The organism is Vibrio phycocola (assembly GCF_053850235.1).
This window is the reverse complement of sequence record NZ_JBSQDJ010000002.1, coordinates 1-115,343: the sequence shown is the minus strand read 5'-3', so window position 1 is coordinate 115,343 and position 115,343 is coordinate 1. Positions and strand designations below refer to the sequence as shown.

General features: G+C 41.3%; 92 protein-coding genes (1 of these 92 running past the window's edge). 47 read left to right on the top strand and 45 right to left on the bottom strand.

The genetic code is table 11. The features are described from left to right. Both ACWU4D_RS03825 and ACWU4D_RS03820 read right to left on the bottom strand, forming a co-directional pair. Positions 1–331, bottom strand: the 5' portion of a protein-coding gene (locus ACWU4D_RS03825; protein WP_456050070.1) for a MerR family transcriptional regulator. 476 nt of this gene lie to the left of the window's left edge; the window shows 331 of its 807 coding nt (coding positions 1–331); its start codon is at positions 329–331; its stop codon lies off the left edge, out of view. Next, positions 321–1,271, bottom strand: a complete 951-nt coding sequence (locus ACWU4D_RS03820; RefSeq protein ID WP_456050069.1) for a YbgA family protein — start codon at positions 1,269–1,271, stop codon at positions 321–323. The genes ACWU4D_RS03825 and ACWU4D_RS03820 overlap by 11 nt, the downstream gene beginning before the upstream one ends. Positions 1,272–1,631: 360 nt before the next feature. On the opposite strand from ACWU4D_RS03820, the gene ACWU4D_RS03815 reads away from it, so the two are divergent. Both ACWU4D_RS03815 and ACWU4D_RS03810 read left to right on the top strand, forming a co-directional pair. Next, the gene (locus tag ACWU4D_RS03815; protein WP_456050068.1) at positions 1,632–3,107 is read left to right on the top strand and encodes a hypothetical protein; all 1,476 of its coding nucleotides are present in this window, start codon (positions 1,632–1,634) and stop codon (positions 3,105–3,107) included. After that, positions 3,100–4,680 (top strand): diguanylate cyclase, encoded by a 1,581-nt coding sequence (locus ACWU4D_RS03810; protein ID WP_456050067.1) that lies wholly within the window; start codon positions 3,100–3,102, stop codon positions 4,678–4,680. The genes ACWU4D_RS03815 and ACWU4D_RS03810 overlap by 8 nt, the downstream gene beginning before the upstream one ends. A gap of 57 nt (positions 4,681–4,737) precedes the next feature. Here the strand turns inward: ACWU4D_RS03810 and ACWU4D_RS03805 are convergent, their stop codons facing one another. Continuing rightward, positions 4,738–5,922 carry an MFS transporter gene (locus ACWU4D_RS03805; protein ID WP_456050066.1) on the bottom strand — a complete coding sequence of 395 codons (1,185 nt, stop codon included), beginning with the start codon at positions 5,920–5,922 and terminating at the stop codon, positions 4,738–4,740. Between the two features lie 220 nt (positions 5,923–6,142). On the opposite strand from ACWU4D_RS03805, the gene ACWU4D_RS03800 reads away from it, so the two are divergent. The 5 genes from ACWU4D_RS03800 to ACWU4D_RS03780 all read left to right on the top strand — a co-directional run bounded on the left by ACWU4D_RS03800 (position 6,143) and on the right by ACWU4D_RS03780 (position 9,546). Beyond that, a complete protein-coding gene (locus ACWU4D_RS03800) occupies positions 6,143–6,886 on the top strand; it encodes a PilZ domain-containing protein (RefSeq protein WP_456050065.1) in 744 nt (247 codons plus the stop codon). 114 nt (positions 6,887–7,000) lie between these two features. After that, positions 7,001–7,912 (top strand): DUF368 domain-containing protein, encoded by a 912-nt coding sequence (locus ACWU4D_RS03795; protein ID WP_456050064.1) that lies wholly within the window; start codon positions 7,001–7,003, stop codon positions 7,910–7,912. Between the two features lie 140 nt (positions 7,913–8,052). Beyond that, positions 8,053–8,472 (top strand): hypothetical protein, encoded by a 420-nt coding sequence (locus ACWU4D_RS03790; RefSeq protein ID WP_456050063.1) that lies wholly within the window; start codon positions 8,053–8,055, stop codon positions 8,470–8,472. After that, the gene (locus ACWU4D_RS03785; protein WP_456050062.1) at positions 8,465–9,091 is read left to right on the top strand and encodes an SCO family protein; all 627 of its coding nucleotides are present in this window, start codon (positions 8,465–8,467) and stop codon (positions 9,089–9,091) included. The genes ACWU4D_RS03790 and ACWU4D_RS03785 overlap by 8 nt, the downstream gene beginning before the upstream one ends. A 2-nt stretch (positions 9,092–9,093) precedes the next feature. After that, the gene (locus ACWU4D_RS03780) at positions 9,094–9,546 is read left to right on the top strand and encodes a copper chaperone PCu(A)C (protein WP_456050061.1); all 453 of its coding nucleotides are present in this window, start codon (positions 9,094–9,096) and stop codon (positions 9,544–9,546) included. Positions 9,547–9,652: 106 nt separating this feature from the next. Here ACWU4D_RS03780 and ACWU4D_RS03775 read toward each other — a convergent pair whose 3' ends face one another. Then, positions 9,653–10,765, bottom strand: a complete 1,113-nt coding sequence (locus tag ACWU4D_RS03775) for a tetratricopeptide repeat protein (RefSeq protein ID WP_456050060.1) — start codon at positions 10,763–10,765, stop codon at positions 9,653–9,655. Between the two features lie 258 nt (positions 10,766–11,023). On the opposite strand from ACWU4D_RS03775, the gene glgX reads away from it, so the two are divergent. The 4 genes from glgX (at position 11,024) to ACWU4D_RS03755 (ending at position 16,852) form a co-directional block, all read left to right on the top strand. Beyond that, positions 11,024–12,988 (top strand): glycogen debranching protein GlgX, encoded by a 1,965-nt coding sequence (gene glgX / locus ACWU4D_RS03770; protein WP_456050059.1) that lies wholly within the window; start codon positions 11,024–11,026, stop codon positions 12,986–12,988. 250 nt (positions 12,989–13,238) lie between these two features. Next, the gene (locus ACWU4D_RS03765; RefSeq protein WP_456050058.1) at positions 13,239–15,068 is read left to right on the top strand and encodes an ABC transporter ATP-binding protein; all 1,830 of its coding nucleotides are present in this window, start codon (positions 13,239–13,241) and stop codon (positions 15,066–15,068) included. A 95-nt stretch (positions 15,069–15,163) separates the two neighbouring features. Then, a complete protein-coding gene (locus ACWU4D_RS03760; RefSeq protein WP_456050057.1) occupies positions 15,164–15,868 on the top strand; it encodes a DUF445 domain-containing protein in 705 nt (234 codons plus the stop codon). 39 nt (positions 15,869–15,907) lie between these two features. Beyond that, complete coding sequence (locus ACWU4D_RS03755; RefSeq protein WP_456050056.1) at positions 15,908–16,852, top strand: LysR family transcriptional regulator; 945 nt, start codon at positions 15,908–15,910, stop codon at positions 16,850–16,852. Positions 16,853–16,906: 54 nt separating this feature from the next. Here the strand turns inward: ACWU4D_RS03755 and acuI are convergent, their stop codons facing one another. Beyond that, positions 16,907–17,887, bottom strand: a complete 981-nt coding sequence (acuI, locus tag ACWU4D_RS03750) for an acrylyl-CoA reductase (NADPH) (RefSeq protein WP_456050055.1) — start codon at positions 17,885–17,887, stop codon at positions 16,907–16,909. 227 nt (positions 17,888–18,114) lie between these two features. On the opposite strand from acuI, the gene ACWU4D_RS03745 reads away from it, so the two are divergent. The 8 genes from ACWU4D_RS03745 (at position 18,115) to ACWU4D_RS03710 (ending at position 26,582) form a co-directional block, all read left to right on the top strand. Further along, positions 18,115–19,071 (top strand): AEC family transporter, encoded by a 957-nt coding sequence (locus tag ACWU4D_RS03745; protein ID WP_456050054.1) that lies wholly within the window; start codon positions 18,115–18,117, stop codon positions 19,069–19,071. A gap of 473 nt (positions 19,072–19,544) precedes the next feature. Further along, complete coding sequence (locus ACWU4D_RS03740; RefSeq protein ID WP_456050053.1) at positions 19,545–21,176, top strand: ABC transporter substrate-binding protein; 1,632 nt, start codon at positions 19,545–19,547, stop codon at positions 21,174–21,176. A 90-nt stretch (positions 21,177–21,266) separates the two neighbouring features. Continuing rightward, the gene (gene oppB / locus ACWU4D_RS03735; protein ID WP_456050052.1) at positions 21,267–22,187 is read left to right on the top strand and encodes an oligopeptide ABC transporter permease OppB; all 921 of its coding nucleotides are present in this window, start codon (positions 21,267–21,269) and stop codon (positions 22,185–22,187) included. A 9-nt stretch (positions 22,188–22,196) separates the two neighbouring features. Continuing rightward, positions 22,197–23,099 (top strand): oligopeptide ABC transporter permease OppC, encoded by a 903-nt coding sequence (gene oppC, locus ACWU4D_RS03730; protein WP_456050051.1) that lies wholly within the window; start codon positions 22,197–22,199, stop codon positions 23,097–23,099. A gap of 15 nt (positions 23,100–23,114) precedes the next feature. Beyond that, entirely contained in the window at positions 23,115–24,086 is a 972-nt protein-coding gene (gene oppD, locus ACWU4D_RS03725; protein ID WP_456050050.1) for an oligopeptide ABC transporter ATP-binding protein OppD, read from the top strand. Next, positions 24,083–25,075, top strand: coding sequence for a murein tripeptide/oligopeptide ABC transporter ATP binding protein OppF (oppF, locus tag ACWU4D_RS03720; RefSeq protein WP_456050049.1), 993 nt, complete (start codon positions 24,083–24,085; stop codon positions 25,073–25,075). The genes oppD and oppF overlap by 4 nt, the downstream gene beginning before the upstream one ends. Positions 25,076–25,403: 328 nt before the next feature. Then, complete coding sequence (locus tag ACWU4D_RS03715) at positions 25,404–25,814, top strand: cytidine deaminase (RefSeq protein WP_456050534.1); 411 nt, start codon at positions 25,404–25,406, stop codon at positions 25,812–25,814. 66 nt (positions 25,815–25,880) lie between these two features. Continuing rightward, a complete protein-coding gene (locus tag ACWU4D_RS03710) occupies positions 25,881–26,582 on the top strand; it encodes an SDR family oxidoreductase (protein ID WP_456050048.1) in 702 nt (233 codons plus the stop codon). A 100-nt stretch (positions 26,583–26,682) separates the two neighbouring features. On the opposite strand, the gene ACWU4D_RS03705 is transcribed toward ACWU4D_RS03710, so the two are convergent. Together ACWU4D_RS03705 and ACWU4D_RS03700 are read right to left on the bottom strand one after the other, a co-directional pair. Beyond that, on the bottom strand, positions 26,683–27,303 hold the full coding sequence (locus ACWU4D_RS03705) for a TorD/DmsD family molecular chaperone (RefSeq protein ID WP_456050047.1): 621 nt from the start codon (positions 27,301–27,303) through the stop codon (positions 26,683–26,685). A 127-nt stretch (positions 27,304–27,430) separates the two neighbouring features. Next, the gene (locus ACWU4D_RS03700) at positions 27,431–28,330 is read right to left on the bottom strand and encodes a LysR substrate-binding domain-containing protein (RefSeq protein WP_456050046.1); all 900 of its coding nucleotides are present in this window, start codon (positions 28,328–28,330) and stop codon (positions 27,431–27,433) included. A gap of 216 nt (positions 28,331–28,546) precedes the next feature. On the opposite strand from ACWU4D_RS03700, the gene ACWU4D_RS03695 reads away from it, so the two are divergent. From ACWU4D_RS03695 to ACWU4D_RS03685, 3 genes are all read left to right on the top strand, one after another. Beyond that, on the top strand, positions 28,547–30,235 hold the full coding sequence (locus tag ACWU4D_RS03695; RefSeq protein ID WP_456050045.1) for an L-lactate permease: 1,689 nt from the start codon (positions 28,547–28,549) through the stop codon (positions 30,233–30,235). Between the two features lie 50 nt (positions 30,236–30,285). Beyond that, positions 30,286–33,117: an FAD-binding and (Fe-S)-binding domain-containing protein gene (locus ACWU4D_RS03690; RefSeq protein WP_456050044.1), complete on the top strand. Its 2,832-nt coding sequence runs from the start codon at positions 30,286–30,288 to the stop codon at positions 33,115–33,117. A 220-nt stretch (positions 33,118–33,337) separates the two neighbouring features. Further along, a complete protein-coding gene (locus tag ACWU4D_RS03685) occupies positions 33,338–33,859 on the top strand; it encodes an outer membrane beta-barrel protein (protein WP_456050043.1) in 522 nt (173 codons plus the stop codon). A gap of 102 nt (positions 33,860–33,961) precedes the next feature. Here the strand turns inward: ACWU4D_RS03685 and ACWU4D_RS03680 are convergent, their stop codons facing one another. The 4 genes from ACWU4D_RS03680 to ACWU4D_RS03665 all read right to left on the bottom strand — a co-directional run bounded on the left by ACWU4D_RS03680 (position 33,962) and on the right by ACWU4D_RS03665 (position 42,872). Further along, positions 33,962–35,683, bottom strand: a complete 1,722-nt coding sequence (locus ACWU4D_RS03680; protein ID WP_456050042.1) for an EAL domain-containing protein — start codon at positions 35,681–35,683, stop codon at positions 33,962–33,964. Between the two features lie 142 nt (positions 35,684–35,825). Then, a complete protein-coding gene (glgB, locus tag ACWU4D_RS03675) occupies positions 35,826–38,015 on the bottom strand; it encodes a 1,4-alpha-glucan branching protein GlgB (RefSeq protein WP_456050041.1) in 2,190 nt (729 codons plus the stop codon). A gap of 158 nt (positions 38,016–38,173) precedes the next feature. Next, the gene (gene malQ / locus ACWU4D_RS03670; RefSeq protein ID WP_456050040.1) at positions 38,174–40,345 is read right to left on the bottom strand and encodes a 4-alpha-glucanotransferase; all 2,172 of its coding nucleotides are present in this window, start codon (positions 40,343–40,345) and stop codon (positions 38,174–38,176) included. A 67-nt stretch (positions 40,346–40,412) separates the two neighbouring features. Continuing rightward, positions 40,413–42,872 carry a glycogen/starch/alpha-glucan phosphorylase gene (locus tag ACWU4D_RS03665; protein WP_456050039.1) on the bottom strand — a complete coding sequence of 820 codons (2,460 nt, stop codon included), beginning with the start codon at positions 42,870–42,872 and terminating at the stop codon, positions 40,413–40,415. A 465-nt stretch (positions 42,873–43,337) separates the two neighbouring features. Between ACWU4D_RS03665 and malT the strand changes: the two genes are divergently transcribed. Next, positions 43,338–46,034, top strand: a complete 2,697-nt coding sequence (malT, locus tag ACWU4D_RS03660; RefSeq protein ID WP_456050038.1) for an HTH-type transcriptional regulator MalT — start codon at positions 43,338–43,340, stop codon at positions 46,032–46,034. Positions 46,035–46,257: 223 nt separating this feature from the next. Here the strand turns inward: malT and ACWU4D_RS03655 are convergent, their stop codons facing one another. The 5 genes from ACWU4D_RS03655 to ACWU4D_RS03635 form a co-directional block, all read right to left on the bottom strand. Next, positions 46,258–47,103, bottom strand: coding sequence for an ion transporter (locus ACWU4D_RS03655; protein WP_456050037.1), 846 nt, complete (start codon positions 47,101–47,103; stop codon positions 46,258–46,260). A 359-nt stretch (positions 47,104–47,462) separates the two neighbouring features. Then, positions 47,463–48,182: a YebC/PmpR family DNA-binding transcriptional regulator gene (locus ACWU4D_RS03650; RefSeq protein ID WP_456050036.1), complete on the bottom strand. Its 720-nt coding sequence runs from the start codon at positions 48,180–48,182 to the stop codon at positions 47,463–47,465. A 67-nt stretch (positions 48,183–48,249) separates the two neighbouring features. Next, positions 48,250–48,459: a DUF3283 family protein gene (locus tag ACWU4D_RS03645; protein WP_456050035.1), complete on the bottom strand. Its 210-nt coding sequence runs from the start codon at positions 48,457–48,459 to the stop codon at positions 48,250–48,252. A gap of 151 nt (positions 48,460–48,610) precedes the next feature. Further along, the gene (locus ACWU4D_RS03640; protein WP_456050034.1) at positions 48,611–48,808 is read right to left on the bottom strand and encodes a PA3496 family putative envelope integrity protein; all 198 of its coding nucleotides are present in this window, start codon (positions 48,806–48,808) and stop codon (positions 48,611–48,613) included. 236 nt (positions 48,809–49,044) lie between these two features. Continuing rightward, positions 49,045–51,027 carry a replication initiator protein RctB domain-containing protein gene (locus tag ACWU4D_RS03635; protein WP_456050033.1) on the bottom strand — a complete coding sequence of 661 codons (1,983 nt, stop codon included), beginning with the start codon at positions 51,025–51,027 and terminating at the stop codon, positions 49,045–49,047. A gap of 1,168 nt (positions 51,028–52,195) precedes the next feature. On the opposite strand from ACWU4D_RS03635, the gene ACWU4D_RS03630 reads away from it, so the two are divergent. The 4 genes from ACWU4D_RS03630 to ACWU4D_RS03615 all read left to right on the top strand — a co-directional run bounded on the left by ACWU4D_RS03630 (position 52,196) and on the right by ACWU4D_RS03615 (position 58,423). Next, positions 52,196–53,419 carry a ParA family protein gene (locus ACWU4D_RS03630; protein WP_456050032.1) on the top strand — a complete coding sequence of 408 codons (1,224 nt, stop codon included), beginning with the start codon at positions 52,196–52,198 and terminating at the stop codon, positions 53,417–53,419. Next, a complete protein-coding gene (locus ACWU4D_RS03625; protein ID WP_456050031.1) occupies positions 53,420–54,391 on the top strand; it encodes a ParB/RepB/Spo0J family partition protein in 972 nt (323 codons plus the stop codon). Positions 54,392–54,537: 146 nt separating this feature from the next. Continuing rightward, on the top strand, positions 54,538–56,601 hold the full coding sequence (locus ACWU4D_RS03620) for a GNAT family N-acetyltransferase (RefSeq protein WP_456050030.1): 2,064 nt from the start codon (positions 54,538–54,540) through the stop codon (positions 56,599–56,601). Between the two features lie 142 nt (positions 56,602–56,743). Next, on the top strand, positions 56,744–58,423 hold the full coding sequence (locus tag ACWU4D_RS03615; RefSeq protein WP_456050029.1) for a DUF342 domain-containing protein: 1,680 nt from the start codon (positions 56,744–56,746) through the stop codon (positions 58,421–58,423). 100 nt (positions 58,424–58,523) lie between these two features. On the opposite strand, the gene ACWU4D_RS03610 is transcribed toward ACWU4D_RS03615, so the two are convergent. The 4 genes from ACWU4D_RS03610 to ACWU4D_RS03595 are packed head-to-tail and all read right to left on the bottom strand — an operon-like array spanning position 58,524 to position 64,675. After that, positions 58,524–60,644 carry a type I secretion system permease/ATPase gene (locus ACWU4D_RS03610; RefSeq protein WP_456050028.1) on the bottom strand — a complete coding sequence of 707 codons (2,121 nt, stop codon included), beginning with the start codon at positions 60,642–60,644 and terminating at the stop codon, positions 58,524–58,526. Positions 60,645–60,656: 12 nt separating this feature from the next. Then, on the bottom strand, positions 60,657–62,570 hold the full coding sequence (locus ACWU4D_RS03605) for a bifunctional diguanylate cyclase/phosphodiesterase (RefSeq protein WP_456050027.1): 1,914 nt from the start codon (positions 62,568–62,570) through the stop codon (positions 60,657–60,659). Between the two features lie 14 nt (positions 62,571–62,584). Further along, positions 62,585–63,247, bottom strand: coding sequence for a transglutaminase-like cysteine peptidase (locus tag ACWU4D_RS03600; RefSeq protein WP_456050026.1), 663 nt, complete (start codon positions 63,245–63,247; stop codon positions 62,585–62,587). Positions 63,248–63,283: 36 nt separating this feature from the next. After that, the gene (locus ACWU4D_RS03595) at positions 63,284–64,675 is read right to left on the bottom strand and encodes an HlyD family type I secretion periplasmic adaptor subunit (protein WP_456050025.1); all 1,392 of its coding nucleotides are present in this window, start codon (positions 64,673–64,675) and stop codon (positions 63,284–63,286) included. A 203-nt stretch (positions 64,676–64,878) separates the two neighbouring features. Between ACWU4D_RS03595 and pdxH the strand changes: the two genes are divergently transcribed. Beyond that, complete coding sequence (gene pdxH / locus ACWU4D_RS03590) at positions 64,879–65,514, top strand: pyridoxamine 5'-phosphate oxidase (protein WP_456050024.1); 636 nt, start codon at positions 64,879–64,881, stop codon at positions 65,512–65,514. Between the two features lie 122 nt (positions 65,515–65,636). On the opposite strand, the gene ACWU4D_RS03585 is transcribed toward pdxH, so the two are convergent. The 3 genes from ACWU4D_RS03585 to ACWU4D_RS03575 all read right to left on the bottom strand — a co-directional run bounded on the left by ACWU4D_RS03585 (position 65,637) and on the right by ACWU4D_RS03575 (position 69,337). Then, complete coding sequence (locus tag ACWU4D_RS03585; RefSeq protein WP_456050023.1) at positions 65,637–66,173, bottom strand: MltR family transcriptional regulator; 537 nt, start codon at positions 66,171–66,173, stop codon at positions 65,637–65,639. Between the two features lie 49 nt (positions 66,174–66,222). Beyond that, positions 66,223–67,368 (bottom strand): mannitol-1-phosphate 5-dehydrogenase, encoded by a 1,146-nt coding sequence (locus ACWU4D_RS03580; protein WP_456050022.1) that lies wholly within the window; start codon positions 67,366–67,368, stop codon positions 66,223–66,225. Positions 67,369–67,462: 94 nt separating this feature from the next. Beyond that, a complete protein-coding gene (locus tag ACWU4D_RS03575; protein ID WP_456050021.1) occupies positions 67,463–69,337 on the bottom strand; it encodes a PTS mannitol transporter subunit IICBA in 1,875 nt (624 codons plus the stop codon). Positions 69,338–69,911: 574 nt separating this feature from the next. Here ACWU4D_RS03575 and ACWU4D_RS03570 point away from each other — a divergent pair. The 3 genes from ACWU4D_RS03570 to ACWU4D_RS03560 all read left to right on the top strand — a co-directional run bounded on the left by ACWU4D_RS03570 (position 69,912) and on the right by ACWU4D_RS03560 (position 72,241). Then, a complete protein-coding gene (locus ACWU4D_RS03570) occupies positions 69,912–70,859 on the top strand; it encodes a peptidoglycan DD-metalloendopeptidase family protein (RefSeq protein WP_456050020.1) in 948 nt (315 codons plus the stop codon). A gap of 112 nt (positions 70,860–70,971) precedes the next feature. Then, positions 70,972–71,331, top strand: coding sequence for a hypothetical protein (locus tag ACWU4D_RS03565; RefSeq protein WP_456050019.1), 360 nt, complete (start codon positions 70,972–70,974; stop codon positions 71,329–71,331). 49 nt (positions 71,332–71,380) lie between these two features. Then, positions 71,381–72,241, top strand: coding sequence for a prephenate dehydratase (locus ACWU4D_RS03560; protein ID WP_456050018.1), 861 nt, complete (start codon positions 71,381–71,383; stop codon positions 72,239–72,241). Here ACWU4D_RS03560 and nhaD read toward each other — a convergent pair. The 4 genes from nhaD to ACWU4D_RS03540 all read right to left on the bottom strand — a co-directional run bounded on the left by nhaD (position 72,227) and on the right by ACWU4D_RS03540 (position 78,347). Next, on the bottom strand, positions 72,227–73,624 hold the full coding sequence (gene nhaD / locus ACWU4D_RS03555; RefSeq protein WP_456050533.1) for a sodium:proton antiporter NhaD: 1,398 nt from the start codon (positions 73,622–73,624) through the stop codon (positions 72,227–72,229). The genes ACWU4D_RS03560 and nhaD overlap by 15 nt on opposite strands. Before the next feature lie 312 nt (positions 73,625–73,936). Beyond that, positions 73,937–75,016 (bottom strand): 3,4-dihydroxy-2-butanone-4-phosphate synthase, encoded by a 1,080-nt coding sequence (ribB, locus tag ACWU4D_RS03550; RefSeq protein WP_456050017.1) that lies wholly within the window; start codon positions 75,014–75,016, stop codon positions 73,937–73,939. A 228-nt stretch (positions 75,017–75,244) separates the two neighbouring features. Next, on the bottom strand, positions 75,245–75,829 hold the full coding sequence (locus ACWU4D_RS03545; RefSeq protein WP_456050016.1) for an AAA family ATPase: 585 nt from the start codon (positions 75,827–75,829) through the stop codon (positions 75,245–75,247). Between the two features lie 85 nt (positions 75,830–75,914). Continuing rightward, entirely contained in the window at positions 75,915–78,347 is a 2,433-nt protein-coding gene (locus tag ACWU4D_RS03540; RefSeq protein ID WP_456050015.1) for a bifunctional diguanylate cyclase/phosphodiesterase, read from the bottom strand. A gap of 240 nt (positions 78,348–78,587) precedes the next feature. On the opposite strand from ACWU4D_RS03540, the gene ACWU4D_RS03535 reads away from it, so the two are divergent. After that, a complete protein-coding gene (locus ACWU4D_RS03535) occupies positions 78,588–79,097 on the top strand; it encodes an RNA methyltransferase (protein ID WP_456050014.1) in 510 nt (169 codons plus the stop codon). On the opposite strand, the gene ACWU4D_RS03530 is transcribed toward ACWU4D_RS03535, so the two are convergent. The 6 genes from ACWU4D_RS03530 to glpK all read right to left on the bottom strand — a co-directional run bounded on the left by ACWU4D_RS03530 (position 79,087) and on the right by glpK (position 87,823). Continuing rightward, positions 79,087–80,796, bottom strand: coding sequence for a pseudouridine synthase (locus tag ACWU4D_RS03530; protein WP_456050013.1), 1,710 nt, complete (start codon positions 80,794–80,796; stop codon positions 79,087–79,089). The genes ACWU4D_RS03535 and ACWU4D_RS03530 overlap by 11 nt on opposite strands. 159 nt (positions 80,797–80,955) lie before the next feature. Continuing rightward, positions 80,956–81,516 carry a hypothetical protein gene (locus ACWU4D_RS03525; RefSeq protein ID WP_456050012.1) on the bottom strand — a complete coding sequence of 187 codons (561 nt, stop codon included), beginning with the start codon at positions 81,514–81,516 and terminating at the stop codon, positions 80,956–80,958. A 362-nt stretch (positions 81,517–81,878) separates the two neighbouring features. Next, a complete protein-coding gene (locus tag ACWU4D_RS03520; RefSeq protein WP_456050011.1) occupies positions 81,879–83,546 on the bottom strand; it encodes a SulP family inorganic anion transporter in 1,668 nt (555 codons plus the stop codon). Positions 83,547–83,723: 177 nt separating this feature from the next. After that, complete coding sequence (gene glpD, locus ACWU4D_RS03515; RefSeq protein WP_456050010.1) at positions 83,724–85,226, bottom strand: glycerol-3-phosphate dehydrogenase; 1,503 nt, start codon at positions 85,224–85,226, stop codon at positions 83,724–83,726. A gap of 163 nt (positions 85,227–85,389) precedes the next feature. Continuing rightward, positions 85,390–86,166: a DeoR/GlpR family transcriptional regulator gene (locus tag ACWU4D_RS03510; protein WP_456050009.1), complete on the bottom strand. Its 777-nt coding sequence runs from the start codon at positions 86,164–86,166 to the stop codon at positions 85,390–85,392. Positions 86,167–86,302: 136 nt separating this feature from the next. Next, positions 86,303–87,823: a glycerol kinase GlpK gene (gene glpK, locus ACWU4D_RS03505; RefSeq protein ID WP_456050008.1), complete on the bottom strand. Its 1,521-nt coding sequence runs from the start codon at positions 87,821–87,823 to the stop codon at positions 86,303–86,305. Between the two features lie 283 nt (positions 87,824–88,106). Here glpK and ACWU4D_RS03500 point away from each other — a divergent pair, with 283 nt between their 5' ends. Beyond that, positions 88,107–88,790, top strand: a complete 684-nt coding sequence (locus tag ACWU4D_RS03500; protein WP_456050007.1) for a nucleotide-binding protein — start codon at positions 88,107–88,109, stop codon at positions 88,788–88,790. A gap of 86 nt (positions 88,791–88,876) precedes the next feature. Here ACWU4D_RS03500 and ACWU4D_RS03495 read toward each other — a convergent pair whose 3' ends face one another. Continuing rightward, entirely contained in the window at positions 88,877–90,355 is a 1,479-nt protein-coding gene (locus ACWU4D_RS03495) for an alkaline phosphatase (protein ID WP_456050006.1), read from the bottom strand. A 242-nt stretch (positions 90,356–90,597) separates the two neighbouring features. Here ACWU4D_RS03495 and ACWU4D_RS03490 point away from each other — a divergent pair, with 242 nt between their 5' ends. Continuing rightward, positions 90,598–91,104 carry a DUF3299 domain-containing protein gene (locus ACWU4D_RS03490; protein ID WP_456050005.1) on the top strand — a complete coding sequence of 169 codons (507 nt, stop codon included), beginning with the start codon at positions 90,598–90,600 and terminating at the stop codon, positions 91,102–91,104. Between the two features lie 50 nt (positions 91,105–91,154). Here ACWU4D_RS03490 and ACWU4D_RS03485 read toward each other — a convergent pair whose 3' ends face one another. The 7 genes from ACWU4D_RS03485 to ACWU4D_RS03455 are packed head-to-tail and all read right to left on the bottom strand — an operon-like array spanning position 91,155 to position 98,492. Further along, complete coding sequence (locus ACWU4D_RS03485; RefSeq protein ID WP_456050004.1) at positions 91,155–91,634, bottom strand: L,D-transpeptidase family protein; 480 nt, start codon at positions 91,632–91,634, stop codon at positions 91,155–91,157. A gap of 60 nt (positions 91,635–91,694) precedes the next feature. Further along, positions 91,695–93,332 (bottom strand): BatD family protein, encoded by a 1,638-nt coding sequence (locus tag ACWU4D_RS03480; protein WP_456050003.1) that lies wholly within the window; start codon positions 93,330–93,332, stop codon positions 91,695–91,697. Beyond that, positions 93,326–95,158: a VWA domain-containing protein gene (locus ACWU4D_RS03475; protein WP_456050002.1), complete on the bottom strand. Its 1,833-nt coding sequence runs from the start codon at positions 95,156–95,158 to the stop codon at positions 93,326–93,328. Before ACWU4D_RS03475 ends, ACWU4D_RS03480 begins: the two co-directional genes overlap by 7 nt. Beyond that, the gene (locus ACWU4D_RS03470; protein WP_456050001.1) at positions 95,151–96,119 is read right to left on the bottom strand and encodes a vWA domain-containing protein; all 969 of its coding nucleotides are present in this window, start codon (positions 96,117–96,119) and stop codon (positions 95,151–95,153) included. Before ACWU4D_RS03470 ends, ACWU4D_RS03475 begins: the two co-directional genes overlap by 8 nt. Further along, positions 96,112–96,594, bottom strand: a complete 483-nt coding sequence (locus tag ACWU4D_RS03465) for a DUF4381 domain-containing protein (protein ID WP_456050000.1) — start codon at positions 96,592–96,594, stop codon at positions 96,112–96,114. Before ACWU4D_RS03465 ends, ACWU4D_RS03470 begins: the two co-directional genes overlap by 8 nt. Next, positions 96,595–97,521 carry a DUF58 domain-containing protein gene (locus ACWU4D_RS03460; RefSeq protein ID WP_456049999.1) on the bottom strand — a complete coding sequence of 309 codons (927 nt, stop codon included), beginning with the start codon at positions 97,519–97,521 and terminating at the stop codon, positions 96,595–96,597. It lies immediately after the preceding gene. Between the two features lie 14 nt (positions 97,522–97,535). Continuing rightward, positions 97,536–98,492 (bottom strand): AAA family ATPase, encoded by a 957-nt coding sequence (locus tag ACWU4D_RS03455; protein ID WP_456049998.1) that lies wholly within the window; start codon positions 98,490–98,492, stop codon positions 97,536–97,538. 197 nt (positions 98,493–98,689) lie between these two features. Here ACWU4D_RS03455 and ACWU4D_RS03450 point away from each other — a divergent pair, with 197 nt between their 5' ends. The 4 genes from ACWU4D_RS03450 (at position 98,690) to ACWU4D_RS03435 (ending at position 101,987) form a co-directional block, all read left to right on the top strand. Beyond that, a complete protein-coding gene (locus ACWU4D_RS03450) occupies positions 98,690–98,890 on the top strand; it encodes a restriction endonuclease subunit S (protein WP_456049997.1) in 201 nt (66 codons plus the stop codon). A gap of 93 nt (positions 98,891–98,983) precedes the next feature. Beyond that, a complete protein-coding gene (locus ACWU4D_RS03445) occupies positions 98,984–99,340 on the top strand; it encodes a YibL family ribosome-associated protein (protein ID WP_456049996.1) in 357 nt (118 codons plus the stop codon). A gap of 411 nt (positions 99,341–99,751) precedes the next feature. Further along, positions 99,752–100,984, top strand: coding sequence for a peptidase T (gene pepT / locus ACWU4D_RS03440; RefSeq protein ID WP_456049995.1), 1,233 nt, complete (start codon positions 99,752–99,754; stop codon positions 100,982–100,984). 145 nt (positions 100,985–101,129) lie between these two features. After that, positions 101,130–101,987, top strand: a complete 858-nt coding sequence (locus tag ACWU4D_RS03435; RefSeq protein ID WP_456049994.1) for a mechanosensitive ion channel family protein — start codon at positions 101,130–101,132, stop codon at positions 101,985–101,987. Between the two features lie 21 nt (positions 101,988–102,008). Here ACWU4D_RS03435 and norR read toward each other — a convergent pair whose 3' ends face one another. Beyond that, a complete protein-coding gene (gene norR / locus ACWU4D_RS03430; protein ID WP_456049993.1) occupies positions 102,009–103,601 on the bottom strand; it encodes a nitric oxide reductase transcriptional regulator NorR in 1,593 nt (530 codons plus the stop codon). Between the two features lie 225 nt (positions 103,602–103,826). Next, on the bottom strand, positions 103,827–104,036 hold the full coding sequence (locus ACWU4D_RS03425; protein ID WP_456049992.1) for a cold-shock protein: 210 nt from the start codon (positions 104,034–104,036) through the stop codon (positions 103,827–103,829). 592 nt (positions 104,037–104,628) lie between these two features. On the opposite strand from ACWU4D_RS03425, the gene ACWU4D_RS03420 reads away from it, so the two are divergent. The 4 genes from ACWU4D_RS03420 to ACWU4D_RS03405 all read left to right on the top strand — a co-directional run bounded on the left by ACWU4D_RS03420 (position 104,629) and on the right by ACWU4D_RS03405 (position 107,979). After that, positions 104,629–104,868 carry a hypothetical protein gene (locus ACWU4D_RS03420; RefSeq protein ID WP_456049991.1) on the top strand — a complete coding sequence of 80 codons (240 nt, stop codon included), beginning with the start codon at positions 104,629–104,631 and terminating at the stop codon, positions 104,866–104,868. Positions 104,869–104,970: 102 nt separating this feature from the next. After that, a complete protein-coding gene (locus tag ACWU4D_RS03415; protein ID WP_456049990.1) occupies positions 104,971–105,975 on the top strand; it encodes a response regulator in 1,005 nt (334 codons plus the stop codon). Between the two features lie 2 nt (positions 105,976–105,977). Next, on the top strand, positions 105,978–106,412 hold the full coding sequence (locus ACWU4D_RS03410) for a PAS domain-containing protein (RefSeq protein ID WP_456049989.1): 435 nt from the start codon (positions 105,978–105,980) through the stop codon (positions 106,410–106,412). A gap of 91 nt (positions 106,413–106,503) precedes the next feature. After that, positions 106,504–107,979, top strand: a complete 1,476-nt coding sequence (locus ACWU4D_RS03405) for an NAD(P)H-hydrate dehydratase (protein ID WP_456049988.1) — start codon at positions 106,504–106,506, stop codon at positions 107,977–107,979. A 77-nt stretch (positions 107,980–108,056) separates the two neighbouring features. On the opposite strand, the gene ACWU4D_RS03400 is transcribed toward ACWU4D_RS03405, so the two are convergent. Then, entirely contained in the window at positions 108,057–108,611 is a 555-nt protein-coding gene (locus tag ACWU4D_RS03400) for an outer membrane beta-barrel protein (protein ID WP_456049987.1), read from the bottom strand. A 413-nt stretch (positions 108,612–109,024) separates the two neighbouring features. Here ACWU4D_RS03400 and ACWU4D_RS03395 point away from each other — a divergent pair, with 413 nt between their 5' ends. From ACWU4D_RS03395 to ACWU4D_RS03380, 4 genes are all read left to right on the top strand, one after another. Next, positions 109,025–110,068: a GMP reductase gene (locus tag ACWU4D_RS03395; RefSeq protein WP_456049986.1), complete on the top strand. Its 1,044-nt coding sequence runs from the start codon at positions 109,025–109,027 to the stop codon at positions 110,066–110,068. Positions 110,069–110,213: 145 nt separating this feature from the next. After that, positions 110,214–110,834, top strand: a complete 621-nt coding sequence (locus tag ACWU4D_RS03390) for a TnsA endonuclease N-terminal domain-containing protein (protein WP_456049985.1) — start codon at positions 110,214–110,216, stop codon at positions 110,832–110,834. A 2-nt stretch (positions 110,835–110,836) separates the two neighbouring features. Beyond that, positions 110,837–112,711 (top strand): Mu transposase C-terminal domain-containing protein, encoded by a 1,875-nt coding sequence (locus tag ACWU4D_RS03385; protein ID WP_456049984.1) that lies wholly within the window; start codon positions 110,837–110,839, stop codon positions 112,709–112,711. A 22-nt stretch (positions 112,712–112,733) separates the two neighbouring features. Next, a complete protein-coding gene (locus ACWU4D_RS03380; protein ID WP_456049983.1) occupies positions 112,734–113,714 on the top strand; it encodes a TniB family NTP-binding protein in 981 nt (326 codons plus the stop codon). Positions 113,715–113,835: 121 nt separating this feature from the next. On the opposite strand, the gene ACWU4D_RS03375 is transcribed toward ACWU4D_RS03380, so the two are convergent. Then, the gene (locus ACWU4D_RS03375) at positions 113,836–114,510 is read right to left on the bottom strand and encodes a hypothetical protein (protein WP_456049982.1); all 675 of its coding nucleotides are present in this window, start codon (positions 114,508–114,510) and stop codon (positions 113,836–113,838) included. A 475-nt stretch (positions 114,511–114,985) separates the two neighbouring features. Between ACWU4D_RS03375 and ACWU4D_RS03370 the strand changes: the two genes are divergently transcribed. Next, positions 114,986–115,165: a hypothetical protein gene (locus tag ACWU4D_RS03370; RefSeq protein WP_456049981.1), complete on the top strand. Its 180-nt coding sequence runs from the start codon at positions 114,986–114,988 to the stop codon at positions 115,163–115,165. The last annotated feature ends 178 nt before the right edge of the window (positions 115,166–115,343 follow it).

Sequence of the window (115,343 nt, the reverse complement as noted above, 5' to 3'; positions counted from 1 at the left end):
CTGTTCTTCCTCGGTTAAGCGTGGCTAAGGCGTGAGACATGTCTTCGCAAGATTCCAGCTTCAAAGAGCGCTCGTCACCAAGTACAACTTCTTCTTCATTCAGCTCTAACAATGATACAACTCGTCCTATAGACACTCCTTTGGCCAACCAGCGCTGAATCTCATTGACTTTATCGACATCCTGCTGCGAATAAAGGCGATGCCCTTTATCAGTCCGCTGTGGCTGGATCAAATTATATCGTCGTTGCCATGCTCTTAATGTGACAGGTTTTACTCCTGTCAATTCAGAGACTTCTCGAATTGCGTATACCGCTTCTAGTTTAGAGTCCATAACGTAATCGTAACTCCTGAGGATATGGATTTAAATAATGTTGCTGCTCTAAATACTCATCTGGATGAGTAGATAAGTAATGCTTAATTAAGGTTAATGGTGCTAATAAAGGTAATAAACCCAATCGATATTCTTCAATAAGCCGGGAAAGTTCCGCCTTATGTTCTTTACTCAAACTGTTTTTAAAATAGCCTTGTAAATGCATTAGCGTATTAGTGTTGTTTTTCCGAGATGCGCGTACTGTAAGTGCCTGCATGAAACGAAGACGATAATTCTCAAAAAAGTCATCAATGGAATAGTGTTTTATATTGGCGACTAACTTGCCTAATTCCCGGTAAGAAGCTGGATGATGTGCCATCAATGTCAACTTATAACGACTGTGGAATGCCACTATTTTTCCAGGAGAAGGATTATCCCCAACGGATTGCTGAAGATCATGTAATGCATAAATACGAGATATAAAGTTTTCTTTTAAAATCGCATCATTGAGCCGGCCATCTTCTTCAATCGGTAGCCAAGGCATTTGCGCTTGAAGCTGTTGGGTAAATAAACCGACTCCATTCTTATCTGCGCGATTGTCTTGGTATACTTTGACTCGTTCCATTCCGCACGTTGGTGATTTAGCACAAACCACATAACCACACAGAGGTTGCTGTTTCAATTCACCCACTTTACGCGAACTGAACTCTACTAATTTATCAGTATGATCATTCTCCACAGCCTTGGTTTCAACTAAACGGATACTATCATCAATATTTACAAGCCTAATGGTTGGGCGAGGAACAGGTAGGCCAGCACCAATCTCAGGGCAAATGGGGATAAATTCGCAATAATCAGCAAGTTCATTCGACACAAATTGATTATTCTTATGCCCACCATCAAAACGCACATTTTGCCCGAGAACACATGAACTTACACCAATTAATAGCTTGTTTTCCATCGTATGCTCTCCTCAAATGAATCTAGTTAACTTCTGTATATTGTTGTACATAAATTTTAATTGTACAAGATTTAAGATTCTAAATTTCTACTAAAGCGGAGTAAAACGGCAAAATATTCTATTTAAGAAAGGGTTTCCTCTTACTTGGTCAAAAGATTGACTAAATCGTTTTACTCATCGAAAACAGAAAATTAAGATATAAATCATTTAAATTCAAACGCTTAATGTAATTATTATATTTGAGAATTAATTTATCGAAAATGGCCATTTTTGGCATGATGAATGCTTATATTCCGGTAGTGACAACTATCATTTATTGTCGATGTAGTTCGTGCAAGATGGCTTTAAGGAAATTTGAATTTGGATAAGAGCCTTTATCTACTTGAAATTGAAATTGATCAGCTAAAGCGACGATTGGAATCGGATCCTCTTGAGGTTCAAATTCAAGCGGAGCAATGTTTAGCTCGCTCAAAACAAATTCATTACCCACAAGGTACAATTACGTGCTTGATGATTTTGTCTCGCTGTTCATGGCACCTCAATAAATATCGTGTGGGCTTGCGGTATGCCCGTGAAGCGCTAACAGCACAAAGTCGCCTTGATAATGATGATTTATTACCCGAAATACTCCACTTACATGCCTTACATTACTGGAGTGAAGGTAAATACTACACCTCACAACAATATTGGATTCATGCTCTAGAACAATCTGCTTTGGAAGAACAAGTTGAAATAGAAATTGAGAGTTTACTTGGCTTAGGCAATATCTGGAGAGCAAACCACGAATACCAACTAGCGTGTTCGACTCACGCGCTAGCCGTTAAAGTTGCCAATAGCGTCCGACTTGCTTCTTTTGAGGCTCGTTCTCGTATTTTATGGGCTAGAGATCACTATTTACTTAATAACTTCGCAGAAATGCTCAGTGTTCTTGATGGTGCAATGGAGTTATTAGACGAACGCAAAGATGCACAGTGGTGTGCTGAAGCATGGGACTTTAGAGCACTTGCGCTCATTGGGCTAGAACGCTTAGAAGACGCAGAAAAAGCAGCGCAGACAGCACACGATATTGCCACTGCCAATAACCTCACCCGGGTTCGCTCCCATTCTTACATCTCACGCGCACGCTTAGAGTTATTACGAGAAAATATCGACGAAGCGGCTCACTTACTTGAAGCGGCTGAAAAATATGCTGATAGCGCGAACGATGGCGAATTACTATCGCAAATCTACTACCAACAATCACTCGTTGCAGAACAGAAAAACCAATATAAAGATACCTTTTATTCATTTAAGAAGTATCGCAACCTCTCGATTCAACTCTTAAAGGATCAAACCGCTCGAGAAAGCCGAGATAAAGCTCATACCTCGAAGCGTCAACTCGAGCAACGTGCTCGTAAACTCATTAACCGAGTACGTACTCAATACGAATATGACCCGGAGAAATTGCTTTCGAACGTCGTATCAGAAACCTACTGGTGGGAACAACTTGTCTTATTTAAAACCCAATTAAAAAGTACCAACCATACGGTTATCATTATTCACCATTTCGATTCTCGCTATCTCGATATTTGTACTGAAATCACGCATTCACTCTGTACACAACACGACTTAGTTTCCAGACTGAGCGGTGAATATCTCGGATTGCTCCTAGACGATAAAGGTGAGGCTGCAATAAATATTCATGCGATCCTGCAGCAAATGATTTCTATTTATCCTTGGAAACGGCATGGATTGGATCCTCAACTACCATCTGTGATCATTGAAGACATTCTCAGTTTCCCATTTACATTGGATCAATTGGAACAAAACATGTTAAAGGATGAGACAAATGGATGAGTTACTGAGTAAAGTTAAAGAAGCTGGACTCGATCCTTCATCAGTACGAGGTGAAGATGCCATTATTTTTTGGAGTCATATCCAATCTCATATTGCCACCTCCACTCTAGAACAAGCTCAATGTTACATCATCAGTGCAGAATATCGCGCTGAGCTAAAACAATTTCGCACCAGTAGTGAAGACCTAAACTCTGCGCTAGCATTGTTGCAAATACCCAACGATGCCGAGCTTATCCTGTCGATTCGAGAAAGTTTAAGTTATCGATTAATTGAAATGGGTGAATACAGTGCAGCCCTTGACCAATATGTATTGATGTCAAACATTGCGGTTGAAAATAGCTGTATTGATGAGTATGTCATCGCCATACTTGGTATGGCCAATCTATGTGATATTTATGGCGATTCTGCAAACGCATTACGCTACTACCAGAAAGTAGACAGTATCGATCATGCAATTTCTACTCGCTCTCTTCGGTTACGATTTAAAATAGGCATGTTGTCGTGCTTAATTTCCCTTGGACGCTTAACCGCCGCTCGTGAATTAATTTTAGAATGTGAAGAGCTCAGTATATTGGTGAGTGATAAATCATTAGCTGGTTTAATACTTCTCATGCAAGCTAGGTTAGAGTTGAGTTTGGATAATATCGATGAAGCACTAAAAATCATCGCACATGTTCCATATACAACTGGATGTAATTACCAGTCGTCACTCGCCTGCTTAATAAAAATCGAACTGGCATTTTGTTTGGCACGAACAGGAAAAGCACATATCGGTGAAATGCTGTTGGTTAATCAGGCAAAAAAAGTCCAACGACTTTTCCAACCAGACCTATCTAAAAGGCTGTATCAGGCACTGAGCCATATCTATGAAAAAATGGGTCGCTATAAAGAAGCGCTGCACTATGAAAAATTAGCGTTCAGAATTGAAACCGACCTAATGCGCAAAATTCCAATTGGGGATCTTGGTGCAGGACAACTGCGTCGCCTCACTCGATTTGAGCTCCAATTAAAACTAATACTATCTGAAATAGAAAATAGAGAACTAAAAGAAACTACAGAAAATCAACAGGTCACTGTGGCTCAGTTACAACAAGATGTATTTACCGATCCACTAACTAAGCTACATAATCGCCGTTGGCTTGAAACCAAACTGAAAGATCTATTACTGCATGAAACGCCGTTTGCTTTCTTAGTCGTCGATATCGACCACTTTAAGTCAATTAACGACGAGCTCAGTCACTTAGTCGGTGATAAAGCGATCGTCAACGTCTCGGCTGAACTCGCGAGTTATTTTAAATTTAAAGATGCTTCATGTGTGCGATTCGGTGGCGAAGAATTCCTCGTTATCTTAGAAAATACACCACTTGAAAGAGCAGCAATGCATGCCGAAAACTACCGTGAGCGGATTTACCAATTCCCATGGACTGACATTTTAGGCGAACGTGGGTTAACGGTGAGTGTTGGTGTGACGCTACACAGAGAAGGCGAAAACACACAAAGAACGTTCTATCGAGCTGACAAAGCTTTATATCGTGCTAAAGCAAATGGCCGAAATCAGATTTGTACCGAATAGGCCATTTCATCAACTCGCTCGTTGGCGCTTCAACAAAACGTACCTATTAATACTCGTTTATTTAACTCTAAGAATTCGCGTTTCATTATTCATATCAGGTAAGCGTGGAATATTAAACGACAACAACAAGGAAATGCCCGCCATTCCAGCGCCAAGGTAGAATACTGCTGCTGGAGAGTATAACCAAACAACACCAAACGCCGCTGGAATAACAACCGCTGCAATATGGTTGATAGTAAAAGAAACACCAGCTGTAGAGGCCATATCGGCTGGGTCAGCTATTTTCTGAAAGTAGGTCTTCACCGCCAAAGCCAGTGCAAAGAAAAGATGGTCGATCACATATAATGCCGCAGCATGTTGGCTATCTTTCACCAAGGCATAACCAACAAAAACAAAAATCAGCCCAACATACTCAATGATCAATGCTTTTTGTTCACCAATAATACCGATAATGCGGCCAATTCGCTTTGCAAATAAAAAGTTAAACATATAGTTGATTAAAAACAGTAGCGTAATGTCGGCAGCAGAATAGCCAAACTTTTCAACCATTAAAAATCCAGCAAAAACGGTGAAAATTTGTCGACGGGCACCACTCATAAAGGTTAACGCATAAAATAACCAATATCGTTTTCGAATCACTAATCGCTTATTTTGCGGTATTTTAGCTGCAAATTCTGGAAACGCAAAAGCGAGAAATGCGACCAACAATAATGCTATTCCACCCATTACGACATAAATCGTTTTATAGGAAAGTTCAAGCTCCTCAATCATGACCCACATACACCCGTAAGTAATAAGAGATGCAAATGCACCAACAGAAATGAGTTTCCCCAACGTTTCTGGCGCTTCATCTTTAGATAGCCATTGCAATGCTAACGATTGTTTAATCGCTTCAAAATAGTGAAATCCGGTAGACATCAACAAAGTAGTAAATATAAGGCCATAAAAACTCGGGAAAAAACCCGTTAATGCAGTTCCTAACGTGAGCATCACGAGCGCTAGAACTAAAAGCCTTTGCTCTCTGATAAAAAGCAGTAAAAAGACGGCAGTAAATGATAAAAAGCCTGGGATCTCTCGGATGCTCTGTAGGATTCCCATATCTGAACCATTAAAACTCGCACGTTCAATGGCGAAATTATTCAGCAGAGCCATCCAACTCGAAAACGCAATCGGCACAATGATCGAAATAACCATGAGGAAGTTTATTGGGTTACGCCAATTATCAGTGTTGGAACGAGTCATAATTTCTCCTTAAATTCAGAACGCAATAATACGTATCATTTATCACAAAGAGAAATAGTTATTTTCCCAGAAGAAAACAAAACTTAAGAAATAGTCAAACTCTCCATATTTAGGCCAACGTAATATCGATAATGATGGATACTGCACAAAATAAAATTCGATACAAAAATAATCAATGCTAATATCAAAGTAATTAACGAGTTAAGTAATAGGACAATATATGACGTCTACAGACGAGCAGAAAACCGTTAAGGCTCAGTCGAAAAAGAAAGTACTCACTACCTTAAATAGTACCGATGCTCTTGCGTTAATTGAGCATGGTAGTGACGTGACATTAAACATGAACACGCCTGTTGGAACCAAATTCGTCTGTCATTCTCATCTTATCGGAATTCATCCTGATAATTTTATATTGACTGAAATTCCACAAATATCAAAACAAGATCTCGGATATTACTTTCAAGAAGGGTTTTGGAGTAATATTCGAGCCATATCTCCCCGCGGAGAAGGGGCAATTATCGTGTTTAAGAGCCAATTACAACATATTATTCAATCCCCAATACCAATGGCTCTTTTTTCTATTCCTAATACAATGCAAGTCACTCAGTTACGTCGTGAGCCTAGATTCGAAGTGAACCTTTCAGGTAAAGCCATTTCAGACAAATATAAGTTAGATTGTGATATTCGTGATATCTCTCGTAATGGTTGCCGTTTTCTAACCTCCCCACTTGGCCAAATATATGAGGTCGGTGACACAGTCGGCATTCATTTAAAAATAAAGAGTGACTTCAACCTAGCCATAGATGATCTAATCGGCACCGTATGTAACACTCAACGTTCAACACATTATGCAAGTTACGGCATACAGTTCTCAGAAGTAGGCATGAAAAATGCGGAAGTATTGCTGAGTAATCTCAAGTTTACGGGGACAAAACTTACTTTCAATCCCCAGAAAAAACACTAGGCTCATGTCTCTTTACCAGATGGACAGACAAATAGCATGTCACTTGAAAGGTGTGGTAAATGAAAAAATTTGGTTATACTGACAGTTCAATAACCTTATAAAATAAAGAATAACATGAACTATATAGCAACGTTTTTTAAAGGCATGGCAATGGGAGCGGCGGATGTTGTCCCTGGCGTATCGGGCGGAACAATCGCATTTATCACAGGAATTTACGATACCTTACTCGAGAGCATTCGACGCATTAACCCCTCACTGGTCACCCTGCTTCGCCAATCTGGCGTTAAAGCAGCTTTTCAACATATCAACGGCTTCTTTTTAATCGCATTATTTGGTGGCATTTTTACGAGTATATTAACACTCGCAAAGCTCATATCTTGGCTGCTCACCACTCACCCAGTGCCATTATGGTCGTTCTTCTTTGGCTTGATTTTAGTCTCTGTCTATCATATTGGTAAGCAAATTGAATCTTTCTCACTTACTCGCATCCTTGGTTTTTTAGCAGGATTAGGCTTTGCTTACACGATTACGGTATTACAACCTATGTCGATGAGCCCAACCTCATTCAATTTTATGATTGCAGGTAGTATCGCAATTTGCGCGATGATTCTACCGGGGATTTCAGGCAGTTTTATTTTGCTTTTACTTGGAATGTATCAACCTGTGCTCAACGCAGTTAAACTGTTCCAGTTTTCTCCACTAGTTCTATTTATGTCTGGTTGCGTTATTGGGTTACTCTCTTTCTCACACCTACTATCATGGCTGCTAAAACATGCTCGTGATGTAACTTTAATTACACTAACTGGCTTAATGGTTGGAACACTGCCGAAAATTTGGCCATGGAAAGAAACCATTACATGGCGCACGAATTCTCATGGTGAACAAGTGCCACTCATACAAAATAACCTAACTCCTAGTGCTTACGAGGCTATAACAAGCCAACCCTCTCAGTTATCGTTAGCATTAATTTTAATGGTCATGGCCATCGGGTTCGTTTTACTACTCGAGAAATTTGGTAACAAATAACTTATTGATTTATAGATATTTATATAATGATAAGCATAATTTGAATTACTCCACAAAAATGCTGTTCCCCGTCACTCCAATCCATACCTTGTGCTAGCATGAGTGATTCATTGGAGTGAAATTTTTGTAAGGACATCAGGTTGATCGTTTTAAAATGGTTGAGTTTATTTGTTGCACTAGGTGCCGGATTTTTTGCAAGTCAGCTATTGGACTTCACGACAGTAAATAACGTTGATATTGAATATTGCTATCTTTCGTCCCAAGTATGCGAACAAGATAATGTTCAAATAAAACTGGAACGAGACATCACTCGCCCATTGCAAGCCAATAAAATGACAATAGTGTGGCCATTTGACCAAGAGAAACCGTTAACATTGACATTACGAGGGTTAGAAATGGACATGGGAATCGTAAAGGTCCCCATCACACCCGTGGGAAACAACACTTATCAAGCCGATGTTGTTTTACCTATTTGCACACAAAATCAAATGACTTGGATTGGTGAATTAACCGATGGGTCATTAACCATCCACCCGGCAATAAGGTCCATTAATGAGTAAAAAATATTTCATCGCAATCATCATACTCTTTATTTTCGGCCTGTATTTAGGACAACGTTATTCCATTAATACCCCTGTCAGCGATATTGAGCCTGATCCTATCGTTGATTTGCAATCTATTGTATTCCATGGAAAACTTGGTGAGCAAACGTTCCCTTTTGATACCAGTGATTCTCGTATTAGGATTTTATACTTTGGTTTCACAAAGTGCCCAGATGTGTGCCCAACATCCTTAGCCGTACTTGCTGGTGCACTGAATCAACTCTCTCCTGAAGTACTTGCTCAATTTCGCCCTATTTTTATTACTCTCGATCCAGAAAGAGATTTGGGTGAAAATGTCGACGAATTTGCAGGATACTTTAATCCAAACATTAGTGGCATGGCGACCTCATTAGAACAAACGGCACAACTCGCCAATTTCTATAACGTATTTTATAAAAAAATCACGTTGGAAAACTCCAACCTCAATTACACTTTAGATCACACGTCATACTTCTATTTTGTGAAACCTGATGGCACACTACTGCAAAAAGTACCACATACTATGACGCCCAAGCCCATCTTGGACGCAATAGAAACGGTCATTTCATCTCCATCTCAGCCTACGTCAGGAAAATAACAATGAATAAAAAACGCTTTCTACTTACCTCACTTTTACTTACTTTTGCTCAAGCCACTTATGCCGATATTGTCGCAGAGGGAGCCTATGCTCGTGAAACAGCCCCATCAGCAACAACCAGTGCGATATTTGTTACATTAAGCAACCCGGACTCAGAAAATATCGAGTTGGTAAGCGCAACAGCTTCTAAAGCAGGCAAAGTAGAATTACACGATATGATCAAGGAAGGGGACGTAATGAAAATGCGTCAAGTGGAAAAGATCACAGTGCCAGCAAAAGGGAAAACAGAACTAAAACCTGGTGGCTACCATGTGATGCTGTTTGATTTAGCGGGGCCACTCAAAGAGGGTGAAAACATCTCTGTAAAATTAAACTTTTCCAATCAACAGTCTATTTCCTTCGATGCCCCAATCAAGAAAGTAATGATGGGAATGAAAGCGTCACATCATCATTAAGTATCAATAAAAATCAGTCGTAATATGTATCTTCCCCCCTCTTGGCATTTTTCAACGACAAGAGGGGGGGATTTAATTTTAATGTGACGAGGTGTTCAAGCAGACCTTAACTTACTTTGTCCTCACGCGAGCTTGCAAATCGTTCCTGCGATAACAACTGACTCAGAAAGACTTCATCTCCGTTATCATTTGGATCCTCCGCAGATATCCTACTCTCAGGAATAGGGATCCCTCGTTTATATAATCGATTCAACGCTCGAATAATTAAGTGACGATGTACCGTCCCACCGACTAATTTTTTTAATAAAGGGTCGGCAAATGCTTGTAGAGAAACGATTGAATCAACACCTAGTTTATTCGCTACCTCATCGCGCAATGACCGAGCTGGCGAATAATTACACTGTGAAGACATATATAACCAAATATAAGAAATCGCATCGCCATGCTTTCCAACATCAATCCATGCTTTTCCAGCATGATACATGGCCTTAGTATTACCACGCTCTGCTGCACACTCAAGCCAAAAACACCCTTTCTTATGATCTTTTGTTACGCCGCGACCATTAACGTAATTCAACCCCAGCTTTATCATTCCATCATGATTCTCTAGCTGAGCAGCTTTTGCATACCAATAGTTTGCATCAACAACTTGTTCTTTAGGTGAATCATCACTTAGGCACCAATCTCCCAAAAATAACTGTGCATCAATGTGCCTAGCGTGCGCAGCATCTTGAATAACTTTAATGCCAAGTTTATGATTTTTATTTACGCCTAGGCCCGAAAGTAAAGCCTTGCCGGCTTCAAATAAAGCCGACATATCACCTTCGATCCCTTTAATATAAGTCTTCCAAAAACGGGCATTTTCGACCATGATTGGATCTTGCCCAAAGCGGCTACATAGCCTTACAACTCCATACATTCCAGTTGCATTTCCTAATAATGCAGCTTTTTCATACCAAAAAATGGCCTCTTTGAAGTCTTTCAATTCCGCTTGTTTCGCTAACAAAAGTATCGATGGAAGATGATTTTCTTCTGCTTTTTGAAGAAGTTCTTGTTTTTCTTGAGCATGATTGCGCTGTATTGCTTTACGGTGAGCAGCCGCACGAGCTTTCTTATCAGATGCTGCGAGTTTTTGTTTTGCGGAAACCGCCGTCATCCAGATCACACTAAAAATTAGCATCACCCCAACTAAGCCAATAAATATTCCTATTAGATTCATATACCCGTCATTATTTGTTGTGGAAACGCCCATCAATCCTTGCGTGAAACTGGTTCTTTACTTATACAGCATAGGTAACGAGCTGTGATTACACCAATAAATCCGATTTATAATTCGCCAGAAAAGCGCCCAGAGTCTAGTTTTTATGACAAATCTACTATTATTTTTTTAGTTGATAGCTTGACCAATTGGATGCAAAGCTTTTAACTTGAGATGTCAGCAAATCAATTTAATGATAAAAAGTGATCAAATATAACAATGACTAAATTATATGCTCGTCCCTACCCTTTAGGCGCAACAATTGACTTAAGTGGTTGTAATTTTTCTATTTACTCGCCAACCACCAAGCCTATTCAATTAGCGCTATTTGATGGTAAAACCGATACGTACACACTCCATCCCCTAGAGAATAATTATGCCGGAGTGCAATACACCTATCTATCCAGTATCGAGCCAGGGCAGAAATATGGCTACGTTATCGAGCAAGAGGACGGAGAGTTGCAACTCATTTCCGATCCTTACGCAAAAGCGCTAGACAAAGAACTTCACTACGAGCCACCTTATACGGCGGAAAAAAGTTTTACGATGGCAAAATCCACCGTCGTCGACGATCTATTTGATTGGCAAAATATCGAAAAACCTGACATCCCGCTTGATGAGACAGTACTTTTCGAAACACATGTGAAAGGAGTGACTCAGCTCAATCAAGAAGTAAACAAAGTGGTTCGAGGGAAGTATTTAGGGTTAATTGATCCTGCTATGCTCGCTTTTTATAAACAAAACCACATAAAGACCCTACAGCTTCTCCCCATTGCCGCCTGTATGCATGAACCTCATTTATTAAACATGGATAAGGTTAACTATTGGGGATACAACCCATACTTATTTATGGCTCCAGATCCTCGCTACGCGGTATCGGATGCAGTAACCGAATTAAAAACCGTCGTTCGTGAGCTACACAGGCAAGGTATTGAAGTCGTATTGGATGTTGTATACAACCATACGGCAGAAGCCGGCGAAGATGGTCCTACATTTAATTTACGTGGACTCGATCCTAATTACTACATTACCCATGGCTCTCACTATGCCAATTTCACGGGCTGTGGCAATACACTTGACCTCAACCATCAACCATCATTGAATCTCGTGATGGATACGCTCCGCTATTGGGTAACAGAATACAAAATAGATGGCTTCCGTTTTGATTTAGCTGCGACGCTAGGCCGAAATGGTGAAAACTTCAGCCAAGATGCTGCATTCTTTAAAGCTGTTGCTCAAGATCCCGTTTTAAAACAGGTGAAAATGATTGCGGAACCTTGGGATATTGGCCCTAACGGCTACCAAGTTGGCAACTTCCCATTAGGGTGGAATGAAACCAACGATAAACTCCGTGATATATCTCGCAGCTTCTGGCGCGGAGATCAAGGCTTCCTTAAAGAATTTGCAACACGCATTATGGGGTCACGGGATCTTTATAGTGCAGCGAATTGGCCACATAAATTAACCGTAAACTACATCACCTATCACGATGGTTTTACACTGCAAGATCTCGTTTCGTATAAGCACAAACATAACGAAGATAATGGAGAGCAAAACCGCGATGGGCATGGTGACAATCGCTCAGACAACTACGGAGTCGAAGGTGATACATCCGATCCCGAAATCATTTTGGTACGTGAGAGACAAAAGCGAAACCTTATGACATCTTTGCTGTTCGCTTTTGGTATTCCTCATGTATTAACCGCCGATCTCCTTTCTCATAGTCAAGGCGGAAACAATAATGCCTATTGTCAAGATAACGCAATCAGCTGGTTAGACTGGCAACTCACACCAACTCAATCCAGTTTTAATAACTGGTTAGCGAGTCTCATCAGTGTACGTCAAGAAATTATGCTGCCATTTATTCGAGCCTTCAGTGGCGTTTCAAGAAACTCTAACCGAGTATTTTGGCGTAAAGTAGATGGTTCACTCTTGGAACACGATGATTGGAATAGACTCAATACCGTCGCGCTGCATTTAGGCATAGGGGAAGATGGAGAAGAACTTCTCTACTTAATAAACCAAACCCAAGCAACTGCTCGATTTATACTTCCAGCGGAGCTCAGGCAAGAATGGGTAACAGTGTGCGATTCTAACGACAGTGAATTCAATACTACTCCTGTTACAAGCCGCGACATTATTCAGCCCAAAATGTCGATTCGGATTTTGCATAGCAAACCGTAAGTAGGTTTTAGTCACTAAAAAGAGCCGGGGGAATCATTCTCTCGGCTCTTTTTAATTAGATCTTTTTTATTCAGCTCTCTTTATTCAACTATCTTTATTCAGCCCTATTTATTCACAAAAAAGTCCTTCGTTTTTACATTGGTGGTTTAGATTTTTCTCGCACTGCTGCACAATATCGTTAGACTATGGCTCCACTCTCGAAATGAGATGTATTCTTAGTTCTGTTTGAAATCCCTAAATTAGGATTATTATGTTCAAATTATTTGAAAGTTTTACACAAGCTTTCCCGACCGATGATCCACAGTGCCCCCCTGATACTTTATGGGCATTTTGCCAGCATTACACCAAAGGCTTTGGTTGGCCTTTGCTTGCCATCGGCTTTCTAAGCACCTCTATTGCCATTATCGAAGTGTCGCTATTCGGTTATATGGGCTCGCTTGTTGATTGGTTAAGTACCAGTAACCCAGAGACTTTATTTACAGAGAACGGTTCGGAGCTTTTAATCCTAGCATTTCTTATAGTGATAGTGATGCCCGCACTTGTAACACTGCATTCGCTTCTGCTACATCAAACCATGTTGGGGAATTACCCAATGTCAATTCGGTGGTTAGCTCACCGCTATTTACTCAAGCAGAGTTTATCTTATTACCAAGATGAATTTGCGGGTAGAATTGCAACTAAAGTGATGCAAACCTCTCTCGCAGTACGCGAGACCGTTATGAAAGGTGTTGATGTCTTTGTTTACGTCATCGTCTATTTTTTCTCTATTTTGGTGATGCTCGCCGACGCAGATTGGCGTTTAATGCTGCCGATGTTTTGCTGGTTCTTAGCTTACTTAGCCATTCAATTTCACTTCGTGCCAAAACTGAAAAAAATCGCGTCAGCTCAAGCCGATGCACGCTCGATGATGACAGGTCGTTTGGTCGATAGTTACACCAATATCCAAACCGTAAAGCTGTTCTCTCACCACCAACGAGAGACAGAATACGTCAAAGATAGCATGAACGATTTCTTAGCGACGGTAAAAACACAGATGCGCTTGGTAACCGGCTTTAACATGCTGGTAGAGTTTGCTAACTATCTATTGCTCTTCAGTATTTCTGCCATTTCAATTTACCTCTGGAGCATTGAATCAATCAGCGTTGGAGCCATTGCCATTGCGATTTCACTCGCTCTTAGAATTAACGGCATGTCAAAGTGGATCATGTGGGAAGTCGGTGGTTTATTCGAAAATATGGGAACGGTCGTTGATGGTATGAACTCATTGTCAAAACCGGTCCAAATTCAAGATGCGCCAAAAGCACAGGAATTGGCAAAATGCGAAGGAGAGATAACGTTTGATCAAATCCGTTTCAATTACGGTGAAAATATCAACGTCATTGATGGCCTATCGCTTACCATTAAACCCGGTGAAAAAATTGGTATCGTCGGACGTTCCGGGGCTGGGAAATCCACCCTAGTCAACCTGCTGTTACGATTCCACAACATATCGGAAGGTGAGATTCGCATCGATGGCCACCCAATTAACGCACTTACTCAAGATTCTCTGCGCAGTATGATCGGCATGGTTACTCAAGATACCTCACTACTGCACCGCTCGATACGTGAGAATATTATTTACGGTAAACCCGATGCAACGGAAGAAGAATTGCTGGCAGCGACCAAACAAGCACACGCACATGAGTTTATCGAAACCTTGACCGACCCACACGGTAACGTCGGTTACGATGCACAAGTTGGTGAACGAGGGGTTAAACTCTCCGGGGGTCAACGTCAGCGTATTGCTATATCTCGTGTATTACTAAAAAATGCACCGATCCTCGTACTTGATGAAGCCACTTCAGCTCTCGATTCTGAGGTCGAAGCGGCCATTCAAGAAAGCCTCAATCAACTGATGGAAGGAAAAACTGTTATCGCCATAGCGCACCGTTTGTCCACGATTGCAGCGATGGATAAATTAATCGTTCTCGATCAAGGCTCGATTTCCGAGCAAGGAACTCATCAAGAATTATTGGAGAAGAACGGTATTTACGCCCACCTTTGGGCACACCAAACCGGTGGGTTTATAGCCGAAAATTAACGGTGAAAAGGGGGAATTCCCCCTTTTCGTTTAGCTGCAACTTCCTTAGAATCCCCTAATCTTTTTCACATTTCTGTTTTAGGTAAGTATTAACCATGAATAAAAGCGTGATTACCAATTTAATCGCCGCAAGCGTCGTATTAATAGGCTATCAAACTGGCAACAATCTCATTCTATCTGCTGGTTTATTTGCACTTTCAGGAGCCATAACCAACTGGCTTGCTGTCTATATGTTGTTTGAGAAAATTCCTGGCGTATATGGATCAGGCGTCATTCCACTGCGCTTTGAAGCTTTCAAAAAAGCCATTAAAGATATGATGATGGATCAATTTTTCAGCTCTGAAAACATCGCTCGTTTTTTAAAGCCCGGAGGCATCAGTCAGAAATCCATCAATTTTGGCGCGGTGTTGGATAAGATAGATTTCGATCCAACCTTCAATAGCCTAGGCGAAGTGATTATGACGTCACAATTTGGCGCGATGCTTGAAATGCTGGGTGGTGTTGAAGCTCTTGAACCAATGAAAGAACCCTTTATCGAAAAAATGAAAGCGGCGGTTGAAGAAATTAGCGAAAGCGATGAAGTCAAAGAAGCGATTGCAACCCAACTCAGTGAAGGAATGAATAGCAACGAGATTCGAGCACACATCGAAGAGATCATTGAGTTACGCTTAAATGAACTCACACCACAAGTGGTTAAAGAGATAGTTCAATCAATGATCAAAGAGCACCTTGGGTGGCTCGTGGTTTGGGGTGGTGTACTTGGTGGTTTAATCGGTATCGTCGCGGCTTGTTTATCGTAGTCAGCCAACAACTATCCACATAGAACGGTCAGGAATTCAATGAACCTCGAAGAGATATATCGCCGCGATTTAAACCTATTGGTAGCACTGCGCGTGTTAATCGAAGAGAACAGCGTCAGTAAAGCGGCTGCTCGGCTTAACCTAAGTCAATCGGCCATGAGTCGAGTGCTTAGCCGTTTGCGAATCTTGCTCGATGATCCCTTGTTCACACGCCATGGCCAACATTTAATCCCAACGGAGAAAGCGCTCGAACTGAACCAAAGCTTTAGTGGTCCATTGGAATCGATTCGAGAGCTACTCTCACCGATCGATTTTAACCCGAAAGAGTGTACGCAATCTTTTACCATTGCGACGACTGACTACGCAATGCAAACCATATTGCCATTTGCGTTACCACGGATATATCAAGAAGCGCCTAATGTATCGTTTAATTTTCACCCATTACAGCATGAACGCTTAGCGGATCAATTAACTCATGAAGGCGCAGACTTAGCTATTTGTCGACCAACTGGCAGCGTTTCTCCATTGCAAAGCGACGTACTAGGCAGAGTAAGTGTCTCTTGTCTGCTGTCAAAGAATCACCCATTAGCCAAGAAAAACTTAACCTTAGATGACTACCTCCATTATCCCCATGCCATGATCGCAATCAGTGATGGGGTAAAAGCGCTCATTGAACAAGCATTAACTGGGCAGCCAGAAAGGAAAATGGTTCTGCGCGCTTATCATTTAGAGGCTGCTCTAGCCATTGTCGATGTACTTCCGGTCATTATCACGGTTCCAGCCGATCTCGCTTATCTGGTTTCAGAACGCTACGATTTAGTGGTAAAACCACTCCCGTTTAGCTTTACTCCGTTTGAATATATGATGATTTGGCATCCTCGCTGCGACCACGCTACATCTCAGCAGTGGCTTAGAAATATTGTCAGTCAAGAGTGCAGCCGTCTTATCGCCAAACGAGTAGAAGACTTAGGGTTAGAGGCATAAAAAAGCCTAATCATTTGATTAGGCGTTAGAAATTCACAACAAATAAAGCGGTAATTAAAGCTTAATCACAACACGCCCTGTTGTCTGTCCATTGGTAATCGCTTCAGCAAACTCAGCGGCTTGTTCAAGAGAAATTTCAGTACACGCATTTTGATAATAACTATCTGGAAGAAGTTGAGTGAGCTTATTCCATGCCTCCAAACGTTTCTCGTAAGGACAATGCACTGAATCGACACCTTGCAAACGAACATTACGCAAAATAAATGGCATCACAGTTGTCGGTAAATCAAAACCACCAGCCAAACCACACGCGGCCACGGTACTGTTATAGTCCATTTGCGCTAGCACTTTCGACAATACCTTAGATCCTACAGTATCAACACACCCAGCCCAAACTTGCTTTTCTAGTGGTCTTGCTGACTCTTCAAACGCAGAGCGATCAATGATTTCGCTTGCACCTAAGTCTGTCAAAAGTGGACCATTTACGTCAACACGTCCGGTAACCACACTCACCGTGTAACCCAATTGTGCGAGCAAACTCACTGCAACACTGCCAACGCCTCCGCTTGCGCCTGTCACCAATACTTTACCGCTTTCAGGTGTCACGCCACCATCAATCAACGCTTGAACACACAACATGGCCGTTAGACCGGCAGTTCCAACCATCATTGCATGTTTCGCTTCTAAACCATCAACCAGAGGTACCAACCAATCTGCCTTCACACGAGCTTGCTCTGCCATTCCACCCCAATGGTTTTCTCCAACGCCCCAGCCGGTCAGTACCACCTTGTCGCCAACGGCAAAGCGCTGGTCATTCGATTCAAGCACACTGCCAACGAAATCAATACCTGGAACCATTGGAAATTCACGAATAATTTTTCCTTTGCCGGTTATCGCTAATCCATCTTTGTAGTTAAGCGAAGAATAATCGACCGCTACAAGCACATCACCATCGGGTAACTGGCTACTGTCTAGTGTTTCTATTGCTGATGTTGTTTTCTTATCTTGTTGATTTAAAACCAATGCCTTAAACATGAAAATCTCCACAAACCATTCAAATAATGTCTACCGACAGTCTACTCTCAGACTATAAATGAAAAAAATGAAAGTTAAACATAAATGATATGCATAAAACACATAACCTTTTAGCAAAGTGTTTATGTAAAACGATAAACCGTAAAGACAAAGCATAAATGAAATGGTACTTTCAAAGCGTGACCTAATTTTCAAACCTGACCACCCCCCGACTAAAGCGGTAGATAATGGACATTTTACTCGATAATTTTCTCTTTTCCGGCACTGTCACCGGGCCAATATGCTTAATGCTATTTCTTGGGATTATCTTTCGCCGCATTGGATTAATCGATGGTCATTTTATTGAGGTCGCTTCTCGGCTGGTTTATAACGTAACGCTTCCTGCGCTTCTATTCCTTAGTGTTATGGGCTCAAGTCACGATATCAGCAGCAGTGGAACTCTCGTCGCGTTCGGTATTATCGGCACATTGCTTTTCTTTATCTTTCTCTCCTTAGTGACCCATCGCTTATTTTCTCATGACAGCGACAATGGCGTCATTATTCAAGGGGGATTTAGAGGCAATGTTGCTGTCATCGCACTTGCTTATGTCTCAAATGCTTATGGAGATGATGCGTTAGCCGTAGCTGCCTTGTACGTTGCCGGACTGACCTTAACGTATAATGTATTAAGTGTGATTACACTGTCTCCTAAAACTGAGAACAGTGCTGTGAAAGCGCTACCAACAGTGGTGAAATCCTTAACAAAAAACCCACTTATTATTGCCATTATCCTTGGCATAATCTGTAGTCAGCTTCAGCTAACCATGCCCAAAATTGCCAACGATGCCGGTCGATACTTAGCCAATATGACATTACCCCTCGCTTTGATGTGTGGCGGTGGATCACTCGATCTACGTCAACTGTATCGCGACAAACATTCAGCCTGGTTTTCAACAGGCGTTAAGTTGATTATTTGCCCAATAGTGTTCACATCGCTCGCTATTATGATGGGCTTTAGAGGCTTAGAATTAGGCATAATCTTCCTCACCAGCTCCTCTCCCACCGCCGCCGCCAGCTTTGTACTTGCCAAAGCAATGAACGCAAATGGCACCTTAGCAGCAAATATTATTGTGCTCTCTACATTGCTGTCGATCATCACCAGCACTATGGGGCTTTTTATCCTTTCAAGCCTGTCGTTAATCTAAACTTAATTCAACTAAGTGACTGAAACCATCAACGTTAATGTGTAGTTCCAAGTAAGTTATGTAGCAGCAACGTCTAGTTAAATAGATAAATAAGTTAATAGCTGCACCAATTTGGAACACAACACTTAATTAATGCCTTCAACGTCAGAATAACTAGCTAAACCCTCCAAATTTTGCACTATTTTAGGACTTAACATCTAGTTAACACCTTCAATTTCAGCATGACTCGCTAAATTACCCTATATATATTATCAACTTCACCCTTCAGCCTCTTGCTATATAGAGTTTAACTCTGTTATTTTGGTGCAAAGCAGATAATAGGCTCAATAATAACCTACAGTGTGGATATAAAATCCATCAATTGATAACATATTTCGAGTTTTGTAAAATTCTAAATAGAAATAAAAGCGCTTTCATGAGGTTTAGCGATAAGAAATATCTCATAGAAGCAATAAATAACATGGAGTAACACAATGAACAGAAATTCAATTACCAAAGCGTTATGGCTGAGTCTTGGTTTAACCGCAATCACCGCATCTAGCGCCACATTTGCAGCCAATGTACCTGAAGGAACGAAACTCGCAGCAGTACAAGAACTTGTTCGTGGTAACGGCTCAGAAGTCGCTTCATTAGATCCGCACAAGACTGAAGGTGTACCAGAATCCATGGTAATTCGTGATTTATTGGAAGGTTTGGTTAACCAAGATGCAAACGGTAATACCATTCCTGGTGTGGCAGAAAGTTGGGAAACCGCTGACAACCAAACATTCATCTTCCATCTTCGCCCTGAAGCAAAATGGTCAAATGGCGATTCAGTTACTGCCGAAGATTTCGTATATAGCTTACAACGCGCCGTTGATCCTGCGACTGCTTCTCCATACTCTTGGTATCTTGAAATGACCACAATGGAAAACGCAGCCGATATTATCGCGGCTAAAAAAGACAAATCCACGCTTGGTGTTAAGGCAATTGATGCTCACACATTAGAGATCAAACTTGAGCAAGCGGTACCGTATTTCATCCAAATGATGGGTCACACCACTGTTAAGCCGGTTCACCAAGCGAGCATTGAAAAATTTGGCGATCAGTGGACCAAGCCTGAAAACTTTGTTGGTAATGGTGCCTACACACCTGATACATGGGTAATTAACGAACGACTAGTGCTAAAACGCAACCCGAACTATTGGGACAATGACCATACCGTCATCGACCAAGTGACTTACCTTCCAATTGAAAACCAAAATGCCGATATGAACCGTTTCCTTGCCGGTGAAGTCGACATGACGTATGAAGTCCCTGTTGAGCAATTCAAACGCTTGAAAAAAGAACACCCAGAATCTGTCGTCGTTACTGGCAACCTATGTTCATATTACTATGGCTTTAACAATGAACGCGCGCCGTTCGACAATGTGAATGTTCGTAAAGCACTGTCTTACGCGATTGATCGTGATGTCATCGCTAACGCTATCATGGGACAAGGAGAAAAACCTGCTTATTTCTTAACGCCAGAGATCGTCAATGGGTTTAGTCCAGTGGAACCAGACTACGCAAAATTAACCCAAAAAGAGCGTGTAGAAAAAGCGAAAGAACTGCTTGCTGAAGCAGGTTTTGATAAATCAAATCCACTTAGCTTTACGCTGCTTTACAACACCTCAGAAAACCATAAAAAAGTCGCGACAGCTGTTCAATCAATGTGGAAACAAGCACTTGGTGTGAAAGTGTCCCTAGAAAACCAAGAGTGGAAAACCTATCTTGATACTCGTCGCCAAGGTGATTTCGAAGTGACTCGTGCCGGCTGGTGTGGTGACTATAACGAAGCTTCTACCTTCCTCTCTTTAATGCAGTCAAATAACAGCTCCAATGACCCGCGTTACCACAGTGCTGATTATGACAAAGTGATGGAAAAAGCATTAACAAGTACCTCAGAAGAGGAACGCAGCGCGTTGTATGCCGAAGCAGAGAAACTCCTAGCGAACGATATGCCAATCGCCCCTATCTATCAATATGTTAAAGCTCGCCTTCTATCTCCAAAAGTCGGTGGTTACCCATATAACAACGCAGAAGAGAAGATCTTCACCAAAGATCTTTACATTAAAGCTGAGTAATAACTTTTAGTATCACTCCGTACGCTGGCTACTCGAATGCGGTAGCCAGTGGCTTAACGTCAGTAATTACAATAACTTAAGAGTTATCTCATGCTTAGATTTATATTAAAGCGGGTATTAGAAGCAATACCTACCCTTTTGGTGCTCATTACCATCTCCTTTTTCCTGATGCGATTTGCACCCGGTAATCCTTTTTCCAGTGAGCGGCCACTTCCTCCAGAAGTTATGGCAAACATTAACGCCAAGTATGGCTTAGATAAGCCGGTTTCCGTTCAATACTTGACCTATCTCGGAAATGTCTTGCACGGCGATTTTGGACCTTCTTTTAAATACAAAGATTTTTCAGTTAACGAACTCGTATTCAGTGCACTGCCTGTATCTGCAAAAGTTGGCTTTGCCGCGTTTATATTTACCGTCATTCTCGGAGTCCTGATTGGCACGCTGGCCGCGATACGGCAAAACTCCTGGTTTGACTACATCATAATGGCGTCTTCGATGATCGGAGTGGTCATGCCCTCCTTTGTTTTGGCTCCGGTATTAATTTATATTTTTTCAATCAAATTAGGCTGGTTCCCAGCTGGTGGTTGGCAAGATGGTTCCTTTAAATACATGGCGTTGCCCGTTGTTGGTATGTCGATGCTTTATGTTGCCACCTTCGCTCGGATAACACGCGGCTCGATGATTGAAACGCTCAAAAGCAACTTTATCCGTACCGCTAAGGCCAAAGGACTCAATTATCGTTACATCATAATGAAACACGCATTAAAGCCCGCCATGCTCCCTGTTGTCTCATATATGGGGCCAGCATTCGTAGGAATCATCACCGGTTCCGTCGTCATCGAAACCATATTTGGTTTGCCCGGTATCGGTAAGTTATTCGTCAATGCCGCCTTTAACCGAGATTACTCATTAGTCATGGGCGTCACCATTTTAATCGGATTTCTGTTTATTTTGTTCAATGCTGTCGTCGATATTCTGCTTGCCTATATCGACCCGAAAATTCGCTACTAGGAGGCTAAGATGATTACCAAAAAAGAAAATCTCAAAGCCCTAGAAAACTTCTCAGAGCAACTTGAAGTTGAAGGCCGAAGTTTATGGCAGGATGCTCGTATTCGTTTTATGCGCAACCGAGCTGCAATGGTGAGTCTGTTCATTCTTGTACTTATTACTCTTGCCGTTATTTTCTTGCCTATGCTGGCAACATTTAGCTATGAAGATACCGACTGGTATGCAATGAATGCCGCCCCTTCAGCGGACCATATTTTCGGCACCGATTCACTGGGTCGAGATATTTATGTGCGCACGCTAATTGGTGGCCGAATTTCTCTGATGGTTGGCATATTAGGCGCAATGGTGGCCGTGCTCATAGGGACGCTTTATGGGGCGACATCAGGATTTTTAGGTGGCCGAGTTGATCGCATTATGATGCGTATCCTTGAAATCTTATATGCGATTCCGTTTATGTTTTTAGTCATCGTATTAGTGACCTTTTTTGGTCGTAACATTATGCTGATTTTCGTCGCAATCGGTGCCATTGCCTGGTTGGATATGGCTCGGATAGTTCGCGGTCAAACACTCAGTTTACGTGGTAAAGAATTTATCGAAGCTGCACACGTTTGTGGTGTTAGCAAATGGAAAATCATTACCCGCCACATAGTACCGAATGTACTAGGCATTGTTGTGGTCTATTCAACTTTACTGATCCCAAGCATGATACTAACTGAGTCTTTCTTATCCTTCCTAGGATTAGGTGTGCAAGAACCAATGACCAGTTGGGGAGCTCTACTTCAAGAAGGTGCAAACACCATGGAGATCGCTATTTGGCAACTCGGCTTCCCCGCTGCTTTTATGATATTAACCCTATTCTGCTTTAACTATGTCGGTGACGGTCTACGTGACGCTCTCGACCCTAAAGACCGCTAAGTTAAGGATATAACTATGAATTTATTAGATGTACGAGATCTTAGAGTCGAATTTGCCACTCAAGATGGCAGTGTCACGGCAGTTAACGACTTAAACTTTTCTCTTAACCAAGGCGAAACACTCGGAATTGTAGGTGAATCAGGTTCAGGTAAATCTCAAACCGTATTTGCCATCATGGGCTTGCTGGCCAACAACGGTCGAGTTTCTGGTAGCGCGAAGTTTGAAGGCAAAGAAATTCTAAACCTTCCAGAGAGCGATCTAAATAAGATTCGAGCGAATCAAATCTCGATGATATTTCAAGATCCAATGACATCACTGAACCCTTATATGAAAGTCAGTGATCAATTAATGGAAGTGCTCAAACTACACAAAAACATGAGCCCAAATGAGGCCTTTGAAGCATCATTGAAAATGCTCGATGCGGTTAAAATTCCCGAGGCTCGTCAGCGCATTAATATGTATCCACATGAGTTTTCTGGTGGTATGCGTCAGCGAGTGATGATCGCAATGGCTTTACTGTGTAATCCAAAACTCTTAATTGCCGATGAGCCAACCACAGCCCTTGATGTAACGGTTCAAGCTCAAATAATGGACTTGCTGAATGAGCTGAAAAAAGAGTTTAATACCGCCATCATTATGATCACCCACGATTTAGGCGTTGTTGCCGGATCTTGCGATCAAGTTTTAGTGATGTATGCAGGACGCACGATGGAATACGGCGGCGTCAATGACATTTTCTATCACCCAAGTCATCCCTATTCAGAAGGGTTACTCAAAGCAATCCCACGACTTGACACCGAAGGTGATATTTTACCAACCATACCGGGTAATCCTCCAAACTTGTTGAACTTACCACCTGGTTGCCCTTACCAAGAGCGCTGCCATCGTGTTGTTGAGCATTGTAAGCAGCAAGCACCCTCGTTAGAAACGTTTGCCAACCAACGCCAACGCGCTTGCTTCTCATCGTGGGAGGAATGGAAAAAATGATCAATGAAAAAGATCTGTTACTAGATATCAACAACCTCAAGGTGCACTTTAACTTAGCGTCGAAATCAGCGTGGCCCTGGGCCAAACCAATAACGTTGAAAGCCGTAGATGGTATTGAAGTAAAACTATACCAAGGTGAAACTCTGGGCGTGGTTGGTGAATCCGGTTGTGGTAAATCGACATTTGCTCGAGCCATTATTGGCTTAGTTGAGGCGACAGAAGGCCAAGTTATGTGGCTTGGCCAAGATTTAACCCGGATGAAAGATGTTCAGCGTCGAGAAACTCGCAAAGAAATTCAAATGATTTTCCAAGACCCGCTTGCCTCGCTTAACCCGAGAATGACGATTGGAGAAATTATTGCTGAGCCCTTGCAGACGTTTTATCCGAACTTAAAAAAGGATGAGATAAAGCAACAAGTGAAGGAAATGATGACCAAGGTTGGTTTATTACCTAATGTCATCAACCGCTACCCTCACGAATTTTCTGGTGGCCAATGTCAGCGTATCGGTATCGCCCGAGCTCTTATCCTTAAGCCCAAGATGGTAATCTGTGATGAGCCAGTCTCAGCTTTGGATGTATCGATCCAAGCTCAGGTTATTAATCTACTGATGGAAATTCAAAAAGAGATGGGGCTAAGTTTAGTCTTTATCGCGCATGACCTTTCTGTGGTTAAACATATCTCAGATCGCGTAATGGTGATGTACTTAGGTAACGTTGTCGAATCTGGTGAATCCAAGGCTCTCTTTGCTGATCCGAAACATCCTTATACCAAAGCATTGATGTCTGCGGTGCCAATACCGGATCCTAGGTTAGAGCGAGCCAAGCAGATCGAAATGCTAGAAGGAGATTTACCTTCACCAATCAACCCTCCTTCAGGTTGCGTATTTCGTACTCGCTGCCCCAAAGCCACTTCACAATGCTCTAAAACAAAACCGACTTTAGTGGGAAGTGAAAAGCATAAAGTGGCTTGTTGGATGGCAGAAGGGTAACTAAGCCTTTCAAAAGCTTGGCTTGCTATTCGACTTAATCATCGAGGACTGTTCGTCGAAACGTTCAGTCCTTTTTCCACCAACATCTCTTCAATTGGTCCAACACGTTTAGACATCTATAAAGTGCCCTTTCTCTGGCAAGCGTTTAGACTAGCCACAAGTTAATATGCTTTACGTTTGATATTAAGCTGAACTTTTATCTTAAATCGCATAGTATTACTAGGTTGTGGACTCAAGGTGAAATTTTCTCAGAATTACTTGTAAATTTAGTCACATAGACCTTGGATTTACATCAATTTTAACGAATATATACTTCATTTTCGGATTAATTATGAACATTGAAAAGGCGATATTTGACGCAGCCGTAGAATTGATAAACTCTCGATACTCAAGTGGTTGGGGTGGTGCAGCGGCAGTCCGCACTGAAACAGGCAAGATTCTTACTAGTGTAGCTCCGGATATTAAAGTGGAATCGTTGGGATTATGTATGGAAGTTGGCGCTTATCTTGAAGCTCATAAGCTGAACGAAGCTGTCACTCATTCATTGTGTATCGCAAGAGACGACGAACACTCAGAGTTTAAAGTACTATCGCCCTGTGGCGTATGTCGAGAAAGACTTGTTCATTGGGGAGGGGACGTCATGGCAGCGGTAAGTACGCCTAACGATGAACTAACGTTTAAATCGATACGCGAATTAATGCCACATCATTGGTCTTTGGCGTTTGGTGAAGAACTATAGCGCATTAATATCTGCTGCAGACTTTACTAATTTGCTTCTAAAAATAGAAAACAAACGGAGAATATCGTGAAAGGAAAGCATGTCGTTATTGTTGGAGGCAGTTCAGGCATCGGGCTCGCGCTGGCAAAACAGGTTGTTGATCTGGGCGGTAAAGTGACGATCGCCTCTCGATCAGAAGAGAAATTACAACTGGCAGCAGAATCAATTGGCTTTAGCATTTCCACCCATGTATTAGACGCCAGTAATGAGACTGAAGTTATCACATTTTTCAACAAAGTTGCCGACATCGATCACCTCGTCGCAACGATTAAGCCAACTCACATCTCAAACCAATTTATTGATGGAGAGGTGAATTCACACAAAGCGGCATTTGAGGCCAAATATTGGGGGCAGTACTATTTAGCCTTGCATTCAATTCGTTCAAACTCGGTGACCAACAGTATTACGTTCACATCCGGCATTGCAGCCTCACGCGGTTACACCGGATTCTCTGGTACAGCTGCGATTAATGGTGCAATCGAATCATTAGTTAAATCGCTGGCTGTCGAGTTAGCTCCCGTTCGTGTTAACGCATTGTCCCCTGGCTTTATAGAACGCTTCCCCGACGATCATCAACGATATGATACGGTTCAAAATTTAGGCAGCAAAATACCTTTGAAACGCTTGGGAAGCCATAAAGACGTCGCGCAAGGGTATCTATTTCTAATGAACAATAACTATTCTACGGGCACTGTTCTTACCATTGATGGTGGAGAATTAAGCGCGTAAGCCGATCCTCATTGTCAAAATAAATACCACGCAGATCAACAGTGTGGCATTTATTTTAAGTTCTTATTGCAGCACAGAGATTCGAGAAAATAGATTCAGCCTAAGACTCGCTTGGTTGAAAGTAGTTACTCTTGATCATCACTTGTGCTGAATAATTCTGACGAACAATATCCAATAATGTGGTGACTTGAACGGCCAGTTTTGCATAAGCGCTACTTGGGCTAACTTCAGTCAGGCGGGCAAAATAAAAGGTCGTCCACGTTGCTAAATATTCACCAATTAATTCTTTTACGTGCTGTTCTTGCTCATCGTCGATCAACATCCCTAACACTATTAGCATCAAACCAATATGATCTTCTGGGTCTTCAGCATTTTCACGCAACCCTAATCCACAATGTTCAATAAAGTCACAATAACTCTTGTTCGATTGACCGAATAAAATCGACTCTTTATCAAGGTACATCGAAGACCACGGTGGAGCAGGCATCAACTCTTGCATTGTAAACAAGCGCTCATGTTCGGTTTGCAATTCCGTGCGATCGACAAACTTAAATGCATCCAGCGCTTGGCTCACTTCCTTGATTGGGGTTTCGACATCGTCATTATCAAGATAGGTGTTGATTGGAAGGTGTTCAAAATCATTTGGCTGATAATAAAACAAGGTTCCGAAGAGTTTGCAAACAATGGCGAGATCAGGTCGAGAGAGGTCTTGTAGCTGCACAATAAAGCCTTAATAAATCCGTGTGCGATAATATCCATTACCATCGCGTTATTCTGAGCGAGTAAACATAACGGATTTTTTTGAATTAATCGACCTAAAACCCAACGCCATCGGTAAATGGCATCGACTAAAACTGATCACGAATGCGTTGATAATGGCCACGAATATGATCAATCAACAACTTAACCTTATTGGGTGGTTGGCGTGTATAAGGATACACCGCGTAAATACCCAGCATTTTTCCGACCTGTTCTGGGAAAAGATCCACCAACAGCCCTTCTTGAATATCCTGATACACCAATACACGAGGCACATAAATAACGCCCTGCCCAGCCAACGCTGCTTTGCGTAAGCCTGCCAAACTATCGGTAAAAAAACTCCCTTTTACATGGACTAAATAGTGCCCGTCACTATTCTTAAACTCCCACTCACTCGCCCCAGTGGTCTGATACGCATACTGAAGACAATTATGGTTTGCCAAAACATCTGGGGTGATAGGTAAACCTTGGCGACGAATATAGCTAGTTGACGCACAGACCACCCAATGTGAATCAACGAGATGACGTGCAATCATGCTTGAGTCTTCTAAGTATCCAGTTCGAATAACTAAGTCATAGCCGTCTTCAATCAAATCAACAAACTTATTATTAAGCGACATTTCAACGGTTAAACCGGGATGCTGGTTGCAAAACTCCGCCACTACTTCCGCCAATAAAAGCTCCCCAGAAGTCGTCGGCACTGACATTCGAATATGTCCGCTCACATCTTCACCATAACCAGATACAGCATCAAACGCTTCTTGAGCGGCTTGCTTCACACTTTTCGCATTGTGTAACAATACCCGCCCCGCCTCAGTTAACGTGAGTTTTCGAGTCGTTCGATACATAAGTTGAACACCTAACTCCTCCTCTAAACGCGCAATTCTCTTGCTAACCACTGAATTCGTAAGGTTATTTTTCTCTGCTGCTTTACTAAAACTTCCCAGCTCAATGACTTGAGAAAACAGGATTAGGTCATCCGCACGCATGTTATTAGTCCACTTTTAGAAATAATCAATTTCATTATTTCTCTATATTCATAAAAAAGAAAGGGGTAAATTCACGCCAACTTAACAAATTAGTCACATTTGTTAAGAACAAAGTGAACTTTCGATTGCAACATACGACACAGCTTAAACCCTAAAATAACAATGCTCGTAGAGTTAGCCGATCGAATGGAATATTTAATTTATAAGGAAGTACCCATGAGTGAAACCCTACTAGCATTAATTGCTTTTTCCCCGATTGTCGTAGCGGGAATACTTTTAGTCGGCCTCAACTGGCCAGCTAAGAAAGCAATGCCCATCGCCTTTATCTTAACCGTCATCATCGCCCTTACCGCATGGGATATGTCGACTACCCGCGTTTTCGCCTCTATTTTCCAAGGATTTGGAATAACTGTATCCGTATTATGGATTGTGTTTGGTGCCATATTCTTACTTAACACTCTGAAGCATACCGGAGCGATTACCACCATTCGTAACGGCTTTACCAATATATCCCCTGACCGCCGAATCCAGGCTATTATCATCGCTTGGTGTTTCGGGTCCTTCATTGAAGGCGCATCAGGGTTTGGAACGCCAGCCGCGATCGCCGCACCGTTATTAGTTGCTATAGGGTTCCCAGCACTTGCCGCTGTTTTAATGGGAATGATGATTCAATCGACGCCAGTTTCGTTTGGTGCAGTTGGAACACCGATTATTGTTGGTGTAAACCGTGGGCTTGATACTCACAATATCGGTGAAGTTTTGGTTGCCAATGGATCAAGCTGGGATGCGTACTTACAACACATCACCTCGACAGTTGCCCTAACTCACGCAACAGTCGGTACGTTCATGCCAATTCTAATGGCAATAATGCTGACTCGCTTCTTTGGTAAAAATAAGAGTTGGAGTGAAGGTTTAGATATCTTACCTTTTGCAATCTTCGCTGGCCTAGCCTTTACCATTCCATATGCACTAACCGGTGTATTCCTTGGTCCTGAATTCCCATCGCTCATCGGTGGTATGTTGGGGCTTGCTATCGTAGTAACTGCGGCGAAAAAAGGATTTTTGGTTCCTAAATCAACTTGGAACTTCGATTCAGAAGACAACTGGCCAACCGAGTGGCTAGGATCGTTAAAGCTTGACCTCGACTCAATGAAACACAAACCAATGGGATTAGCCATGGCATGGCTTCCGTATGTGTTGCTAGCGTTAATCCTTGTTGCAAGTCGAGTGAGCAGTGAGTTCAAGTCAATGCTAACGGACGTGAGCCTTTCATTCTCTAATATCTTCGGTGAAGCAGGGATCAGCACTTCTATCCAGCCTCTGTATCTACCGGGCGGAATCTTAGTCTTTACTGCATTTCTTGCCGTCATTATTCAGAGCCGCAGCTTGAAGCCACTCGCACAAGCGGTTGGTGAATCGAGCAAAACACTGATTGGCGCAGGGTTTGTTCTTGTGTTTACCATTCCGATGGTTCGTATTTTCATTAACTCAGGCGTAAATGCTTCTGATTTGGCAAGTATGCCTGTCACCACAGCTAACTTCGCAGCAGGTCTAGTTGGCGATGCATTCCCAGCGTTAAGTGCCGCAGTGGGTGCTCTGGGTGCCTTCATTGCTGGCTCGAATACCGTTTCCAATATGATGTTTAGTCAATTCCAATATGAAGTGGCACAAACCTTATCAATATCGAGTGTGGTTGTCGTAGCACTTCAAGCAGTTGGTGCAGCAGCAGGTAATATGATTGCGATTCATAACGTTGTTGCGGCGTCGGCGACGGTGGGTCTATTGGGTCGTGAAGGTGCGATACTTCGTAAAACCATTATTCCAACATTTTTCTACATTGTATTAACAGGTATCATCGGCTTAACCTTGATTTACGGTTTCCAATTCACTGACGAATTAATGTAGCCATCATCAGTATTACCAATACAAGTATAAGAAATAAGTAGGAAATCATTATGCAAAGTCAGTCATTAGACGCGAAATATACAACTCTAGAACAGAACCTTTCGGCTCAAATCGCGCCGGAACGCATCATCACACAGGAAGCGAAGCGTCTTGCTTATGGTACGGATGCGAGTTTCTATCGATTGGTGCCAAAAATCGTTTTGCAGCTCAAAAATCTCGATGAAGTTGTTTTTGCCATTAAATCGTGTGGTGAACTACAAATTCCATTTACCTTTCGAGCAGCCGGAACAAGCCTTTCGGGCCAAGCAGTCTCTGATTCTGTTTTGATTACGCTAACTGATGACTGGCGCAAGCATAAGATTTTGAACGAAGGCAATAAGATACTATTACAACCAGGCGTGATCGGAGCCGATGCAAACGGCTATCTTGCACCGTTTCAGCGAAAAATTGGTCCTGATCCCGCTTCGATTAATACCTGTAAAATTGGCGGAATCGCGGCCAACAATGCCAGTGGAATGTGTTGTGGCACAGCACAAAATAGCTACCGTACCGTCGACAGCATGAGCATTGTCTTTGCAGATGGTACCTTGCTCGATACAGGTAATGAAGCAAGCATTGCTGCATTTAAAGCCGCAAAACCTGAGTTTATCGCTGATATAGAAGCGCTTTGCCAACAAACTCTTGCAAATACCACACTTACTGAACGAATTAGACATAAATACCGTCTGAAAAATACCACCGGTTATGCGCTTAACTCGCTGGTGGATTACCACGATCCTATCGATGTCATTGAACACTTGATGATTGGTTCGGAAGGAACATTAGGTTTCATCGCCGACATTACTTACAACACAGTGATCGAACACCCTCACAAAGCTTCAGCTTTATTTATATTTAAAGATATCGAACAAGCCAGTCAAGCCGTAACCACTTTATCAAAAACTCCAGTTGCTGCGGTTGAAATGATGGATGGCCGCTCACTACATTCCATTGCAGGCAAACCGGGGATGCCCGACTTTATCGCATCGCTCGATTTAGAAGCAGCCTCTTTGTTAGTTGAATCGAGAGCAACCGATCACCAAACGTTAGACCAGCAATGTGACGCCATTCTTGAAGCCCTAAAAGAGTATGAGATTATTGAATCGGTGCCCTTTACTTCTGATGCAAATGTAGTGGCAAGCCTTTGGGGAATACGCAAAGGCCTATTTCCAGCCGTCGGTGCGGTTCGTGAAGTTGGCACTACGGTGATCATTGAAGATGTCGCGTTTCCGGTTGAAAATCTCGCAGCTGGTGTACGTGATCTTCAAGAGTTGTTTGACCTCTATAAGTACGATGAAGCGATTATTTTTGGCCATGCTCTTGAGGGAAATCTTCACTTTGTATTCACACAAGGTTTTGAATCACAAGATGAAATTGATCGCTATGGTCAGTTTATGGAAGATGTTGCTCAACTTGTCGCGGTGAAATACCAAGGTTCGCTAAAAGCCGAGCATGGAACCGGACGAAACATGGCTCCTTATGTGGAACTCGAATGGGGTAAAGATGCGTATCAATTAATGATAGCGATCAAACGTTTATTTGATCCAAATGGGCTCTTAAATCCAGGCGTGATCATTAATGACAATCCTAATTCTCATATAGAAGATCTTAAGCCAATGCCAGCGGCTGACGATTTGGTTGACCGCTGTATTGAGTGTGGCTTTTGTGAGCCAGTTTGCCCTTCGCGAACCTTGAGCCTTTCCCCTCGCCAACGAATCGTACTTTACCGAGAGTTACAACGCAGAGAAAGCTCAGGCGAGACCCAATCTGCTGACGAATTAAATAGTGTCTTCGAATACCAAGGTATTGATACCTGTGCGGCAACAGGACTGTGTGCCGATCGCTGCCCTGTCGGCATTAATACAGGCGATTTAGTTAAGAAACTCCGTACCGCGAAATACAAAAAATTTACGCCTATCGCCACATGGACTGCGGATCACTTTGAAACTACAACGACGTTGACCAAAATTGGATTAAGAACCAATCACTTTGCAACAAAAGTGGCGGGAGAAAAAGCTGTCGGCGGTATCACCAACGGGCTACGGAATCTCACTCGTGGTAAAATGCCATTTTGGATGGCAGAAATGCCACAAGACAATCGATTCAAGCTTGATCAAGCGATTCGCTATCAGGCCAACTTCGACAAAAAAGTCGTCTATATGCCATCGTGCGCCAGTCGTACCATGGGACAACAAAGTGATGCTCAAGATCAACGCTCACTCACTGAAGTTACACTGAATCTACTTGAAAAAGCAGGGTTTGAAGTCATTACTCCAAATGAACTCAGCAGCCAATGCTGTGGAATGCCATACAGCAGTAAAGGCATGAATGACATTGCGACAAGTAAGTCTGAACAACTAGAACAAGCACTATGGAATGCCACTGAACAAGGTAAATACCCAGTGCTGATGGATACCAGTCCTTGTGCTAAACGCAGTACCGAAGAGTTTACCAAACCATTGGAAATTCTAGAGCCGACAATGTTTACTCTAAAATATCTGATCGATCATTTAAACATCACTCAGAAACAAGAGACCGTTATGTTGCACGTTACCTGCAGCTCTCGTCGCATGGGTATTGAACAGAAAATGGTTGAGCTAACGAAAGCGTGTGTCAGTGATGTCATTATTCCAGAGCACATTCAGTGCTGTGGTTGGGCTGGCGACAAAGGCTTTACTACACCAGAGCTCAACGCCGCAGCGGTTCACCCCCTCAAAGAGCAAGTCCCAACAGGTTGCATACGCGGATTTAGTAACAGTCGAACATGTGAAATTGGACTGTCACATCACAGTGGTATTCCTTATCAATCGATTCTTTATCTTGTCGATGAAGTAAGTGCATAAACCTAACTTTTGAGGCCCAGTTATTTTACTGAGCCTCAATATTTCACTCGACTCTCCGCTCTCACGTCATCCCATAATTCGAGTATTACTTGCCACTTTGTGCACCAAACTTAAGACAACTTAAGGAATGCATAATATTGTATAAGTAATTATTTGAATAGCACCAAACAACCACCTATATTTATGAGATTATCTAATATTCATTACTTTAGGCTCGCTTATGAAACCCCAAATTATTCTCCTTTCGTTACTTGCAGCTTGCACGACTGTTCAAGCAGAAGATGACTATTTCTCTGCCGGGTTATCCGTAATAGGAGTGAATGTTGACAAACATGGCGGTGATTTTAACTATGGCGCGGGGTTCACAGCGGCAAAAATTCACGATGGGAATAATTGGGGAGTCGTGAGTTCTTTTGATGTGACGTCAATCGATAGTGCTGTTGTATACGATGCCTTGGTTGGGCCAATCTATCAATTTCCAGAAGCACCTTGGTTACGATTATATCCCTTAATTGGTCTAGGTTACTTTTACTCAAATGGGAGTGGTTCATTAGATGGCGATCGCTTTCGAGCAGAGCACTATGATCGTCCAGGGTTCGCATACGGAGGTGGAGCGCAATTCTCTATCGTAGAAAACAAACCAATCTACCTTGAAGTAAACTATAAGCGTTTAGAATTGAGGAGCGAACTATCAGACTACAATTTTGATGTGATGTTTTTTGGTTTCGGTTTCAATTTCTAGATCTAGAACGAGTTCTAATAATGTATGTAGGTTAATAAGACCTACATACATTTCAGCAATTCAATGGTGTTTTTATTTTTCAGAAGCTATGACATTGTTACGTTAGAGTTCTTTCTGAACAAGGTAGTCAATCAAATCACATTCCGTCAGAATCCCCGTGTACTCCCCTCTTCTCGTGACCACTAACGGTAACTGATAGGTTTTTTCCTTAAGTAATGTTAACAAACTCTCTATATCTAACGTTTCATCGACAGAGTGGAATTTTACATCCATAACCGAATTAATAGGTCGACGCCACATCCTCGACTCTTTTTCAGTTTCTAAGTTTGTTCCCATTGTCGGAGATAAAAACAAATTCAGTTGTGCTCGCTCTACAATCCCGACACATTCTTTGTTATCAACGACTGGCAATACACTAATAGACTCGGTAGTGAAATACTGATATGCGAGTGAAATGGTTGCACTCGGGTCTATCCTCGGTAGCGATTGAGTCGCAATACTACCGATGTTGGTCACGAGAAGATCGGATGTAACACCGTCTGAATCGTCGGCTTGCTGAAGAATCTGCTCAACCGTAAGGTTAATACGCTCAGGCAGTTTTCCAAACTCTTCAATTTTTGCGGGTAATGTAAACAAAGGCCCCTGAAGAAAATCGATACCTAAGAAGACTAAAACTCTCGCTTGTTCGACACTTTCAACACCTTCAACAATAACTTTCACACCCATTCCATGACAAACTTTTACTATCAACTTCACCACTTGATAGTAATTTGAATCATCATGAAATTTAAGTTTGAACCGATCATCTAAGCGTAGGTAACGATAACTCCCTTCAGCTAATTGGTTCTCTATATCAAACCCTGAAGACAAATCCGCCAATGCAATAGCAGAGCCTTTCTCTGCCAACCTTCTAAGGTTACTCAAATCATTGGCAAATTTCACTTTGAATTGGTCACGTGTCGAATTCACATCCACCACCAACCGAGAATAACTAAGCTTGTTTTGTCGTGTTAGAAAATCAACACAATCAATAAGGTCCGAAAAGCTTTCGCGAGTATTCGTCGAAAGGTTGATATTGAGAAAAGCGTGAGTACTATTAATATATGGTTTGAGTTCTAACAGAGCCTTGTGATAGGTCAACAAGTCTAACTCCGAGATCAAATTTTGATCTTCACATATGGATATCAATTCTCGAGTATTTGTTTTAAGTACAGGATCTGCTGGAAAGCGACTCAGAATTTCGTAGCCTTCAATGGCCCATGAACGTGTACTTATAATCGGTTGGTATACAATATTTACATCATCATTATCTACCGCAACTCGAACCACATCCTCCAGTAAAACTTGACGCTTTATTTCTGATTGAAGCTTAGTATCAAAAAATGTAACTCGTTTGTTTTGTTTGTTTTCCTGGGCCATTGTTGCTTGAAAGGCATGAATTACAGCTGTCTGAAAATTAACGCAATCACCACCTAATACCGATATACCAATCTTGCTTGAAGTTAAAAACTTATAAGCCGACTTCTTACTCACTTTAACAGATTTGAAAAACTGTTTAATCGTTTGCTGAATGGTACTTGCGTAGTGGTTACTGCCTCTAGGGACACAAAGGTATACCGCATACAAAGCATCTTTCACCTCTCCTACCAACCGGACGGTTTGTAGCTCTCCTAGACTCGCAAATTCTTCTATCTGCTTTTCTAATGCCGATTCATTGTTAAACGCAAGAACAATATCGATATGGTTGTAATGCAGAGCATCACTAATTTTCTGAGCCTCAGAAACAAAATCTAAATTAGTGACCAATGATATCGCTTCTTTCATACGGCATCCTAATTACTTTCTATTGTTGGCACCCATAACTATGCCATGGTTAAAGATATTCACACTTATATTTAACCATAGATCAAGTATGCTCAATTCACAGTGTAAATTGAGCATACTGAAGATTTTAATATCCTTTAATTTAATTACTTTGAAGTTTGTAATATAAGGTCGACAGTGGTGGTAGCTTAATCATAACCGATTGAGGTAACCCTTCACTTTCGATCGAGTCAGGTTTTAGCGTTCCGTTCACCTCAAAGCCACTCCCGGCATATTTCTCATTATCCGTATTCAGCAGCAACGAATAACTATTTTTACTCACAACACCAAGCCTAAAAGCGTCATGTGGAACTGGTGTGAAATTGGTAATTACGAGTATTCTCTCACCATCTTCACTCATCCGCTCATGAGCTAATATGCTGATTTCAGCTGCATCGGATAGTCGCCATTCAAACCCCTTAGGTTCATTATCACACTCATATAACGCTTTTTCACTGCAGTATAAATGATTGAGATCGCGAGTTAGGCTATGGACTCCTTGATGACGTTCATAGTCCAACAAGAACCACTGAAGTTGGTCATCATGATTCCATTCAGCAGTTTGACCGAACTCCGCCCCCATAAAGTTGAGCTTTTTACCCGGCTGCGCATACATATAACCTAAATAAGCGCGTAAGTTTGCGGTTTGCTGCCACTCATCACCCGGCATTTTTAAATGCAGAGAACGCTTACCATATACCACTTCATCGTGTGACAACGACAATACGTAATTCTCACTGTGGGCATAAATCAAAGGGAAGGTGATAACATTATGATGGTATTGGCGATGTATTGGGTCATGTTGGATATACTCTAAACTATCGTGCATCCAACCCATATTCCATTTGAAGCCAAAACCTAAGCCCCCCATAAAAGTGGGTGCTGACACACCAGGGTATGCCGTCGATTCTTCAGCAATGGTCATCGCATTAGGGAAGTGACGATACACTTCTTCATTCATCCATTTTAAGGTTGCGATGGCGTCGTAGTTTTCTCGTCCACCATCCACATTCGGGATCCATTGATCGTGACTGCGCGAGTAGTCGAGGTAAAGCATCGAAGCAACGGCATCCACTCTTAATCCATCAATGTGGAACATCTCAAACCAATACAAAGCATTGGATACCAAGAAGCGACGAACATGCTCTTTGCCCATGTCATAGATATAAGAATTCCAATCCTGATGCCAACCACGGCGAGGATCAGGATCGTGGAACAGAGGGGTACCGTCAAAATTATTTAAGCCATGGCCATCCGCAGGGAAATGCGCTGGCACCCAATCGAGTACCACACCAATTTGATGTTGATGACATAGATCGACAAAGTATTTAAAGTCATCGGGCGTACCATAACGACTGCTCGCCGCAAATAATCCAATCGGCTGATACCCCCAAGAACCATAAAATGGGTGTTCAGAAATTGGCATCAATTCAACATGGGTGTACCCCATATCAACCAAATATGGGACTAACTCATCTGCAAGTTCACGATACGTTAAGAACTCATTGTTTTCACCACGTTTCCATGAACCTACATGAAGCTCATAAAAAGAAAGAGCTTGCTTGCGCTTCTCTGTAACCGCTCGGTTTTGCCATTCCTTATCTGTCCACTGATAACGATTATGATCATAAGTTAAAGAGGCTAACGAAGGAAATTGTTCAGAATGGACACCCCAAGGATCGGCTTTGTGCGGCAGAGGCTCTCCATTTGGCCCTTTTATTTCAAATTTATATTGGGTGCTTTCCGGTAGATCAGGAATAAAAAGTCCCCAAATACCGTAATCTAGACGCTGTAATGGATTTCGGCGACCATCCCAATTATTAAATTCACCAATTAAGCTAATCGCAGATGCATGAGGCGCATACACTAAAAAGCGCACGCCAGAAATTGACTGACCACCACGCTCTAACGTGACAAATTGCGAGCCCAAATGCTGGTACATGTTCTTTGGCGTATGAAGATCTTCGTACGAAGCGTAAATTGAATGGTATTGATATGGGTCATCGATGATTTGTTCAATTCCCCCCCAATTTACCGCTAATCGATAATGCGTAAAACGAAGGTCAAAATCCGCTTGTAAAATGAATCCCCCGTCGATTTCCTTATCCATTAAATAACGGGAGTCATCATCGAGTAATACCTCAACGCTGGTTGCTCCCGGCTGCCACGTACGCAAAATACCTTCAATAGGAGAAATATAAGGTCCCAGAAAACCAAACGGTTCAGCGTGAGACACATATTCGAGCTCTTGATAAGCTTGCTTTAATTCTGATAATTTCGTTGTGTTAGCCAATATAGACTCCTAACCAAACGTGCATGTTTGTTATCAATATTCCCGCTCTGTTGTAAACGGGGATTTAACATTAGTTTATCTAACAATGGTGCTAGATAGAGTGACTCAGCCAATAGTTTTGTATCCATTTATGTGCCGTTAGTCGCACCAATGGCACCCTATTGATTTCTAACCATAGTGATTCTAGTCATAAGATGATTCACTTCATCACGTGTAAATAGATCTTCCAAGGTAGTATTGAGCTTGCGTCGCCAGTTAGGGTATTCATCGACCGTACCTGGAATGTTAACGGGTTTATCCATCTCTAAAAGGTCTTCAAGTTGTAAACTCATCAACGCGGATGCTCCTGCGGCCAAATGCAGGTGTAACCCTTCACTTAAGGTAGAATCCATCGGTACTAAGCTCGCATCTCGTCCAACGCATTGTGGTAAGTAACCATGCCAATCCACAGATTCTAGAATTGCTTGCTTACTTGCCAGTCTCTCATCAAATAGTCTTTTAAGTTTATGTTCATCAGGATAAAGTCCGATATCGGCTCCCATTTTCAGGTCATCGCAATGCCAAAACCCTCGCAATGTCGGCATATCATGAGTACACAGGGTCGACATCGCCTGAGGTGGATAATGGTTTGGAGAGATGTATCCTCCATCTTCTGCTGTTTCAAAGAAAAATACTTTGTATGAGTAGATTCCTGCATCGGCGAGTAGAGATACAATCTCTGGCGGTACGGTTCCCAAATCTTCACCGATGACACTGCATTGATTGCGCTGTGATTCTAATGTGAGAATAGCGATGAGCTCTTTCACCGGAAAGTAAATGTAAGCACCATCTTGCGGTGATTTTCCTTTTGGTATCCACCAAAGTCGAAGTAATCCCATAACATGATCGATTCGTAATGCGCCACAGTTTTTCATATTGGCACGTAGCAATTCAATAAACGGTTTATAGGCTTTTGAGCGCATCGCTTGCGGATTTAAAGGCGGTAATCCCCAGTTTTGACCTAGTGGACCCAGTTGATCTGGTGGTGCTCCAATACTTAAGCCAGTAAGCAAATTACCTTGATCGGCCCACACTTCTGCCCCTGAGTCTGCAACACCAACGGCCAAATCACGATACAGACCGAGGTCCATACCTTTTTCTTTGGCTAAGGATTGTACTTCGCTCAGCTGAGTATCCGATAGCCACTGGAGATACAGATGGAAGTCTACTTGATCTTTTTCATCGCTCATAAACTGACTTACACCAGCAGATCGAAACTGACGAAATTGCTCAGGGAAAACCTGCCAACCCCATATTTGGTCGTCTTGTTGATGTAATTTAGTATGCAATGCATCAAATGTTGCTTGAGCGAGTAGATCCTCTCCCCCTTGCTCGACAAAGCTTAGAAATGCTTGCCCTCGCTGACTCTGAGTCTCTAAGTGACGATGCTTAAATTCAGCAAACAAGAGTGGCAGGATTTGCATTTTTAACTGAGCAACGAGTGAGTAATTCACCCAATGTGCTGAACGTGCTTCTTCAAGTTTTTTTTGAAATTCAGCACTTCCAACAATTTGTTGAGCGTCATTACAAAACACAAATTCTGGGATGGAACTGACATCAAGATAAAATACATTTAGCCAACGCCGAGATGAAGGGCTATATGGACTTGCACCTTCAGGGTTCGCCGGAAACAAAGCATGAATTGGGTTCAGGCCAATGAAATCAGCGCCACGATCAGCCATCTCAACGACAAGGTGTTTAAGATCACCAAAATCTCCCATGCCCCAGTTATGGTCTGTTTTTAATGTGTAGAGCTGAACACTCGGCCCCCAAATCTTTTTACCTTGTTGCAATAACGGCTGTTGATAACATTGCCTAGGAGCAATAACTAAAGTGGCTGTGTACGGTGTCTTACGACGCTTTCTCAATACTGAAAGTTCATGATATCCCAATGGTAATTCAACTGGGATTGAAAAGACCAAAGGGCCGTTTTCAGCACGATCATCTCGAACTACTTGCGACTGAAGATAACCCGAAAAATGTTGGCCACACTCCGTCACTAGTTGCCATTCAAACTCACTTTCCCGCGCACTTACGCCTAGGTTAAGCTCTATTTCAACAGGTTCATATTGATAGACAACTTGCAGTGAGTCGAGAATATCAACTTTATGTTTTTTTTCCGCAGACAACAGCAAAGCACCATCACTACTAGTATCGTAACCGAGCTCAGAAAGTATATACGTTATCGTTTCTTGGCTTACTTCGCTTTCATCGCCCATCATGCTCGTAAATCTGGGCGCAATGCCTACTAAATCGGCCACCTTAAGCAATGTCTGTTGTTGAAGTTCCATCGATCTCTCCTAGACACAAATAAAATAGGCGGTGAATACGATTCGACCGCCTTGATTAACCAAAAAATCAACGATTAACAGGTTTAAGCTTCCAAATATTGTTTACGTAATCACGAATACTTCTATCGGAACTAAACTTGCCGACTAAGGCTGTATTGAGAATGGCCATTTTTGCCCATCCCGCTTGATCACGATAGGCTTCATCAATTTTGGTGTGTGCTTCAACATAAGACGCAAAGTCTGCTAATACCAAATACGGATCGCCGCCATTGAGTAAACTATCGTAAGTTGCTTTGAGCTTACCCGGCTCTCCTGGAGTGAATTCATCACCGAGTAACAGATCAAGTGATGCTTTAAGAAGCGCATCAGCGTTGTAATAATCAAATGGGTTATACCCACTGTGGCGCAACTTCTCAATATCATCGACTTCTAAGCCAAAGATAAAGATATTGTCATCACCCACTTCTTCTCGGATTTCAACATTCGCCCCATCCATAGTACCGATAGTCAAGGCACCGTTCAGTGCCATCTTCATATTACCGGTCCCAGATGCTTCTTTCCCAGCCGTCGAAATTTGCTCTGACACATCCGCAGCAGGGATAACAATTTCCGCAATACTTACACGATAATCCGGTAAAAAGACGACTTGCAGCTTATCATTTACGCGAGGGTCGTTATTAATTTTCTCTGCTATCTTATTGATTGCATAAATTATTTCTTTCGCAAGATAATAGCCCGGGGCAGCTTTTGCAGCAAAAATAAATACCCGAGGAACCATATCGAAATGCGGTTCAGTATCGCTAATCAGACGATGATACAAGGACAGAATATACAGCATATTGAGATGTTGACGCTTGTACTCATGCAAACGCTTAATTTGCACATCAAAGATCGCATCGACATTCAATTCAATTCCCATATTGCTTGATACCCAATCAACAAGGCGCTGCTTATTTTCCTTTTTCACAGACATGAATTGCTTTTGGAAATTCGAGTCTTCTGCAAACTCAGAAATACCTTCAAGTTGGTCCAAGTGTTTTGGCCAATCATGACCAATCTTATCACTGATTAATGTTGATAACGCAGGGTTACAAAATTGAAGCCAACGACGTGGTGTAATGCCATTGGTGACGTTATGTAAACGTGTTGGATAAAGTTCATGAAATTCAGGGAACAGATCGCTCTTAACCAATTCAGAGTGAAGAGCGGCTACGCCATTTACTGCGTAAGAGCCTACAACACAAAGATTTGCCATTCGAACCATACGGTGAAAACCTTCTTGAATAATCGAAAGTTTTTGTTGTTTCGCTACATCACCTGGCCACTTCTCACGAACCTCAATCAAGAAATCATGGTTGATTTGATAAATGATCTCCATATGACGTGGCAACAGACGCATGATCAAGGACTCATCCCATGTTTCCAATGCTTCAGGAAGTAACGTATGGTTTGTGTAAGCGAACGTTTTACTACAAATCGCCCATGCCTCAGCCCATGTCATACCTCTTTCATCGATGAAAATTCTCATCAATTCAGGAATAGCAATCGTTGGGTGCGTATCGTTTAATTGGATCGTTTCATGCTTCGGAAGATCTTCCAATTCAAAGCCTGCGGCTTCGTGACGGCGTAAAATGTCTCGTATCGATGCAGCGCTATGGAAGTACTGTTGCATCAAACGAAGTGTTTTGCCCTTTTCATGGTTATCATTCGGGTATAACACCTTGGTAATATTACCCGCATCAATCAAGGCATGCTGAGCTTCGAAATAGTTCCCGTTATTGAAACTTTCAAGTGAGAAAGGTGCAGTAGCACGGCACTCCCATAGGCGTAATGGATACACGGTTTCACTTTGATAACCCACCACTGGAATATCCCATGGCATCGCCTTCACTGTCATTCCTGGAACCCAGACTCGCTTTTCCACTCCATTTTCTGTGAAACTCTCTACATGTCCGTAAAATCCAATTTCTTGTGCTAATTCAGGACGAGCTACTTCCCATGGATAGCCTTCAACACCACACCATGCATCTGGTGCCTCGCGTTGGTGGCCATTTTCAAATGATTGTTTGAACAAACCGTATTCGTAATGTAAACCATAACCAACAGCTGGGTATTCCTGAGCTGCCAAGGAATCCATGAAACAGGCCGCTAGTCGGCCTAAACCACCATTTCCTAGAGAAGGATCTCGTTCTTCTTCAAGTAAGTCTGACAGATCTTGGCCAAATTCGGCCATGGCTTCACTCACAGCTTGATATACGCCCATATTAAGCAAATTATTGCCAGTAAGACGACCAATTAGAAACTCTAGAGAAAGGTAATTGACACTTTTTGCATTAACAATTTTTGGGTCTTGTTCCGTTTCCAACAAATCAAAAGTTGTCAATTCCGCCAATGCGCGAGACATAGAGAGATACCAAGCGCGTGGCGTCGCATGTTCAATAGTCGTAGCATAGGTAGACGTTAAGTGGCGCTTAACATTGTCTTGAAAATTTTTCTTATCAAACGATTGTTGTAGTACAGGTTTCATAAAGAACCCTCGCATAGTTAGGTTAATTTCCGGCTATATTGAATATCCTGCATTTGAACGTAGTGCGAGACATCCTCCTCTCACCTTTACCTCAAGGCGTAGATATTAAGGCGTAGTAGTTAATATAATGAATTTAATGTGATACAAATCACCAAACATAAGAACTGACTAAGTTTTAGCCTCGGCTAAGATCACGAGAGAGGCGAGATCTGGCATATATGAACGTTTACTATGGTGCAAGATTTTACAATTAGATCTAAATAATACGATCAACATCACGATAAATTAGATTAATTTGTATTGCTTGGATTAGAATTTGCCATAATCATCGATGCAGCATTAATTATTTTAGTGATTTGTGTCACATTATTTAGGCGTAGACTAATTTTCACATATTTTCTACCAAAAAGAGCCGAGAAGAGATAATCAAAACTATGATTTGGAAAGGCGATTATAAGAGGACAAATGTGGATCAGTAATCAATACCAAACACCGCACATCACAGATAGCCATATCCTCCGATCATCATTATTGGAAAAGCTAGCATCGAGCAAACAGAAGGTGATCTTTTTACAAGCTCCGGCTGGCTATGGCAAATCATCTCTCATCGCACAATGGTTAAACGATAAAAACTATATTGGATGGCTAAGCTTAGACCAACTTGATAATGATCCTACCCGATTTACGCTTCATTTAAGTAATGCGATTAATCAAGCACTAAAAGATGAATCTATATCAGCGACATCATCAGATTTTGCTTCTCCTATCCGATATATGAGCACTCTAATTGAACAGCTAGATGAAAAAATAAGCTCACATAATCTCAATGCCTACCTCGTGATCGACAACTATCAACACATTGATCGTCCAGAAATAAATAATGCTCTTAAGTTCTTACTGAATAATCAACCAAAAGCATTTACGATTATCGTGCTATCGAGAACTATACCAAATGTTGGTATTGCAAACTTACGTGCGAGACAGAACCTTCTTGAATTAACTCGCGAGCACCTTTGTTTTAGCAAACAAGAAGTTCAAGCTTTTGTGCAATACCACTTTGATGCTGAGCTTACTCAAGAACAGCTAACGGCTCTTGAACATTACAGCGCAGGTTGGCCATGCGCTCTGCAGTTATTAGCGATGCAATCCCAATATCAATTGGAGTCTTTTTTACGATTTTTTATTCCCCACTCCCCTTTTCCGTTCACTTATATCTGGGATTATTTTACTGAAGAGGTTTATGAACCCTTACGAACGGATATAAAACAGTTCCTACTTAAGACCAGCATCGTCGACGTATTTAATCAAGAATTAGTCCAAGCCATAGTACCTGATCTGAATTCAACTGAAATCATGGCTTATATCGCACGTAACGAGTTATTCATCACCTCACTTGACCATGGTTGGTATCGTTATCACCCTCTGTTTTTCAAGTATCTTTGTCATCATCGACAAATTTCGTATGGAACAGAGGAAAATCAATCATATTTGACCGTCTCATTTGCTTGGGAACTACAAGAGAATCCAACAAGAGCGCTAGATTTTGCTGTTTTGGCCGATAATAGCGAACGTGTTAGTAACCTTATTCAGCGTTTTGGGTGGACACTTTTTCATCATGGTGAGCTAGAAGTATTGGAAAAATCCCTAGACATCCTCGACCGAGCAGGACTCAACAATGACCCAAATACCGCTTTGCTCAACGCATGGATCTTACAAACTCAATTTCGCTTTAATGACGTCGAAATAGAAATTACACGATTTTTCGCATACCTTTCAGACAACAACATAAGCCTGACAAGTAATATCCAGGGGGAATTTAACGCACTGCTCGCTCAAACAGCTATCAAGAAAAACCAACCGCTACAAGCTAAGGAAAGAGCTGAGTTTGCATTACTAAACCTTGATCATGCTTCCTATCAAGCAAGGCTAGTTGCAACATCCGTACTTGGCGAGGTTTATTATGCTGAAGGGCATTTAAGCCAAGCATTATCACTGATGCAGCAAACAGAAAAATACGCTCGCCAACATCAACTCAATCCTCATGTACTGTGGGCATTGATACAGCAAATTGAAATCCACTCTGCTATGAGTCATAACCAAACCGCATTTGAATTACAATCAACTGCTTTAGACTATGCCAAACTACACTCATTAGAGCACATCCCCTTGTTTAACATTATCATTAGGTTACGTGCCAAGCTCTTATGTGATTGGAACAGAGTCGATGAAGCTGAGCAATTGATCAATGAAAAAATCACGATGGAGTCTCAACTAAGTGAGTACTCACATTTACCGGCTATTCTTGCTCGAATTGCATTGCGAAAGGGGAACAGTAAAAAAGCAAACGACATCATAACCCAATACTCTATGGATCTTTACGCTCCCGATGCAAATATAGAGTGGCAAGCCGAACTTAGTCTTAGTCTCATTCTTTTATGGTTAAATGACCGTAATGTTTCTGCTTTAGAACAATGGTTAAGTCATTTCCAATTACCCAATAAATTCTGCAATGGTTTCACTCAACAGCAGGGACGCAATCAAGTCCTCGCGCTAGTAGGGTTGGAAGACTACGCACAAGCTAAAACCCAAATCGAGAAGCTACAAACTGAAGCGAGTGAATATTCACTTACCTACGATCAATTTAAAAACCAAGTATTACATTGTGTGGTCGCGTTAAAACAACACCGAAAAGAAGAAGCAATAGAACATCTTATTACGGCGTTGGAGTGGAGTCTGGAGACCAATAACATTGGCGAGTTTTCACTATACTCAGATAGCTTGTTTCCCGTGTTAAAGGAGTTGAAACCATTACAAAGTGACAAGATATTATTAAAACACCGAATCGACCTATTGATTGACCAGTTAGCGCCTCATACTAAGCATAAGTACGCTCTAAACCAAGATGTGATTGAACGCTTACAGCTGAAAAACGCTACCTTACCAGACATACTAAAAACGAGCCCATTAACAACACGAGAATGGCAAGTCCTCACCTTAATCTATTCAGGTTTAAGTAATGAGAAAATTGCTTACCAATTCGATATAGCCCCCACCACCCTCAAAACTCATATCCGTAACCTCTATCAGAAGCTTAATATACCGAACCGTAAAGCCGCAAAAGCCTTTGCTGAACAATTAATTTCGCTACTGGAAAAATCGTAACACGCTGAAATCTTGCAACAAAAACTCGATCTCCATATTGTTATGTTATATCACAACAATATCATACTCACGGTTTGTCATCGCGATGGCGTTAATTGGCTCACCAGACCTTTTGGTGATGGATGAACCAAAAGGTCTGGATCTCTCATCGCAAGTATATCTGCGTTAAGATCTTGGGAAGTAAAATACGGCTAGTTTGCCAATCAAACTAGCCGTATTTTATTTAGGCTTTATCGATGGAATCGCCTTTCATATTCGGCGGATTTTGAGCATCAATTTTGTCCGCCAATATGCCGACTTGAGCCTGTAGCTCGGTTATTTGTGCAACAAGGGCATAATGATGACTGTCCTGATTCTCCTGTTCTTTCTCTGCAGTTTCACGAGTCATCACATCCAGTACCACACCGACCATCATATTCAAAAATACAAATGCCGTTAAAAAGATAAAAACGATGTAGAAGATCCAACTTAGCGGATACACTTCCATGGTCTCGTACATGACATCGGTCCAATCCTCAAATGTCGCCACACGAAATAGCGTCAACATCGAAATGGCAATGTCACCCCATAGAGTCTCGTTTACATCATTAAAAAATATCGAACCTGTTGCGGCAAAAATATAGAAAATAATGAACATTAACAATGCGATATACCCCATTTTAGGGATAGCTTTTAGTAATGCATTAATCAGAAATCGTAAGTCAGGGATAATAGAAACTAGGCGAAGAACTCGAAACACTCTCAATAAACGAGCAAGTAGGATCATCTCGGTTTCCGAGATAGGAATTAAACTTCCGACGACAATAATAGTGTCGAAAATATTCCACGGGTCGCGAAAAAAATGACGTTTATTGTCGTACGCTAGAAAACGTAAACTAAGTTCGACAAGAAAAAATACTGTGATGAAGGTATCTAAGTAATTGATACCAATTTCAACTCCTGCTGGCAAAGAGTACGTCTTTGCCCCTACGGTTAACGCGGCAATAATAATTGTTGCAATGATAAAGCCTTGAAACCAGACACTGCGTTCAATTGTTTTCATGCCCGTTAGTACATTTCTAAAACTCATAATACCCTTGATTTACATTTGATATATTGTGACGCCAAGCATCACGGTAAAAGATAAATAAGGGTCATATATAACAAAAGTCAACAATGCAGTAGAGCAAAGAAATGTAACATAATTATTATCAAGTGAATGACATAAAACAACACGCTGATAACACGTTATGTCTCGATTGTTTTTTTAAAATAGCGGCAACGGTTAATTAGAGGATGAACACAATGCAAAAGATGGGACAAAGTGGATGGAAGTAAATACTAGAAAGGGAGAGTTTCCCCTCCCATATCTTTAGCTAAGCACTACGAGTTCGGCATCAGTTATCGGAAGCATGATCAAGTGCGTAACATGACGATCACTGTCATTGCTTATACGATTTCGCCATTATGATAGACCTGTTGAACGTCATCACACTCATCAAGTAAATCTAGGAATTTCTGGAATTTTTCAGCGTCCTCTCCTGAAACTTCCGTATGTGTTTGCGGTACAAATGTAATCTCTTCAACATCAAGGGTTACATCAGAAAATGCATTCGTAATAGACATTTTTGCTTTAAAAAACTCAGTATGAGGTGCAAACACTGTGATAACGCCACTATCCGATTCAACGTCTGTCACATCGACATCATCTTCTAATAACACTTCAAAAATCGCTTCGTCATCGTCGCCTTTAAATTGAAATACAGCTTGATGATCAAACATATGAGATACGGCACCAGGACCGCCAATCTTAGCGCCTGTTTTCACGAAGCACTGACGCACATCCTGAAAGGTACGATTTCCGTTATCTGTTAAACAATCAACGATCACACTTACACCACCAGGTGCATAACCTTCATAGCGTGCCGGTTGATAATCTTCACCGCCGCCTCCAGAGGCTTTGTCTAGCGCTTTTTCAATCACGTGCGAGGGAACTTGATCCTTTTTCGCTTTGGTAATTAGGTGACGGAGCGATAAATTCATATCCGGATCTGTGCCGCCATTTTTAGCACAAACGTAAATTTCTTTACCGTATCTGGAATAAACTTTAATTTTTGCGCCTTGAGTTTTTGCCATTGAGGCCTTGCGCACTTCAAAACTTCTTCCCATCGGGATCTTCTCTCTATATCGATTTATTACAACGATCATTAATAAAGCTTGGTAGTCGAGGCTCTACCTAGACGACACCCATTTGCTTTTTATATTTATTAATCGAATCTTCAAAACATACTTTGTCGTCATCAGAACGCAAAGCTTGCGAATACTTTGAAATAACATCGGGTCCAATCATTGATTGTTTTAGCTGCCAGATAAAATAAGCTGCTTGCTTATCAATTTCTATCCGATTTTTAGTATCAGCGTCTAATTCTGCGAGGTTATATAACAATGGTAAACCCCTAAGTAGATAATCAGGCAAGGGAATATATCACAGGAGCGAGGGCAATTAGGAGTACTAATCCGCTATATAATGAAACAAATCAAGAAAATGATTCAAATAAAAAGGTGGCACTAATGCCACCTTTAAGATTGTTTATTGTTCAATGCAGTAGGCCAAGTTCCTTAGCTTCAGCCACCGTTAAGCCGCTTTCTCTAATTTCTTGCATTGCTTCGATGCGCCTCCTCGCTTCAACAGACTTAACACTTTTTGCCGGTTTTTGCGCTTCAACGTCTTCAGACTCCTCCCACTTGTGGGCGATATCCGACATCTCATCGTGATCAATAGAATTAATGGACATATTCACCTCCCAAGAAAACCATGTACGAGACACTATATTCTATAGCGAAGGCGAATTGTCTTGTTAAGATCTTTGATTATAAAATGAGACATTCAACCAAAATAAATTTAAAATTCTTGATTTAATCGATAAGAAAACATCTCATAAACAATTGTTAATTAACAATTATTTCATATTTATTACTAACTCAATAAAATAGAGTATGTATTCGCAAATACACACCTTAAAACACGCAACTATTCAGACCCGGAAGCAACTTCATCAAGTGCGTAAAATACCGCTTCATCAATAGGCCCTTCGATAATGGAACGACACACTTTTCGTCTAACGGCTAAACCGGCGATCAAACGTTCTATCGATAAGTGCTTGCTATTTGCCTGAGCATTATACAATTCGATTACTTTACTCAGGGTTTCATATGGAATGACGTCGTTTCCAACTTTTAGCCATTCAAGTTTCTGTATGAGCTCCTGACACTCTTCTCTAATCGATGACGGAGAATGTCCGGTCATAACGGATAATGCCGTTATACTTCGTTCTAGAGCCTCTGGAGAGGTATATTTAGTTAAACTTATAGTAATTTCGTCAGCATTAATTTCCACAAGGTGTTTTCTGAGCTTAACTCGTCGTCCAAGTTTACCCTTTGGTGAAGGCGTTTTACGTTGGATCGGTTCAAACTCGCCATCGATGATAGTCGAAAGCTCTTCTAAGTGTTGTTTAGACACGAGTTCATTTCTCAATGGGTTAGGCAAGGTGGGAGCCATATTTCGCTTACCAGCGTTTGTAGTACGCGCTCTGGCGTAACGTAATACTTCCTCTACGTTACACTTAATATCGACCTGATAGTCAGCGATGGTTTCATTTTTTTTCAGCGATGTTAGCGTTAAATGATATCCCCATAAATTAACGGAAAAATCATCTTCAACAACTTGATCATCAGACAATTTTTTCAACTCACGAATAAGATCCATAGAAAAACGTCGCCATTCAATACCACGTGCCAGTTTTTGGTTTAAGTCAGACAGTTTCATACTATCTGAATGACGACGGGACATACGACTTCGGAAATAAGAATAGAGTTGAAACACTAACGTATGCTGTCTCAAGATCTCAGGTGGAAATAGGAAAAAGTAATCGCGAGTTAAGAGTTCCTCGTAAAATGAGGGCTCCCAAACCAAAATATATAAATTCGGTTTAATTCTTATTTCACCTGAATGTTTATCTTCGACAGGGGCATCCTCTGACGCCGTTATCGTACGAGCGATAAAACGGAATCGATCAGATTTAAACCCTTCAGGCATATTTTCACTCAACCATCGACCAGTAAGCTCATGAAGTTGAAAATCAGTATATTCAATTCGGTCAATACTATCTCTGATCGAGTCACGCGCGGGGCCACTGTCTTTTTTGCCGCGCAAAGATAATATATCCGTTATATACAAAGGCGTTTTATTCGGTGCTTGGCTGGTATTGAGATGATAGTTTTCTTTGTGATGATCATGGTATTGAACGGTTAAAGTAAACAATGCAAACAGTGTCATCATATCATCAACGGTCATAATATTTTTCGATGAACGCGTTTCGATGATAGCTTTAGTGCCAGATATTGAGACCATTGATTTTTGGTAGTTTTTTCTTGTTCTCGACGGTGCTAATGCTTGGTCAATAATTCCAGTCCAGTTTGCGGGAGATACGACAAATTGATCTGCTTCGTCTCGCATAGACGGCGGTGTATTTAGACCATGTTCGGTTAATAACCGGGCATTCACTTGAGTTTGAGCTAATGCTTTCGAACGCTTTTGTTTTTGAGTTTGTTTCACACTTTCTGTCACTAAACTCGTCGTTCCGAGAAGTGATATCAATTGGCTAGGATTGACAAAAGTATGGAGCATTGTTTTTCCAGCTAAACCTTGTTCAAACCTTACTGGTGTTTGACTAAATAGTCCGATACTCACTGCCGCTCTTAGACGTTGCTGAATGGCCGCTCGAGTTAATTTACCTTCGGTTGATTCAATTAATTCTGTCGTCGATACCAACCCATCGTTACTACTGAATCCACGCAATGCAATCAAATTTAGCAATTCGACGATACTTTTAGTTACACCTTTAAAATGCTGATACTGCCCGACCCATTCGACAGCATCCTCATTAACTTTAAATAGGTGACCATCTTTATGATCTCTAGGCGCTTTAATTAAAACTTTCTCAGTGGTATTCATTCTATGTCCAATGAACAATGTATGTAATTTAATTATTTATCCGAGAATAACTGAAATAGACAAAAAAGAAAGGAAATATTCTTATAGAATTTTATGATCTTAATGATTATATGATCTTTAAGTGCTTAAATGATCTAATGATCCGTTGCGTAATTGTTGTGTAATGATATGATATTTAAGGTTATTTATTTTACCAACCCCAAAGCATGATCATAGGATCATCGAACGCATGATCATTGATTTACGAAAACATGATCAATAATTTATAGAAGTATGATCAGTATAAATATGAAAGCATGATCAAGTCTAACGAGTTCATTGAGTCAGTTTATGTATTTCATACTCCCCTATTCGGTGTATTTTTCTTGTGATATTTACGTAAGCATGATCAAGAGAACGTCATTTAGTTGCCAAAATGATGAGAAATTGGCTGTTTTACTATTTAGGTAACTGCATTTAGTCGTAAAACATTAGAATAAGTGACAAAATAATTCGATAATAAGTGCATGAAAGCATGATCAAGCTGTTTTGTGTGGAATTGTATTTATCGTTCTTACCATATTTAAATGGCTTTCCTGCTTTCAGCCCTTATCAATCTTACTTTCTCCGTATTTTGCTTAAGATTTTATATGCTTCCGAGCGTACCTTCACTCTTGATCATTGTTTCGTAATAATGATCAAATTTATGGATAAAATTACGGCATATCAGTGATATAAATCACCTTGATCATGTTTTCAAGTGAGAGAATTTTGTTCGTTTTGTATACACTTATTTGCCTTGATCATACTTCCAATATTTCATTCTATATTCGTGTTTTCCTGTGTTAAGTACGAATATTATGAATTATTGAGCCGATTAAAGTATTGAACAAACACTCTCCGTAATTTATACATGTATTTGTATGTTTCCGAAAGTTAACGGATTAAATCAGCCTACTATTATTGTTTTACAATGTAAAAACGTGACGTTGTAATATTTTAATTCTAAAGCAATATCTAGGTAGATTACTGCTATATCTAAATTTAAAATTAGTGTGATTTTCAGCTAAATATCAAAATTTTATCATATTCTTGATATTTTAATTCAAGTTATTCGTTCACCGATTCGTTGTTTTAGTTGGTGATTGCTGTACAATAATACTCAATCTACTTACAATGGAATTGGGTTATGAAAAGAGCACAAACGATCGAAAGTCTCTATGAGCTTGCTGAAGTTACAAAGCAGGTTCAGGCTGATCGTATTGAAATCGTATTAGAAGAGAGAAATGATGACCATTTTCCTCCTATGTCTAAAGCACTAATGGAAACTCGCTCGGGATTAACACGCCGGAAACTCGATGAAGCGATTACGAAACTAGAAAGTGAAGGACATCAATTTACTAAAAATAACGCGAACCACTATTCTATTTCGTTGCCAGAAGCACATATGTTGATGGATGCCGCTGGCGTCGATAAGTTTCACCAGCGTAAGCGCAGTACCAACCTTCCCCCTTGGGTTATTAATGTACAAAATCAAAAAGGTGGTACCGGCAAATCTATGAGCGCGGTTCATCTTGCGGCGTGTCTAGCTTTGAATCTAGAAAAGCGATATCGAATATGTTTGATAGATTTAGATCCTCAAGGCTCTTTACGCCTGTTTTTAAATCCTGAAGTAAGCCTGAACGAGCAAAGTAATATTTATTCTGCAGTCGATGTCATGCTCGACAACGTGCCTGAAGAGGAGACGGTTGACATTAATTTTCTTCGAAAGAATGTTTTAATGTCTACTCAATATCCAAATTTAAAAACAATTTCTGCTTTTCCCGAAGATGCTATGTTTAATGCGGAAGCGTGGCAGTATCTCTCAACAAATCAGTCGCTCGATATCGTCAAATTACTTAAGCAAAAATTGATTGATGTGATTGCGGATGACTTCGATATTATAATGATTGATACGGGCCCTCACGTTGATCCATTAGTCTGGAATGCTATGTATGCCTCAAATGCTCTGTTAATTCCTTGCGCCGCAAAACGTTTGGATTGGGCATCAACGGTCAACTTCTTCCAACATTTACCTACTGTATATGAAATGTTCCCAGAGGATTGGAAAGGACTTGAATTTGTTCGACTTATGCCAACGATGTTTGAGGATGACAATAAGAAACAAGTAGGTGTCCTTACGGAAATGAACTATCTCTTGGGGGACCAAGTTATGATGGCAACTATTCCTCGAAGTAGAGCTTTTGAAACATGCGCTGATACATACAGCACAGTATTTGATTTAACGACAAGTGAATTTGAAGGTGGTAAGAAAACGCTCGCAACTGCGCAAGACGCGGTACAAAGAAGTGCTTTAGAACTAGAGCGAGTGCTGCATTCATATTGGGCTGGTCTAACTCAGGGGCAAGGATAAATGGCGATAAAAACATCTGAATTAAATGCTAAGTTATTTGGTAAAGCTAATAAACGTCGGGCGACAACGCCATTAGAGGCCCAAACGGCCGCTAAAGATAAAGCTTCTGTAATTGAACTCTCGGTTGCTGGCCAAGAAATGGTTACCTTCGAGTTAGTTAAAATACCCGCAAGTGAGATTTCGGTTGCAACAAAGGTATTTGATCAAAATGCTCGTGAGCAATCATTTTTAAATCAACACGCTCTTTCTGATATCTTGGCGACGTTAAAAGACAGAGGCCAGCAATATCCTGCAGTTGGACGCAAAGGACCTGAGGGCGTCATCGAAGTACTTGATGGTAGTCGTCGGAGAATGGCATGTCTTATTGCCGAGCAAGACTTTTTAATTTATGTCGCTGAAGATATTGAACAAGAACACGCTAAGTTTTTATCTGATGTTGCGAATGCTCATAAACCGCTTTCTTTATATGAAAAGGGTAAAGAGATGCAGGCGAAACTCGATAATGGTGAAGCCTCTGATCAAAAAGCCTTGGCAAGAATGTTCCAGTGTAGTGAAGCACTTGTTAGTGGAGCATTAAAAGCTGCCGACCTCCCGCTTGAACTTTTGCGAGCCTATCCCAATGTTGTCGATTTAGGGCGTCCAACTATCGTTAAACTGCACAAACAATTTAATGGGCTTAATAAACAGCAGCAAGATCAGTTACTCGAAAAGTGTTGTGATTCGTCGGGCTATGTTTGGCAACGTTGTGATTCTACTGGAGTTTCTCGTTTGACCAAAGATGTAACCGAGACTTTGGAAACTTGGATAGATGATCTATCACCAAGTGTCGTTGTGTCACCCGCCAAAACAGAACTCGTTAAAGGACGAGCGAATTATAGCCGTAAGGGGAATAACGTTACGTTAAACTTAAAGAAAGTTGATGATACGTTATTCGAGGAATTGTTAGAGTTGATTAAAGAGCGACTTTCTTAAACTTCATGTTTCTGCCGTTATAAATCCAAACTTAGGTTTGGATTTTTTTTGCTCATTGATAGCATAAATAAATTATCAACGAATATAGGATATGAGGATGCGAACAGTGATAATATTTATCAGTCTTAATTTACTTGGCTTTGTTCATGAACGCACTACATTCGGTTTTTCACGAATTAAAAAATATTGCGGCCAACGCGAATCACCGGTTAGCTTATACTATTGATTCGCTAGATCAGGCGCTAATCGATTCTTGTATCCAACAACTACTGCTCGTATTCGAGGAGAATATCGTGGTAGAACTTGGGGGAACAGTACACGGTAAACATTCGATATTGGTGGAATATAATCGGGGTAAAGGGTTCTTGGGTCGCGATATCGATTTACTACTTGTCGATTTATCTGCTGGTTTTGACGCAAATAGTTTTAATTCATTGTGTGGTTGTTTGCGTGGTGGTGGTCTTCTTTTTTTCTATAATCAATCTAGTTTATCATCTTCTTATTCTGACCGTTGGTTGCTCCGTTCTTTAGCACAACTTCCTTCAGTTTCACCACTTGATCTTGACTCGTCGACTTTCTCAGTTGCTAAAAATATACCCATAAACTCAATTGGTTTATCAGATAGAAGTAATCTAACTGAGCAAAATAGCGCGATATCCCACATTGTAAAAGTCGCATCTGGTCGGAATAGCCGCCCACTATTACTCACTGCGGACCGTGGCCGGGGTAAAACATCTGCATTGGGTATGTCTGTTGCCGAGTTATTTAAGTCAGGTCACGCGCATTATATCGTGATTTGCGCTCCTTTATTTGCTTCTGTTTGCAATGCCTTTGTTCATGCAAACCTTGCTCTGCGAGATTCAGTTCTCACTAAGGGGAGGTTGGAATATGGCGATTGTGTCTTTGAATTCGTTCCTCCTGATAGGTTGCTTGACGAAACTCCTGAATGCGATTTAATGCTCATAGACGAAGCCGCTGCCATTCCTGTTCCCATACTCATGGATATCGCAAAACGCTATTCTCGAGTCGTATTTTCGTCGACACAACATGGCTACGAAGGATGTGGTCGCGGATTCTCTCTTAAGTTTTGTTCATGGATAAAGTCTGTCTATCCAAATCTTCGCCAAGTCCACCTTTCACAACCCATACGTTGGGCTAAGAACGATCCGTTGGAATTGTGGCTAGAATCTGCGTTTATGTTTAACTCACAAGTTCCTATGTATGAGGTAAATGAATTTAATTTTGAACAACTCACCTTTTCTCGGGTTTCTAAACCGCGTCTGTATACCGACATCAATTTATCCAATTCTTTATTTTCATTATTAGTTCATGCTCACTATCAAACGTCTCCTAATGATTGGTTTTCATTACTCAGTAACGATGCGATATCTGTATACGTATCTACAATAGATGATGTTCCAGTCGGATGTCTTTTAGCTGTAGAAGAAGGCCCGATAGCGAATGAACTCGTTGAAGACATCTCTCTTGGTCGACGTCGACCACCTGGTCATTTGGTTCCGGTTACCTTGATCAATCAACTAGGCATTGATGATGTTTATAATTTGACATGTTTACGAATCATGAGAATCGCTGTTCATCCAAGTTTGACTCGTTGTGGCATAGGCAGAAAGTTGATCGAATTTACGCTCAAGGACACGAATACTGACTATGTTGGAACAAGTTTTGGCGTTACCACTGGGCTGCATGACTTTTGGACACAGTGCCAGTTTATTCCCGTAAAGTTAGGCAGTCGCCGAGATCATGTTAGTGGCACTTATTCTATGTTGTATCTTCATACTCCTAACTTTGATTTTGTAAATGTATTACATCAACGTTTCCTCGCTACACTCCCCTTTATTGATTCAGCATTATTTTCGTCTCTGCCGATCGAACTGATTAGAAAGTTATTCACACATAATTCTAGGTGCCTATCTCCGATTGTTATGCCTCAGAGGTTACTTTATCGTTACTGTCAGGGCGGTTCTAACTTTGAAAGTGTCGAGCCATTGTTACGATATAGTTTTATTTCTTACCCTTCATGTAACGTACACCTTAGCGACCTAATTATTGCGAAAGTTATTCAATTGAAAAGTTGGAAAGCTTGCGCAAGTCAATTTTCTTTGTCTGGGAAATCAGCTGCAGAAGCTAAATTTCGCAGCGATGTTGAAAAATGGCTCAATTATTTACAGTGTAAAACCAGCCAAGATTAATTTTCCTCGACGTGGTATTTGTGAAATTTACAGTGTAAACGGTGTCCAACGTGACTGACAGCATAATTATATAGATCAAACATACGCCTTTTGGGAGCTATTGCTTACACTGTAATAAGGCATTTAGCTAGAGTAATTGAGTATGTGGCAGAATTTTCTATCGCTTGACGACAGTGGAACTTGCATAGTTGCGAAGTTGAGTGATGATGTGAAATTAACGCAGCGTTTAACTAAAAGTGGTGTTAACGAAGTGATCGCGGATCTAAATGCGGACACTTATTACTTGGACTCCGAACAGTTGGATCAGTTTATCACGTGGGCTAACGAGAAAAATCACAAAGCGTTAGAAGGCGTCATTGTGGCGGAAATAAAAAATGCCGAACTCTCTATAGAAATTAGTGAAGATAAAATGCTCGCCCATATGATTGTAACCGGGGCTTATGGTGGTCGTGGTTTACGTGGTAGTGAAATTGTACATGCATTAGCGGAGAGTCATGTAACTAAGGGAATTAATAAGCTCGCATTAAAAAAAGTCCTTCAGATTAGCAATTCTTTAGAAGCTGGTAAAGAATACACACAGGCTGTTGCCGTAGGTAAAAAAACGGTTCCTGGTCGAGATGGCCGCCTGAAACCTCTTATTCCTGATGTGACAAAACAAGTTTTGGCTCCACAAGCAGAAGGTAATTCTACTAAAGTGGACATGCGAAACCTTGGGGATACTGTGAGTGTCGAGGTTAATCAACCAGTCTTAAAGCGTGAACCTCCGACACAAGGTAATGCTGGCTATACAGTTCATGGGGATGCGTTAGATTTGCTTCCTGGGAAAGATGTGACATTAAAAGTTGGTAAAGGAACAGAGATTGACGCGAATGATTCTAACCTTCTCATTGCCACTGAAACAGGGATGCCTTTAATAAAGGATGGAACCGTTCATATTGAGAATGCGCTTTGTATGGAAAATATTAGCGTGAAAACTGGCCACGTTAAATTTAAAGGCAGCCTAGTTGTTACTGGCAATATAGAGGCAGATATGGTTGTCCGGGCGACTGGAAATATATTAGTCGGTGGGTTTATTGAATCCGCAGATGTTCAGGCGCAAGGCGATATTTTTGTAAAGAAAGGAATTATTGGCCATACCGTAAGTGAAGGAGATCCAAAAACTTGTACAGTAAAGTCAGGTGGTTCGATAAAAGCGAATTATGCACAGTACTCACTGCTGCAATCTCATCACCATATTCACCTTGCTATGCACTCATTGAGCAATGACCTTAGCTGCGGCGAAGATTTAACGGTACTCGATTCTCGGATTCAGCATGGAACATTAAGCGGTGGACATACAAAAGTTGGTGGTAAGGTGATTTGTTATAACTTAGGAGTAGAAGGTGATACGCCTACGAGTGTTGAATGTTTTGCTTGCTATTCATCCATGAAAGCGAGAATCGAAACTCTACGAGAACAGTACTTACTTGCACAAGATAAAACGATGAAGCTAGTACGACGTGAGTTGGATTTTAAAAAGAAACCAAAGTCGGAACGCTCTGATAACGAAGAACAAGAAATTGAAGAACTAAAAGAATCGGCTAATGAGGCTATGATCGTCGCTAAAAACGTTTTAGACGTGTCTAACAGCGATTTAGAGGAAAGTTTGGAACGTAATACCATTGAAGTAAAACATCAGGTCTACACGCATGTAACACTCCAATTTGGAAATGAACAAATAATAACTAAGAATGAACATGGAGCAAGTCTATTTTCTTTTAACCAATATGAGATAAGTTGTAAGTCTGCACTATTGGATTCCGACATAAAAGGGGATTTATAGTTTCAATTCAATCGTCGGTTGGAGAGTAAAACGCTAGTAAACAATGTATCTACTAGCGCAGCTATCTAAATTGTACAAATGTTTAGCCTTATACCGTACATCATTTTCTATCTGTTGATTTCACATTTCCTTGGCGTAATTCGTTTAATACGTCTTCTTTCGGACCATCGGCGATAATGCTGCCTTTCTCCATTACAATAATCCGATCCACAATGTCGAGCATTGTGGTTTTATGCGTGATTAGAATTAACGTCTCCTGTGAGTTCAATTGTTTCAGCATATTTTTGATGTTCATTTCTGTTCGATTATCCATCGCGCTGGTTGGTTCATCTAGCAACAGCACCGGAGGGCGGCCTAGAATCGCTCGAGCGATTGAAACCGACTGACGTTGACCTCCAGATAACAATTGACCGCCTTCGCCTACCTGACGCTCTAGACCGGCCGGTTCTTGCTGAGTAAATACACTGACACCAGCTCGATGTGCTGCTTCTAAAACATCATGGTCATCAGATAAAGGTCGTCCTAAGGTGATATTGTCACGAATAGACCCATAGAATAGAACGTTGTCTTGCGGCACACAGCCAATATTGCGACGTACATCAACATGGTGAAGTTGTGTAATATTGGTATCGTCGATACGTACATTACCTTCAGTTGGCTGGTATAACCCCATGATTAAGCGCTGGATGGTACTTTTCCCTGACCCGATACGCCCTATGATTGCCACTTTTTCACCTGGGTTTATCGTTAAACTCACGTCACGAATCGAAGCGACTGTTGAATTTGGATAGTTAAAGGAAACGCGGTCTAACTCTACTTTTCCTTTGAATATAGGGCGATGTATATAGCGTTTCCCTTCTTCTTGTTCATCTGGTAACGACATTATTTGTTCAATAATGGTCAGTGATGACTTTGCCTGATTGTAACGAGTGGAAAGGAGAGACAATTGAATCATCGGAGAAATAGCTCTTCCACTTAGCATTGTAGCGGCGATTAGACCACCTAAGGTAAGTTCTCCATCCCCGATCATATATACACCGACAATCACAATGCCAACTGTACAAGCTTGCTGGACGAATCCTGCTACATTTTGTACACCATCTGTAATTCGGCGACTTTTCAAGCTCCAGTTTGACATATGAGCGACAGCTTCTTCCCATCGAAATTGGAATTGGCTTTGTGCACCAAACAGTTTTACCGTCTCGAGTCCATAAATGCTCTCAATTAAATTGGCGTATTTTTGCGATGCCAAACGAGACCCTTCTTCTATAGCAAGGCGGAGCTTATCTTGAACAAAGTAGGAATATACGGCAACGATGATTACCCCTGCTATTGGGACTAAAACAACGTTCCCAGCGAGCAGCCAAATTATGGCCAAGAATAACAACGAGAAGGGCAGGTCTATTAACGTTGAAATTGTCGCCGATGTGAAAAACTCGCGAATGGATTCGAACTCTTGGAGGTGCCTAGCAAATGCCCCCGTTGACGCAGGACGAGCCTCTAAACGAATACCGAGTACTTTGGCATACAGTTTTGATGATATAAGTACGTCGGTTTTCTTGCCTGCGACATCAATGAAATAACTGCGTAATAGCTTTAGGACGACATCAAATATAAAGACGAGCAGTATGCCTGTAGTAAGTACCCAAAGGGTTTCATAGGCTAAGTTTGGTACCACCTTATCGTACACAAGTCGTGAAAACAGCGGGATCGATATGGCGAACATATTAATTAAAACCGATGCAATAAGAACGTCTCGGTAGATTTTCTTTGATTGCCAAATTGTGTTCCAAAACCAATGCCCTTCGCTTGGTTTGAGAACATCGGGAGAACGCTCATCGTAGCGAAACTGCTTTTTGACCATAAAGTAACGCTTGGTATAACGCTCTCTTAAGTCGTCCACACTCATCGCTACAGGAGTCATTCCTGAGTCAGAAAAGACGATCTCTGCTTCTGTCTTATCTTCGTTAAAGCTATTTAAAACACAAGCTTGTCCATCTTTTAGTAGTAAAACAACCGGCAAGATCAACGTTGATATGTCGTCCAACTTTGCCGTGTTATTTTTTGCAATAAGACCGGCTCGTTCAGCGGCCCTTGGAAATAGATAAGTCGTTAATTTTCCATCAGATAGTGGTAAACCATTAATCAAAGCTTCAGGAGAATTCGCTAAACCGTAATATCGACTGACGTAAATAAGCGAATTGAGAAGAGTATCTTGCATTTAAATCTACCTTTACTTATCTACTATAAAGCCTTGGAATACATCGATAAAATTATCGGCCAAAAACTCTAGTTGTTGTGTAGTTTCGACTCGTGAAGCGATGGTGATGATATCAAGGTTTTGCGCTGTTCTTGATATGGATGTCAACGTATAGGTTTGTTTTTCATCATCCAAGTGATGCGTGAAGAGATAATCGAGTTTGACGTATTTTGGACGGTACTCATTGAGGTAGTCTAACGATTCAAAGTGGCGACCATAATTGTCGACACCAATGTAAGCTCCAGCATTACGAACAGCATTACAAAATAACGCACTGTAGTGTGGCGTATCGATAAAGCATGATTCGGGTAACTCAAAATGTAAGTATTGGGCGATAGTTGGGTTACGGCTTAGTAAATTGTTTACCCAACGGATGAAGCTAGGTTGTTTGATACTACTTGGTGCAATATTGATGGCATACGTTCCGCTTAGAGTTTTGTTTTCTAAACGGCTAACGATTTGCTGGATCACATATTGGTCGAAGATATGGCTAACACCAAGTTGCTCTAGTGCAAATAGATATTGGATAGCACTATAGCGTTGACCGTCTTTCTCTATGGAAGAGAAAACTTCATTGTGGAGAATATCACCAGCTTTATTGCTAGCCGATTGATAGCGAAATTTCACATAGCCATGGTCAATTGCGTCTTCGACTAACGCTTTCCACTGCTGTTTACCCATGATCTCTGTATCGTTTTCGCTCGCGATAAATCCATACGGAAGTTTTGGGTTTACTCGTGCAGCAGCAAGGGCGTTATCTAAGAATGACATAATGTCTGATGTAGTCTTATTCGCTTTATTACTTACAATACCTAGATAGACCTCAGCGCTTGCCATTCCTGTCGGATCGGGGTTGAGATCTGCGACAGCATTGAGAATATTCTCGGCAAGGTTCGGGATTTTTTTGTCCTCAATATTTGGGAATATATAAGCGAATTCGAACTCAGATAGGCGTCCTAAAACGACATCCTTGTTGTTTACTAAACGAAGTTTGTCCGCTAGTTCTTTTACAGCTTTGTCGCCAATCTCATACCCATTTGCCTTATAAAGATCTTCCATATAGCTTGCTTGCAGAATGGCAATAGCACCAATACCACCTTCGGTTAACCAACTATTTAGCTGTGTCATGTAAAATGAACGGTTTCCGAGCCTCGATACGGGGTCGATATAGGCGCGCTCACGAAGTCTTTGTGCTTCTTGAACTTGATTCTTAAAGCCTTTCTCAACTTGCGCAGACATGTAATTGATACCATCTACGACATACACCAAGTCTTTTGTTCTCGGTTGGGGTAGGGGGCTACCGAATTGATTTCGGGCGACTTGCTCCATTTTTTCGACAATGGTTTGAAGTGGCTTTAGCGCATAGCGAATGATAATCGCGATCGCCACAAGTGCGATGATAAAGACAAAACCAAAGGCGACAACAAGTCTATTCAATGCGCTCCAAAGTTGCTGATAGGCCCCTCCTGGGTGACTAACAATCTCAATACTGGCTTGTTGCTTCCAACTGTTACTAGTGAGGACTGCTTTTTTATGGATAGGCTCAAATAATTCAAATGAAGTAAACCAAGAGGGAACATTACTAGGGCTAATGGGATAGATACGCTCAATATCGGTTCGAGAGTCATCAATATAATCTAACTTCACTAATGAATATGAACTACCGTCAAAAAGGGCATTAATGACGGATTCAGAGGCAACGGCATCATCCTCGTCTAAATAGGGGGCGAGAGCTAGGCCTAGCGCATTAATGGTATTAGTGACTTCAGAGTCTTGCTGCTGCTCTAAGTTCGCTCTAGTGGTGCTTAATTCAATAATAAATACTGCACTAATTAACACAATAAATAGCGCTATCATTCCCGAAACAATCTGTTTATATAAAGTCATTTTGGTCCTACTTACTAGTATTTAACTATTGGTTTATTGAAGACTAAGGAACGTTGTTTTTCGCGTAAATCATTCCATAAACTTAAGCGAGATGATTCACCGGCGAGTTGCCCATTTTTGGATTTCATTAACCACAAACTTGTACCGTTAAAACTATAAATTGGGAGGAGATCCCTGCGTACTGTTGACGGTTTTATCTTTGGAATCAAATTATCTAATATTAGTGGAACAGATGTTGGCGTTTCATAGTAGGCCAAGACCATATGAAATAAATTATAATCGAGGGCTTTAACGTAGACTAACCTAAGCTTTTCGTCAGGAATGCCAACTTCTATCAATGAAAAATACTTCGCAATCGTAAAATCTTCACAATCACCCGCATTGGCACCAAGAAACTCCAATGGAGTCGCCCAGTAATCATTTTTACCCCATAAATCGATATCGTTAACAAATTTCATTCGATTGAAGAACTGGTTAACCATTTGCAGCTTCTTAAGGGTCGGATAGGTTTTGTACTTTTCCATTGCATTGCGCCACGATTCAACTCGTTTTCCAGCCCGCTTACCATAGAATGTTGATACTTGATCGATCCACATCTGATCTCTGGTATTAAGTGCCTGAGGTGAAGCAACTATGAATAAAAAACAGAGCAAAATAGCTAGGCGTCTTATTAACATTCCACACCTCTACATAATGTAAATATCATAGTTTTATTATTCACGTAGAGAATTCTTCTTTGCACTTAATATTGGTCCCAATAAATACTCCATAACAGTGCGCTTGCCTGTGATTATGTCGACGGATGCTGTCATACCAGGAATTATTGGTAACTCTCCATTTGTATTAAGTGAGTTTGAGAATGTTCGGACTCGAACTAGGTAATAGCTATTTCCTTCTTCATCTTGTTGGGTATCGGCTCCGATATATTCTAGTGAACCAGGAAGCCCCCCAAACTTAGTAAAATCATATGCACTAAACTTAACCACAGCGGTGAGCTCCGGGCGTAAAAAAGCGATATCCTGTGGAGCAATACGTGCTTCGATAAGCAAGTTATCTTCCGATGGTACGATATCGGCGATATCCATTCCGGGTTTGATAACGCCACCTACGGTATTGGCATAAAGCGCATTGACAGTACCGTTTACAGGTGACGTGATTACAGTTCGGTTTACTTTATCTTCGAGGCCAACGGCAGACTCGGAACTGGATGAGAGTTTGTCTTGGGCTTGGTTGAGTTTTTGCTGTTGCTCAGAACGGAATTTTTGTGCGGTTTCAATACGAGCATACAAGCTTTCTCTGATCATCGCTTCTGTCGATGGAATTTTAAGTCGACTGGTTGATAACTCTCGCTGTGCATCATTGACTTGACGTTGGAGCTTGAGAAAATCGGTTAATGGCACGACGCCTTCATCAGCGAGTGGTTTTGTTATATTAAGCTCTTGTTTTACAAGGTTATAGCTTGCGCGTTGGTTATTGACTCTAGATTTTAATTCTACGAGCTCCTGTCGTTTTTGTTTAACCTGCTCATCGACAACCGCTATTTTATTTCTCAAATTATCGAGTTCTTGGCGATATTGGGCTTTCTGGCGAGAAACTAACCTCGGTTCTTCTTGTTCTAGTTGTTCTGGAAATTCGAGTTTGTCATAACTGATGATGACACTCTTTTGCCAATCGGAACCTTCAATTACTTCACTAATCACGACACTATCAATTGAAGCAGAGAGTTCAATGGCGGTCGCTTGTAGATTCGCTAGGTCTTGTTCACGCTCTCTAAAGTCAGAAAGAAAACGAGTTTCATCTAGTAGTAGAAGTTGCTGTCCCTTTTTAACGTGTTGACCTTCTCGAACGAGAATTTCTTTGACTAATCCCCCTTCAAGGTTTTGAATCACTTGAATTTGTGATGAAGGGACAACTTTTCCTTGCCCAACCGTCATTTTATCTATTTCAGCAAACGAAGCCCAAATGACAGCAAAAATGAAAAACAATAGCATCACCCACAGCATGACCCTAGCCTTGTGTGGCGTATTAAGTAAGAGTGCCGCCGTTTTATCGTCGACGTATTCTAGCTCCTCAGAGGAGAGCTCGTTGTAGCTGTCCTTTGGCATCCGAACATCCTAATTTCATTGTGAAATACACAATGGATATGTATCTATAGAACTAAGTTTAGGACATGGTGATTTTTACGCAAAAATTCATTGTCAGTATTTTAATGAAATTAAGGAAGCAGATTGAGCCAAGGCTTGAGTTCCTATGATGAAGGGAGCACAATTACCCAAAACCTATTTGGATTTTAGAGCTTGGAGTAAAAATGGAACTCACTGATATTCGTCGCGAATACATTAAAGGTGGCCTTCGTCGTAAGGACTTAATGAACAGTCCTTTCCAACAGTTTGATGTTTGGATTAAGCAAGTGATCGATGCAAAGCTTACCGATCCAACCGCAATGACTATTGCTACTGTTGATGAAAGTGGTCAGCCATTTCAGCGTATCGTGCTTTTAAAACACATCGATGAAGATGGGCTCGTTTTCTACACTAATCTGGGCAGCCGAAAGGCACAGCATTTAGCTTCGAACAGCAAGATTAGTGTTCACTTTCCTTGGCACATGTTGGAACGACAAGTTCATATCACTGGGCATGCGGAAAAATTGACGACAATGGAGAATATTAAATATTTCACATCTCGTCCTAAGGAGAGTCAGATTGCCGCTATCGCTTCTCATCAGAGTAGCCGGATATCGGCCAGAGGAATTCTTGAGGGAAAGTATTTAGAACTGAAGAAAAAATTTGAAAGTGGTGATATACCCGTGCCAAGTTTTTGGGGTGGATATCGGATTAAACCGGAAAGCTTCGAGTTTTGGCAAGGTGGTGAACATCGACTTCATGATCGCTTTTTATATTGCCGACAAGACAATAATTGGAATATCGATAGGTTAGCGCCTTAAGTAATGTGCACACTCTCAGTAGTTCTTACTTATTTTTATATCGTTCCGTATAAGATCATAACGTTATCTGTGAATATGTAAGGTGTTTTTTTTTGAGAGTGTCGATTTACTTTTTCGTATCACTAGGTCGAAAATGGGCTATCGATATTGAGGCTAGCGCAGAGTTCAACAATTGCAAGAGAGAGACTTGAGCGAATAACTTGTTGAATTCGGCTCATATGAAGTTGATGCAGTTGCGGGTCCATATCGCTGCTTGGCTGAGGGAAGTCAAAGGCAACATTTCCGACTGATTTCATTGCAGTAAGGTTTTTAATCCGATCTAAAATGACTTGATCAGTAAACTGATATTCAAACCTTTCGCTGTTTAGAAATCCTTTGATACTGAGAATGCTTTCGATATCGTGAAATGTCTTATCAGGCACGACACCTAAGCCGTAAAGTAGCTTTAGGCGGACTAAAAGGTCACCAAGTGGGCCATTGGAGTCGAGAAGGGGATTAATAACAGATTTTACAGCGAGATAGTCACTGCGAAAAATTCGTTGAGTAAGCATGTCAATGGCTAACTCAAAAATTTCATCGGCCGCAATGAAAAAACCGCGAACAGATGGGGCTGCATTCAGTTGCTCGATAATATATGTTTCGTTTATCGTGTCAGCCATAAATCACATCAGAGAGTAAAAAGGGAGGGGAGTTCCCTCCCTAACATTCTTATAAAGTCGCGAAAATTTCCACGACTTCTTTTGCTTCTTTTCCGTCTGCTTCGAGACCTGAATATTTAACTAGCGTCGCGATAACACCATTTGCTTTCAAATATTCTTGTAATTCGATAGCTTGTGGGTCGGATTCGTTAGTATATTTCAGAGCTGCAGCAACACCTTTTAAAAGTGTCGAATTGCTCGTTGAGTATTCAATTGTACCAAGTAGAGGTTTGATCAAGCGATCTCCTGCACCCAGTTTACGAATTGGCTGGCGTCCTACACGGTCTACTTCATCGACTAGGTAAGGGTTAGCAAAACGAGACAAGATTTTCTGTATATATGCAGCATGAGCATCTTTGTCGAAATCGTAACGACGAATTAGAACTTCACCACTTTCTTGCATGGCTTTGGTCACGTCTGCCTTGATAGCATCGTTCTCAATCGCTTCTTTGATCGTTGCGAAGCCGTTGAGGCAACCAAGGTAAGCCGTAACACAGTGGCCTGTATTGAGAGTAAACAATTTACGTTCAACAAACGCCATTAAGTTGTTTGTTTTTTCCATACCAGCGATAGTTGGAATATCACCTTTGAATTGACTTTCATCGACAATCCATTCACTAAAGCTTTCTACGGTTACATCAAGAATGTTGTCAGAAGCTTCTGCTGGTGGGACAATTCGGTCTACTGCTGAGTCTACGAAACCAACAAGCTCTTCGGCTTGCTCTTGTAGATCCGCTGGAAGGTGTTTGAAAACTTGAGCTTTAAGGTGTGTTGTACCACGTACCATGTTTTCACACGCGATAACATTAAGAGGAGCTGTGTTTCCAGAAGTGATTCTTTTTGCGATACCATCTGCAATTGTTTTTGCGATGATGTCTAATACTGTTGGACCAACAGCGGTAGTTACTAGGTCAGTTGCAGCAATCGCGTCAACGATTTCAGGGCCGTTTGATAAGATACCTGTCACATTTGTTACTGTGTCGATTTGGCAATCTTCGCCAACAACTTTAACTTGATATTGATTGTCAGATGCTAGTTTAGCAACGACTTCTTGATTTACATCGGCAAAAGTAACGTGGATACCTGCATCTGCAAGTAGTTTACCGATAAAGCCACGACCAATGTTTCCTGCGCCAAAATGAATTGCATTTTTCATAAAAAATTTACCTAAAATGATTTGTAGAAATGAGGTCGGTATTTATCCACCGACCTCAATTCAACTAGGAACTTAAGAAGCTAAGTATCCTATTTTAACTAAGTATTTCTAAAACAGCATTTACGTCACTTGTAGAAGTTAGTACGTCAATCGCATCTGGATCGTCCAGAGCATTAGTAATAGTGGTGATTACTGCGATGTGTTCATCATTTTTCGCTGCAATACCGATTACTAATTTTGCCACACCATCTTCGTCGTCAGTAAATTGTACGCCGTCAGGGTATTGACAGATAATAATCCCCGTTTCCATTACCTTATCTTTTGCATCAATAGTTCCGTGAGGTACGGCGATTGATTCTCCTAGATAAGTAGAAACCATCTTCTCGCGCTCGAACATTGCATCAACGTATTCTGGTTGAGCATACCCAAGTTCGACAAGTTTATTACCTGCGAAGCGAATTGCTTCTTCTTTGTTCGATGCTTTCAATCCAAGCTGGACGTTCTTAGCTTCGATCTTAAATACCGACTTTTTTCCGCTGTCTTCACTCGCCTCCTTTGCAGCTGCGCCTGAAGCATTGCCTTTAAGTTCACTTACCAAGTTGTTGTACATTTCATTATCTAGGAAGTTAGTTAATGAGATGTGGTGTGCACTTGGAGCATGTTTTACAGCACGGTCAGTAAGATCTTTGTGAGTTACAACGATATCGACATCTTGTGGAAGGTTGTTGATTGCTAGGTTAGTAACGCTAATGTCTAAACCAGCTTCTTGAACCTTTTTGCGTAGCATGCTTGCGCCCATTGCGCTTGAACCCATACCTGCATCACAAGCTACGATGATTTTCTTAACACCTGAAGTTGGTGTTGAAGTCGACGCTTGACCTTTAGATTCAGCTTTCATTGAACTCATTTGTGAGCTTGCTTTTTCTAGAGAACCTTCATCTTCGTCAGTTGAACCTGAAGTTTTAAGTAGAAGTGAAGCAACTACGAATGTTACTGCTGCAGCACAAACTACAGAAAGAATAACGCCAACAAATGCTGCTTTAGGAGTCATCAGTAATACAGCAAAGATTGAACCAGGAGATGCTGGAGAAATTAGACCAGAATCGAACATAACGTTAACGAATACACCCGTTGCACCACCAGCCATCATAGCTAGGATTAGACGAGGGTTCATTAGAACGTATGGGAAGTAAATCTCGTGGATACCACCCAAGAAGTGAATGATAGAAGCACCAGCAGCAGATTGCTTAGCACTGCCTTTACCAAATACCATGTACGCTAATAGAAGACCTAGACCAGGACCTGGGTTAGCTTCAATAAGGAAGAAGATTGATTTACCTGCTTCTTCAGCTTGTTGTACACCTAGTGGAGTAAAGATACCGTGGTTGATAGCGTTGTTTAAGAATAGGATCTTAGCCGGCTCAACAAAAAGAGAAGTTAAAGGTAATAGGTGTGCTTGAACCAACACGTCAACACCAGCTGCTAGAGCAGTAGAAACGCCTGATACGAATGGACCGATTACGAAGAATGCGATGATTGCACAGATCATACCGATGATCCCTGCAGAGAAGTTGTTTACCAACATCTCAAAACCGCTCTTAACTTTACCTTCTATAGCTTCATCAAATTTCTTGATTGCTAAGCCACCCAAAGGACCAGCAAACATAGCACCCATAAACATTGGAATGTCGGTACCAACAATAACACCCATTGTTGTTACTGCACCAACGACAGCACCACGCTCACCGCCAACCAATCTACCACCAGTATAACCGATAAGAATTGGAAGAAGGTTTACAATCATAGGACCTACGAGCTTAGCAAGTGTCTCGTTTGGTACCCAACCTGTTGGAATGAAAAGTGCAGTAATGAAACCCCAAGCAATAAATGCTCCGATGTTTGGCATTACCATATTAGATAAGAAGCGACCAAAGTTTTGAACCTTGACCTTAGCATCTGGTGATAACATATGAATTCCCCGTTCGATGATCAGTTAGAATTTTGTTGTTGTTTTAGCGGCTATATATAGTCGCTAGTTCGTTTAGGTCCTAATAAACATAACACATAAAATGAGATTCGATTTAACGGGCTAAATTTCGTGACCATAGCCTCATAATTGGTAAGTTGTCGGAAAAATAATGTGATCTTGATCATCAAAAGTGTGTGTAATTATCTTACATAGGATAAGTGATAGAAGAGTCAATTTGTTTTTTAGGGCGTGGATCACATTGTTGAAAAGTTTTTTTTTAATCTTTGGGTGATATTCCTCACAAAATTAATCTTTAATTTTTTCTCACTTTAAATTTAAGTGATATTGCTCCCAAAAATAGATTGTTTATGAATGATTCAGCAATAAAACCATAGTTTGATTGGCTGTTCTGTAATTTTTATACATTTTACATTGGGCTGTCAGAGTGCTTGGTATTTGCTTTATAATGGGAATTCTGACTGTAGTATGAGTATTTTTTCATTTTAGAGTTAGATCTCGAATCATTACTAACTTTAGTATGTTTTTTTTCTTCGCTTAAGATAATGCAATATCAATGAAAAATAGAGTTATCGTATCTGTTCGCTCAGAAAGTGGCATACAACGCTTTCACTTTGCGAAACCCACTTTCCGTTTTATTAAGTTTTCTATTTTAGGCTTAGTCATTGGCTCTGTTTGTGCAGCTGGTGTTATTTATCAGCTTAATCATGAAGTGACTATTGCGAAATCTAAGCAAAATGAACTTCAGGTTCAATCTACATCTTTGCTTCAAGAAGTGGAGAGCTTGAGTGAGCTCAAACAAGAATTAGAATCAGATGTATCGAATCGTGAAGAGCAAATGCTACAAGTTGCTGATCGACTTGAAGATCTCGAACGATTATTAGGCGTTATTGATCCTGACGTTGAATTAATTTCTCGTCTTGATACTGCTTCTATCACCTCGCAAATGCGAACAATGATGCTGAATCAAATTCCAAGTGGTGCGCCTGTCATTAATGCGCCAATCTCATCGGGATATGGTAAAAGAGTTCATCCTATTACTGGAAAAGTGAAAATCCACCGTGGCCAAGATTTTGCGGTGAATACTGGTACACCTATTTACGCTCCAGCAGATGGCGTTATTGAAGCGGCTAGGGCAAGCAATAAAGGGTCGGGTAATTTTCTACGGATTCAACATTCATATGGCTTCACTAGCTCTTACTCACATTTAAGTAAGTTCGCCGTAAAATATGGTGATTTTGTGAGTAAAGGGGATTTGATCGGCTACTCTGGTAATAGTGGTTTGTCATCAGGACCACATTTACATTATGAGGTAAGATTTGTTGGTAAACCCCTCAACCCACGTCCATTTGTAGATTGGAATGTGAGTAACTTTGAAGAAATATTTACTAAAGTAAAAGGCATTAAATGGGATGCTTTAGTTGCAGGAATTGAGAGTCGAGTTAGCAATCAACTTCAACTTTCATCTAAAGATAGAAAATCTAAATTTGTTCCAGAAAGCTAATCGTTCTTTGGTAAGAGGAAAGGGTGGATATTCATCATCCTTTTTTGTTTTCATGCATTGAGTAAAGTAAATATCTGCTAAACTTATCAATATTTGATTTCGAGGCGGTGTCATGAATTTACAACGTTACTACAAAGGGAAACGGCGTTACCTATTGCTGACCATTGTCTTGCTGTTGACAGGATGCTTTGGAGAGAGCAAAGAGTTGATGTTTAACGGTGTTTATACCAATCCAAATAATTCCGATCAACTTAAATTTTCGGATGGTCAGGTCGAGATACAATCCGATGGACAAACGCTTGTCGCCCCTTTCACTATTGACGATGATACGGTCGTTATTGAAGTAAAACGTCATTCTCAAGAAAAACGCCCGGAAATCGTCATGCGTATTTATAGTGACGGAGAACGACTCACTTGTAGCTCGTGTGCGATGTACGATCTTAGTAATATATGGAATCGTATTACCAAATGATCGAGACAGTGATTTCAATTCTTATTGGCTGAAAAGATATTATATTTAAATGAACAAGATCGCGACACTAGGTCCTTCAGGGACGTTTTCTGAGATCGCTACGCATCGTTATCTCGCAACTCAATCACAGTCAAATTATGAAATTAACTATTACCCTTCGATAAAAGCAGTGTTTAATGCCATTGGCGATGAGTGTGACATCGGCGTATTACCCATCGAAAATTTCTCCGAAGGTTTTATTCCTGTTGTTTTGGATGAGCTAATAGCAAGTTCGTTAACTATTGTTGCTGAAATTGTGTTGCCAATTCACTTTTCTGTCGTCAGTCAGGCGAAGTCTGTTGATGAGATTCAACGGCTTTTTGTCCAGTTCGTCGCGAAGGGACAATGTAGCGAATTTCTCGATGGTTTAACCAATGCCAGTGTCACCTTAACAGAAAGCAATACTGAGTCATTACAACGATGTGAAGACCTTGGGGACGCAGCTATTGTACCAAGTCATACGGTGGAGCCTGCCGACTTTAATTTTTCTATCGATAATGTAAACGACTATCAAGAGAACCAGACTCGGTTTTTGGTGTTGTCTCGTAATGGCGATAACTCAGTAACTCAGACTTTAGCTTCCACCTTTAAAACAAGTATTATTGTGTTAGAAGGAAATGATTACCCTGGGCTTCTTGGTGATGTTTTGAATGAGTTCTCTCTGCGTTCAATTAATCTATCTTCTATTATTTCGCGACCTACTCGAAAGGAATTTGGTAAATATCATTTTTTCATTGATTTTGATGGCAGCCTTCAAGATAACAATGTGTCAGAAGCATTGACAACCATCAATGCTATGAATCCAGTCCAAGTACTAGGCTCTTATCAAAAGTGGGTTATTGATGAAGAGAGCCTATCAGAGAAACAGTGATTGATTAATCAGCATATGAGCCGCAATACTTGCGATGTAACCAAGTAAAATCACTGGGCTCCATTTTAGATGCCCCATAAATGTATAGTTCCCTTTTGAAGCGCCCATTAACGCCACTCCAGCAGCTGATCCAATCGACAACAAACTTCCGCCGACTCCTGCTGTAAGTGTTACTAGCAGCCAATGACCTAAACTCATGTCTGGGTTCATAGTCAGCACCGCATACATGACCGGAATGTTATCTACAATAGCTGAAAGTAACCCAACTGATATATTGGCCCACATTGGGTCCCACTCTGTATACATGGTCAATGAAACCATGTTGAGATAACCGAGTAGACTTAAGCCGCCTACACTCATTACAATTCCATAAAAGAAGAGCAATGTATCCCATTCAGCCTGTGACACTCGTTGGAATACATCAAATGGAATTGCATTTTGATATCGCTCTAGTGATTTAGCATCATTGCTGGCCTTGGCGATTTCAATTTTTCTCGCGACATGGAAGGCCATGGTTTTACGTAAATAAAATCCGAATAGTTGGAGATACGCAAGCCCGAGCATCATGCCGATGACAGGTGGAAAATCAAATGCTACATGGAAGAATACTGCCGTTGATATTGTGAGTACGAATAACATTACGATACGTTTTGCGCCCCGTTTAGTCTCAACTTCTTCGTGAATTAAATCCGGCTTACCTTTAGGAATAAAAAACGCCATGATCAGAGCAGGAACGATATAGTTGACGATTGAAGGGATCACGAGATCGAAAAATTGAGTAAACGATACTTTCGCTGTTTGCCAAACCATAAGCGTCGTAATATCACCGAAGGGACTAAACGCCCCACCCGCATTTGCTCCTACAACGATATTGATACAACAGAGCGTAATAAACTTTTTGTTGTTTTCCGCGACTTTTAACACTACCGCACACATGATGAGTGCGGTGGTTAGGTTGTCGGCGATCGGACTGATAACAAAAGCTAATATCCCGGTGATCCAAAATAACGTTTTATACTCAAATCCTTTGCTAATCATCCAAGACTTTAGGGCATCAAATAGACGACGCTCTTCCATAGCGCTAATGTAAGTCATCGCGACTAAGAGAAATAAAAACAATTCGCAATATTCGAGAAAATTATGCTCTAGAGCTTCTTGAGCGAGTTCAGATTGGCCGATTTGGGAAAACTGATAGCCGATTAATGCCCAAATGATTCCAGCGGCAAACAGTACTGGCTTAGACTTTCTGAGTTTTAGTTTCTCTTCCAGCATTACGACTAAGTAGGACAGGACAAATATGACGACGCAAGTGATACCAATAGCAGTGTGGGTGAGGTTAGGCGTGTTTTCAGATGAGGCAAAGCAACCAGAGCTTACGCTCATTAAAACGATAAACGCAATGAACAGTCTCATAATCAATTCCTTGGTCAAAGAAATGAAGAATAGGTTTTAGTTTGATGTTGCCATCAATGGTGTTCAGTGAGAAAGATTCAACCAGCGTGCCATTGATACCATTTTGGTTACATGTAGAGTTAAATTATGTAAACCCTGTTATCTATTTAATCAAATGAACATATAACAAGTGAATACTAATGTGTTGGCAAGAGTTGGCGCGTCGTTGCATTGTATGACAACTGAGATTACTCGGATTCATTCTTTAATCATGAACAAACCCGAGCTAAATACATAATACGCTTATTGGTTTACGTATTCTACCACTTCTAAGTCAAAGCCACCCAATGAATGATACTTGGTGGTGGATGAAGAAATGAGTCTCATCTGTCCGACACCTAAGTCATGCAAAATTTGAGAGCCAATTCCTATTTCCTGGGAACGAGATTGAGAAGGGGCGTTTGGAGTGTTGGAAAGCAAATTTTGACCCGGTGTTGTCTCTGATTTGCCGATCATCACGAATACACCGCCTTCCTCAGAAATCTTGGCCATCGCATCACTCATCGACCAACCATTATTTTTTACTTGAAAGAGGTCTGTTAACGTATTTTGCGTGTGCACTCGTACGAGTGTGGGACTCGATTTCGAAATTTCAGTGCCGGGCTTAATCATGGCATAGTGAAAGCACTGATCGATCGAATCTTGATAGGTAACAACGTCAAAAAGTCCGAATTCGGTTTCGAGTTGTTTTTCTTCTACTCGACTCACGATAGATTCTGTCTCTAAGCGGTGTTTAATCAGCTCTTCAATGGTGCCAAGTTTTATTCCATGTTTCTTTGCAAACACTTCGAGTTGTGGACGACGAGCCATAGTGCCATCTGGGTTTAGAATTTCAACAATCGCACAAGAAGGTTCAAGCCCTGCTAATTTTGCTAAGTCACAACCAGCTTCGGTATGACCGGCACGAACCAATACGCCCCCGTCACGAGCGATTATCGGGAAAATATGTCCAGGAGAAACAATATCTGCAGCAGTTGCAGTTGAAGATATTGCAGCGGAGATGGTTTGAGCGCGGTCGGCTGCTGATATCCCTGTGGTCACTCCCTCAGCCGCTTCAATTGAAACGGTAAAGTTTGTACCAAAGCTTTCAGTGTTGTTCTTAACCATTGGGCCTAGATCAAGCTGCTTAGCTCGCTCTTCTGTGATGGTTAAGCAAATCAGACCACGTCCTTCTGTTGCCATAAAGTTGATGAATTCTGGCGTTATCTTTTCTCCAGCAACGAGGATATCTCCTTCATTCTCGCGGTCTTCATCATCCATTAGGATAACCATTTTTCCGAGGCGAATATCCTCAATAATATCTTCTATTTTATCTAATTCCATGGACTTAATTCTATGTGTTGTTAATGGGGCACATAGTACCAAAATGATTGCAGCAAGTATGCTATCTAGAGCAAAAATGTAACTGGTGTTTGATTAGAACGTGACAAAGGTTAGTTTGCAATAAAATGTATGAAGAAAAGGGATCAGGCAACTATGTGGTTTGGGAATGCATCAAGTGCGAATAGGGCTTCTTGCTTGATGCTTTCGTTTGATATCGATGAAACTATTTTATGGTTCTAAGATGGATAGAATCGATGCCATGGATTCGCGGAACTCTTGGTCATTGGAGTTATGGAATAAGAGTAAATCATCTGCAATATTGGGGTCATCTAAACTGGATGGAATTTTAAAGTTTACACCTTGGATATATTCGTTCCAGTTTTCGAGTTTCCAGGTATCGCGAGGGGAGTTGCGAGCAATCATTCTCGATTTGACCACATCAATATCAGTGATCACCCAAACGATCGATAAAACAGCCCCTTTTTCACTGAGTTGTTGCTTAAGGTTGTTGATAAACTGGATATCGCGGATCTCTCGTGAGAAGGGAGCGTTTATTAGTACGGTATCTTCATATTCTAGTGCTTCCATTGCCAGTGCTATAATAGCATCGTATTCCGAGTTACGAATGTTTTGTTCAAAGAAATCGGAGCTTCGATTTACTTCTGCATTAGCCACCTTGAATATTTGATGAGATAGGGTGATCAAGGTGTCTTTATCAAGATAGACAACATGACGCAGTGCGGTCGCTAATTGTTTGGAAATGTATGTTTTTCCACTTGCAGGAGGGGACGTAACGAGAATCAAACGCTTCATTGAATTCAACCTTTTTATATGGCCATGGAATCATTCTCAGAAGTATATCGAATTGGTTGTAAAATGAGAGACATTTATGAATCAATTAAGCATGGCGTTGAGAGTCGTTGCTATTGGCGATTCGCTCTGATAGCTCAAGTAATCTTAATGGGCGGTCAAAATAATAACCTTGAACCATCTGACATCCATATTCCTTTAATGCCTCAAATTGCTCTATTGTTTCTACACCTTCAGCAACGACTTCCATATCACATGATTGACCAATTGCGATAATGGATTTCACCAAAGTTTTACTTTGCCTAGTACTGAGTAGTTTGTCGACAAAACAGCGATCAATTTTTATTTCAGTTATAGGGAGCAAATTGAGATAGCTTAGTGACGAGTAACCAGTACCAAAATCATCTAACGATAAACCAAATCCAATAGTCCTGAATTGATGTAAAATTGGCGTGACTCTCTCGATGTCATCAAGCAAAATATTTTCAGTGATTTCTAAGGTAATACGCGGAATGTCTATACCAACCTGCTGGGAAATTGTCTGTAGTTTGTGTGGCAAGTCTTCGTCGATCAACTGTTTGGGCGAAATGTTGATTGATATATTAAGCGCGTCTTTACCATTTGGAGAAATTGTAATTATGTCTTGGCAAGAGGTTCGGAAAATCCATAACCCGATCTCTTCGATTAGACCTGTTTCTTCAGCAATATGAATAAACTTATCGGGTGGAATTTGCCCCAGTTGCGGACTATACCAGCGTGCTAAAGCTTCAAGTCCCACCATTTTTTCTGATGTTACTTCAATCTGAGGTTGGTACATAACGCTGATTTCATCACGACGAAGTGCTTTTTTTAGGTGCTCTTCGATAGCGTAATTGAGTTCAACTTCAGAATCGACTTTATAGTCGTAGTAGCGTATTTGACCTCTTTGTTCAGATTTTGAGGTATGAAGCGCGATATCTGCTTTGCGGATCAATGTGTCTGTGTCGTTGCCATCGTTTGGAAAAACACTTACCCCAATAGTACAGCTACTGGTAATAATTTTTCCCTCAATGACAAAGTGATCCTCAAATGCACAAAGGATTTGCTCGACTTTATTTTCAAGTACCTTCAGATCTCTAATGCCACCAAAACAAAAAACAAATTCATCGCCACCAAAACGTCCAACGGTATCATGCGGATCCAACAGGATCTCAAATTTTCTACTTAATATAGATAGCAGCTTATCTCCCGCACTGTGACCGTATAAGTCATTGATTTTTTTGAAGCTATTTAAGTCTATAAAAGCAATGGCAAGGTGGTTTTGATTTGTAGAATCTTCAGCAATACGTTTTGATATCGTCGATTGCAAAGAAACTCTGTTGGGAAGCTGCGTTAACGAATCGTGAAGAGCCAGATACTCCAATGAGTTTTTGGTTTTCTCGAGTTCGGTATAATCATGATTGATTTGTTTTTGGTAATTTGAAAAACGATTGGCGATATTACGCCCGACAAACAGCGAAGCAAACATGGTGAGTGCTGTGAACAATGAACTTAACAAAACAATATTTGTTGTCTGTTTTTTCAGGCTGGATTCCAGTATCACTCGCTGTGAATTAACGTACTCTTCAAACTTGTTGAGATAAAATCCTGTACCGACGAGCCAATCCCAGTTGTCGATTTTTTTTACATAACTGGTCTTAAGGCCGCCACCATCTTCAGAGCCAGGCATGTATGGTGAGTCATATTTAATGAATCCAGAGTCTTGTTTGTATTGATTTAAAAGAGTTTTGATTGAGGCGTTGACGGATGGGCCTCCTGTTCGTGAAATCAATGTCGGATCGGGATGAGCTATGATCTTTGCATCTTTATCAAACACAAATATATACCCGTCGTCGCCGTAGTGATAACTTTCTACCCAATCGAGCATTTCTCGTTGTACGTCACCTTTGACGTCATCAAGGTACTCGCCAGTTCCTATGAACCAATCATACGGCGCGAAATATTTACCATATCCAATCTTTTCGAACTCTTTCCCTTTTGGTTCTCCCGTTTTGGGGTACCACCATTGATAGAATGCTTCTCCACCGCGTTCTCTAATGAGAGCGATATGCTCTCGTAAGATGTATGTTCCTCGGATATCTTGAGCATTCCATTGCATGCTGCCTTCAATTTGAGGGCGTAAACTGTGAAGAACGTTTTCTCCATCCATTTGGAAAATAAAGAAATAACCTCTACCTTCAAAAAATCGAATCGGTCGAAGTGCATCTTTGATCAATTTTGCCACTTCATCTTTGGGTTTATCGAAGTTGTTATTGTAAATATTGAGGGCGGTGGCGTAGGCTTCGTTGACTCGTTGTTTTGCTTGTTGTTTTAGCTTTTCTCGAGTGTTTTTTTGCACAGCATTGAGGTGTCTAACAACACGTTCAACTTCTAAGCGGACCGTTTCTTTCTGTTGAATAATGGCATTCTGATGTAGTGCATTTAGGCGTTCGTTGCTCTCAATGCGGTTATTGTTAAATACAATGACATTAATAATGATCATAAAAATACCCACCACTACGACTGGTGCATACTTTATTCTTAGGAGTAATTTTTGGTCATTGTAGTTCAGCATATAAGCCTAAAGAGGTTTGGTTGCGTATATTAAGCGTAATATAGATTTTGCTCGGTTGCCGAGTTTATGTGGAAAAATTACTCATTATTTTCGCTCTTTTCTGTAGGCTTTTTGAGCTTAGTATTGAGGCCATTAAGTGACTTCCCGTATACTTCTAGAAAATTCAATATGATGAAGAGAAAAATGGTAATAATTGGATTGTATAATCCCAAAAGCCCGACAAATGTTGGTGCGGTAATTCGTGCGGCAGGATGCTATCAAGCAGACCAAGTTCGTTATAGTGGTCGTCGCTATGAACGAGCTGCCAAATTTCACACTGACACACATAATGCCAAGAAAACGGTCGAACTGATGGGAGTAGACGATCTTACTTCAGGTCTGGACGCAAATACGAAAATTGTGTGCGTAGAATTGGCAGTAGGGGCAACAGCACTACCAGAATTTCAACATCCCGAGCAGGCCATTTATATCTTTGGGCCTGAAGATGGTTCACTTCCTCAATCGATAGTTGATCAAGCTGATGACGTTGTTTATGTACCCACAACAGGCTGTATGAACCTCGCCGCTTCGGTAAATGTGTTGCTCTATGACCGTTTATCCAAGTCTCATAGAGAGCATAGCGACAAAGATATTATTGGTAATCGAGACAACAAAAACCGACTAACCGTTAGTCGCTAGTTGGAAGCTCGGTAAACTGGCAGGGAACGTCGAACGTAACTCTTGCCTTTGTGTAAGGGTGATCAAAGCTCAATTGCTCGGCGTGTAAGTGGAGGCGATCCTTTCTATCACCGTATAAATCATCCCCGACAATCGGAAAGTTAAGACCTAGAGGGTGTGAACAGTGAACTCTCAGCTGATGTGTTCTACCTGTATGCGGATAAAGGTAGAGTAATGTTTGGTCACTCTTTCGAGCAATCACTTGCCATGTTGTGTGAGCGGCTTTTCCTCGTTTCTCGCAAACCAATTGGCGCGGTTTATCATTAATATCCGCCGCTAAAGGGAGTGAGATTTCTCCATGGTCATGCTCTATGATTCCTTCCACGAGAGCGATATAGCGTTTTTCAACATGTCGGGTGATAAATTGTTTCTGTAGGCTTTTATTTGCCCGTCGAGTTAATGCAAATACCAACAAGCCCGACGTAGACATGTCTAAGCGATGAACTACATATGGTCCTTGTTCTCTTTCGCCGAGTATAGATTCTAAGCGAGTAAATGCCGAGTCTTTGATGTGTACACCTGGGACCGATAGCATTTCTTGAGGTTTGTTTATTACCACTATCGCATCGTCCTGATAAATAATATCGATATCTTTCGTCACTGTGTGATTGCTTAGCAATGGGTTGGGTTCAACATCAAGACCTTCTAACATATGAGTTAAAATAGGTAAGCATTTACTGTTGCATGATGGGTAGTACTTACCGTGTCTGCGAATCTCTGATTTAGGGGAGTCACCCCACCAGAACTCGGCCATGGCAATTGGGCGAAACTGATGCTCGTAGGCAAACTGAAGCAATTTAGGCGCGGCACACTCTCCGGACCCCGCTGGTGGGGTTGGCGTTAGGGTGTCTTTAAACAAGTCGACTAATATAGCTGGCTGTCGTTTGGCATTCAGAAATTGATAATTTGAAAACAAAGTGTGCTGTAGAGCATTTGAACGTGTTTTTCGTTCATTTTTGAGTGTTAAGATTCTGTTTTGATAGTCATCTAATTCACATTGAGCTTGTGCAACTAAGTTGCTGTATCGCTGCTTGGTTTGCTTTAACTCTCGTTTTTCATTAATACTCTGTTGAGCAAGTGTGTTTAGAGTTGTATGACCATCATTTGATTTAACCGCCGATTCTATAATAGAGCGCTGCTGCTTTCTTTGGGCTCGTGCAGTACGGATATCCTGCTGCAGTTTCTCGATAGCACCTTTGGCTTCACTGATTATACCTTCGACTTTCTGTTGTAATACGGCATAGTGTTCAGAGGCTTCAAGGATGCTTATTTTTTGGTTGAGAACATTGATTTGTGAAGATTCATCAACAAAGATATTATCTTGATTAAGAATGTCATAGACCGGAGGAACAAACCCTTCGTGATGATTTGAGTCCGCAAGTTTGCCAGAAAAGGCTGCTAAATATCCTAGTTCTCCCGATTCTGTTTCAACCACCATTACCCCAAACATTTTTCCAACAGGTTCACCACTTTCATAGAACGAGCGATGGGTTTGCCATAACGAGCCCGATTGAAGCTTGTCTTGCAACAATGTCGCCGCTTCAATACAAAGAGGATGTGGTTGGTAGCAAAATGGGTAAGTAAATTTTTTAGGGCGTTCAGCTAGGGTAAATGCAGGGCCAAATGGGTGAAAGTAGCTCTCAAGCTGCTGTTTAGTCATGGTGAACTCTTAGGAATTAAAGGAGACGTTAGTACATGAGAATAATAGCGTGCTCCCCCTTAAAAGTCTCTAATTGGGTTCTCGATCCGATCAAGTGAAAGAAATAGAAGAAGCCCCTAATTAGGGGCTTCTTGAGTAATCTAGCGAGAAATTACAGTATTAGTTCAATTTTGCTTTAGCTGCATCAACTGCATTTGTTGCTGCATCAGTCGCTGAGTCCTTTGCTGCATCAGCTGAGTCAGTCATTGCGTCTTTTGCTGAATCAACGGCATCAGAAGCTGTGTCTGTCGCTGCATCAGCAGTGTCGCTCATTGCATCTTTTGCTGAATCAACGGCACCAGAAGCTGTGTCTGTCGCTGCATCAGCAGTGTCGCTCATTGCGTCTTTTGCTGAATCAACGGCATCAGAAGCTGTGTCTGTCGCTGCATCAGCCGTGTCGCTCATTGCGTCTTTTGCTGAATCAACGGCATCAGAAGCAGCGTCTGTCGCTGCATCAGCAGTATCGCTCATTGCGTCTTTTGCAGTATCAACTGCTTCAGAAGCTGCTTCGGCAGTTGCTTCTACTGTGTCAGTTACAGCTTCTGCTGCTTCTGTTGTTGCAGAAATTACGGCTTCAGCGGCTTTATCAACGTTAGATTGAACGTCTGCTGCTTTGTCTGCGCTGTCACAGCCCATAAGAATTAGAGAAAGCGTGCTTAATGCAAAAATTGATTTTTTCATCATACTGTCCTTTAAATGACGTTGAACACAAAAATGTGGTTGAAATTCTAAGTGGCGCTATTATGCAGCGAAACTTAATTTTCATGGTCAACTGTGAGTAATATCACTACGAAGAAAAGTCAGGGCTAGGTGAAGGTAGTGAAAGAAAATTAGCATTAATGCGCCTTAAGTCAGAGTTATGTTATTAAATATGAGTAATTACTTATATATGTAAGTTTACCGTAAACCTGTCATCCATTTTGGTCGCAAAACACTTCTCCATAATCAAAGCTACATTAGCCAAGGCTAAACGTGTTTGTTTCTTAATTTCATCGTTTCTATTACTTATTGAAAATAGGAACGATTTGTCAGTTAAATGAGACCTAAAGTATGGGTTCTTTAGTTAGTTTCAGCTCCACTAGGCTTTTTTCCAATGCTATATCGAACGTTGGAAAAAAGTGATTCTGTCCGATTAGATCGATTACCCCTGCTCGAATAAGTTTGTTCTCGACTCTAGCATTTGCACCGCATATCACTACTTGGATCTGCTTTGTTTTGAAATTTTCGATAATCTCTTCTAGGGATTGAATCGCGGTAATATCCATAAATGGTACCCACTTGAGGCGAAGAATGAGGGTTTTGGGCTCGTCTTGAATACTATTCATAACTCGTTCAAAAGCTTCAGCAGCAGCAAAGAAAAATGGGCCATCAAGCGCGTAGACAGCAAGCTCTCTTGGAAGGATATCAAAGCCGTATTTGGCTAATTCAGGACTTAACTCGTCGGTATCACTTGGCTTTACTTCTACACTCATTGCCATTCTTTTCAGGAAGTGGAATATGGCGATAATGACGCCGATATTGACGGCAACAACTAAGTCTGCGAACACCGTTAACGAAAACGTGATGAGAAGAATGACGACATCTGCTGTGGGTGCGCGCTTGACCAATTTAATAAAGTGCGGAGCCTCACTCATGTTCCATGCCACCATAAACAGGATCGCACTTAAAGTAGCGAGTGGAATGTTCACGGCTAATGGTGCAAGAAGTAGGATAATTAAAAGCAAAGTGATGGAATGAACGATCCCTGACAGTGGGCTATTGCCACCGTTTCGAATATTGGTGGCCGTTCTGGCTATTGCCCCAGTCGCAGCAATTCCGCCAAATAATGGGGTGATCATGTTTGCTAACCCTTGGCCAATAAGCTCTTGGTTGGAGTTGTGCTTTGTTCCGGCCATTCCGTCGGCTACAACCGCGGAAAGTAATGATTCAATCGCGCCAAGCATTGCGATTGCAAAGGCTGGACCAATAAGCTGAACCATTTGAGTGAACTCTATTTGAGGGAGGTTAAACTCTGGTAGACCTTGAGGTATGCCGCCAAAAGCGGTACCAATAGTGCGTACACCCTCAAAGTGAAACATCGAATGTAATCCAGCAACCGCAACGAGCGCAACGAGCGGGCCTGGTACTTTAGATAACCTAGGAATTTTAGGTATGAAAATCACGAGTCCTAAAGAGAACAGCGCTAAAGTGGTGGTGGTTAAATCGAACTGTGGTATCGCTTTGATTAACAACCATAATTTCTGGTGGAAATACTCACTGTGAATTTCTGGCAACCCAAAGAATTCACGCCACTGCCCAACCCAAATAATAACGCCAATACCACTGGTAAAGCCCACGATCACAGGGTCGGGGATAAAGTGGATAATGTTGCCTAGTTTGGTTAAGCCTAAAATGAGTAATATCACGCCGGCCATCATGGTCGCGATTTGTAATCCTGAGATCCCATATTGTTGGACAATACCAGCAAGAATTACGATAAATGCGCCAGTGGGACCGGCTATTTGAATTCGCGATCCACCAAATAATGACACGACAATCGCGGCGATAATGGAAGTGTAGATACCTTGTTCTGGTTTGACGCCGGAAGCAATAGCAAATGCCATGGCGAGTGGTAGGGCTACAACACCAACGATAACACCTGAAATAATATTGCGTAACCAGTGGCGAGAGTGGAATAGTCCTGCACGGTATGAATCATAAAGTGCAAACATAGTGAGCCTATAAAAACGATGAGGGGTTTCGAATAACGGCTAATTCTACTCCGATTGCTTAATGAGTAAAGAGTTTCATATTGGAAGGGGTTCTATTTCTGTATTTTATTGAGAGGAATAAAAATGGCTTAGTGTTCAACTAAGCCATTTAAACAAATCACTATACTCTATGGGCGGTTAAATATTAGAAGAAATATAGTCAGTCACCGCTTGTTGCTCTTCTTTAGTCAAATAGAGTCCGAGCTTAGTGCGTCGCCAAAGTACATCTTCCCCATTTTTAGCCAATTCGTAATTGATGAGGTAGTCCAATTCAATCTGATAAACACCTTCTGCAAAGCGTTGTCCCATGTCAGCTTCATTGGTGACTTCCGCAAGTAGCTGATGAGTCTGGTTGCCAAATTGGGTGACATAACGTTTGGCCAGTTTGTCATCAATCCAAGAATATTTTTGTGCAAATGTGGAGGCGAGCTTTTCACGACTGCAACTAAAGTTACCACCGGGAAGAGGTGCATTTGCAGTCCATGGTCGACCCATTTCAGGGAAGAATGCACCAAGCTTCTCCATTGCAGCTTCACCAAGTTTGCGATAAGTCGTGAGCTTGCCACCAAAGATTGATAATAATGGCGCTTCATTGTTCTCATGTTGTAAATCTAAGGTGTAGTCGCGAGTGATGGCTTGTGGAGAATCAGACTCATCATCGCATAGTGGGCGCACGCCACTGTATGTCCAGACGACATCATCACGACTTAATGGTTTAACAAAGTGTTGATTTACGATGTCGATAAGGTAGTCAATTTCCGCTGGGGAAATAGCAACGTCACGTGGGTCACCTTTATATTCAACGTCGGTTGTGCCTATGATTGAAAAGTCATCCAGATAAGGAATAACGAATACGATTCGATTATCTTTATTTTGCAGAATATAGGCTTGTTCTTCATCGTGAATTTTAGGAACGACGATATGTGAGCCTGTAATGAGGCGGATATTTCTTGGTGATTTACGTTGCAATCCATCATCAAAGAACTGTTTAACCCATGGGCCTGCAGCGTTGACTAATGCTTTCGCTTGACGTTCGAAACGACGGTCATTTATTTCATCATGTATCGTGACTGTCCAAATCCCATTTTCTTGAGTAGCCTTTTCAACTTTGCAGTAGTTGGCGACTTCTGCGCCATTTTGTTGTGCTGATAGGGCATTGAGTAAGGTTAAACGAGCGTCATCTACCCAGCAATCTGAATATTCAAAACCTCGTTTCATCTCTTCTTTGAGTAAACCCGATTTAGAGAGGTCGATGCCGTGGCTTGCAGGGAGTGTAGTGCGTTTACCCAGCGTATCATAGAGGAATAGGCCACAACGAATCATCCATGCTGGGCGTAAGTAAGGACGATGAGGCAAACGAAAACGCATAGGAATAGCGATGTGCGGTGCTTTTCTTAGGAGAACTTCTCGCTCAGCTAGGGCTTCTGATACCAATCGAAATTCGTAGTGCTCTAAATATCGTAATCCGCCGTGAATTAACTTTGAACTGGCAGAAGAGGTGGCCGAAGCAAAATCTTTTGCTTCGTATAGGCCAACAGATAATCCTCGACCTGCAGCGTCAGAGGCGATGCCTGCTCCGTTAATGCCACCACCGATAATGATGAGATCGAGAAGAGTGTTTTCGGTTTTTATTGGTTCCATCTAATGAGCCTTACATATAATGAGCAAACGAACGATTAGGTTCGAATAATAATAAATTAGTTTTCATTTTTATGCACTCATTATTTTCGTTCATGAGCGTTTATGTTTGAATGAACATTGATCCTCTACTTATTGTTCGGAAATGTACGTATAAAAAGTAAGTCTATTGACCTTGTTCTTGTGCAATATCCAGATTTACCCCATTATCTTGAAGTAGGGTACAAATCTCTTCAGGTGGGCGTTTGTCAGTGAACACTGTATGCATCTGAGTAATACCACCAAGTTTGACCATCGCATTACGTCCAAATTTAGAATGATCGACAGCGAGAAATACACTGCGGCTATTCTCTATGATTGCTTGTTTAACTCTTACTTCGTGATAGTCAAAATCGAGAAGCGATCCGTCTAAGTCGATACCACTAATGCCTAGAATGCCGAAATCTAAACGGAATTGTTGAATAAAGTCTAATGTAGCTTCGCCCATAATGCCGCCATCTTTATTTCTGACTTCTCCACCGGCTAAAATCAGTCGGATTTCTGGGTTAGATAGAAGAATAGAGGCAACGTTAATATTGTTGGTGACAACTCGTAATTGTTGATGATTTTTATTGAGTGCGTGTGCCACAGCTTCAGGAGTGGTCCCTATATCAATAAATAATGTCGCACCATTGGGGATATGTTTTACTAGCTGTTCGGCGATCAGATCTTTTTCACTAAAGTTGTGCGATTTTCTAGAGCTGTATGAGGCATTTTCAGAGCTCAGGGGCATTGTTGCGCCACCGTGATAACGGCGAATGTGGTTACTGTCCGCCAACTCATTGAGATCACGGCGAATCGTCTGCGGACTCACCTCAAATTTCTCGACTAGCTCTTCTGTGCTTACGTAACCCTGCTTTTGGACTATTTCAATAATCTGTTGATGTCGTGGGAGTTGCTTCAACCTATTTCTCCTGCAATGGCGACATGGTGGTGTGACCAATAGTATATCAAGTGTTAATGAACAATAATGCTTTCCAATATAGGAAAACACTATTGTCTAAAAGTGCTCTATTTTGTGTTACTTGAACGTAAGTGACTTATTCATCATCTTCATCGCGTAATTCTGACCATGCTTGAGCACAGCGCACAGCTCGTTTCCAACCCTTGTAGCGTCGATTACGTTTCTCTTCATCTTCGTGTGGCATAAATACACGATTGAGAGTTGCTTTGTCTTTTACTTCGTCGATGCTTGACCAGTAATCCACAGCAAGACCTGCAAGATACGCAGCCCCAAGAGCCGTGACTTCGGTGACATCTGGGCGGTGTACTTCTGTATCCAATACATCAGCTTGAAATTGCATCAAAAAGTTGTTGGCAACCGCACCACCGTCGACGCGTAAATTGGCTAATTTTATTCCAGAATCGGCTTGCATTGCATCTAATACATCTCGTGTTTGGTAAGCAATCCCTTCCAAGGTGGCACGAATGATATGGTTGGAGTTTGCTCCTCGAGTCAGACCAACGATAGTTCCTCGGGCATGAGCATCCCAGTATGGGGCGCCAAGGCCTGCAAATGCTGGAACAACATACACGCCATTTGAAGTCGAGACTTTGTTAGCGTGATATTCGGAATCTTCGGCGTCGGCAATTAATTTCATTTCGTCGCGTAACCACTGAATGGAAGCGCCAGCCATAAATACCGCGCCTTCTAATGCGTAAGAAGGTTCGCCTTTAGGACCACATGCGATGGTGGTTAACAGTCCGTGTGTTGACGTCACTTTTTCCTTTCCTGTGTTCATCAACAAGAAGCAACCCGTCCCGTAAGTATTTTTAGCTTGTCCTGCTTCAACACACATTTGGCCAAATAGGGCCGCTTGTTGGTCTCCCGCGATGCCTGCAATAGGGATTCGAGTTCCACCTTTACCACCAATATTGGTCATTCCATATACTTCGGATGAACATTTAACGTCAGGCATCATGTTTTCAGGAATACCAAGCTCTTCTAGCATTGTTTTATCCCAACATAAATTGTTGATATTAAATAGCATGGTGCGTGAAGCATTGGTGTAATCGGTGACATGAACACGGCCTTGGGTCATTTTCCAGATTAACCAAGTGTCAACGGTTCCGAATAGTAGCTCGCCCTTGTTCGCCGCTTCACGAGCACCTTCAACGTTATCTAAAATCCATTTTACTTTGGTGCCAGAGAAATAAGGGTCAAGGACTAAGCCTGTAGTTTCTCGGATATACTCTTCTAGGCCTTTTTCGCGGAGTTCATCACATATATCAGCAGTTCGGCGACATTGCCACACAATGGCGTTGTAAACCGGCTTGCCAGTGTTTTTATTCCACACAATGGCGGTTTCACGTTGGTTTGTAATGCCTATCGCCGCAATTTGATCACTGGTGATACTGGATTGGGCAAGGGTTTCAGTTAGCGTAGAGCTTTGAGTTGCATAAAGCTCCATCGGATCATGTTCTACCCAGCCCGGCTTTGGATAAATTTGAGTGAATTCTCGTTGCGAAGCGCTCACGATATTGGCGTTGTGATCGAGAATAATAGTGCGCGAGCTCGTTGTTCCTTGATCAAGAGCAACCACATATTTTTTATTGTGCATTGTTGGGTCCTTGAGTTTCTTTTTTATTGTAGATTTTGTTTTTTATTATTCGTGTAAGGTAGGAGATAAATCCTGTTTTTATAGGGCAAATGCTAGATTATCAAATTGAAGAGGCTTGTGCATGGTTGGAACAGAGGTTTTTAATAACAGCGTAATGAATATCTTATCTTTTGCTTTTCATATCGATTTATTATTTGCGTAATGTATTGTAAAGCGGCGGTATAAAAGTAAATATATTGGTGTAAGTATCGCATTATCAACGAATAGTAGAAAGGAAACTACGATGGCTAAAGTACATTTTATTGGTGGAGAGAAAGGTGGTGTTGGTAAGTCAATGACCGCTCGGCTGTTAGCGCAATTTTATATTGATCATGAATACAGCTTCTTAGGTTTTGATTGCGACTCTTCACACGGAACTTTTTCCCGTTTTTACCAAGATTTTGCGTCTTCAATCATTGTGGGCGACGATGATAGTTTAGATGGGTTGTTGGCGGCTGTTGAAGAGAACCCCGATCGTGATTTAATTATTGATTTGGCCGCTCAAACGGCTCAACCAGTGGGAAAATGGATCGAAGAAACGGATGTTTTTGGACTTCTTGATGAAATGGGCTATCAAACGTATTGGTGGCATGTGATGGATGATGGGGCCGATTCGGTTGCGCTTTTAACGAGTGTCGTCCAGCGCTATAAAGAGTCAGGTGTTGCGTTTGTTGTTGTTCAGAATTACGGTCGAGGTAGTGATTTCTCGCGTTTTAAAAAATCATCCGCTTATCAGTTAGCGAAAGAAAATGATGCAGCCATTATTGAGCTTCCTAAGCTCCAAACCAAATTAACCCAGAAGATTGATTTTAATAACAGCAGTTTCTGGGCGGTTGCAAATGATCGTAGTTTAATGAATATTGCCGAGCGTCAGCGCATGAAAGTTTGGCTTCGTAATGCGTATGCTCAGTTAGAATCGATAGATTAGTTAGTACGTCGACGAATATTTTAAATAAGAACGCTAGACCGAATATGTCTAGCGTTTTTTAGAGTATTAGTAAAAGAAAACGGTCATTACTTAGCTAGACCAAGTGCTTCGTTGATGACATGAAAGATGTAGTTTTGTTCAACTGCACCCTGGAACAGATAGGCTTGTGGGCCTTTGGCAAATATAGCGACATCTTCCCCAGAATGGGTTTCAGATGAAAATTTAATAAGAGCTTGTTGCTTGTAATCTAATGCAAGAACTTCTTCTTCTGTTGGGTTAGAGCGAGCCCCATTAAAGGCATTTTCACCGTTTCCGTAACCAACAGTGGTATAGCGTTTTCCAAAGTCATCTTTTTTATATTTACCGCCTTGCTTCGCTAAACCTAAGATAGGGTTACCGCGTTCAGAGTAGCCGTTCATTATAAAGGTATGAGCGTGATCGGCCGTAACAATGATTAATGTCTCTTCGGGGTTGGTTTTATCTAATGCGGTTTTTATCGCATTATCAAAGGCAATCGTATCGGAAAGTGCACGTGCCGCGTTAGTTGCATGGTGAGCGTGGTCAATACGTCCAGCTTCAACCATAAGGATGTAGCCATCTTGGTTGTTGCTAAGAATATCGACTGCTTTCGATGTCATTTCAGCAAGTGATGGCTCATTTTCACGATCGGCTTCGTATTTCATATGACTACTTTCAAATAAACCAAATGCGCGTTTTGTGTTTTTATCGAGCTTATCGAATCCTGCTTGATCCCATACGTATTTACCTTCTGGGTATTTCGCTTCCCATTCGGCTATAAGATTGCGTCCATCTTTACGTTTGCCAGCTTTTCCTTCTGGGTCGGTAACTGTTTTAGGTAGGAACTCACGGCGACCTCCACCGAAAACAACTTGTAGACCGTTACCTTTGTCGAAGTTTATTAGTTGTTGAGCGATATCGACACAGCCTTGGTTTTTAGCGATATTAGGCATCGAACCATCATTTTCCCAGTTGCGATCGGCGCTGTGAGCGTAGGTTGTTGCTGGCGTAGCGTGAGTGATGCGCGCAGTTGATACTACCCCAACAGACAGCCCTTTTTCTGCTGCTATTTCCCATGCAGTGGCGACTTCATTTCCTTTCGCTGTATTACAGAAACCACGTTGGACATTATCGTCAATACTAATAACACCTGCTTTGGTTTTTACACCGGAAACCATCGCGGTCGCAGTACCCGCAGAGTCTGGTGTCTGTGCATTGGTGTTATAGGTTTTTGAAAGTGCAACACTTGGCAAACTTTCCATAGCCAGTGAATACTCTTCACCTAGTAGTCCTTTACGCTGTCCTTCAAAGATACGAGCCGCGGTAATGGTGCCAACACTCATTCCATCACCAACAAAGAGAATAACGTTTTTCGCAGACTTATCGATTGGCTTATTCGCCTTCGCTAATTCGAGTTGTGCTTGAGCGTCCTGATACCATTGGTCGTTCACCTGAGGTGTTTCTAATTTCGATGAACTATATGCTACGCCAGTGCTCATACACATGATCATAGCGCTACTTGCTAACAATAGAGGGTTAAGTTTCACAGATCTTCTCCGCTTAGTTTTTAAATTGAAAACACAAAGTACTCTTTTATTAAGTAGGGTTATTACGAGGGAGTTGCGTGAATCTATTGTGACATATAGATGAACATTTTATTGTTGTCATATTTCGGTCTTATTTCATAAGTAAAACAGAGAAATTATTTTAACAACAACGATATAGCCATGATTATGTGCACATCTATTTATCCCTGATAGACAGCACATATCTAACGCGAAAGGCCGTTATGTATAAGAATCATGCTCCTTTATTTGCATTCTTACTTTTGTTCTTCTGCTGCTCACCATCGGTACTAGCGAGTATTAATAGTGATGAGGTCGCAACAAACATTGAGTGGCTCGATCTTATCCCTGAAGAAGAACGCAACATTGTTTATGAACGCCCATTAGCCGATCACGACGGTGATGCACCACCTCAACTATTAGTTGGTACTGTCCGTCAAGATCTGAATGGCAAAAAGATTAAAATCCCAGGTTTTGTCATACCTCTAGAAGGCGACGACTCAAAGGTGACCGAATTTTTATTAGTCCCGTTTCTAGGGGCGTGTATTCATGTTCCACCGCCACCACCCAATCAAATAATCTATGTAAAATATGCTGGTGGGGCACCGACAAACGGTTTGTGGGATCTTGTATGGATAACAGGAATATTGCGAACTGATGGTGTTAGCTCCGAGCTTGGTGAAACCGGCTATCTATTGGAAGGCGTCGACATTGAAAAGTACCAACAATAGGGTTTGACAGCTATTAATTATTTGGTAGCGATGGCGACTATTTTGATGGTCTACCACTCAATATCGATAGGTGTGCCGTTATCGACTAGGGATAAAAACTCATCCATTTCTTGATTGGTAATGGCAATACAACCATTAGTCCAATCGAAGCTTTGAATGTAGGCAGGGTCATCTTTGAAGGTAGATTTAATGCCATGAATTTTGATATCGCCTCCGGAGTTTACTCCTAACCGTTGAGCGTTTTGGATATCTTGCTGATTGGGATACTCGATGTGGATCGATTTGTAAAAAATCGAATTTGGGTTAATCCCATTTAAAACATAACGTCCTTCAGGTGTCTTCTGATCGCCTTCCTGTTGTTTATGTCCCTTAGGCGACTTCCCTAATGCGATACGATATTCTTTGATGGTGGTGCCATTCTCAATCAAGTACATACGTCTTTTCGATTTATCCACTTTGACAAGGTCGACTTGCGCTAGCGAACTTGCGCTTATAAGCGATGCCAGAAGCAAGGTAGGATAGACGTTCAACGGTACGATAATTAGCCCCTTTTGAATCAAAGTGTTAGTGTTTATAGATAGTCATATTAATTATAGCTTAGCTAACGGCTCATTTGTTTGTTGATTTTTTTTTCTTGCCTTTTTTTTCAGCTGAGTTAAGAGTGAGAGGAACACTACCTTGTTATCTGCTTCTGGCGTTTGGCTTGCGTATTGCTGAGCGAGCCATGTCTGTTTTGCCTCGATAACGCTTTGTTTGTCCGCGACGCTGAGTGTCGATTCATCTAGCCAACGTTGGATTAAGACGTTTACTTTAAATCCATCGTTCTGATGAATAGCTTGGTTGAGCTGTTTAAAATCATCATCTTGAGGTACTGGATCAGAGGCCGCAGCGTTTGAGCGAGTCAACCCATTTCGATTCATCCAAATTAATGTCGCAACCCATAAAAACGCAAAGAGAGCGGTAAGATAAGGCCATATACCATTGTCGACGTGAACAACACTCGTCTGAGGAGCTTGAGTTGGGGTTGGCAGTGGTGTTATATCACTTTGAGTTTGGGGTGAGACTCGTATCACTTTGCTGGCTAACAAGCTTTTTCGTTCGGCCTTAACTTTTGTATCCCACCATTTTAGAGTGATACCTGGAATGGAGATGTCACCACTCGTATTGGGGATCAGCACTTGCTTCATCGTCATGACTAAATCACCGTTATCTAGAGTCTGATAGCTAGGTTTCTCACCATAGACCCGTAATGAATCTGGATAATTGACCGTGAGGTTAGGAATTTGCTCTTGAGAAACGCCTCGAACGGTGAGTTTTATCTGCCGAGTGATTGGGTCGCCAACGTTTACTTTTGTAATATCATCTAGCAGTTGATTACCGGAATCATCCTGCCACTGTTGTTCTAAGTTGAGGTACGAAGTTGGTAGCCATACTCCTGTGTATTGGTTAGGTTTTTCTAACACAGTTATTGGGTACGATTTAGCTTTGGTTTTTAAAGCAAGCATTTGTGTTGCGCCATTATACCCTTCGTAGATAAGTTGGCTTTCAAATTGCGGCTCAATAATGTCAAAGCTACCGGGCGTTAATCCAGTAATGCGGAAATCTTGTGTAACGATGGTGCTTTGAATGCCATTGATGATTTGTTGGCTTTGATTTGGTTCACTCGCCGATTCCAATTGGATTCCCTTGGTGGATGGGGGAGTAATCTGAGGATTCTGTAACCGTCGTGTGTCCGCTTTAATAATCAGCTCGACATGCATTACCGTACTTTGATTCGGATAGAGAGTTGTATCATCGAAATGGGTGTTTATTTCGACCAAATCTTGGTTGTTTGGTGCAGCGGAATCACTAACCACCTGTAAGGCTATCGGCTGAGTTTGTTCGCTACCAATATGGAGTGTAGGAATTGTGATTATGCCTGTTCTATTTGCTGCAATATTGATATTCCATTCACTGCGAGTGCTGCGTTTGCCATTAATAATATTGATTGATGTGCCAAAGCTAGGACGGCCGAGGGTTTCGAAGTCGGATTCTAAGCTAGAAAGGTCTAATAAATCACTCGAAACTTTGGAATCAGCAACAATCGTGAGTCGGAACAATTCATTTTGCGTGACACGGTTTTTTGAAACCGTCGCGTATACCTGAGCAAAACTTGGCATGCTAAGTAATAAGCTGACGATGACCAGCAATATTAATCTGAATTGATGACTAACATTATTCATTACCATGATTTTCCATTGTCCTTAGGTGGTTCTTGTTGTTGCGCTTGAAGTAGCAATTGAGCTCGTAATAAGCGGCTTGGATCGCGTGCATTTTCTACTTGCTCTAGTTTTCGTAGCTCTGGGTCCGAAGCTTGATTGTTTTCTGCCTGCTTTGCGTGTTCGGTTTTGTTCTTTTCTTCAGCTTGTGAAATAGATTGATCAGTGCGATCTGATTGCGCGCTGCTGTTCTGCTCTTGATCGCCTTTATTTTCTTCGTCTTTGTTTCGCTCTTTTGGCTCTGGTTTAGCTGAAGAGCTCGACTCTTTATCCTGCTTATTTTGTGCCGAGCTTTGATTCTGAGGTTGCGAATCTTTCTGTTGGCTACTCGACCCCTGTTGCTTGTCGTTGTTTTGCTTATCACTATTTTTTGAAGAAGAGCTTTGCTGATCTTGTTGCTTTTGATCAGCATCGTTTTTATCGTCTTGCTGTTGCTGTTGCTGTTGCTGTTGCTGTTGCTGTTTCAGGGCATTTTCAACTTGCTCGAGATTATGACGAGCGTCTTCATTTTGTGGTTCTTTTTCCAGAATCGACTGGTACAACTCTTTGGCTTGCTCTAAGTCGCCATTTTTTGCATACGCGTTGGCAAGGTTGTATTGCTGACGATTATTTGGTGTTGGAATACTGTTGAGTGCATCGATCGCTTCTTGATAATTTTCCGCTTGATAATGAGCAGCTGCGCGCCATTCGGGATCGCTAAACTGATTTGCGGCTTCAGAGTATTGTTCTGAATCATACAGCTGTTTGGCTTCTTGATTGTCATTGAGCCAGGGTGATGCCTGAGCAGATGAAGGGTGTAGCAATGGCATAAGGCTAAAGGCGACAATAAATATAAACCCACGACGGAATAAACCTAGTGCAGCAATCAGTACGATAGGAACTAACCAAAAGCCATGGTTCATTTGCTCTGTGACTTTGTGTTGTTTTGCCTTAGAAATCGAAAGTAAACTTGAAGCTTCAGCATCAACAATTGTTGTCACATCGCTGTTATCAAGTTGAATAGGAGCAAAAGTGCCGGATACGTCATTAGCTAACTGCGTCATCAGATTAAAATTACTTTTAGCCACCACGGTTTGTCCGGTGGCTGTTTGAAGGAGCTCGCCATCGTTGACTGGAATTGGAGCGCCGGAGCGGGAACCTACACCAAGGATAATTAGCTTCCAACTGGTGCTATCGAGCTGGCTTTCAATTTGATCCGCTTCGGCTTGGTCAAGATCATCAGCAATTAAGATAATTGAACCTGCAGCAAATCCGGCGTTCTTTAATAGATCGATAGCACGAGTAACACCGCGCGCGGCATTGGCACCTTGGTAAGGCATCAGATCTGGGCTAAGGTTGGGCAACTGAGCTGCGATTGTCGCGGTATCCGTTGTCATCGGGCTGACGGTATAAGCATCTGCCGCGTAGGCGACTAAGCCGGTATAACCTTCGGTCCACTGAGACAACAGGTCACTCGCTTTGTAGCGTGCTTGAGTAAGGCGGTTTGGTTTGTTATCCGTTGCAAACATTGATCGCGACATATCCATAACAATAACGCGAGCACTGTTACTGCTCATGGTTGGTATGGTTCGTTTTCCAAAACTGGGCCCTGAAAGCGCGATAATGGTTATGGCCCAAATTAATGCTAACCCTATTAAGATTTTACTGGAGTCGTGCTTTTCAACACCCATTGCTTTTGCTAAGTGAGATGAAATGAGGTCACTGCTATGACGCCGGTGCATCAACCAATAAACAAACAGAGCGACTGGGAAAAGTGCCAGTAGCCATTCAGGGTGTAGGACCGCCAGATCAGACATGATTTCTCCTCACTGCAATAAGTAAGAACGAAAGTACCAAGGCCACCGTAAGGGGATAATGAAACCATTCTGTCTGAGGGCGCCAGGTTTGACTTGCTTGGCTAATGGGTTGCAAGTGATTAATCGTGTCGTAAATGGTTGCGAGTTCCTGACTATTTCGAGCGCGGAAATACTGGCCGCCTGTTGTGTCGGCAATGGATATCAAGCTTTTTTCATCAAGATCTTTCGCGGTATTCACTGTGTGAGTGAAAAGAAAATCTTTGACTTGCATTTCCCCTGCACCTACTCCGACAGTGTATATGGTCGTGTGATATTTTTTTGCGATTTCAGCTGCTCGAAGTGGATCGAGCACACCCGCAGTGTTGGTTCCATCACTGAGTAGAATCATTACCCGTTGTGGCGCATCGCTATCAATAAACGTTTTTGTGGCTAGGCCGATGCCTTCACCAATCGCCGTTTTCGTGCCAATTAATTTTAGTACGGTTTGATTAAGTTGCTGTTTAACCGTTGCATGGTCAAAGGTAAGAGGAGTTTGTAAATAGGCGTGATCGGCAAACAAAACCAAACCAATTCGGTCTCCATCGCGTTTGTCGATAAAATCGCTAACCACTTGTTTAACCGCACTTAGCCGGTCGATGTACTCGTCCCCTTGGCGCATATCTTCTTGACTCATCGAGTTAGACAAGTCGACGACTAGCATTAAGTCGCGATGCTTGGGGTGGGTCGTAACTGGGTCGCCATACCAAATTGGTCGAGCGGCGGCGATCACCAAAAATAGCCATATTGCATAAGCCAACCAACGACTGAATTCGAGTTTTGGTCGGCGGTCACTTTGCTCTGAGGGTAAGTAAGCGATTTGGATTGGTGTCGATTGTTTGGCTGGTGGTAACAATCTCACTGCTAATAAAGGTAGCGGAAGCAGAAGTAGCATCCACCACCACGCCAATTCTAAATTAGCCAACGTTAGTTGAACTCCGTTTTGCTGGTGGTAATGCACGACGTACCCAATCCTGACAATCATCAACGAGTTGGTTTACGTCACCATTAGGGGCTTTTTGATACAGCGCTTTTTGCCACAATGTTTCGTTCTGGGTAAAAAGAGGGGTAGACACATAACTGTCGAGAAAGGCGTACCAATCATGCCCTGTTAGCTTCGCCATTTCATCTCTAGGGAAATAGCTTAATGCAGCTTGTCTTACAATCTCCATCGCTTCCGAGGCTGTCATTGTCTCTTTTGACTTGGAAAAAATACGCAATGCTGCTTTTTTAGGGGCTAATTTCTTTTGTCTCATACGAAATAAAAAAATCAACAATAGCAGTGCCACAATCGCGGAGCCGATTAATGATAACCATCCCCAAGCAATAGGCCACCATGATGGTGAAGGGGGCAAATGTAAAGGATTCAATTGTAATAGATTAGAGAGTGTTTGTTTCATCTAGAACTTTCCAGAAAGCTGAGTCAATAAAGGAGTATCACTCGAAATTTGATGATAAGGCATTTGTAATTTTTCACAGAGAGATTCTAGACTATCTCTCTTAGAATCAAAGGATTTTTTTATCGAATGTCGGGTTCGTTTTGCAGAAAAATCAATCCATTTGCTCGACTTAAAGTCACCTATCAATTCCACGCCTCTAAATGCGGTTTCTCCACACTCAAGAGGATCAGATATATGCATCACCCTCAGTGCATTATGTTTGCGTAATTGAGTAAACAGTGGGTCGAGAGTTGGTTGATAGTGAATAAAATCACTGATAAGAACAACATCACTACCTTTGGGCGCAATTCTGGTCATTGTCCGCATAGCATCAATAAATTGGTGTTGCTTCGAGTCACTGACTGATTGACGGTTGGATAGGTTACGACGTTGGCCTTCGAGCAGTTTTTGTAGCATAAGCAAAACGCCACGTTGTCGACTTTGTGGTTTTAATTCAATTAATTGGTCACCTAAATCAATCACTGCTCCCACTCGGTCATTTTGCTGTACGGCAGTCCAGGCACACAATGAAGCAAGGTGCGCAGCTTGAATCGCCTTAAGCATTAACGTTGAGCCAAACTGCATTGAATGACTTAAATCCACATAAATGACAACGGGTTTTTCGCGCTCTTCGGTGAACAATTTTGTATAAGGCTTGCCCGTTCTTGCGGTTACGCGCCAATCAATACTACGAATATCGTCACCGGCTTGATACTTTCTGACCTCGGCAAAATCCATACCTCGACCAAGCTGGCGACTTTGATGTTGGCCAGCTAACGATGTCCAAAGGCTTTTCGCAGGTGGAAGCCATTGACGGCTATGAACTCGATAATGAAGAAGCTCTTCAAGGCAGAGTGAATAGCCATTACTGTAAGGTGGTAGTTCCATTCGATATAATCTCGTTATGCGCTACCAACTAATGACAAGAGGTGACTGATCACTTGGTTCGGATGCACACCCTCTGCCTGAGCTTGATAGCTAAGCAGTAGACGATGTCGCAGTACGGGAAACGCCATGACCTGTACATCTTCTGGACTGACAAAATCGCGACCGTGTAACCAAGCATGAGCTCGGGCGCAGCGATCTAGTGCAATCGTTGCACGGGGAGAGACACCCAGTTCGATCCATTGCGCTAGCTGGTTATCGTATTGCTCAGGCTGGCGAGTTGCCATGATTAAGCGGACTATATATTGTTCTACTGACTCAGCCATATGAATCGAGAGGACCTGCTCACGAGCAGCGAAAATAGTTTCTTGGCTAATTTTAGCGGGTTGAGCTGTTGCACTTCCTTGAGCTTCCCCGCGGTTCAATCTTAGGATTTCCAATTCACTCTCAATATCCGGGTAGTCAACATTAAGGTGAAGAAGAAAACGGTCGAGTTGTGCTTCAGGCAGTGGGTAAGTCCCTTCTTGCTCTATTGGGTTTTGTGTTGCCATGACCAAAAATAGCTTGGGTAACCCATATGTTTTTCGACCTGCTGTAATTTGTTTTTCAGCCATCGCTTCCAACATCGCAGCTTGCACTTTCGCTGGCGCTCGGTTGATTTCATCCGCAAGTAATAACGAGTGGAAAATCGGACCAGGTTGAAACTTGAACTCTCCCGTTTCAGGGCGATAGATATCGGTACCTGTTAGGTCGGCAGGAAGTAAGTCTGGTGTAAATTGTACGCGATGAAACGAGCCTTCAATGCAGGAAGCCAATGATTTAACCGCTCGGGTTTTGGCCAATCCAGGAGGGCCTTCAACTAAGATATGACCATCGGCTAAGAGTGCAACGAGAATTTGGTTAACCAGTTCGGTTTGTCCAATTACCTGACTATTAAGATAACTCTGTAGCTGTTGAAAAGTGGCTGATGGCATTAATCTTATTCCTCCGGAGCAATAACATTGATTAGTATTGGAATCGACAAAAAAAGTTCCGTAGGGAATTTAACATTTCCACCCTATTTAAGGGAAGCTTTGATCTCGTTCGTTTTTTCAATGTTACGTTGCTCTAGTCACCGTGCCATGAGTCAGGTAAAATTGCACAAGTAGATTTAAATTATGAGGTAGGTTGTATGAGTGATCTCGAGAAAGAATTAGCAGAGATGATGGAACAAGAGCAAGGTAACGAGGAAGAGAAGCTTCCAAGTATTGAAGAACAAAAAGCGGTCGTTGAAAAATTGAAGCGATTGGAAGCGGAAGGGAAGTTGACTCCGGAAGTTCTTGAGGAACATTTTGGAAAATTCTATTCGGAAACAGATACACCCGTTCATTAATACAATGCGTATTTAGATAGATCAAAACAGCGGTTACCGGTTTTCATCTGTGCTATACTCCGCGCCCCATAACCACTCTTAGGGTCAAATTCCATGAGTAATAAACAAGAAATTCAACAGGCTAAAAATCGTTTGGATTCCTGTCGACACAAGCTAAATGCAGCTAAATCTCGTGGTGATCATGAGATGATTAGAAAATTTACTGATGAAGTTGATCAACTGGAAAAGAAAGTTGCTCAAGTTAATCACAAGCAAGATTTTGAATTGAATAAAGAACGTAAAGCGTTGTTAGCAATGGCATTCTCCCGTGAAATTACGAAGGCTGAACAAGCTGATATGGGGCGTTTGAAAAAGTCTGTTAAAAATTTAGTTGTCGTTCATCCAACGACCAAGCTTGGTAAAGCATTACGCTTAGAAGTCATGACTGGGTATGCAGAAAAGAAATTTTAATGTTAATTCGCTCGGTAATATTGTAGGACCTTTCATTGAGCCTTAAATATTAGTTCGAATAAGGTTATAAACGACATTTGATTGAAAGCGCTTTGGGCGCTTTTTTGCTTTCTGGTCGTTATGTTAAAACGCGTTGATCTAATCGGTTGTTCAGGAAAGTGAATGTTAATAAGTTTTATTAGCCTGATTCTTTTAAATGAGATTGAGAATAACTTTGATTTGAAGCAACTTAGCACGTAATTTCCCCGACTTATCCTCTCTAAATGGATTAAAAGTGATTTGCAGCAATCCTCACTTTTTATTTATCGATACTATAAGTAAGAACTGACCCATGCCAGCCGGTTGAAATATAGAATATAGATCATTTATCCGTCGGTTTTGCAGAGTTATATATTTAGTGTCGGAGATAAAATGGATAATTTACTCGATAGATTTTTAAGTTACGTGATTATCGATAGTCAATCCAATCCCAATCGAAATGGTTGTCCTAGTTCGTCAGGGCAAATGAAGTTTGCCCAAATGCTTGAGCAAGAGCTTATCGATATTGGGCTAAGCGATGTTTCTCTTGATGAGAATGGGTATGTAATGGCGAAACTGCATTCGAATGTCGACTATGCTGTGCCATCAATTGGACTTATCGCTCATATGGATACGTCTCCAGATGCACCCGCAAAGAATGTCATCCCTCAAATTGTAGAATCTTACCAAGGTGGTGATATCGCATTGGGGCGTGGAGATCATGTGTTGTCCCCTATTCAATATCCTGAGCTAAATCAGTTGTACGGACATAACCTGATCACTACCGATGGCAATACGTTGCTTGGTGCCGATGATAAAGCAGGTATTGCAGAAATCCTTACTGCCGTGGAGTTTCTTAAACAGCACCCGGAGATTCCCCATGGAGAGATCTGTATCGCCTTTACTCCAGATGAAGAAATTGGCCGTGGTGCAGATAAATTCGATGTTGATAAATTTGGCGCTGCTTGGGCTTATACCGTTGATGGTGGTGGCATTGGTGAGCTTGAATATGAGAACTTTAATGCTTCGAATGCGACTGTTCGCTTTTATGGAAATGGAGTGCACCCAGGAAAAGCAAAAGGGAAGATGGTCAATAGCATGCGGTTAGCAGCTAAATTTGAAATGGCGATTCCTACCGACGAAGTACCTAATAAAACGACTGATTATGAAGGGTTCTATCATTTATCGTCGGGTAATCTAGGTATTGAATACAGTGAGTTAAATTACCTTCTGCGTGATTTTGAACTTCAAGGTTTGGAGCAAAGAAAAGCTTTTATTCGTTCACTCGCGCAAGAGGTTGGTGGGCTTTATCGCCATGGTTCCGTTGATGTCGAGTTTGTTGATCTTTATAAAAACATGAAAGAGATGATTGAACCTCATCCTCATATCCTAGATATTGCGAAGCAGGCCATGCTAGACGCAGATGTGGTTCCTGTTATGCAGCCAATTCGAGGTGGAACCGATGGAGCAGCACTTTCGTTTAAGGGGCTTCCATGTCCAAATTTGTTCACAGGTACGTATAACTTTCATAGTATCCATGAATTCGTGTCGATTGAAGGTATGATCAAGGCGACAGAAGTTATTATAAAAATTGCTAAAAATACAGCAACCTATCAATTAAAGTAATTGAAAATACGACAGTTAGCTTTATTTCTAAAAATTTGATTGATACTCTACTAAACTCTTCAAATTAGCTAAAATTGCGATATCGTAGTTCAACAATTTGACTTTACACGTACAGGTGTGAAGCTTTCTTTTTGGGAGTTGGTCAGTGGTAGAAATTGACATCATTATCGAGTATCTATCAACGCATAAGTTGTTGAGCAGCATTCTTCTGATCATATATATTTTGATAATACGAAGAGTGTTGCTTAATCGCATTCGTGGAGATGTTGCGTTTCTCTCCGAAAAGCAACGCAAATGGATGTCACGAACTAAAAATAGCGTCTCCTTACTCATTATTTTTGTCACTTTTCTTATTTGGCGTACTGAGATAAATCACTTTGCACTCTCCGTGACCGCCATTGCAGTAGCTATTGTGTTGGCATCAAAAGAGATTATTCTTTGCTTCACTGGCTCAATACAACGTGCAAGTTCACGTTCTTTCGTCATTGGTGATTGGATTGAAGTTGGGACGTTATGTGGCGAAGTTATCGAACATAACCTGATGGCAACAACGATTCAAGAATTAGATGTAAGTCGTGGTTTCTATCATTACACTGGAAAAACCGCCACGTTACCAAACAGTATGTTCTTTTCTTTTCCAGTAAAAAATCTTAATTTCATGAAGAGGTATGTCTACCACAGTTTTGATATTGTGATTCCTCGGTTTGTTAATCTCTATCCAATAATTCCAACATTAAAAGAACAGATTGACCAACATTGTGAGGATTTTATTGAGGTAGCTAAGCGCTATAATAGTGTTGTAGAAAGGCATGCAGGGGTTGATTTACCGGGCCCTGAGCCGCTCGTGCGCATCGATAATGGAGAACATGGCGAACAAGTACTCTACTTTATGTTGTTTTGCCCTACAGAACGAGCAGGGGAGTTAGAGCAACTTATTCGCGCAGATTTTATGACGCAATACCAACTCTCTTTTCCTGATACAGAATCGTTAATTCAGGGTTAAGAAAGTCAGTCGTTGAATGATTTAGCCAAGTATTTTGTGGTTTTTTTCTACCTCAATTCCAAGCCTTTTTGCCAGTCGGGTGAGGTTAGCACGGTCAACATTGAGCTCTCTTCCTGCTTTGGCCCAATTGAAATTTGAATCAATGAGGGCCTGACGGATAATTTTAGCTTGGAAGGTATTGGTTGCTTCACGTAACCCTTGTTGATAATCGATGTTATTAGGTGGATGAACTACTGGCTGGTTGGATTGATTATCATGCACTTGGGTAATGTCCAGCTCGCCAATATCATCAACGGTGACTGAGATAACTTTTGTCTCTCCATTCCTTTGTCTAGCTTTTGCTCTCAATGTTGCACGATTGATAACATGTTCAAGTTCGCGAACGTTTCCTGGCCAAGAATATTGATTAATTAAACTGAGAGCTTCAAGTGAGAGCTTTAAGTTATCAAGCCCGAGCCTGCGTCTAGCGTTTTCGAGAAAATACCCTGATAGCAATGCGATATCATCATTACGCTCGCGAAGAGCTGGTACGCGAATGGGATAAACACTTAATCGGTGATATAAATCTGCACGAAATCGCCCTTGATCAACTTCTTGTTTTAAATCTCGGTTTGTTGCAGCAAGAACACGCACATCAATGGTTTGAATATTATCTTTTCCGACGGGCTGTATTTCATTGTTTTGAAGGGCTCTAAGTAACTTGCTTTGAGCTGCCAATGGTAATTCACCTATTTCGTCAAGCAAAAGGGTCCCGCCATCTGCTAAAGCAAATTTTCCAAGCCTATCTCTATCTGCTCCAGTAAATGCGCCTTTTACATGCCCAAAAAGTTCGCTTTCCACTAGGTTTTCAGGTATCGCAGCACAGTTAACGTATATCAAAGGTTGACGATGGCGAGGTGATTGATTGTGTATTTGCCTAGCCACCAATTCTTTTCCAACTCCAGTTTCACCATAAATTAGAATGTTGAAATTAGAAGGAGCCACGACATCAATATCTGCTTTCATATTGACCAACAGCTTGCTCGCTCCGATCAATTCGCCTTGATTGTGTTTGGAAGCTTCTTGGTTGAGTTCTTCCATACGTTGTTGAGTATTCAATGCTTGAGCCTCTAATTGAGACATCGTTAGCGCCATTTTTAATGTTGAAGCAGCAATCGCCGATAAAATTTCTAGATTGCGGTCGGGTATTTCATCAAATGCGTCAATTTGTAAGCTATCTAGGGTGAGAACACCTAATAATTCTTCACCAAACATTAATGGGAGGCCCATACATGAGTGAATAGGTACATCACCAGAATGGTCTAATAGTAATCCGTCAAATGGATCGGGCATTTTACTATGGGAACTAAACCGAACAGGAGAGTGACTATTGCAGATGGCAGTAAATCTCGGGTGATCATCAATGATAAATCGACGTCCGAGTGTATCTCGAGTTAGCCCCTGCATTGAGAGAGGCACGAGAGTCTTCTCTTTGCGAGCCATTAATACAATACAATCACAACTAATGACTTTGCGAACAGCATCAATCAGACGATTAAAACGATCTTGATCATTTAGTGCGTTAGCTAAACCAATGGTGAGTTCAGCTAAATTAGCTTTAGAAAAATTTTGCACATAGAGTTACCGTTGGCGATTTTCTAGCATTATAGAGTCAACTAGATATATCTGTCAGCAGTTAAATAGAGAGGTTATCGCCGTTTTTTGACATCGATTAATGGAATAGTGAGAGAAGAAAAAGAGAATGACTTATTGCTGTTGATCGGGGGTTAGTTGGAATGGCACTAGAAATAAAAATAGTCAGCATAGCTGACTATTTTTTAAATTATTGGCCTACTAAAATTATAGGACTTGGATGTTCTCAGCTTGAGGTCCTTTTTGACCTTGAGAAACAACAAATTCAACTTTTTGACCTTCAGCTAGAGTACGGAAACCGTCGCCTTGGATAGCACTGAAGTGTGCGAAAACGTCTGGGCCGTTCTCTTGTTGAATGAAGCCAAAACCTTTAGTTTCGTTGAACCACTTTACAGTGCCAGTCACTGTGTTAGACATAATTTTATCCTAATAATACTAATTAAACAGAGCCGATAGCGGCGGTACTAGCGTGGAAATGTTGATTGCTATTGCTACCACATGACTGGAGTATTATTAATCCAACGATATGTATACGCAAACAAATAAACGATTTTCAAGCTAACTTTAGTGTAAATCGATTACTTGCCTTGTCAATACGATCTATACATTTTATTGGATAATTTTGAAGCATGCATCAATTTATATTTGGTTATTAGAGCTAACCTATTAATAAATATGAACTAATTTTATTGTCAATATTGTGTGTGATTGTAAATGGTAAATTGTGGTTTATCTTAAATATTACTCATAGCTAGAGATTAAAAGGAAATTTTTGAGAATTAGTCCTCAATAATGGGTCATTCATACACATTAAAAGTGAATTTGGTTCAATGTAACAACGAACACTTTCTCGTTTGTTGATGTTTACACCACATTTTAATTTAAACCAGAGAGACTTTTTTCCTGCAAATTCTGATGTTCGACTATAGTGTTAAGGTGACTTATCTCTTTTTGTTTTAATCTTACGCTCAAAGGAAAACACGAGTGCAAAAGATAACAAGAGGTTAATATGGGCTTAGTACTATTTTGGTTTGAAAAAGGGCTACTAACATTTGGTGTTATCGCTATCTTGTTGAGTATCGTCCAATATGGAATTCGGACCCGAGATTGGGGCGGGATTGCAACGATGTTTTTCAAACGAGTACCAATGTCCGTCGATGAGTTTAGACGTTATAGACTGGGTATTGCGATGGTAATAATGGCATTTGTCATTAAAGTGATTACTCTGACGTTTTGGCCTGGTCTATGAACTATTAGTTGGTAGCTTTATGTTTGATTTTCGTAGTGAAACTGAGAAGTCTATTTACGCCGAAAATTGAAGATAGAGCTGGTTAAATATTAGGATATAACCATGTCGTTACCCGTCTTAATTTGTGATGATTCAGCATTAGCTCGTAAGCAAATGGCGCGTTCTTTACCTGCATCATTGAATGCAGACATTACTTTCGCCGTACATGGGCGTGACGGAATAGAAAAGCTCAACGAAAAAGAATACAAGTTAATGTTTCTTGATCTCACCATGCCTGAGCTGGATGGCTTTGAGACACTAGAAGAAATTCGGAAACAAAATATTAATGTTCCTGTTGTCGTGGTTTCTGGGGACATTCAGCCAAAAGCAAAAGATAGAGTTTTGTCTCTTGGCGCGAAAGCATTTATTCAAAAACCAATCGATAAATCAATTCTTAATGATGTGTTGAAGCAATTGGTCGAGCGCCCAACACAGCCTCAGATCGTCACTCCTGTTTCTGTTGATCTTCCTGTGCTCAAGCGACGCGATATTTATATGGAAGTCGCTAACGTAGCTATTGGGCGAGCTGCCGATGCTCTGGCTCGTCATTTTGATGTGTTCGTTGAATTGCCGCTTCCAAATGTAAATATACTGGAAGTCAGTGAATTGCATATGGCGCTAAAAGATTTAGCGGAAAATGATCAAGTATCGGGTGTGTGCCAGGGTTTTAGCGGCGAGGGTATTGCCGGTGAAGCGTTGGTTTTACTTAGTGACTCCAGCGTCAGTGATTTAAAGCATTTGATGAAAATCCCTGCCGAAAGTGATGATCTAGAAGAGCTCGAATTGCTAATGGATGTTTCAAATATTCTGGTGGGTTCTTTTTTAAATGGTTTAGGTCAACAATCAGAAGTTCGCTTTTTTCAAAGCTCACCGGTTCTCCTAGGGCAACATATTCCAATAGAATCTGTGATCAGTTCAACCACAGGGTCGTTTAGCAGAACCATGACGTTCGAAGTGAGTTATAACATTGAAAGTACCTCTATTCGCTGTGATCTTTTATTTATGTTTGTCGATGAATCACTGCCGTTACTAGATAACAAGCTTTCATATCTAATGGAGGATTTTTAACCATGAACTTACCTGCTGAATTTGAGCAATTTCATTGGATGGTAGACATGGTTCAGAATGTCGATTTAGGTCTTATCGTGATCGATCGAGATTTTAATGTCCAATTGTGGAATGGCTTTATGACTCACCATAGTGGGTTGCATGCTGCGGACGCATTAGATAAATCGATTTTTGAATTGTTTCCTGAAATTCCCGAAGAGTGGTTTAAGTTAAAAACTAAGCCAGTATATGATCTGGGGTGTCGTAGTTTCATTACATGGCAGCAACGTCCATACTTATTTAAATGCCGGAATGTCCATCCAATCACTCAGCAAGCCGATTTTATGTACCAGAACATTACGCTTAATCCGATGCGTACACCTACTGGCAAAATCAATTCTCTATTTCTTTCTATTCAAGATGCGACTACCGAAGCCATTGCTTCAAAAAATTCCTAATTTGAATCACCCAATCTAACTTAACCCAACTAGCTAGCGATGCTTTTTGGGTTTATCCATTTGTTCTATTTGAGAGTTAAGTGAAGAAACTATGACAATGAGTGACCGATTTTATTCTATGGAGCAAGTCAGAGCGGGTGAACAACCAGCTGCAAATGCCAAAGGGCTTGAAATGTACAGTTTAATGGAGCGAGCTGGGCAGGCGGTATTTGCTATTGGTATGGCTCAATATCCGAGTTCTGAGCGTTGGTTGGTCTGTTGTGGTACTGGCAATAATGGTGGTGATGGATATGTCGTCGCAAGCTTAGCGAAATCAGTCGGTCTGTTCGTGACGGTTTGGCAGCTAGGAGAGCCAGAACAGCTCACTGGTGATGCGTATAAAGCGTATTTGCATTGGCTGAGAAATGGAGGCCAGGTGTTTGATGCAACTACCGAAAAAGTATCTGGGACCGTTGACGTAGTAATTGACGCTGTTTTGGGTACAGGTATAAAGGGAAATGTTCGACCGGAGGTAAGGGCGGTAATTGATAAGCTCAATCAAAACGAAGCCCCTATTATCGCAGTCGATATCCCTTCTGGATTATGTGGTGATACGGGTATCGTTCTGGGAGCTTCTATTCAAGCTGATCATACAGTGAGTTTTATTGGATTAAAGCAAGGACTTGTAACAGGGCAGGCACGAGATTATGTCGGGGAGTTGCATTTTGCCGGACTAGGCATAGAAGATGTGTTTAACCAACAAAATACACCGACGGCGATGGCGATTTGCTCTGAAGGTACCGTTCTTAAGTTGCCAGCTCGGCGTTCGAATTCTCATAAAGGGACATATGGCAAGGTCTTACTTACTGGAGGAAATTCCGGAATGGGAGGGGCGTTGATATTGGCGGCTAAAGCTGCAGCGAGGTGTGGCGCGGGTATGGTCGCGACACTTTGTGATAAAAACAATGTTCCCCCTATGCTTATAGCTATTCCTGAAGTCATGAGTTCAGATTGGGATGAGTTACCTAGAATTGAGTCTCGCCTGCAGTGGTGTAACGTGATTGGTTTGGGGCCTGGATTAGGGCGAGATGTCCAGGCTAAGGCGATATATCATATCGTCAGAGAAAGTAATAAGCCTAAAGTTGTTGATGCTGATGCACTTTATTTTTTATCGCATGAGCCCACAGTTGATGAATATCGAGTGATCACGCCTCATTCAGCAGAAGCGGCTAGGTTATTAAATTCAACGGTTGAAAGTATCGAAGCAAACCGCTATCAATCGGTACAAGCTCTACAGAAAAAATATGGTGGAATAGTTGTACTAAAAGGGCCGGGTACACTTGTGTGTGATGGTGATAATACGTGGGTATGTCTTGGCGGAAATCCGGGAATGGCAAGTGCAGGTATGGGAGATGTATTGGCAGGCATTATTACGTCATTACTTGCACAAGGATTAAACGTGAGTGAAGCGGCTCGGCTTGGTGTCATGATTCATAGTCGAGCGGGGGATCAAGAAGCGCAACAAATGGGCCAACATGGATTGCTTTCGAGTGATGTTATCGAGCAATTGCGTCCTATATTAAATTAGAGTGAGTTGAGTCATTTTTATAAATGAGATACAGAAGAATTAGAATTATTTGGCGTTAAGGTATTTAATTCGCGATATTAAAAACGATACTGTGCACCCAACATTAATATGGTATTAGAATAGTCAAATTCGAAGTCTTGGTATGAAAGTTCAAGGTTTAAATCTAAGCTTGGCTCAAAAAAAGCAGGGATATTTGCACCCAAGCTGAAATAAGGAGACATTAAATAATTATTTAAACTGTTATCACTATTATTAAGGTGAAGATCTGTTTGATAGCTTGTTAGACTGACGCCACCTTTAGCGTAGACAATAGCTGTAGAGAACGTTTGTTGGACTTTAGCGCCGCCAAAGAGCCCTTTATACGTAACATTTGGCATTAAAGTACTGTAACGAGACGTATACGTTTCATCGGAGCTCACATCCAAATAACCAATATCCAAAGCAATAGATGGATTAAATATATAGTTATAGTTAATACTCGACATTCTCCCTTGTCTGCCTTTCGAATCCATATTTAACCAAGATAAACCTGACCCCATATAAAAACGATGTGGCTCTTCCTCTGCATATGCAGATAAAGTTGGAGTGAAAATTAGAGCGAATAATATGTGTCGAGTTAAACTGTACTTCATGTGAAGAAATACCATTGTAATTTCTAGCAGAACACAAAAACTAATAATCGAAATTAACGTCCAATTAAACAAATAGCAGATACATTGTTAGGAACCAATTTACACCTAAGAGAAAAATAGGTTTTTATATTACGCTAGAAGAAATGAATATCATATTTAGTCGTGAGTTTTGTGGAACCTTTAATACATAAAAGACATATTTTCATTTTATCTTAGGTATATACTGCTAAACAGTATCACAAAAAAACTTGAAATATCAGTCTTGCGGGAAAGAAAACAGGCCCTATAATATTGAAAACCGGAGCGTCTGCCAACGCTCCGGTTTTTTTGTGTCCGAATTATGAGTAAAGGTCTGCCAACCTAAATATTCATATACAGCAAGTGGCACTATATTCATTACAAGGAAATGCATCATGCGTATCGAACAAGAACTTAAGTTAGGTTTTAAAGATGTCCTGTTTCGCCCGAAACGTTCTACTTTAAAAAGCCGCTCTCAAGTAAATTTAACCCGCGAGTTTACCTTCAAGCATAGTGGTCGTCAATGGTCTGGTGTGCCAGTTATTGCTGCGAATATGGACTCTGTTGCCAGTTTTGAAATGGCTAGGGCGCTCGCCAAATTTGATGTTATGACCGCAGTTCATAAGCACTACAGCGTAGAGCAGTGGGCCGACTTTGTGACGAATGAAGACGAATCTGTTCTCAAGCATATTATGGTTTCTACGGGAACATCGGAAGCTAATTTCAAAAAGCTGACAGAGGTTTTGTCTCTGAGTGATGACTTAGCGTTTATTTGTATTGATATCGCTAATGGCTATTCAGAGCACTTGGTTGAATTTGTTCAACAAGTTCGTGCCGCGTATCCAGATAAAATCATTTCCGCTGGCAATGTTGTTACAGGCGATATGGTTGAAGAATTGATTCTAGCAGGTGCTGACATTGTGAAAGTCGGTATTGGCCCAGGCTCTGTCTGCACCACTCGCGTTAAAACAGGCGTTGGTTATCCTCAACTCTCAGCCATTATCGAATGTGCTGACGCTGCTCATGGCCTTGGTGGTCGCATTATTGGTGATGGTGGGTGTACTTGTCCGGGTGATGTGTCGAAAGCATTTGGTGGTGGTGCCGATTTCGTTATGCTAGGCGGTATGCTTGCAGGCCATAATGAGTCTGGCGGAGAACTGGTTAACAAGAACAATGAAACCTTCGTGAAGTTCTACGGCATGTCATCACAATCTGCGATGGACAAACACTCCGGCGGCGTCGCTCAGTATCGAGCAGCAGAAGGAAAGACAGTGTTATTGCCATATCGTGGCAGTGTCGAAGATACGATTCAAGATATCCTTGGTGGTGTACGTTCTACATGCACATATGTTGGTGCTGAAGCCTTAAAAGAGCTGACGAAGAGAACCACGTTTATTCGCGTTCAGGAACAAGAAAATAACGTCTACGGGAAAGAATAGTCGAATAAGAATATTGAGCGTTGTAAAAACAACCATAAGTTGATTTTACGAAACCATACGTTGAAATAAAAACAACCATACCTTAAAATAGCTTATAAAGTATACGAAACTTTAGTAAGTTTACAACAGGTATGGTGGTTTTGTTATGAAGAAACGAATTCTTAGAAATTCATCAATTAAAAACATATCACGCTTTGTCAGCCTCAAAACTGACTCCATTCATACAGTCGAATCCGACTTAGAGTTTGATGCCTGTTTTCACTTTGAATTTTCAGCACAGGTTTTAACTTTTGAAGCTCAACCTATTGGTTTCGAGTATTATCTCGATGGTAAACTACGTAGGTATACGCCCGATTTTTTAGTAACTTACTATGACTCTTATCAACCATTTTATGAGATAAAACCAAAGCACATCGCGGAAACTGAAGAATTCAAAGAAATCTTTTCCGCTAGGAAAGAACATGCGCTTAGTATGGGTAATGACCTGAAAGTTCTGACTGAGGAGAATATTCAATTATACCCGTTACTCGATAACTTGAAGATCATCCATCGATATGCCTGTAACGACAATCTTAACTCAGTCCAGCGTCAGATACTGAGTCTATTCAGGAAATATGGAGAGCTACGAATAGAGCAAATCGTTCAATACTCGGCTGTTCATTCTTCAAGAGCATTACCAGCTCTCTATGACCTGATTGCTCGACAACTTTTGAAAATCGATATGCATCAGCCGATTAATTGGCAAACTCAGATTTGGAGTACTTAAAGATGAATGATGAGGACGCAGATCGATTTGGTGAGCTGTTTCCAAGCTCTAGCTCTGGCATGGTTTCTAAGCCTAAAGAAACGTTGTCGCTTCCTTTGTGGAGAGACGTCGATCTGGTTTTCAAGGATGTTTTTGTTGTTAGTGAAGACCGGAGAGACGAAGCTATACATAGATACAATGTTATTGAGTTTCTTATTGAGCGATATGGAAATAATTTTTCTAAAAAGGAAATAGTTGACGCATTGCCAATTTTAGAAGAAAAGTTCGGTTCAAGTACGCCTTCAGCCAGCAGTATTGAGCGATATTGGAGAACTTTTAAAAAATCAGATTTCCAGCTGTCAGCACTTATTCCTAAAATCACAGCTGGAAACACAAGCAGTAACGTTCCAGAAGAGCTCGAGCCATTAATTCAAGAAGCAATAAACGATTACTTTTCAGCTGAAGAGCAGACTGCAGCGTCGGCATATATCACACTTGAAACTGAAGTTTCTCGGTATAACGAAACTCATGACACTCAGTACAATTTGTTTTCAATACAATCATTCAGGAAGAGACTGAGAAAGCACTCAGAGTACGAAAAAATCGTTCTTCGGAAGGGAAAAAGTGCTGCAGACTCGACCTTTAGGAAAGTGGGTCAAAGGCCGCCAACAACGCGAGTGCTGGAACGCGTAGAGGCAGATCATACCAGACTTGATTTATTCGTTCTTGATGAACGCCAAGGTATACCGCTGGGCCGGCCTTGGCTTACACTTCTATATGACACTCATACAAAAAGCATTGTAGGCTTCTACTTAGGATTCGAACCACCAAGTTACCTCTCAGTCTCATTAGCACTTGAAAATGCAATTCTACCGAAAGATCACATCAAAGATTTATATCCTTCGGTAGAAGGAGTTTGGCCTTGCTATGGCTTACCCGAGCATTTGATTGTCGATAATGGCGCTGAGTTTAACAGTCGAGACTTCAAAATCGCTTGCAAAGAACTAAAGATCAAGGTGAAGAAAAATCCAACCAAAAAGCCTTGGCTTAAGGGCTCAGTAGAGCGCTACTTTCGCACGATCAACAATCGACTACTGTCTAGGATACCCGGAAAGAGCTTTACCAACATATTCGAGAGAAAAGACTACGACCCACTTGAAAATGCGGTAGTTGATCATTTACTTCTGCAAGAAATGATTCATATCTGGATAATTGACATCTATCAGAATGGGAAAAATGGGCTTGAAAATAATATACCCAATTTAAGCTGGCTCGATGCTGTAAATTCCTCTGTTCCACCAAGGCCCTTTAAAGGCACAAGAGAACAATTAAAATTCAATCTAGGAAAAAACCATCGGGTAGCTCTCGATAAGAACGGGATTAGAATTGGTACTACAATACGCTACACCAGTGCTCGTTTAGCACGATATTTTGGTAACAAAACGGGTAGCAATCTAAAAAGTGTACAAGTGCGTATTAAGTATGATCCCAGTTGTCTGGGAAGGGTTTATGTACTTGATGAACAGCGGGAAGAGTTCTTTGCTGTTGAAGCTATCGATGCTGACTATGCCTATTCTGTTTCAGAATGGTTGCACAAAACCTGTTGTAAATACGCAAGGCGACATATTAGAAAAAACTACAACCATAAAGATGTAGTTAAAGCGTGGCGAAAAATCCTCGATATTATCGATGAGGCAATCGAAAAAACAGGGCAGAGCAAAAAGCGTAACTCTTTAGGCATAACAACAACGTCAAGGGTACAACGAGTAAAAGAGCATTCAGAAAGAGCAACTTCCAAAGCAAAGAAACAACAATCGAACGTTTGCAATACCCCTGACCTTGATGATGAGTTAGATTGGGACATTGAAGTTAATACTACTGGTTGGTCTATACAGTAAATTATTTTAGAGGCGATTGATTATGGAGCATCACGCAGTAGAAAAAACCGCCGATAAAGTCAAACAAATCTTTATCCATAATCCCCAAATTACTGACATAATTGCCGATATTTCAGATTGTCGAGAGTTTAGTGATGGTATCCATGAACCAGACTGTATGATTGTCGTCGGAGATACGGGGTCTGGTAAAACAACACTTATTAACAAATACTTAGATAAAAATCCTCGCTCGGAGACAACTGATGGCTCTATTATCCCAATTCTATCAACCTCTCTTCCTCCTAACGCTACCCCAATAACAGCTTCTGAACAATTGCTGTCTGATCTGGGTGACCCATTAGCCTTTTCTAGAGGGAGTGACCCAGTAAAAGTTGCGAAAGAAATGAGTGATTTAATGAAACTATGTAAAGTTGAGCTAATTATTATTGATGAGTTTCAACACATGATAGATCGAAAGAATAAGCAAGTTTTACATAGTGCAGCCGATTGGCTGAAAATGCTCATCGTTCGTTCGAGGATTCCTGTGGTACTGTTCGGTATGCCCTACTCTGTAGTGATTTTGGAAGCAAATAATCAATTAGCGGGACGTTTTGAGTTGCAACATACACTTGAGCCTTTTCGACTAAACAACAAAGAAAATCTTGTTCTTTATAAGGCCTTTCTAATCATGCTTGATGAAGCACTTCCTTTTCATGAACCTTCAGAGCTTGCATCCCCTGATATGATGAAGCGCATATATGCGTTCTCCCACGGAAACCTGCGCCGCATACGAAAGTTAATCAATAGGTCTAGTCGGCTCGCTTTGCGTGATAATTCAAATAAGATTTTACTTCAACACTTCGCCAAAGCAGCTCCAAAAGTAAGTAAGGCGGCTTGCGAAAAGCAAAACCCATTTCAAGTGAAAGTGAGCGAATTAAAGATACAACATCCACCTGAAGATATTGGGTGGGGAAACTACCTTAACCAGCAAGAAAAGGACATGTTTCCTAGAGACATATTTTGAAGTTCTCCATTTGAGAACGGTAACGTACTTTTGTCGTCTACTCGACCATTATTGTTTAGATCATTACTATCTATCAGTTTGCAAATCATTATTTGATTAATTTGTTGTTGGAAGACAAATATCAAAGTGCCTCTTTAAAATAGTTAAGATGTTTCATTTTCGAAGGAGTGCTCTGGTACACCGCTGCAGTCTGGACTTTTGTAATAAACTCTTTTAATGAATGGCATTTCGAAAACGCAGAACTTAATTCAGAATAGCTCATACTAGTTCCAGTCAAATCGTAAACCGCTCTAGAACAAGCTTCCACTATCTCCTTTTTCGAATATGAGGGTAAGATGGCTCTCGGAAAGTGGTTGAGCTGATCCAATCCTTTAATTCCTTTGCTATTGAGAATTAAAATTTTAATATTTGTTTTATTCACAATGTAGTCTAACCAGGGCAATAAGTTGGGGTGAAATGAATGCAAGGCTCTTATACATAAAACAACCCTTTCCTCTAGATGTGATAGTAGGTCTATATAATCGTAGTAACCCAAATCTAGCTGTTCACCGTTTTCGTATTGCTGGAAGAGTATCGAACGACGAAACTCGTGCTGCCGATTAATATACTCATGGATTAGATTTCTATTACTAGTTAAATATTTCCATATAGAATCAAAGTTTTCCGATGAATTTTTATTGTTGATATACAGTGGTAAGCAAGTTACTCCGAATTGATTTGATAAATTTAATTCAAAATCAGGATATTCGGTACCATTCCATTCGCTTAACTCGCAACATATAATTTGTTCAGTCACTGAGTCTACCCATTTTCGAATCGGGGGTGCCAATTCTGGTGTCCAAATTATCATATAACCCTCTGTCAAATGACTAGCTCAATGGTTGCGATTTTATCAGGTTTCCCAGTTAATTTTATTATTTAGTTATACATGTCAATATGCCATACGTGGACTATCGTTTTGGAGCGTTGCTGTATTGCGCGCTGTATCTTGCTACTTATATTTCATTAATGTTAAATTATTTGTACGGTGGTATATTTTTGACCTCAAATGAGTTTAAATTATAAATCTGATTGATATATTACTGTTAAGTAAACGTTGATATTGTGGAGTAGATGATGAGTAGATTTGACCAATGGGTTGATAACAATATGACTTTAACAACAATCATTATTATGATCGTTGGATTATCGCTTGGCTATGTTCTTTTCTAAGAAGCATAGGTTGTAATGCTACTAATTACTTGATGTCATGTTGAATCGAGATGCTGGCTATGAGTAGAAAATTGACTGAGAAAGAGTTGGTAGAGGATATGACTCCATATACCGCACATACTGATGAACTTGCTACAGTTTCATGGGATGAACTTGGTCTTGAACCTTCCGAAGGTGACTATAAAGCAGTGTTAAAGCGCTTTGAATATTTATTCGACGCTGAGCACTATCCGATATAAATCGATTCAACAAGCTTTGTTCAGAAGTGTGTTAGGTCAGCTGTGGGGCTAACAAGCTTCTGTCCAGAGGCGTGCCTGCGAGATCGTTGCTAGCACGTTTCTGCCCGTGCGACCTGAAGTCGTATGAAGCGTTGTTCACCGCTTTATGAGTGAACCATCTGTATCACCAGATGAATCT

Excerpts from the sequence above, each read along its gene's own strand:
- ACWU4D_RS03635 (WP_456050033.1), bottom strand. The coding sequence starts at position 51,027 with ATGAATACCACTGAGAAAGTTTTAATTAAAGCGCCTAGAGATCATAAA.
- ACWU4D_RS03390 (WP_456049985.1), top strand. The coding sequence starts at position 110,214 with ATGAAGAAACGAATTCTTAGAAATTCATCAATTAAAAACATATCACGC.
- ACWU4D_RS03740 (WP_456050053.1), top strand. The coding sequence starts at position 19,545 with ATGAACAGAAATTCAATTACCAAAGCGTTATGGCTGAGTCTTGGTTTA.
- ACWU4D_RS03820 (WP_456050069.1), bottom strand. The coding sequence starts at position 1,271 with ATGGAAAACAAGCTATTAATTGGTGTAAGTTCATGTGTTCTCGGGCAA.
- ACWU4D_RS03700 (WP_456050046.1), bottom strand. The coding sequence starts at position 28,330 with ATGCGTGCGGATGACCTAATCCTGTTTTCTCAAGTCATTGAGCTGGGA.
- ACWU4D_RS03595 (WP_456050025.1), bottom strand. The coding sequence starts at position 64,675 with ATGCCAAAGGACAGCTACAACGAGCTCTCCTCTGAGGAGCTAGAATAC.
- ACWU4D_RS03625 (WP_456050031.1), top strand. The coding sequence starts at position 53,420 with ATGGCGATAAAAACATCTGAATTAAATGCTAAGTTATTTGGTAAAGCT.
- ACWU4D_RS03565 (WP_456050019.1), top strand. The coding sequence starts at position 70,972 with ATGAATTTACAACGTTACTACAAAGGGAAACGGCGTTACCTATTGCTG.
- ACWU4D_RS03780 (WP_456050061.1), top strand. The coding sequence starts at position 9,094 with ATGAATAAAAAACGCTTTCTACTTACCTCACTTTTACTTACTTTTGCT.
- ACWU4D_RS03405 (WP_456049988.1), top strand. The coding sequence starts at position 106,504 with ATGACAATGAGTGACCGATTTTATTCTATGGAGCAAGTCAGAGCGGGT.
- ACWU4D_RS03425 (WP_456049992.1), bottom strand. The coding sequence starts at position 104,036 with ATGTCTAACACAGTGACTGGCACTGTAAAGTGGTTCAACGAAACTAAA.
- oppC (WP_456050051.1), top strand. The coding sequence starts at position 22,197 with ATGATTACCAAAAAAGAAAATCTCAAAGCCCTAGAAAACTTCTCAGAG.
- malT (WP_456050038.1), top strand. The coding sequence starts at position 43,338 with ATGTGGATCAGTAATCAATACCAAACACCGCACATCACAGATAGCCAT.
- ACWU4D_RS03615 (WP_456050029.1), top strand. The coding sequence starts at position 56,744 with ATGTGGCAGAATTTTCTATCGCTTGACGACAGTGGAACTTGCATAGTT.
- ACWU4D_RS03640 (WP_456050034.1), bottom strand. The coding sequence starts at position 48,808 with ATGTCCATTAATTCTATTGATCACGATGAGATGTCGGATATCGCCCAC.
- ACWU4D_RS03795 (WP_456050064.1), top strand. The coding sequence starts at position 7,001 with ATGAACTATATAGCAACGTTTTTTAAAGGCATGGCAATGGGAGCGGCG.
- ACWU4D_RS03685 (WP_456050043.1), top strand. The coding sequence starts at position 33,338 with ATGAAACCCCAAATTATTCTCCTTTCGTTACTTGCAGCTTGCACGACT.
- ACWU4D_RS03755 (WP_456050056.1), top strand. The coding sequence starts at position 15,908 with ATGAACCTCGAAGAGATATATCGCCGCGATTTAAACCTATTGGTAGCA.
- glpD (WP_456050010.1), bottom strand. The coding sequence starts at position 85,226 with ATGGAACCAATAAAAACCGAAAACACTCTTCTCGATCTCATCATTATC.
- ACWU4D_RS03680 (WP_456050042.1), bottom strand. The coding sequence starts at position 35,683 with ATGAAAGAAGCGATATCATTGGTCACTAATTTAGATTTTGTTTCTGAG.
- nhaD (WP_456050533.1), bottom strand. The coding sequence starts at position 73,624 with ATGAGCGTAAGCTCTGGTTGCTTTGCCTCATCTGAAAACACGCCTAAC.
- glgX (WP_456050059.1), top strand. The coding sequence starts at position 11,024 with ATGACTAAATTATATGCTCGTCCCTACCCTTTAGGCGCAACAATTGAC.
- ACWU4D_RS03585 (WP_456050023.1), bottom strand. The coding sequence starts at position 66,173 with ATGGCTGACACGATAAACGAAACATATATTATCGAGCAACTGAATGCA.
- oppB (WP_456050052.1), top strand. The coding sequence starts at position 21,267 with ATGCTTAGATTTATATTAAAGCGGGTATTAGAAGCAATACCTACCCTT.
- ACWU4D_RS03520 (WP_456050011.1), bottom strand. The coding sequence starts at position 83,546 with ATGTTTGCACTTTATGATTCATACCGTGCAGGACTATTCCACTCTCGC.
- glpK (WP_456050008.1), bottom strand. The coding sequence starts at position 87,823 with ATGCACAATAAAAAATATGTGGTTGCTCTTGATCAAGGAACAACGAGC.
- ACWU4D_RS03455 (WP_456049998.1), bottom strand. The coding sequence starts at position 98,492 with ATGCCATCAGCCACTTTTCAACAGCTACAGAGTTATCTTAATAGTCAG.
- pepT (WP_456049995.1), top strand. The coding sequence starts at position 99,752 with ATGGATAATTTACTCGATAGATTTTTAAGTTACGTGATTATCGATAGT.
- ACWU4D_RS03480 (WP_456050003.1), bottom strand. The coding sequence starts at position 93,332 with ATGGTAATGAATAATGTTAGTCATCAATTCAGATTAATATTGCTGGTC.
- ACWU4D_RS03630 (WP_456050032.1), top strand. The coding sequence starts at position 52,196 with ATGAAAAGAGCACAAACGATCGAAAGTCTCTATGAGCTTGCTGAAGTT.
- ACWU4D_RS03665 (WP_456050039.1), bottom strand. The coding sequence starts at position 42,872 with ATGAAACCTGTACTACAACAATCGTTTGATAAGAAAAATTTTCAAGAC.
- ACWU4D_RS03690 (WP_456050044.1), top strand. The coding sequence starts at position 30,286 with ATGCAAAGTCAGTCATTAGACGCGAAATATACAACTCTAGAACAGAAC.
- ACWU4D_RS03765 (WP_456050058.1), top strand. The coding sequence starts at position 13,239 with ATGTTCAAATTATTTGAAAGTTTTACACAAGCTTTCCCGACCGATGAT.
- ACWU4D_RS03450 (WP_456049997.1), top strand. The coding sequence starts at position 98,690 with ATGAGTGATCTCGAGAAAGAATTAGCAGAGATGATGGAACAAGAGCAA.
- ACWU4D_RS03570 (WP_456050020.1), top strand. The coding sequence starts at position 69,912 with ATGAAAAATAGAGTTATCGTATCTGTTCGCTCAGAAAGTGGCATACAA.
- ACWU4D_RS03655 (WP_456050037.1), bottom strand. The coding sequence starts at position 47,103 with ATGAGTTTTAGAAATGTACTAACGGGCATGAAAACAATTGAACGCAGT.
- pdxH (WP_456050024.1), top strand. The coding sequence starts at position 64,879 with ATGGAACTCACTGATATTCGTCGCGAATACATTAAAGGTGGCCTTCGT.
- oppD (WP_456050050.1), top strand. The coding sequence starts at position 23,115 with ATGAATTTATTAGATGTACGAGATCTTAGAGTCGAATTTGCCACTCAA.
- ACWU4D_RS03380 (WP_456049983.1), top strand. The coding sequence starts at position 112,734 with ATGGAGCATCACGCAGTAGAAAAAACCGCCGATAAAGTCAAACAAATC.
- ACWU4D_RS03395 (WP_456049986.1), top strand. The coding sequence starts at position 109,025 with ATGCGTATCGAACAAGAACTTAAGTTAGGTTTTAAAGATGTCCTGTTT.
- ACWU4D_RS03575 (WP_456050021.1), bottom strand. The coding sequence starts at position 69,337 with ATGTTATCACCAGATGCTAAGGTCAAGGTTCAAAACTTTGGTCGCTTC.
- ACWU4D_RS03745 (WP_456050054.1), top strand. The coding sequence starts at position 18,115 with ATGGACATTTTACTCGATAATTTTCTCTTTTCCGGCACTGTCACCGGG.
- ACWU4D_RS03695 (WP_456050045.1), top strand. The coding sequence starts at position 28,547 with ATGAGTGAAACCCTACTAGCATTAATTGCTTTTTCCCCGATTGTCGTA.
- ACWU4D_RS03420 (WP_456049991.1), top strand. The coding sequence starts at position 104,629 with ATGGGCTTAGTACTATTTTGGTTTGAAAAAGGGCTACTAACATTTGGT.
- malQ (WP_456050040.1), bottom strand. The coding sequence starts at position 40,345 with ATGGAACTTCAACAACAGACATTGCTTAAGGTGGCCGATTTAGTAGGC.
- ACWU4D_RS03805 (WP_456050066.1), bottom strand. The coding sequence starts at position 5,922 with ATGACTCGTTCCAACACTGATAATTGGCGTAACCCAATAAACTTCCTC.
- ACWU4D_RS03410 (WP_456049989.1), top strand. The coding sequence starts at position 105,978 with ATGAACTTACCTGCTGAATTTGAGCAATTTCATTGGATGGTAGACATG.
- ACWU4D_RS03415 (WP_456049990.1), top strand. The coding sequence starts at position 104,971 with ATGTCGTTACCCGTCTTAATTTGTGATGATTCAGCATTAGCTCGTAAG.
- ACWU4D_RS03460 (WP_456049999.1), bottom strand. The coding sequence starts at position 97,521 with ATGGAACTACCACCTTACAGTAATGGCTATTCACTCTGCCTTGAAGAG.
- ACWU4D_RS03535 (WP_456050014.1), top strand. The coding sequence starts at position 78,588 with ATGATGAAGAGAAAAATGGTAATAATTGGATTGTATAATCCCAAAAGC.
- ACWU4D_RS03370 (WP_456049981.1), top strand. The coding sequence starts at position 114,986 with ATGAGTAGAAAATTGACTGAGAAAGAGTTGGTAGAGGATATGACTCCA.
- ACWU4D_RS03580 (WP_456050022.1), bottom strand. The coding sequence starts at position 67,368 with ATGAAAAATGCAATTCATTTTGGCGCAGGAAACATTGGTCGTGGCTTT.
- ACWU4D_RS03560 (WP_456050018.1), top strand. The coding sequence starts at position 71,381 with ATGAACAAGATCGCGACACTAGGTCCTTCAGGGACGTTTTCTGAGATC.
- ACWU4D_RS03785 (WP_456050062.1), top strand. The coding sequence starts at position 8,465 with ATGAGTAAAAAATATTTCATCGCAATCATCATACTCTTTATTTTCGGC.
- ACWU4D_RS03620 (WP_456050030.1), top strand. The coding sequence starts at position 54,538 with ATGAACGCACTACATTCGGTTTTTCACGAATTAAAAAATATTGCGGCC.
- acuI (WP_456050055.1), bottom strand. The coding sequence starts at position 17,887 with ATGTTTAAGGCATTGGTTTTAAATCAACAAGATAAGAAAACAACATCA.
- ACWU4D_RS03605 (WP_456050027.1), bottom strand. The coding sequence starts at position 62,570 with ATGACTTTATATAAACAGATTGTTTCGGGAATGATAGCGCTATTTATT.
- ACWU4D_RS03600 (WP_456050026.1), bottom strand. The coding sequence starts at position 63,247 with ATGTTAATAAGACGCCTAGCTATTTTGCTCTGTTTTTTATTCATAGTT.
- ACWU4D_RS03490 (WP_456050005.1), top strand. The coding sequence starts at position 90,598 with ATGTATAAGAATCATGCTCCTTTATTTGCATTCTTACTTTTGTTCTTC.
- oppF (WP_456050049.1), top strand. The coding sequence starts at position 24,083 with ATGATCAATGAAAAAGATCTGTTACTAGATATCAACAACCTCAAGGTG.
- ACWU4D_RS03400 (WP_456049987.1), bottom strand. The coding sequence starts at position 108,611 with ATGAAGTACAGTTTAACTCGACACATATTATTCGCTCTAATTTTCACT.
- ACWU4D_RS03500 (WP_456050007.1), top strand. The coding sequence starts at position 88,107 with ATGGCTAAAGTACATTTTATTGGTGGAGAGAAAGGTGGTGTTGGTAAG.
- ACWU4D_RS03610 (WP_456050028.1), bottom strand. The coding sequence starts at position 60,644 with ATGCAAGATACTCTTCTCAATTCGCTTATTTACGTCAGTCGATATTAC.
- ACWU4D_RS03800 (WP_456050065.1), top strand. The coding sequence starts at position 6,143 with ATGACGTCTACAGACGAGCAGAAAACCGTTAAGGCTCAGTCGAAAAAG.
- ACWU4D_RS03760 (WP_456050057.1), top strand. The coding sequence starts at position 15,164 with ATGAATAAAAGCGTGATTACCAATTTAATCGCCGCAAGCGTCGTATTA.
- ACWU4D_RS03445 (WP_456049996.1), top strand. The coding sequence starts at position 98,984 with ATGAGTAATAAACAAGAAATTCAACAGGCTAAAAATCGTTTGGATTCC.
- ACWU4D_RS03530 (WP_456050013.1), bottom strand. The coding sequence starts at position 80,796 with ATGACTAAACAGCAGCTTGAGAGCTACTTTCACCCATTTGGCCCTGCA.
- ACWU4D_RS03385 (WP_456049984.1), top strand. The coding sequence starts at position 110,837 with ATGAATGATGAGGACGCAGATCGATTTGGTGAGCTGTTTCCAAGCTCT.
- ACWU4D_RS03525 (WP_456050012.1), bottom strand. The coding sequence starts at position 81,516 with ATGAAAAAATCAATTTTTGCATTAAGCACGCTTTCTCTAATTCTTATG.
- ACWU4D_RS03545 (WP_456050016.1), bottom strand. The coding sequence starts at position 75,829 with ATGAAGCGTTTGATTCTCGTTACGTCCCCTCCTGCAAGTGGAAAAACA.
- ribB (WP_456050017.1), bottom strand. The coding sequence starts at position 75,016 with ATGGAATTAGATAAAATAGAAGATATTATTGAGGATATTCGCCTCGGA.
- ACWU4D_RS03465 (WP_456050000.1), bottom strand. The coding sequence starts at position 96,594 with ATGAAACAAACACTCTCTAATCTATTACAATTGAATCCTTTACATTTG.
- ACWU4D_RS03475 (WP_456050002.1), bottom strand. The coding sequence starts at position 95,158 with ATGTCTGATCTGGCGGTCCTACACCCTGAATGGCTACTGGCACTTTTC.
- ACWU4D_RS03540 (WP_456050015.1), bottom strand. The coding sequence starts at position 78,347 with ATGATCATTATTAATGTCATTGTATTTAACAATAACCGCATTGAGAGC.
- ACWU4D_RS03650 (WP_456050036.1), bottom strand. The coding sequence starts at position 48,182 with ATGGGAAGAAGTTTTGAAGTGCGCAAGGCCTCAATGGCAAAAACTCAA.
- ACWU4D_RS03810 (WP_456050067.1), top strand. The coding sequence starts at position 3,100 with ATGGATGAGTTACTGAGTAAAGTTAAAGAAGCTGGACTCGATCCTTCA.
- ACWU4D_RS03775 (WP_456050060.1), bottom strand. The coding sequence starts at position 10,765 with ATGAATCTAATAGGAATATTTATTGGCTTAGTTGGGGTGATGCTAATT.